Here is a 112,642-nt window from a genome sequence, read left to right as displayed (position 1 = left end):
TTATTGTATAATTCTTTCCTTGGCTATAAAATCCTGTATGTATAGCAAGTTTAAAAAAAGCCCGCTAGAAAAGGTCATACACCGATTTTCTAGTGGGCTTCTTTAGTCAACATCTGTCTATTCACTTAGTATTGATCCTGAAAAAGCGTTCCAATCCTGCATAACGCTCTGCTTATTTTTAATGTTCTTCAGCCAGAGCGTTTGCTTTTGTCACATGAACCGTACCAAATGGGTGGTTTGGCGGAGCGTATATGGAGTAAAGCTTTAGCGGAGTGGTACCCGTATTGGTGACATCATGCCACGTTCCGGCAGGGATAAATATCGCATCATCATCGTAGACTTTTCGTTTAAAGGTTAGATTGTTTTTACTTTTGCCCATTTGAACAACGCCTTGCCCTTGTTCAATGCGCAGGAATTGATCAACGTTAGGGTGGATTTCTAAGCCGATATCTTCACCGGGCTTGAGACTCATTAACGTCACTTGTAAATGTGTTCCCGTCCATAAAGCAGTGCGGTACGTATTGTTTTGCTTTGACGCTTCATTAATGTTAATAACAAACGGCCTTGGTCCGTAGTCCTTTAATTTACCGTTTCTTTGCTGAAACTGTTCGCTGGTGTGATAGTGATTCGGCACATAATAACTATATGGCTGCCAGCTGTAATACACTGGAGTCTGCCACTGATGATAATAAGGTGTATAGTGCATACTCATTCTCCTTTTCTCGTTTAATTTTTCTTTTCATCCTATGCTTTTGTCAAAACGGTTGATACCATTTGCCTTTTTGTCCCCGGTCTTTATCCACTTATTTTTTGCTGAAATCATGTGATTCATGATTTATCTGAGCTCTTTGTCTGTTTTTTCGGTCGTTAAAAAATACTTTCATCACTTTAATACGATAATTCAGTAAAAAATATATCGTATGAAAACGTTTTATTTGATATAATTTTAGAAGATGAAAATTATTTTAAAGGGTGACGTTCATTGAAAGAAAAAAAACTTCAAGAATTAACTGAACATCTTAATAATTTATTCAACAATTTAATTCATGGATCTATCACAGAAGGTGAATTTAATGAGCTGTCCGAAGAGCTTTACAGAAAGCAAACTAGGCTGCGCTATGAGATAGAGTGTGAGAAAGGTTCGTATTATAGAGAATATTTTAGAGGCTAAGGCTTTGTATGAGACTATTTTATAAGAAATAAGAAAAGGCCTCCATTTAGGAGGCCTTTTTCTTAATTTCGAGCAGAGAGTGGAGTGATACTTTCTATTTCAATAAGTATATTAGTATATTTACTTTATAAAAAATACAACTGTTGAAGCTATAAAACTCGCTATTCACCCCCAAAAACCTGTATGATAGGTTTAAGATTACCGCATATGAGATATATGTATAGTAAAAAGGGGTGATGAGCTGTGAAGTGGTATAAAGGAGTTGTCATGCAAGTCTTAATGACAGAAATCGAAACAGCAAGAGAGAACATGGTTATGTTAGGACTTACAGAAGGTCTTACAAGTCGTAATACAGTTCGAATCAGTCAAACCCTTGATTATTTATTAAATGAACTAAGTAAAGTGATGGCCGCAGATTAATCGTATTTTATATAAAAATGAAAAGAGCTGCTGACTTCACGGCAGCTCTTTATAAGTTGCCTTAACGTTTACTTTAATGTTTATAATACTATTTATACAGTTACCTCATAGTAAAGAAAATAGCGGAATCTACTATATATATCGTATAGTAGAAACCTAGAAGATGAGTTGAAAGCACCCGTAAAAAGGGAAGCTTGGATACATAAAGCAAACGCCGTACTAAGAATGGCGATGGAGGGTATAGTGGAATGGAATATCATATTAAAGAGGCCGCTGCAAAGGTAGGGCTGCCTACGCATACGCTTCGATACTACGAACAGCAAGGGCTTTTACCTTTTATAAAAAGAGATGAGAACGGAAATCGTATTTTTAGCGAGTCCGATATCGAGTGGTTAGAATTTATTATTTGCTTACGAAAAACGGATATTGCCCTTTTAGAATTACGTAAAATTGTTGAATTAACACAAGAAGGCGATGATACAATCGGTTTGCGCAAGCAGATATTTGAAAAGCATAGAGAGAAAATGATGGAAAAACAAAGAGAGCTGGAGGCAGCTTTTAGAAAAGTGGAAACAAAAATTGATTACTATGATAAATTAGAACAAAAGTATCAGGAACAACTTTCATCTAAAGCCTAATTTACCGGTTGTTTTTCTTATTTTATAAAGAAATAAAAAGGGGGCAGCTCATCCAATGAGCTGCCCGCTTTTCTCTAAATTTACAGTGTGGAAATGTCAATAACAAATCGATAGCGAACGTCGCTGCGAAGAACGCGCTCGTACGCTTCGTCTACTTGCTTCGCATCGATAACTTCAATCATAGGAGCAACTCCGTGTTCAGCCGCAAAATCAAGCATTTCTTGTGTTTCACGAATGCCGCCTACAAGTGAACCAGCAATGCTGCGGCGTCCCGTGATAAGTGAGAATACGCTGTATTGATCTGGGTTAGCCGGTGCCCCAACGTTAACAAGCGTTCCATCTACGCGAAGTAAAGATAAGTATTGATCCACGTTCAGGTTAGCCGATACCGTGTTTAAGATAAGGTCAAAGCGACCCGCTAATTCAGTAAATGTCGTCTCATCACTTGTTGCAAAATAATGATCTGCGCCAAAGCTTAGAGCTTCTTCTTTTTTATTGTTAGAACGGCTCAATACCGTCACTTCAGCACCCATTGCATGCGCAAATTGAATCGCTACATGTCCAAGGCCGCCCATTCCCACAATCGCCACTTTTTTGCCAGGACCGGCATTCCAGTGCTTTAACGGAGAAAATGTTGTAATCCCTGCACATAGAAGCGGACTTGCTGCATCCATACTTAACTTATCAGGGATACGAACAACGAATCCTTCTTTTACGACGATTTTTTGGCTGTAGCCGCCGTATGTAGGATTTCCGTCATAATCCAACGAATTATACGTTTGAACAACGCCTTTTGTACAGTATTGCTCGTCACCGTTCACACAGTACTCGCACTCTCCGCAAGAGTCAACGAAACATCCCACGCCAACGCGATCGCCAACCTTGTATTTTGTTACGCTTTCTCCAACCGCTTCAACTACTCCCGCGATTTCGTGACCAGGAACCATCGGGAATATTCCGCCGCCCCACTCATCGAATGCACTATGAATATCAGAGTGACAGATACCGCTAAACTTAATATCAATTAAAACGTCGTCTGCTCGCAGTTCTCTGCGTTCAATTGTCGTGTTCTCGAATTTTGCCTTTGCATGCGGCGCACTTAGAACACGTGATGTTGTTGTATGTTGATTACACATAAGTAAAAACACAATCCTTTCGTCATTTGATGTATTTAAAAGTACAGCTCTAGCTTAAACGTTAAAGTCGACTTTAAAGCAAGAGTTTTTTTGAAAAAAATTTTACTTTCTATGATTTTATGAAAAAGAGAGTAAGAGATAGCATAGCAGCTTTTTATCTCTATTTAGTTAAAAGAAATTTTTCAAGGGTGCGAGCGGCGGCGTGTTCATCCACTCCATTTGTCAGCAGTGTTATGTCATCTCCTTTTTTAACAGCTAAAGCCATGACCTTCATGATGCTTTTTCCATTTACACATTTTCCATTTTTCGAAAGAAAAATATCACTTTGAAACGAACAGGTTTCACGTACAAATAAAGCTGTATGTCTAGCTTGAAGTCCTCCAGAAAGCTGCACCGTCATTCTTTTAATCAGCATTGTATTTCCCCTTTTTTGTAGTTTAAAAACTATAAAACTAGCTTAAACGTTAAAGTTAACTTTAAGGCAAGAGGTAATTTGGATAAAAAATGGAAAGAGAAGAAAAGGTAAGGCTAATGTTAATGCACATAGTGATCCTGCTGTTAGTACGAGGGAATGTAAACGAAGTGTAAAGCCGATTATAAAAGAAAGTTCTTATAAATTCTTTTAGTGGATGACCAAAACACGTAAGAAGAGACCCTAAAAAAGAAAGAAAAATGATGAAATACTAAGCAAATAAGAAGATTTGCCTCTTTTAACAGATATGTGTACGTTTTCATGCGGAATGTTTCCGTTTCCACTGACTTTGTCAAACAGCAGACAATTGTTGATAATAGAGCTATATAAGAGGCAAAGGGGACGATGAAATGAAAAAATCTATTTCAAAAGTAGAGAAGTTCATAACTGAATTTAAAACGTCAATGACAAGCTACGGAGAAGCTATTATAAAAGTAAAAGGAAACTGATTATAAAAAGGCGCAGGTCATTTTTTTATAAATCTATTCCATAAATTCATACTAAATAATCATACTATTAAAATAAGAAATATAACTTTACTCATAAAAGCTTTATCTATTGTTGAGATAACAGTAGATAAAGCTTTTTTATGTGGTTATATAAGTGGATACGATATCTTTTATAACTAGCATTTTTAGAAGGCATGAGCTTTTAGGTAATTGCAGTGTATAAAAAATTCTGAAATTTTATTATTGACTGAAAGCGTTTTTAATATTAATATTAATTCAAACTTAACCAATATTTAACCAACACATAACAAACGAGTTTTTTTATCTACAAATGAAATCGATTTCATTTGCAGGGTTATAGGATTGGTAAGTTTTATCACTATCTATTTCTAGTGAGGCAGCATTACACAATAAGGGGAAAAGAGGAATCAAAATGGGAGAAGAAAATATTCTGTGGGGAATTGCTCCAATCGGCTGGAGAAATGACGATATTCCTGAAATTGGTGCAGAAAACACATTGCAGCATCTGTTAAGCGATATCGTCGTAGCGGGCTTTCAAGGAACGGAAGTGGGAGGTTTTTTTCCTGAACCAAGCATATTAAACAAAGAGCTTGAGCTTCGAAATTTAAAAATTGCAGGTCAATGGTTTAGCAGTTTTATCATTCGTGATGGGATAGAGGAGACGTCAAATTTATTTCATAAACATTGTCAGTATCTGCAGGAAGTGCATGCTGATGTGGCGGTCGTATCTGAGCAAACTTATAGTGTTCAAGGGGTTGAAAGAAATGTTTTTGCTGAAAAACCTTATTTCAGTGATCAAGAATGGGAAGCTTTATGTGCAGGATTAAATGAGCTGGGAAAAATCGCAGCAGAATACGGTTTACGTCTTGTCTATCATCACCATATGGGAACAGGTGTACAAACATTAGCTGAAATTGATCGATTAATGGAAGGAACCGACGCAAATCATGTTCATCTTTTATATGATACGGGACATATTTACGTTTCTGACGGAGACTATATGGAGCTATTACATAAACATATAGATCGTATTAAACACGTTCATTTTAAGGATGCAAGAAGAAACGTGCTGGAGCAGTGCAAAAAAGAAGGAAAGTCATTTTTGCAGTCGTTTCTAGCCGGTATGTTTACCGTTCCTGGTGATGGATGTGTAGATTTTACAAACGTGTATAAAGCGTTAGTTGATTACAATTACAAAGGATGGATTGTAGTGGAGGCGGAACAGGACCCTTCTATTGCACATCCATTGGAATATGCTTTAATGGCCCGAAAGTACATTAACGAAAAGTTAGTTATTCATTCTTAAAATAAGACGGGGGAATTAGCATGGGTAAACAGGGAAATCAACATTCATTTTTACGTACGATCATTTTAGTTTCTACGTTTGGCGGACTGCTTTTTGGATATGACACGGGAGTTATTAATGGGGCACTGCCTTATATGTCTGAATCTGATCAATTGAATCTCAACTCTTTTACTCAAGGTCTTGTGACGAGTGCTCTGTTATTTGGTGCTGCGTTTGGTGCGGTAGTAGGCGGCAGGCTAGCAGATTATAACGGGCGGCGTAAAACGATTCTGTATCTTGCCATTCTATTTTTTGTTTCCACAATTGGATGTACAATTTCGCCAAACGCAGCCGTTATGATTCTTTGCCGTTTCCTATTAGGGCTTGCTGTAGGGGGCGCATCTGTTACCGTACCGACATATTTAGCAGAAATGTCACCAGCTGAAAGCCGGGGGAAAATGGTAACTCAAAATGAACTTATGATTGTTACTGGTCAACTTCTTGCCTTTACGTTTAACGCGATTATCGGAAATATGCTAGGAGAAAACCCTCACGTTTGGCGATATATGCTGCCAATCGCTGCCATTCCAGCTGTCTTTTTATTCTTTGGCATGCTTAGAGTACCAGAAAGTCCGCGCTGGCTTGTGTCAAAAGGGAAAAATAACGAAGCGCTAACGGTTCTTCAAAAGATACGAGAAAGTAAAAGAGCCAAATCAGAGCTGCAGGAGATTGAGAGCGCTTACGAGCAAGAAGCGAAAATGGAAAAAGCAACGTTTAAAGACTTAACAACTCCGTGGGTTCGAAGAGTCGTTTTCCTTGGTATTGGAATTGCTGTCGTACAGCAAATTACCGGCGTAAACTCCATCATGTATTACGGCACTGAAATTTTAAAAGACGCAGGTTTTCAAACAGAAGCTGCCCTTATTGGAAATATCGGAAATGGGGTCATCTCCGTTTTAGCAACGTTTGTAGGGATTTGGCTGCTAGGTAAAGTTGGACGCAGACCAATGCTTATAACAGGGTTGGTAGGAACGACTACTGCCCTGCTGCTGATTGGTATATTTTCTCTTGTATTTGAAGGGTCCGCGGCACTTCCATATATCGTATTAGCACTAACGATTACGTTCCTCGCATTTCAGCAAGGAGCTATATCTCCGGTAACGTGGCTAATGCTTTCAGAAATTTTCCCATTACGATTAAGAGGCTTAGGGATGGGTGTTACCGTATTTTGTCTGTGGGGAATTAACTTCCTTGTAGGTTTAACGTTTCCTGTTTTACTGGCCAGCATTGGCTTATCCACTACGTTTTTTGTCTTTGTTGTATTCGGAATCGGAGCGATTTTATTTGTTAAAAAGTTTTTACCGGAAACAAAAGGGCTTACGCTTGAAGAACTGGAGCAAAGGTTCCGCAGCTATGATAATGAAGACGCTGACGTCATGAATGACAATAAAATTATTTAAGTAAAGAATGGAGAGAATCATTATGAAACTATGTTTTAATGAAGCAACAACATTAGAAAATTCAAATCTTGTAAAGGACCTTGAATATTGCAGCAAGCACGGATATGATTATATCGAAATTCGCACGATGGATAAACTCCCTGAGTATTTAGAAAGTCACTCAATGGATGATTTAGCGCAGTTTTTTAATACAAATCATATTAAACCGCTAGCACTGAACGCTTTAGTTTTCTTTAATAACCGCAGTGGAAAAGAGTACCAGGAAGTGATAGAAGAGTTTAAGAGTATGCTAGAAACCGCTCAAAAGATAGGTGCTCCCTATATCGTAGCCGTTCCTTTAGTAACGGAACAAAAAATCGTAAAAGCAGAAATTAAAAATAGCTGCGTACAAGTGCTGAATGAATTATCGGAATTGGCTGAACCTTACGGAGTTAAAATCGCCGTTGAGTTTGTAGGACACCCTCAGTGTACGGTTAATACGTTTGATCAAGCGTATGACATTGTGCAAACGGTGAACCGAGATAACGTAGGATTAGTACTTGACTGCTTCCACTTCCATGCGATGGGATCAAAGTTGGAAGACTTAAAACAAGCGGATATTTCTAAAATATTTATCGTTCATATTGATGACACGGAAGATTTTCCTATTGGCTTCTTAACAGATGAAGACCGAGTATGGCCAGGTCTAGGAGCGATTGATTTAGATGCTATTTTCTCAACATTAAAAGAAAAAGGCTATAATGACGCGGTATCTGTAGAGCTATTCCGACCTGAATATTATCAATTAAACGCGGAAGAAGCAATTAAGACGGCTAAAGAGACAACCGTTAAGGCTATCTCGGAATACTACAGCTTTCAAACAACAAAATCATATTCATGATAAGGAGTGTCAGTCAGTGACGTTAGTATCTTCAAAACTAGTATCAATGAAAGATATGCTTCATGCCGCTAAAAAAGGAAACTATGCGGTTGGTCAGTATAATATTAACAGCCTGCAGTGGGCACAGGCTATTCTACAAGCTGCCAAAGAGGAAAAAGCGCCTGTCATTGCAGCCGTTTCAGACAGGCTTGTGGACTATTTAGGCGGATTTAAAACCATTGTAGGCATGATCGAAGGTTTGTTAGAAGAAATGAATATTACTGTTCCTGTCGCGCTTCACTTAGATCACGGTATGAGTGTAGAAAGATGTAAAAAAGCTATCGACGCTGGATTTAGCTCGGTCATGTTTGACGGTTCTCATTACCCAATTGATGAAAATATTGCCATGACTAAGCAAGTAGTAGACTATGCTGGTGCTCAATATGTCTCAGTTGAAGCTGAAGTGGGAACAGTCGGAGGAATGGAAGACGGGCTTGTTGGCAACATTGTGTACGCTGATCCCGCTGAATGTCTGCGTCTTGTAAAAGAAACGGGAGTCGATGCGTTGGCAGCTGCTTTAGGGTCAGTTCACGGACAGTACCAAGGCGAACCGCAGCTGGGCTTTGACGAAATGAGAGAAATAGCTGACTTAACAGATGTGCCGCTGGTGTTACACGGAGGTTCTGGTATACCAAACTACCAAATTCAAAAAGCAATAGCTCTTGGGCATGCAAAAATTAATGTGAACACTGAGTGCCTTCAGGCTTGGGCGCGCGCTGTCCGTCACATGTTGGAAAGCGACAGTGACGTGTATGATCCGCGAATCATTCTTACACCGGGAAAAGAAGCGGTTATGGCGACTGTAAAAGAGAAAATGAGAGAGTTTCATACAAGTCATAAAGCTTAATAAAAAAGAGGCTGAGACAAACGAATTACAGTTGAAGCAAGATCCGAACGATGAATGGAAATTCTTGATGGAAAATCCAGCTCGTTCGGATTTTTTCTTTGGTAGGAATTTAATCGATTGAGTTGCTTCTAGCTTATGTTATGTATCTAACTTGTTTGTCTTTAGCTGGAAATAATGGAGTTATGTCTCAATCTCTCTTTGTTTTAGCAGTTACTCTTCTAGAAAATGCCTTTTGCAAAGGTTATAATAGTAAGTAATAAAAAAGCGAAAAGAAAGGTAAACGAGGGAGGTAGAAATGTTAAAAACGAAGCGGATTCAACAAATTCAAGAGTATGTTTTTGAACATGAATCTGTCTCATTAGATGATTTGGTTTCAGTGTTTGAAGTCTCCAAAAACACGATTCGACGGGACGTTCAAAAGTTAGTGGATGAAGGGCATATTAAAAAAGTATATGGCGGAGTAGCCGTTAATCACGTGAAGCTTGAATCATTTAATGAAAGACAAACAAGAAATCAGTTTCAAAAGCGTTTAATTGCCAAAACGGCAGCTCAGTATGTAGAAGACGGAGACGTCATCTTTATTGATTCAGGAACTACCACGTTAGAAATGATCGAATTTCTAAAAGACAAATCGATAACGATTGTTACAAATAGTTTAGATGTTATAGTTAAAGCCTTGCCTTTTGATGCGCTAAAAGTAATTTCTACGGGCGGCTATCTTGAGCGTGAAACTCAATCATTTTCAAGCTTTAACCATACCAATCCTGTAAAGAATTACAACTTTGATAAAGTATTTATGGCTTCTACGGGTATTTCCATATCAAATGGCGTTACCAATTCATCGCCCGTTGAAAGTGAAATCAAAGAAACGGTCATAAAAAGAAGTACAAAAGTGTTTTTATTAGCAGATCATACAAAATTTGATAAGTATGCAATGATTACGTATTGTCAGCTGCATGAAGTGGATTATTTAATTACAGATAAAGTGGACGTCAGCTATCAGCACTATGCAAAAGAAAATGAGATTACGCTTATCCTTGCGGAAGAATAAGTGTTTTTGAGTGATTATACATATGCTTAGCCTTAGAGCCAGTAGGCATACAAAAGAAGTATGCCTTTTCTTTTTTCTTCACATCGGGCTTATCTAGAGAGCGATTACAGTTGATAAAAAGATAAACTAACAAAATTTTTAAAAAAGTGTTTACAAAGTAAACTGAATATTATAAACTAGGTTCATAGATAAGAAAGCGCTTCTAAAACCAGATGAAATCGATTTCATCAAACGGAGCTACATGTATAATAAAATTGGTTTTACAAGTAAGACAAAGCATAAAAAAATGATGGAAAAGTTAAGGATGAAGTTTGAAAAATATTTTTTTAACACCAAATGAAATCGATTTCATTTGAAAGTGGAATTTATGATGAATTTTCGAGCTTTTCTCCATCTTCAAGCGTTAAAAAGTACAGAGGATGAAAGTGTTTGTCTCATCGCTAAATAGTAGCTGAAACAAAGGAAAGAGCTAGGAAGTAAAAGGATAAAACCTCATTTATCACACCAAATGAAATCGATTTCATTTAAAATGTGAAAAAAGGGTAGAAAAATCAATCTGATGGTGATCAATTTCAGAAGATAAGGTAGGAAGGTATATGAAAACGATAAGATTAACAACGAGTCAAGCTTTAGTGAAATTTCTAAATCAGCAATATGTAGAGTTTGATGGAAAAAAAGAGCGTTTTATCAAAGGAGTATTCACCATTTTTGGACATGGAAATGTAGTGGGGATTGGGCAAGCGCTGCAGGAAAACCCAGGCGACCTTGAAGTATATCAAGGCAGAAACGAGCAGGGAATGGCTCATGCTGCAGTAGCCTTTGCCAAACAAAAACATCGAAAGCAAATCATGGCCTGCTCTTCTTCCGTTGGTCCAGGCTCAGCGAATATGGTTACATCGGCTGCGACAGCTACTGCAAACAATATTCCGGTGCTGCTTTTGCCAAGCGATGTGTTTGCCACTCGCCAGCCGGACCCGGTTCTTCAACAAATTGAACAGACGCATGATTTATCTCTTTCTACAAATGATGCTTTCCGGTCCGTCAGCAAGTACTGGGATCGAGTCAGCCGTCCGGAACAGCTGATGTCGGCTATGATCAATGCGATGCGTGTATTAACAGATCCGGCAGATACAGGAGCCGTTACAATCGCGCTGCCGCAGGATGTACAAGGTGAAGCGTGGGATTTTCCAGAAAGTTTCTTCCGTGAGCGTACCCATCTTATTGAACGCCGCGAACCTTCGCAAGAAAGTATCAGAAATGCAGTGGAGCTAATTAAATCAAAGAAAAAGCCTCTTCTTATTTTAGGCGGCGGCGTTCGTTATTCAGAGGCTGCGAATGCATTTGCTGCATTTGCTGAAAAGTTTCATATTCCATTTAGCGAAACGCAAGCTGGAAAAAGCGGTCTTGAAAGCAATCATCCTTTAAATCTAGGAGGAGTTGGCGTAACGGGTAATAGCGCTGCTAATAAAATAGCGCAATCAGCGGATTTAATTATTGGCGTGGGTACACGTTTTACAGATTTTACGACTTCTTCAAAGCTGTTTTACGCTGAGACGGATGTATTAACCATTAACATTTCTGAATTTCACGCATCAAAATTGGAGGCTACTAAAATTGTCGCGGATGCCAAAGTGGGTCTTGAAGCTCTTTCGTCTGCATTAGAAGGCTATAAATCAGACTATGAAACTGAAATTGAAGAAGCCAAATCAGAGTGGAATCAAGAGCTGGCTCGACTAAAAAATATTGCATACACAGGCGAAGAATTTATTCCGGAAATTAAAGGGCATTTTGATCAAAGCCTGTCGGAGTATAAAGATAGCCTAAGCACCGAACTTGTCCAAACGACTGTGCTTGGTAAAGTAAACGAACTAATTGCACCTGATTCTATTATTACATGTGCAGCGGGAAGCCTCCCGGGTGACCTTCAGCGCATGTGGATCTCAAATGAACGTAATACGTATCACCTTGAATATGGATATTCATGCATGGGCTATGAAATTGCTTCTGCCTTGGGCGCTAAGATGGCTGAGCCGGATAAAGAAGTGTATGCAATGGTAGGAGACGGAAGCTACTTAATGCTTCATAGTGAGCTGGTAACGAGCATTCAAGAAGGAATTAAAATAAATATTGTTCTTTTTGATAATTCCGGCTTTGGCTGCATCAACAACTTGCAGATGGATAATGGAATTGAAAGCTTCGGCACAGAGTTCCGCGTTCGTAACCCGCGGACGGGGCAGCTTGATGGAGATATTATGCGCATCAACTTTGCTCAATCTGGAGCTGCGTATGGAGCCAAAACATACGAAGTGTATACGATGGAAGAACTTGAATATGCCATTGAAGATTCAAAAAAACAAAGTGTCAGTACACTGATTGACATTAAAGTTCTTCCAAAAACAATGACGGACGGCTACGATTCTTGGTGGCATGTAGGAGTAGCAGCCGTATCTGAAAGTTCAAACGTTCAAACGGCGTTTGAAGGCAAAGAAAGCCAGTTACAAAAAGCAAGAAAATATTAATCTTTTAAAAAGCTAGAATATCCAATTTGCTTGATTAAAGAGTGTCCCTAGCATAAACACGCTAAAAAATAAGAAATAGAAAGGTGTGGAAAGGAATGGCTGATTTAATCGTACCAACAAAAACAGCTGACAGTGATGGAAACGTACTAAGCATCACCCCACAATCTGCAGGATGGGAGTACATTGGCTTTGACGTTTACTCATTAAAAAAAGGTCAAACACTTAAAAAAAACACGAAAAATCAAGAGATTTGTATTGTGATTTTAACCGGTAAGTCCAACGTTTCGACAAAAGAAGAGAAATGGGAAAACATCGGACAGCGAATGAATATCTTTGAAAAAACCCCTCCGTACTCCATATATGTATCGAATGATGATCACTATGAAGTAGAAGCTGTAACCGACTTGGAAATTGCGGTATGCGCAGCGCCTGGAAAAGGTACATACCCTGCTCGTTTAATTACACCGCAGGATGTGGGCGTAGAGCATCGCGGAGCAGGAAATATCGCGAGACAAGTCCATAACATTCTTCCGGAACAAAAGGCGGCCGATAGTCTGCTGGTAGTGGAAGTATTTACGCCGGAAGGAAACTGGTCAAGCTATCCTCCTCATAAGCACGATCAAGACAACTTGCCGCATGAATCGTATTTAGAGGAAACGTATTACCATAAAGTCAACCCAGGCCATGGATTTGCGATTCAACGAGTATATACGGACGACCAATCTCTAGATGAAACAATGGTCATTAAAGATGGAGATGCAGTCTTAGTTCCTAAAGGGTACCACCCGGTATCTGCGCCTCCAGGTTATGAAGTTTATTATTTAAACGTCATGGCTGGTCCTGTGCGAACATGGAAATTTAATAATAGTAAAGATCATGAATGGATTATGGAAGAAAAATTAGCATTAAAGTAAGGAGACGACGCGAGTATGAGTTATTTAACATTTGATTCACAAAAGCGATTTGACCTTCTTGCAGTAGGAAGGCTTTGCATCGATTTAAATGCAAATGAATTTAATCGCCCGATGGAAGAAACGATGACGTTTACAAAATACGTAGGAGGATCTCCTGCTAATATCGCCATTGGTCTTTCAAGGCTTGGAATGAAGACAGGCTTTATTGGAAAAGTGTCAGATGATCAAATGGGGCGGTTCAGCACTAGATATTTAAATCAAAATAACATTAACACTGAAGGCATTGTAGTTGATCAAACAGGAGCCGTAACGGGACTTGCCTTTACTGAAATTAAAAGTCCTGAAGAGTGCAGCATCCTGATGTACCGTGATAACGTGGCAGACTTAAAGCTCCATCCAACAGAAGTTTCTGAAGAGTATATTAAGCAATCAAAAGCGCTGCTTATCTCTGGAACAGCTCTTGCTAAAAGTCCTTCAAGAGAAGCCGTGTTTCTTGCTCTTGAATACGCCAGAAAACATAGCGTAGTCGTATTCTTTGATGTCGACTACCGGCCGTATACGTGGGAATCAGAAGCTGAGACTGCCGTCTACTATAATTTAGCGGCAGAAAAATCAGACGTAATTATCGGTACGCGAGAAGAATTCGATATGATGGAAAAGCTTTTAAATTATGAAGAATCAAATGATCAAGTTACAGCTGAACGATGGTTTTCCCATCATGCTAAGATTGTCGTAATCAAGCACGGAGGGGAAGGGTCGATTGCTTATACAAAAGACGGCCAGTCTCATCGAGGCGGCATCTTTAAAACGAAAGTGCTTAAAACATTTGGAGCTGGCGACTCCTACGCATCTGCTTTTATCTACGGGTTAATGCAAGGGTTTACAATTCCTGAAGCGATGAGATTTGGCGGTGCTTCTGCTTCCATCGTTATTTCAAAACACAGTTCTTCAGATGCAATGCCAACTGTAGAAGAAATTAAGCAGTTTATGGAGACAGCCGAAGAAGTTCTGCAACAAGCGTAATCAAAAATTGAGAGGAGAATGAACATGACACAAACAACAGTAAAAACAGTAAAAAACTATATTGGCGGCGAATGGGTGGATTCATCGACAAGTCTGACAGAACCAGTTTATAATCCTGCAACGGGTGAAGTCATTGCAGAGGTACCTCTTTCCACAAAAGCAGATGTAGATCAAGCGGTACAGGCTGCCAATGAAGCCTTCAAAGGATGGGCAAAAACTGCGGTGCCAAAACGTGCACGTATTCTATTTAAATATCAGCAGCTATTAGTAGATAACTGGGACGAGTTAGCGAAGCTTGTGACGCTTGAAAACGGAAAGAGCTTTAATGAAGCACGCGGAGAAGTACAGCGCGGAATTGAATGTGTAGAATTCGCAGCAGGTGCTCCTACGTTAATGATGGGAAAACAGCTTCCTGATATTGCAACGGGCATTGAGTCTGGCATGTATCGCTATCCAATCGGTGTTATTGGCGGGATCACGCCGTTCAACTTCCCGATGATGGTTCCTTGCTGGATGTTCCCTCTTGCAATTGCTTGCGGTAATACATTTGTATTAAAGCCGTCTGAGCGCACGCCGCTTTTAGCAGCAAGATTAGTAGAATTATTTGAAGAAGCTGGATTGCCAAAAGGCGTATTAAACATTGTCAACGGCGCGCATGATGTGGTAAACGGCCTTCTTGAACATAAATTAGTGAAAGCAATTTCGTTTGTAGGTTCACAGCCAGTAGCTGAATATGTGTATAAAAAAGGTACAGAAAACTTAAAGCGTGTTCAAGCATTAGCGGGTGCTAAAAACCACTCAATCGTATTAAACGATGCAGATTTAAACGTAGCAACAAAACAAATTATCGGAGCTGCTTTCGGTTCAGCAGGTGAACGCTGCATGGCAGCATCTGTCGTGACGGTGCAAGAAGGAGTGGCAGATGAATTAATTTCACGACTTGTTCAAGAGTCAAACAACATCGTCATTGGAAACGGATTAGAAAAAGATGTTTTCTTAGGGCCAGTGATTCGTGAAAACCATAAAGAACGTACGCTTAGCTATATTGAATCTGGCGTAGAAGAAGGAGCTCGCTTAGTTCGTGATGGCCGAGAAGATCACGCGGTAAAAGAGAACGGCTATTTTGTGGGACCCACTATTTTTGATAACGTTACACAAGAAATGAAAATCTGGCAAGACGAAATCTTTGCACCGGTGCTTTCTATCGTGCGTGTAAAAACGTTAGAAGAAGCAATTGATGTTGCCAATAACTCCCGATTCGCAAACGGAGCTTGCATCTATACAGACAGCGGCGCAAGCGTACGTGAATTCCGTGAAAATATTGAGTCAGGCATGCTAGGAGTGAACGTAGGGGTGCCCGCACCTATGGCGTTCTTCCCATTCTCAGGCTGGAAAGACTCTTTCTACGGCGATCTTCATGCCAACGGCACGGACGGCGTAGAGTTTTACACAAGAAAGAAAATGGTTACGGCACGCTACTAAGAATTTACTTATCGTACGATGGGATACTAGCGACATTTGCTAGTACCCCGTAGTACAATCGTATAAAAAAATAAAAGTCGTTTTTTTCGCAGTAACAAAATGGAAGTGATTAGTTGAGTGCTATAAGTACCGTCAAAGATAAGTATCTTTTTGCAGCCGTTTCATTTATCTTTTGGTTCTCGCAGTTTATTTACGTACCTATTTTGTCTCCTTATATGGAAGGGCTGGGAGGCAAGTATGCCTTTATTGGTTTAGTGTTAAGCAGCTATGGACTCATGCAGCTATTATGTCGCCTTCCGCTCGGGATCTTTTCAGACTTTGTGAAAGTGAGAAAACCGTTTGTTATCTTCGGCATGATAGCCAGCATGTCAAGCTGCCTGCTATTTTCGTTGACCGATAGCTTAATAGGGGTGTTTATATCACGCTGCTTGGCTGGATTGGCAGCGGCAACGTGGGTTGCCTTTACGATTTTATATTCAAGCTATTTTGAACGTGAAAAAACGACTCGTGCTATGAATATCATTTCGTTTATAGTAGTTTTGGCTCAGCTTTTGGGTATGAGTTTAAGCGGTTACATTGTAAGTGAGTGGGGATGGCATACTCCGTTTTGGATAGGAACAATCTTGAGTGTAATAGGCACTATTCTTTCTCTTTTCATTTACGAGCCCAAAGAGAACGTAAAGAGAGCGCCTATGAAGCTTAGAGAATTAATGAGCGTAATAAAAGAGCCGTCGCTATTAAAAATTTCGCTGCTGTCTATTCTAGCACACAGTATTATTTTCACGACCATGTTTGGTTTTACTCCTGCGTACGCATTAAGCGCAGGATTTAAAGAGAGCGAGCTGAGTTTGATTGTCTTTTCCTTTATGATCCCTCATGCGGCTGCTCCTCTTATTATGGAAAAGCTATTTGTTTGGCGCTTTGGAAAATGGAGCATCTTGAAGGCCGCCTTTTTTCTGGCTGCATTCTTTACCTGTATGATTCCTATGACGGAAAATAAACTTTTGCTTTGTATCATTCAAAGCGTGAACGGGTTTTCATTAGGATTAGTGTTTCCTCTTATGCTAGGAATGTCTATTGAAAGAATAGCTGCAGAAAAGAGAGCTACGGCGATGGGAGGCTACCAAGCGCTGTATGCGTTAGGAATATTCGGAGGTCCTTTTGCTGCAGGAATATTAAATTCTTGGACGGGACTTAAAGCAGGCTTCTTTTTTGCAGCAGCCTTAGGGTTAACCGCTACTGGTTTTGCAGCGGCATGGGATAAGAAAGAAGCGTCATATAAAGTTTTTAAAGCAAAATAAAACGTGGAACCAAGCATTTATTTCTATTTTTAAAGCTCACATATTAAAGGAGGCCATAGATTATGGTGTTGAAAATTGGTGTTATTGGAACAGGAGCAATCGGACAAGATCATATTAGAAGAATTACAAATACGTTATCAGGCGGAAAAATCGTTGCGGTTACGGATGTAAACCAAGAACAAGCAAAAGCTGTGGTAAAAAATCAAAGCTTGGATGCCGTTATTTACGATGATGGACATGAGTTAATTAAATCAGAAGATGTAGATGCAGTTGTTGTTACTTCTTGGGGACCGACGCACGAAGAGTTTGTGCTGGCGGCCATTCAAGCCGGAAAACCTGTATTTTGCGAAAAGCCGCTTGCTACAACGGCAGAAGGCTGCAAAAGAATCGTTGACGCTGAAATTACACACGGCAAGCCGTTGGTGCAAGTTGGTTACATGCGCCGCTACGATACAGGGTATCGCGCTTTAAAGAAAGTGATTGAAAGCGGGCAAATTGGTGAAGCATTAATGGTTCACTGCGCACACAGAAATCCTACGGTACCTGATACATACACGGGCGATATGTCAATTGTTGATACGTTCATCCATGAAATTGACGTTTTGCGCTGGTTATTAAATGACGATTATGTATCTGTTCAAATCGTGGCACCGCGAAAAACGAGCAAGGCACTTAAACATCTGCAAGATCCAATTATGGTGCTGCTTGAAACAAAGCAAGGCGTTCGAATTGATGCTGAGGTTTTTGTAAACTGCCAGTACGGCTATGATATTCAATGTCAAGTAGTAGGAGAAACAGGAATCGCTAATTTACCTGAGCCTTCAAGTGTCGTGTTGCGCAGTGAAGCAAAAAAATCTACTGAAATTTTAGTAGATTGGAAAGATCGATTCATTGACTCTTATGATACAGAGCTGCAAGACTGGATTAACTCAACGCTTAAAGGCGAAGTGAATGGACCTACTGCTTGGGACGGTTACGTTGCGGCCGTTACTTCAGATGCTTGCTTAGAAGCAAAAAAATCAGGAAACATTGTTCCTATTTCGTTAGGTGAACGTCCTGATTTCTACCATAAAACGTTAACTGCAGCAGGCAAACTGTAATTGTAAAAACGGTTTGCTTACAAAACAGCTTAATTAAAACTTAGGGGATGGACACGTCTGGTGTGCATAAAAGAAAGGGGAGCCTTACATTGCGTTTAGCATATGATCCGTCACATTACCGTGACAATACAAGTTTAAAAGATACGATTGATACAGTTGCAAGATTAGGCTATGAATACGTAGAGTTATCTCCGCGCAAAGATTTTATTTGGTTTTATGAATATCCAAAAGTTGATAGACAGCGTATAAAAGACTTAAAAAGATACTGTGCCGATGCGGGGGTAAAGATTTCGTCTGTGCTTCCGGTACAGCAGTGGTCTTCACCAAATGAGCAGGAACGTGAAGCGGCAGTAAGGAACTGGAAGCGTACAATCGAAATTACTTCTGAGCTGGAAGTAGATTTAATGAACAGTGAGTTCAGCGGCGACAAGAGCCGCCCTGTTGAAAGCGAAGCGGCTTTTGTTAAATCGATGGAAGAGCTGATGCCGATTTTTGAAAAAGAAGGAATTAAGCTTAACCTTCAATCGCATCCAAATGATTTTATTGAGTTAAACACAGAAGCAATTGCAATGATTCGTGCGCTGGACAAAGACTGGATTAAATTAGTTTATTCTGTCCCTCATGCTTTCTTTTATGACGATGGCATTGGCGATGTAGCAAAGCATATTGATGAAGCAGGTGATTTGCTTGCACACGTTCTGATTGCCGATACTCTTAACCATAAAGCAGCGTTTGGACTGCGCTATATTGTAAATCCACCTGATGCGAAAGTAACGATTCACCAGCATTTAAATCCTGGTGAAGGAGAAATTGATTTTGACGCACTGTATCGCAAATTAAGAGAAATTAAATTTGACGGCATCGTAACAAACTCTGTATTTGCTTACCCTGATCGACCGGAATGGTCAAACGAAGTAACGTTAAAGTCAATTAGAGAAGGATTAAATATTAAAGAAGGCCTAAACATTTAACGTGATTGACTGAAGTGATGCGAAGCATAACGAGATATGTTTTGCATCACTTTTCATGGTTTATGCTTGAAAGAAGATCAGAACTTGTGGGCATAGCTAGTTTAAAATAGCCTTAATTGTTCTATCCGGACTCCATCATGATGATAAAGAGAGGCTTTATTATGCTAGTAATGTATAATAAAGATAGATGCAAAACGGATAGAACTTTTTATTATAAAATGTTAATTACTACAGATAAAGGTGAGTGAACGTATGTCAGTTAAAATGAGTGATGTGGCCAAACTAGCTAATGTAGCTCCAGCTACTGTCTCGCGAGTTCTTAGTCAGCCCCACCTAGTAAGCAAAGAAACGCAGGAAAAAGTTTTAAAAGCCATTGAAGAATTAAATTATCAGCCCCATATCATCGCAAGACAGTTTAGAAAAAAAGAAACAAAAACCATTTTAGTAGTTGTTCCTGATATTACCCATCCGTTTTTTTCTGAAGTTCTTAAAGGAATTCAGCATACGGCGATTAACAGCGGTTACCGAGTAATTTTAGGAGATACAGAAAATGACATTGAGCGAGAAGGAGAGTTTGTTGATTTATTATTCCAAAAGCAAGCGGACGGCATGATCCTTCTAACAGCCCGCATGGATAAAGACAGAATTGAACAAGTCTCCAGACAGTTCCCTACGGTTCTTGCGTGTGAGTACATTGATGGCTTAGATATTTCTACCGTATCTATTGATAATATTAGCGGGGCGCGAAAAATAACGGAGCATTTAATAAGCCTTGGGCATACCAAAATTGCGCATATCACTGGTCCTATGAATGTTATCTTAAGCCGTGATCGATTAAAAGGATACCGCCAAGCGATGATTAGCCACGATTTACCCGTGGATTCCGCTTTTATTCAAGAAGGAGATTTTAGCCTAGAGTCCGGTTATCATCAAATGATTCGCTTATTATCGTTAGAACAACGGCCAACTTCCGTATTTGTTTTTAACGATGAAATGGCGATCGGAGCGATAAAAGCCGCAAAAGACAGCGGGTTAAAAGTGCCTGAAGATATAGCTGTAGTCGGATTTGATAACTCAAAAATGTCGGATATCATTGAACCGCATATTACAACAATTGAGCAGCCTAAATATGAAATTGGAAAAAAAGCGATGGAATTACTGCTTGGATTAATGAGCGGAAAAGCCTTAGAACAAAAAAAGTTTGTATTAAAAGATGAACTAATCGTACGCGAGTCTTGCGGAAGTAAAGCTACAGTGAAAAATTTTATCCAGCTTGAAGGCTCAGCTAAGAAAATTAACTAGTGCTGTTTACATGCTATGATGTTTTTTGCTGAGAAGTAAACAAGAGAGACCATCACCTTTGTCTTCTCTTGTTTACAGCAAAGCGGAAGGAATACTCTGATAAAAAAGAGAAGGTGACTTTAGTGAGGATTAAGGGAACAGTATTCAAAAAAAGAACATATCCAAAGCATCACTATAAAAGAATGGATCATCTTTCTTTTTTAGAGGTGAAAGATAACATCTCCTTTGATGGCGATGCACTGAAAATTCTTCCTGTTCTTAGCCAAAAATCAATGGAATGCTGGAGTATGGGAGATGAAATTGATGTGGAAGGTGAAATGAAGTATATTCGCATCATTACTTCATTAGGAAAACTCAGCTTGCTGCCTGTTCCGGTGTTTATCGTCAAAACAATTAAAGAAATAAAACCATCTTCTGTAACTAGTTAAGCTATCAGACATAAAACGGCTAATCATCGTCATCAATCATGTTCACATTTTAACGGAATTTAAATTCTGAAATTTCTTATAAATTACAGATTCCTTCAGATAAGAAGGGGGTGAAGCATATGACAGCTAATCTTATCGCGGGGAAAATTTCTTTAAATGAACGTGTTCATCGTACACAAGGAAACGGAGCGTCTTTTCACGTTCATTATTGGGGAGTTATGCCCAAGCACTATGATAATGTCTCTCATAAACATTCTTTCTTTGAGGTGTGTTACGTGCTTGAAGGGAAAGGAATTTATATAGACGACGGGCATCCCTATCCGGTAAAAGAAAATACACTATTTCTTTCAAAGCCCGGCGTATTACACCACATAAAAAGCGATAGGGGGCTTTTTCTCTTGTATGTAGGCTTTGAACTGGTTGAATCAGAATCAACTGAAAAGTGCATCAAGCTAATAGAAGAAGCTAAACGATGTTCTAAAGTAGTAATAGATGTAAAAGAAGATGGAACGGCTCCGTTCATTTGGAAGTTTCTTTTGAACCATGCCGCAAAAGGAGAAGATGTCTTTTTTGAAGAAATACTGACAAATTTAGCTCATTCTCTTATTCTTTCGCTCATAAATACTTTTGTTTTGCCTTTAAATTACCATTATCAGAAAGCTGTTCAAAAGACATCTTCTTTAACCCTTAATCTAGCAAAATTATACATTAAAGATAATCTAGCCAATTCTATTAAACTTACGGATACAGCGACTCATTTACACCTATCTAGCCGGCATCTGTCTCGTCTCTTTAAAACTGAATTAGGTGTCAGCTACTCGGAATATGTACAAAATGAAAGAATTAAAAGAGCTGTGATACTGCTCAAAACAACTGATTTATCGATTAGAGATATTGCTCAAGAAACAGGATTTCCAGATGTTCACTACTTTACGCGGGTTTTTACAGCTTCAATGCGCAGTTCACCAGGACGTTTTCGTAATCTATATACAAAATTAAAAACAACTGCATATAAAGATTAGCCAACTCTTCTTTGCTTACATGTGTCCCAAGCAGAGGAGAGTTATTTTTATGGAATAAAACTAATAAGGTTCAAAAATGTCCTGAAAAGATAAAAAGTAGTCTTCTTAAAGCAAAGACGATTAAGATTCGGAATTATATAATAATAGCTATACTTTATTGAAATTAAATAAAAACGTTTACAATCAGTGTTTTTAGCTTATTGAGATTAAAAGCTGCAGACGAAATTTTTAGGAGGAGAAGACAATGAAATTATCTTATGTAACAGACAGTTTGGGACATTTACCTTTTGAAGAAATGTTAGATGTAATCACAGAGATGGGAATCAATACAATCGAAATGACCACAGGGGGTTGGTCTCCGGCACCCCATTTAAAACTAAATGAATTAGTAGAAAGTGATGATAAGAGAAGTGAATTTTTACATGCATTAGAAAAGCGTAACATCAAGCTTTGTGCGTTAAACTGTTCTGGAAATCCTTTAGATCCAGGTGAACTGGGAAGAGAACATCGGGAAGTAACGGATAAAACGTTTGAACTGGCAAAGTTATTAGGTGTAAAGAAAGTGATCATGATGAGCGGATTACCAGCCGGAAGTCCTGAAGACAAGATTCCAAACTGGATTACGTATACAGTAAGCTGGCCTCCAGTGTTAAAAGAGATTTTAGATTACCAGTGGAATGAAGTAGCCATCCCCTACTGGAAAGAGCTCGTTAAGAAAGCTGAAGCCTGCGATATTGAAAAAATCGCTCTTGAAAACTTCAGCTCTCAACTAGTCTATAACCCTGAAACGTTATTTAAACTTCGTAATGCGGTAGGACCTATCGTAGGATTAAATTTAGATCCAAGCCACTTAATCTGGATGGGCGCAGATCCTATTTTGTCAGCTAGAGAATTAGGAGCAGCCATTCACCATGTTCATGGAAAAGACGTGCGCCTTGAGAGACATCTATCAGGAGTGAACGGAGTGATGGAAACAAAAGAAGTGACGGATGTAGCAAATAGATCCTGGAATTACGTGGCCGTAGGCTGTGGTCAAGATTTACAGTGGTGGAAAGAGTTTTTCTCTGTTGTTAAGATGATGGGCTATGATGAAGAAGTTTCTTTAGAAATGGAAGATTTAACAATGTCAGTTGAAGCAGGGGTTCGAACTTCTATTCAGGCATTAAAACAAACGCTTAGCTTTTAATTTAAAGGAATTTCCACGTTCTAACCAGAAAAACCATATATATTGTTTTCTGGAGGAATATGATGAAAGAGCTAAAAAGGTTAGAACCGCTGCAGGCAGCTACACAATTCATTCTTAAACATTACCCTAACTGTCAAGGTGCATTACTCGCCGGGAGCGTGGTGAGAGGAGAAGCTACACATACGTCCGACCTTGATCTTGTTATTTTTGACGATAATTTTATTTCTTCTTTTAGGGAGTCCCTCATTGAATTTGGATGGGCAATTGAAGTTTTTGCTCATAATCTGGCTTCATACCAAGCCTTTTTTAAAAGCGACTGTAAGAGGGCTAGACCGTCACTGCCGAGAATGATTTCCGAGGGAATTATTTTAGTGGATAATGGAATTGTTCAGTCTATAAAAAAAGAAGCAAAACACTTACTTGAAAAAGGCCCCGAAAAATGGCCGGAAGAGACGATTAGATTAAAAAGATATTTTATAAGTGATGCCTTAGATGATTTAATTGGTTCTTCAAATAAAGGGGAATCACTTTTTATTGCTAACACGCTCGCTTACATAACGCATGAATTTGTTTTAAGAACGAATGGTCATTGGATCGGAGATTCTAAATGGATTGTCCGGTCTTTGAATCTCTATAATGAACGCTTTAGTAAAGAGTTTGTAGAGGCATTTGATACCTTTTATAAAACAGGGGATAAAGATAAAGTAATTCAACTGGTGGATAAAGTGTTAGAACCACATGGGGGCCGGCTGTTTGAAGGATTTTCACTGGGAAAAGAGAGGTTGAATCAGTAGCCTTGTTAGAACCCCGCTACTATTTCTTGCTAGTAGTGGGGTTTGTTTTTAGGAATATTCACGTATGCTTAAAGAGTTTGCCCGTTATCAATCGTAAACACTTGGCCCGTTATGGACTCTTGCTTTAACTGAAACAAAATAGCATCTGCGATATCTTCAGGAGAAGAAATACGCTGAAGAGGTAGGTTTCCTGCCAGCTGATACATTTTATCTTCGTTGCCAGACCACCATTTTGTGTCGACTGCACCAGGAGAGATACAGTTTACTCGAATATGTGGTGCTAAGGCAATGGCTAACGACTTAGTCATCGTATGAATTGCTGCTTTTGTTGCTGCATAGGGAATAGAAGAGCCGATTCCAGTTGTACCGGCAACGCTTCCTACATTAACAATCGCCCCTGACTTTTGTTTTTTCATATGTGGAACGGCTGCTTTTACACAGTGAAACATGCCTTTTACGTTTACATCATATAAAGAGTCCCATACGTCATCCGTTACAGACTCTAAGTCATTCATCGGGATTTGAGCTGTAATACTAGCGTTATTCACTAAACCATATAATCGTCCGAATTGTGTAATGGTTTGATGAATCATTTCATTCACTTCGTGCTCGTTGGCTACGTTCGCTTTAAAAGCAAACGCGATGCCTCCTTTTTCAGTAATCTCCTCCACAACTTTTTTTGCTTCTTTTTCTGAGCTGCTGTAGTTTACCACAAGTTTTGCGCCCATGTCAGCTAGCTTTAAAGCCGTAGCTTTGCCTACACCAGTGCCGCCGCCCGTAATAATAAATACTTTATTTTTAAAATCGATCATTTCTATAAACCTTCCTTTCTCTTAACATCTTTTATTATATCTTCGATGAAAAAAAGGATATAATAGGTAATACTAAGAGAGGTATCATTTAAAATGATATCAGCGGAGGAATTAAAATTGGAAAGCCAAGACTTACGAATTTTTAAATGTGTGGCAGAAGCAAAGTCACTATCAAAAGCTGCGGAGGTATTAGGATATGTGCAGCCGCATATCAGCCAGCGGATTAAAAATCTAGAGGAAGAATTAGACACCAAATTATTGATACGTACGAATCGAGGAGTTACGTTAACAAACGAAGGGGAAGCTTTGTTTGACTACGCACAGCGTATTTTACGTTTAATGGAGGAAGCTAAAGCAGAAGTTAATCCGAATAAGTTTAAAAGATCCTTGATTATTGGTGCCTCGCAGACGATTTCCGCTATTAAAATTCCTTCTTTATTCTCATCTTTTCTGAAAGAACACCAAAGTATTGAAGTTAAAATAAAAACAGATAGAAAACAAGTCTTACAAGAAATGCTTTCGTACGGAGAAATCGACGGACTGTTTCTTAGTGGTACCTATAATGAGGCTCAGTTTGAAACGGTTTATCACTATGCAGAAAAAATGGTGCTTATCTCACCTCGATATGAAGCTAGAGAAGAAAAAGACCAACCAACGCTACTCATCAACAGTGATGGAAACTGCATCTATAGAAACAGACTATTAGAGTTTTCAAAGAAACATCATATACATAAAGCCAATATTATGGAATTTGATTCATTAGAAGCTATTTTACAAGGCGTCCGTGATGGAATAGGCATGAGTGTAGTCCCTGCTAGCGTAGTAAATTCTCGTGGTGATATGAAAAACATTGAATATCAAGAGCTTTCAGAAGACGTTCATATTGATTTTGTAGTAAAGAAAGGGAAGCAGCGCTCTCAAAGTCTTAAAAAGTTTATTCATTTTTTAGGGAGTCTATAGATCTTCTCTTCCCATATCACTAAAAAGAACCCTTAATGCCTGAAATGCGCTTCAAGGGTTCTAGCTTTTTTATGTTCTAAAGATTATGCAGCTAATTTTCTACACTCATCCGCGCATTTCAAGCAAGCTTCCGCACATTTTTGACAGTGGTCATGATCGTGTTTCTTACACTCATTTCCGCATTTTTCGCAAATTTCGGCGCAAACTCCAGCCAGTTCAGCAACGAAAGGCGTTCCTCTTTCTAGAGCTTGTTCCAAATATCCGCAAATATCTGCACATTCTCGATCAAAACGGATACAGTCCACCATCATACCCACATTTTCTTCTTTTAGACAAGCATCAAAACAATGGTTGCAGGCACTCATACAGTCATGCAGCGTTTGAATAACAGTTTGATAATTTTCGTTAGACATTGTAAAATTCCTCCTTATTTTTTCTTCTCTTTATTACATTAGACTATCGTTTGGTTTAGTAAACATAATAAAACAATGCTGTAAAACTTATTAAGTAATAAGCAGGTAATTTTTTTACGTTTGAATATAGGGGTGGAGGGTATGTGGTTGGTAGATAAATCTTAAAGGAGTGTAGCACATGAGCTGGCTAGAAATACTTTCGTATATAGCTATTGCAATTGGACTTATTCAATTTTTAGTTATTGCAATTGACGTGATCAGGCATCGGCAGATGATGTTTGTGATGAATATTGTGTGGCCTATCACAGGGCTCTATTTTCCTGTCGCCGGGATATGGTTTTACTTTAAATTAGGGCGTAAAGATCGAAAAAAACAGAATCACGCTCATCATTCCTCTGAGCATATGCATGATAACCATGAAGGTCATCATGAGCATCATCATAGTGAAAAGCCTTTTTGGCAAAGTGTTTTTGTATCGACTACGCACTGCAGCAGCGGGTGCTCGGTCGGAGATTTAATTGGTGCACCGATTGTATTTTTAACAGGGTGGACGATTGCCGGAAGCGTACTTTTTGCGGATTACGTAGCGGAATTTATTCTCGCCTATATAGCGGGAATTGCTTTTCAATACTACGGTATGAGTATGAAAGATAATAGCTCAAAAGATGAGTTGAAAAATGCGGTAAAAGCCGATACATGGTCGCTTATTGCGTTTGAAATCGGGATGTTTGGCTGGATGGCTTTATCACATTATGTCTTTTTTGCACAGGCACCCAAACCAGACAGCGCGGTCTTTTGGTTTATGATGCAAATCGCCATGATTATTGGCTTTTGTACAAGCTATCCAGCGAACTGGGTACTTGTTAAAAAAGGTGTAAAACATGCGATGTAATTTTACTTGGGGCTGCTGCCGTTGATATCAGGTTTAAAGCTACAGGATGGAGCAGAATAGTATCGACTCCGAGTTTCGTCTAAAAAAGGAAATCATTTTAATTTAACAGGAGGAGATTGGATGTTTGATTACACGGTAAAAACATCGAAAAGCTTAGAAGAAGCGATTAGTTCTCTAGAAGAAAACTTAAAAAGCGAAGGGTTCGGTGTGTTGTGGAATTTTGATTTAACTGCAAAGCTACAGGAAAAAGGGCAGGACTTTCATACACCGTTTACAGTATTAGAAGTGTGCAATCCGAAAGAAGCTCAGCGTGTTCTTTCGCAAAATCTTTTAGTAGGATACTTTCTGCCTTGTAAAATGGTTATATATCAAGATGAAAGTGAAACAAAGATTGGCATGCCTAGACCTACGGCTATGATTAATATGCTTCATAATGAAGAGCTTCAACGACTGGCAGAAGATATTGAAACAAGGTTAATCCGCTGTATTGATCAATCGGTGTAAATGTCACTCAGAGAAAAAATATCAAAACAAAAAGATACCTCAACGGTATCTTTTTGTTTTTTAATCTTATTAAGATATGAGAAGTGGAAACGAAATTTTTAATACATGAATAATTTGCTTTCAGTTGCCTACTCTAAAAGCAAACTGTAGTAAAAAGGATGATATTATGAATTTTATCTGGCAATCTGCAATCTTAATTTTATCGGGAATATTATTACTAAGAATAGCGGGGAGAAAATCGATTGCTCAAATGACGCTCGCTCAAACGGTCGTTATGCTTTCTCTAGGTACCATCATCGTGCAGCCCATTGTTGAAAAAAGTATGTTAAAAGCGATTGGCGGGGCAGCTATCTTTGTTCTAGCTATTTTAGTTTTAGAGTATTTACAATTAAAATTTAATGGGTTTGAAAAATTTCTGACAGGTAAGTCTAAAATCGTTATAAATAATGGTCAATTAGATACTAAGCAGCTTAAAAAATTACGCTTAACCGCCGATCAATTAGAAATGAGATTACGAAATGCAGGCATATCAACTATAAAAGATGTTAAAACCGCAACAATTGAACCAAATGGACAGCTAGGGTACGAACTTCAAGAAGATGCAAAGTCTTTGACTGTAGGTGATTTTAAAGAGTTAATGGAATTATATATGCCATCCTTTTCTCAAACCAGCGTCCCTGCCCAAAATTTACATAACAAAGTGTCGTCTAATCCTTCTTCAGATATATTTGAAGAAATTAATCACGATGCTAAACCAAACCCTAAATACCTTCAGTGATACAGTCACTAAAAAAGACGGCTCTTTTCCCGGATAAAAGGCCGTCTTTTTTGCATGTGTTTTTACTGCTTCAGTTATCTAAGTAACGGTATAAAGTCGTCTTGCTTATACCTGTAGCTTCCGTTATTTGAGCAATCGTATAGTTTTTACTCCAGTACATGTCAAGCGCTCGATGGACGTTATAGTCAGGCTTTTTTGGACGGCCGCCGCTTTTTCCTTTTGATTTTGCTTCTTGAAGACCGGCTTTTGTGCGCTCGCTGATGACGTCATGCTGAAATTCTCCAATACGTTTAATAGTACTGAAAAAGGTTTTTCCTTGTGGCGTGGACGTATCAACGTCATCCAAAATGGATGCAAAGTGAACGCCATTGTCAAAAAGATATTCAATTAATTCAATGAGGTGCCGAGTAGAGTCTGCAATGCAGTAAAATTTATACACAACGACTGTATCGCCCGGCTGAAGCGAGGCTACCATCTCATCAAATTCTACTCTTTTCTTTATGGAATTTGTTTTTTCTTGATAAATTTTATCGCAATTAAAAGGCTGCAATGCCTGTAACTGTTTGTCCACATGTTCATCTTCGCTATATGGACGGGTATAACCAATAATCACTACACCATCTCCTGCACGGATTGTTTATTTATATTTACCTATTGTACCAAATTCCTTCCACTCATAACATTTCTTTTCAGTATAGAAAGGAGTTCAGTTCCAAAAAAGATCGTTTTTGGAACAAAAAATGATAGACATTTTGATTTAGGTCTGCTAGAGTTTTAGTTGTTAACAACGTCTCGGCTTCTATGAGAGTTGGAAGCCACTTATAAAAGAAAAGCGAGGTGTAATATGGATAAAGAGACCATTAAACTGATTCGAAAAAGCTACAATTTAAATCAGCGAAATTTTGCTAAAATGGTAAACTGCAGCTTTTCCCTCATTGCGCTAGTGGAAGTTGGGAAGAGAAGAATTACAGAGGACTTAGAGAATAAAGTGAAAGAAGCGTTTGGATTAAATGAGGAAAAAATAAAGGAGCTGACTTCTTCATTTTAATAAGAGCGTTTCATATACGTGAATATAATACTTGAGGAAGATGGGACATGTTTGCCTGTTTTTACTCGGTTTTTTATCCATTAAAAGTACCGTAAACGTACTATTTAGGTTCCAATTGTTTTCTGTTTTACTACTTTTATTATTCAAAATCTAGACAAGCGTACCGTAGACGCTTATGACTACAGAGAGAAAGGTGTTTTTGGTTATCATGTTCAATAAATTAAAAATGGAGTGGTTTGGCAACGTAAAAGGAGATATCCTTTCAGGTATTGTCGTAGCGCTTGCGCTCATTCCAGAAGCCATTGCTTTTTCCATTATTGCAGGAGTAGATCCGATGGTAGGTTTACACGCATCTTTTTGTATCGCAGTTGTGATGGCCTTTGTAGGAGGGCGTCCTGCTATGATTTCAGCAGCTACCGGCGCGATGGCCCTGCTGATGGTGACACTAGTAAAAGAACATGGAATGGAGTATTTATGGGCAACGACTATTTTAACGGGTGTGATTCAACTCCTGTTTGGCATTTTTAAAATTGCTCGCTTTATGAAATTTATTCCTCGGTCCGTGATGGTTGGGTTTGTGAATGCGCTGGCTATTTTAATTTTTATGGCACAAGTTCCGCACTTCGTAGGAATTTCAACAATGACGTATGTGTTTGTTGCGTTGACTCTTGTCATTATTTACATGTTACCTCGCTTTACAAAAGCGGTTCCTTCTCCATTAGTAGCCATTGTCGTTATGACAATGGCAGCTATTTTCGGAGGATTCAATTTGCGTACAGTAGGAGACTTGGGAGAGATTACAAAGTCACTGCCGATCTTTTCTATTCCTAACGTTCCTTGGAATATGGAAACACTGTCCATTATCTTTCCAACAGCGCTAGGGCTGTCTATTGTTGGATTAACAGAATCGCTGCTAACGGCATCGATTGTGGATGATATGACAGATACGTCTAGTAACAAGAATCAAGAAAGCAGAGGGCAAGGAATTGCGAATATCGTGGTTGGTTTCTTTGGCGGTATGGCTGGCTGTGCGATGATCGGTCAAACCGTTATTAATGTAAAATCAGGCGGACGCGGCCGTTTATCAACGTTTGTAGCAGGTCTGTTTCTAATGTTTCTCATCTTGGTGCTCGGCGACTGGGTTGTTAAAATTCCAATGGCTGCACTAGCCGGGGTCATGATTATGGTCTCCATTGGAACATTTGACTGGTCTTCACTTCGGACGCTCACGAAAGTTCCTTTAACAGATACCGTCGTAATGCTTGTGACCGTGATTACGGTTGTAGCAACCCATGATTTATCAAAAGGAGTTATTGCCGGTGTTATTTTAAGCGCAGTTTTCTTTGCGGCTAAAATTTCAAAGCTAGACGTGTCAGCAAAAGAATCGGAGCACCGAACGGTTTACAAAGTAAAAGGTCAGCTGTTCTTTGCCTCTGTAGAAGACTTTGTTAACTCATTTTCGTTTACAGAAAAACAAGATCAAATTTTAATTGATTTTTCAGAAGCGCATATTTGGGATGACTCAGCCGTAGCGGCTATCGATAAAATCGTACTGAAGCTAAAAGAACAAACGTCTGCTGAAGTGAAGCTGACAGGTTTAAATGATGTAAGTGAAGAGCTGCTTCAAAGGTTAGCGACTTACAATAAGGCAAACGTGAGGGCGTCAGCTCATTAATAGAGTGATAATTTCTAGGTTCAAATCATATATGATTTGAACCTTTTCTTTAGTTTTCTTTACCAGTCTATATAATTTTGGAAGACTAAAAAGCCAAGCAGTATAAAGAAGGCTAAAACAAATAGGGCTTCGGCAGAATGTTGTCTTTCCGCTTTTTTTACGTTTATTTTTTCTCTATATTTTGATTGAATGCTTCTTCTTTTCGAATCCAGTTTCATATATAGACTCCTTAAACGATTTTATATAAATGATTTTACCATATTATTGAATAGATGGTTTTTTAATCTGAGAAATCATGATTATTGAAACAATGAATGAATGATTGATGTACCAAGGGTTTTTATTTTCAAAGACCGAAATAGTTTATAAAAAAACAAAAGGAGTAGATTCTATGAAGGTTTCTTTTTCAAATTCCATAGAAAATGTTGAGTGGTCGAGAATGAAAGAAATTTATCACTCGGTAGGATGGACGAACCATAATGAAGAAAAAATTAAAAAAGTATTTCAATCAAGCAACGTAGTAACGATTGCTTATGATGAAGATAACATAGCAGGATTTGGCAGAGCTCTTTCAGACGGTGTGTTTAATGCTGCCATTTATGATGTTGTGGTTGATGAGCATTATCAGAACATAGGAATCGGACAGCAAATTATAGAAAACCTGCTTGCTCAGCTTAAGGATATTTCCTGCGTTCATCTTGTTTCCACATCAGGAAATGAAGATTTTTATAAAAAAGCAGGGTTTCAGAAAATGAAAACTGGAATGGCTCGTTATTTAAATCGAACCCTAGCGGAAGAATATTTGGAATGAGTTATGTTTAAGACAACCAGGTGGCATTTTAGAGTATGTGCCAGATGAATAAAGAGGGTATAGAAAAAATCCAAGTAGTTCAGTTTTTATAGAGAAACAATAGAAATATCATATTAATTCTAAAACCAAACCGCATACTGCTGCACAGTGTTTAAGTATTGCGGATAGGGTATTTGATTTGAAGAATATCATTTATCTCAGGTAAATAGTTGATCGTGATTATTACAAAGCAGTGTACAGTGAAAGGGGTTTTTTGTTTTTTAGTCGAATATCTTACAGTAACCGAATAGAAATGTTTGGAGGTCATTGTTTTGTTACTTTACTATTGATATATCATCTGCCTAATTACAAAAAAATAAATTAGGAGTTGATATATAATGATATATAAAAATTGTCTTAATGAAATTTCATCTGATATGTTGAAAGGTTTTTTTGTGGATTGGCCCAACCCTCCAAATCCACAAACTCACTTAAAACTGTTGAAAAACAGCAGTAAAGTGGTCATTGCGTTAGATGAAAATACTAATCAAGCGGTTGGGTTTATAACAGCAATCAGCGATGGAGTTCTATCTGCCTATATTCCGTTCCTTGAAGTTTTACCAGAGTATAAAAGTAAAGGCATAGGCAAAGAGTTGGTAAAGCTAATGTTAAAAGAGCTTGATGATATTTATATGGTTGATTTGTGTTGTGACGATGACTTAGTTCCTTATTATGAAAAATTTGGAATGCTAAAATCAAACAGTATGCTCGTAAGAAATTACGAAATGCAGTCGGGTATGTCAGATAAATAAATAGACGAAAAAACGCTTGGATATTCTCCAAGCGTTTTTGTGTGCTAAATTAGTTGCTAAAACTCACTAAAGTTTAACTGTAATATGGTATTATTTTCTTTAGTTAGGAGGTATTTGGAATGAGTATGTCAAAAGAAAATAAACCGATTGTATTGACCGTTATTTTACTGGCGGCTGCGTTTGTTGTATTTTTTGCAAATCGGCTGCTTCCCCAAAATTCAATTTTCCCAAGTGAAACCGGTGACTTGACCATTCTACTGTGGCTGTTTTTTGCGATAGATATTGGCTTTATTGTGGCATTAGTTTTAGGAGTTCGAACCAAAAAACCGAGCGTTGTGTGGTTTAGCATTATCGCAAACAGCATCTTTTTTGTTTTGCTTTCTGTTTTGATTTTTTTATTAGCAATTGCGAATGGCATTTCTGAGCCGTAAGCTTATTATTTTTATTATAGATGAATGATAAGGTTTTAGAGAGGTTGATAGATTATGATGATAGGCGGTCCTTTATTGATTGCGCTGCTGCCAGGTGTACTTGTAATCCTTGTAACTTGGCTGTTCAGAAAGATAAAGTGGAACAAAGTCATTAGAATGCTTCCTTCCATGCTAACCGTTATGGCTGCCGCCGTTCTTTTTTACATTGGCTATGTAGAAATAAGAGGCTTTGAAGGTGCGGGCTATTTGTTTTTATCTGTGTTTTTGCTTTTATTCGCGCTTGTATCCTATATTGTAGCTAAAAAGCCTGTACAATAATTTTTATAAACTTTATAAATTCTTTATAAATCCCTCCTATACTACGTGTAGGGGGGATTTAATATGAAAAATATCATTTTAGATGTAAAAAGCGTTTCGAAAAAAGTAAGACGTCGTCACTTAGTAAAAGAAGTATCGTTTCAAATTAACGAAGGGGAAATATGTGGACTGCTAGGGCCAAACGGTGCTGGTAAAACGACCTTAATTCGTTTGTTGACGGGGTTGATTAAACCAACCGGGGGAGAAGTTTTTATTAATAACAAACATATTTTTTCACAAAGAAAAGAAGCGCTGCAAAGCGTTGGCGCAATTGTGGAGTCACCCATCTTTTTTCCTTATATGACAGGAAAGGAAAACCTGACAAATTTAGCTCGACTGCATTCATTTTCAACAAAGAAAGAAAGGCAGCAAAAAGTAAAAGAAGTACTTGATATTGTGGGGCTAACCGGCAGAGAAAATGATAAAGTTCGAACGTATTCTCTTGGGATGAAGCAAAGGCTCGGAATTGCTCAAGCGCTTTTAGGCGACCCGGACTTATTAATACTGGATGAGCCAGCCAACGGCTTAGATCCAATGGGCGTACGTGAACTGCGCGAGCTTCTTTTCACCTTAAAACGCCACTATAACAAAACGATTTTGATTTCTAGTCATTTGCTGGATGAATTACAGCGAGTATGTGATCAAATTGTCGTGATGCGAGAAGGAGAGCTAATATGGGACGGCGCTTTAGACCAGTTAGCATCCGGTAAAAATCTTGAAGATGCCTTTGTAGAGCTGGTGTCGCAATGAAGGATCTCTTAGTAGCGGAGTGGGAAAGACTTTGGAAACGAAAATTGGCGTGGCTGACCTTTTTGTTAGTGCCGGTAGTGCTATTAGCTGCTTCATCCTATCTCCAAAAAGAAAACGGAGCACTCACAGTCGATTTACCACAGTATACGTTTGCAGGAAACTTTCCTGTACTGAGCTTAGCTGAAATGTTATTTACCGTTTTTAATGCCATGTTCTTAGTTTTTATTACGCTCGTTGTTACCGGCGAATACCGGTCAGGACAGCTGCGAATGGTCATGATACGATCATATTCGTTTAAAGAAATCATCCTAGCAAAAGCCGCAGTGATTTTGCTGTTTAATTTACTGTTTTTTATTACGTATTTTTGTATGAGCTATGTAATAGGCTTTCTGATGTTTGAACACCCGCAAAGCTACTTTGTGTTCTATCATAGTCATCCTTTTAGCATAAAAGAAGCGCTAGTATATAATCTTTCATTCTATGGATATGCCTATTTAACGACGATTGCGATATGCTGTGTGCTGTTTTTTATTTCTGTTATCAGCAAAACGACTACTACGGCTGTTGGAATTGGCGTTGCTTTTATACTAATCTCATTTTCGTATCCTACTTTATTAAGAGGATTTAGGCAGTGGATGAGTGAAGAGCTCTTTGGACAGCTGTTTTTTACTTCCGTACCGATGATTCAATGGCAGGGAATTACGGTCATGATGGCAGAAAAACCGCAGTTTGTAGGGTGGAATTTCGGCGTTTTAGGGTTTTATGTTCTATTCTTTAGTGGTTTAACGTATGTAGCTATTCGAAAAAAAGAATCATTTCTATAAAAGGAGAGAAGACATGATGACAGGACTTTTTATCAGTGAATTAGAACGAACGTTTAAACGGAAAAAGACAGCGGTGGTACTAGGTGTGTACATAGGATTACTTGCTTTTATTTGGTTCATTTTCTTTCAAAGGGGAGGCATTTCGTTTTTTGATGCAGACCATGACGTGAAAATTGATTCTTTAAATGCAGCACCGTTGCTTCTTCGAGACCTATCGTTTGTGATTACGTTTATTGTTATTCCTATGTTTGTGGCAGATAGTTTTAACGGCGAGTACACGTCCGGAGCGCTACGTATGGTATTAATTCGACCGCATCATCGTTTGAAGCTGTTTTTTGTAAAGTGGACCGTTCAATGTTTGCTAGTTTTTCTTATTTTGTGTATTACTTGGGTATGGGGGACGTGCCTTGGAAAAATAGCTATGCCTCATGTGAATGAAACGACGTTTTTAGGCGGACATACGTTAGGGACTCTAGGGGCGTTGATGTATTCGCTAAAATTTTACGGAATTTGTTTTTGTATCTTTATAGCGGTTATTAGCATCGGGAGTATTATGAGTGTTCTTATGCCTAATTCCATTTTATCTTACGTCGCAACTATTGGTGCTTTGATTGGAAGCGTGTATGTGTCAGATAAATTAAGCTTCTTTTTCTCCGTAACGGATTCTGTTTTTCATGAATTAAGCAAGCCAAACTCTGAATTTTTAGTAAACCTATTATTTCCAATTTTGCTTATTAGCCTTATAATAAACCTATTCGTATGGAAAAAGAAAGAATGGGTAGGGTGAGCCGGAGATGAAGCAAACAATTTTGTTAGTAGATGATGAAAAAGACATTATTTCATTTATGAAAGATGCGCTGAGTGATGAAGGATATGAGGTGTTGTTCGCTTACGAAGGGCAAGAAGCGTTAAAAAAGCTAAAAATAAATCCAGACTTAATTGTGCTGGATGTGATGATGCCAGGTATGGACGGCTTTGCTCTTTGTGAAATGATCCGAAAAAGCATATCATGTCCCATCATCTTTTTAAGCGCCAAGCAAACGGAGCAGGACAGAGTAAAAGGACTATTAGTCGGTGGAGATGATTATTTAGTTAAGCCTTTTAGCATGAAAGAACTAAAAGCCCGGATTTACGCCCATCTGCGCCGGGAGCAAAGAATTAATAGTAACTCCTATAACAGGCTTCATTTTGGAGAGTTAACCATTGATTTAAACGGCTATCAAATTTTACATAACAATGAAGTGATTCCGTTTACTTCAAGAGAATTTGAGATTATTCATTTCCTCGCTCTTCATCCAGGTCAGGTTTTTACACGTGAGCAGCTGTATGAAAAAGTTTGGGGCTACGACGCGGAAGGCGATTCGTCTACGATTACCGAACACGTGAAAAAAATTAGAGCAAAACTATTAAAATATGACGAAACGCCTTACATTTCAACGGTTTGGGGAATTGGCTACAAATGGGTAAAATAAAAAAATGGATGAACCGGGCAACGTTAAAAGCGCAGTTTGTTTTATCTTTTCATTTGATTTTGCTGTATAGCCTGCTTGCGACACTTTTAACGTGGGGAATTGTCATCTCAGTGAACTGGTTTTTTATGCCCGGAGCACTGAATCCAGCAAATTATTATGAAAGACAAATTCCTGATATTTTGCAGTTTGTGAATAAAAAAGATGATGAGCTTCTTTCGAAAGATGTTCAAAGCCAAGTAGAAGCAGTTATTCCGCTAGAAGGAATGGATTATCAAATTATAAATAAAGAAGGAAAAATCGTGTATGGATCCATGTCCACTTCATACATAAAAAATAAACGGGATCTTTATTCTCAGGTCAATACAAATATTCATTCAGGTAAATATATTATAAAAGTCTATCCGCTTTTTAATTCAAAAGACGAAGTAAACGGGGCCATTGCTCTAAGATATCAATTAAATATGGCTTCTACTAATCCAAATATTAAATGGATTGTTGCGCTTGTCACATTTGTATCGCTAGCCAGCCCGTTTCTTTACTTTTATTTGTTTGCTTATTTGTTTGGAAGACGATTTAGCAAAAAAATTGAACGGCCTTTTAATGAGCTGATGACCGCAGCTAAAAATATTCAGCATAATAATTTAGATTTTTCGCTGTCCGTCACTCAAGACGCAAAAGAATTAAGCCAGCTGCTGCATGCCTTTGAAGAAATGCGAAAAGAATTAAAGCAATCGCTAGCTAAACAGTGGCAGCTAGAAGAAGACCGCAAAGATATGACGGCTGCGATTGCACATGATTTACGAACGCCTCTTACAATTATTCACGGTCACACCGAAATTTTAGTAGAAGGAAGCCAAAAGGACCCGGAGAGGCTTAATCGATATTTACATACGATCTACGCAAATACACAGCGTTCGATTCAACTATTAAATCAGCTGCAAGAAGTATCTGTCATAGAAAATCCGGGCTTTACTGTAAAACGGGAACCTATTGATATCTATACGTTTGTTCATGAGAAAGCGGACGAGTTTAAGCTTTTATGTCAAAAAAAAGAGATTGCATTTGTATCTTCAATTAGTATAGAGGATGCATCCAATCAATTTTACGGAGATCCTCAGCGCGTTTCTCAAGTATTAGATAATATCATCACAAACTGTATTCGCTACACGCCTGAACGAGGGGAGATAGTTTGGAACACCGTCATTCATCATAACGAAATAATCTTTGAAATATATGATACGGGTCCTGGATTTACACTATCGAACAAAGAACAGCTGTTTAAAAAGTTTTACCGAGAAGATGCGTCGAGAACAAGCGGCTACGGAAACTTAGGGCTAGGTCTTTATATTGCTCATTCTATTGTGAAAAACCACGGAGGAAGCATCACGGCCGATAATAAGGATACGGGAGGAGCGTTGTTTAAGATTGTTCTTCCGATGGGAAAGAAGTAAACGCGTAAAAAAAGAACCCTCAAAAAAGAGAGTTCAAAAAAGGGTAAGTAAGAAAGAAATGTACATGTTCCTTTGGGGGACTGCATCTGTACAGTAAAATTTATACCCGGTATGCACTTGTTGAAACGTTGAAAAATAGTCCAATAATAGAAATGAATAGTTGATAATATGCTTTATAATTTATAAAAAAGACTGCAAAGCGGCTGTATCCTGTGCTTTGCAGTCTTTTTCGATTTTATTTGCGTAAGAAGTCTCTCATAAATTCATTCACCTTTTGGGGCTGCTCATGCTGAGGCGCATGTCCCACACCGTCTAAGCGGTGAATCGTTACGTTTGGAACGTACTCTTCAATACCATCTAAATTACTGTTTTCAAACGCTTCGTCCGCATTTCCCCATACAATTAAAGTCGGAGACTGAAATACTTTATGCGGCAGTGCTACAGGTTTATGAACGCGTTCTTCAAATGGATAAAGAGAAGACGCCCGGTAGTAGTTAAGCATGGATTTCATTGCATTTGGCTGGTTCCAGGCCTCTACATATTTCGCTTCTTCTTCTTTAGTTAAATAGCCTTTTTTAATGCCTGGCTCCGTCAGCATGTTTCTTAGCTTTTCACTATTATTGGCGAGCAGCTCATCTTGAGAATTTGGCTGTTGGAAAAAGCTCATATAGCTGCTTGCTTCTCGTTGGGCAGGATTTTCAGCAAGCTCTCTTATAAATGTGTAAGGGTGCGGTGCATCAAACATCACTAACTTTTTGACATACTGCGGATATGTATAAGCAAATGCCCATGCAACAGCGCCGCCCCAATCATGTGCCACTAACACACATTCTTTTTCACCAAACTCTTCAATCAACTGCTTTACATCTTCCATTAAAAGGGGCATGCTGTAAGAAGAAATTTCTTCTGGCTTATCTGATAAGTTATAGCCTCGCATATCTACAGCTACCACGCGATAATCTTTCGAAAACTCTTCTAACTGATGGTGCCACGTATACCAAAAGTAAGGGAAGCCGTGTAAAAACAGCATAAGCTCGCCTTCACCTTTTGTCACGTAATGGAGGTTTACATTATTCACTTTTACATAACCGTCTTTAAACATGTTACTCATCCTTTCGCCTTTAATCTTTATTATAGAAAAACTTTACTCTTTATTAGTTGATGTATCAAATAATAAGGTTTCTTTACGCGATAAATGAGCTATAAAGCTCTTTTAAAATCCTTATTTTGGTTATTTTTATGAAAAATAACACCGATATCCCCAGGTTATATGTGATACTTCGCTTGACTTAGAAAAAGCGAATATGTACAAAACGTAAGGAGTAAAAACTTGAGCTTGTAATGAATACAGAAAAAAAGCTCTCTAAAAGTACTTTTAGAGAGCTTTTTTAAAAATCACCAGCCTTGGCGATTCCTAAATTAGATTCAAAGTCGGTAATGTACACACAGGCATTGGTATACTTTTCAGATGCTTTATAGCTGAATTCTCTACTTACACTATAATCTTCACCTATAGGTTTATAAGATTGAATAGATTTAATTTGGTTGTCTAAAGACAAATCAAAATTATGAGTGGCTTTTTTTAATTGTTCGAGCTGCAGCTTGGTGAAACTATCGCGATGTTTTTGGATTTCATCTTGCATGAGCTCTATTTTATATTTAGATAGGGTGTTAATATGATCAATCGCAGGCCCCATATCTTTTTTTATTTGTGCTTCAGAAGAATGGAAGTGTTTATCATCAAATGAATCTGACACGTTATTGCTTTTTTCTGAAATTTTTGTTGCATCTATAACGTCATGAACATTGTTCATGAGCGTAACTTCATAGATAGTCTTGCTTGAATTAAATCTTTTATAGGATTTTACATATTCTTTTTCTGTTAATGCATCTACATCTCTTTTTAATTGCGCTATGCTTTCTTTTAGCTCACTATCACTTTGTGTTTCTACTTTTGACGTACTATTGATAGACGCAGACAGAAGATTAAAATCGTTTTTATAGCTTTGAAACGTTTTATCTTCTATCTTTCCGTCTTTATTGATTAAGCGTTCACACTCGTTTTGCAGGAATTTCAGCTCTATGGCCAGCTCTTTTTTTGCTTCGTTTTCATCTATGCTTTCATTGTTTGAACGTGCGTGACTGCACCCTATTAACCCCAGCGCTAAAGCGATTGTAATGGTTCCTGTTGTTATCTTGCTTATGTGCCTCATGTTGAAACTCCATTTCTATTTATTTATTACTTGCATATAAAAACTATATCATATAAATGGAATATTTATCTTTATATACTATTAAATGTTACATTCCGTGTAGTTAAACTAAAAAAAGTATTATAATGGAATTTGTGAAAATAGTGCTAAAAGAAGATAAAGGTAATAGAAAAATTAATTATGCACTTATACTTTTTTACTATTAACATGACGTCTAAAGGAGGAAATCAATATGTCTGGAATTGCTAAAACCCCCGAACCGCCTTATTATGCCGTTATTTTTGCTTCTGAAAGAACGGAAGGTGAGAGGGGTTATGGAATCATGGCAGACAAAATGGTAGAGCTTGCATCTAATCAAAAAGGCTTTTTAGGAATAGAAAGTGCTAGGGACAAAGATTTAGGCATTACCATTTCATACTGGGATTCTTTAGAATCAATCAAAATGTGGAAAGAAAACTCAGCTCATCGTGCAGCACAGTACAAAGGGAAAACAGAATGGTATCAAAAGTTTTCGCTTAGGATTTGTAAAGTGGAAAGACATAGCTTTTTTGAGATGTAAGGCGTATATGCTTAATTGTTTTAAAAAGGGGAGAAGCTGTTATGTTTTTAGCTATTATAGGATTTATAGCCGTTTTTATCACTTTGTGTTCATTAGAAGCAAAGCTAAGAACGATTGTTAAACAAAATGATCGAGTGATTGAATTACTTGAAAAACAGAATAGAAAGTAAGAAAACGCTAATGAACTCACCGTTTATGATATCATCTCCTGATTTTAGTTATGGGAGATGTTTTATTTTAAGTTTAATATCAAATCACATGTTTAGAAGTGCATAAAAAAAACCTCAGTAGGAGGTCTAGTTATTCCTTTTTAATAAAAGTACTTATAACAAGCTCATTTACTGTCGTATGTCATTCAGTGGGTGTGTCAAAAGCTGATTATAAAGGGAAATTATATTTATCGTTTCACCGGGAAAAATTAGCTTAACTTTGCAATTTTATAATAAAATAGTTCAGTTAATCACCGTATTTTTTTCTGTACATAAGAAATGTTATAAAATATACAACTGAAATTGTCGTTAAAAACATTAACGGCGAAATGCCATTGCCATCATAAGAACTTTTCCCTTGAAAAGTCCGATAAATGGACTCTACAACATCTAAAATTAGTACACCAATAACGATCATAAATGAATATGATTGAGCCTTCGTGTTGATAAACTTCTTTCTTTCGTCACCTTTTCGCGAAGATGATGAAACAAAAATCAAAATTCCGCAAACTAACAGTATGAATGAATACACAATTTTAACCCAATCCATTTTACTCCTCCTTATAATAAATGTAAAAAGTATTTTACATTTATTATTGTAGCATCAGTTCCAAAAATGTCAAACTCTTTTTACATTGTAAATTATTTGTATGGAAGAATCGCTATAAAAAAGTAGATATCTTTAAAATGGTTTTATAAAACAAAGTCACGTTACAAAGTGACTTAAATCAACTTCACTGCTAAAATGGAAGTAACAGGGATTTTCGCGTTTCACCAACTAAAAGTGAGGTGGGTTGTTTGGTTCTTCATAAAAAAACAGTTTCTTTTGTCGCTCTGTTCTTACTGCTGTTAGTAATAAGCTCCAATTACGTTTTGTACCATTCTTCTTTTGGACTTCAGTCGTTGCCTGGTGATTTCAACGGAGTAGTAGTAGGTTCTATTTTAGACTTAAGCCTTGTGGCTCCGATCTTATTTCTAGCTTGGCAGCGTAAGTTCAGTCTAAAGTACTTTATTGTATTAATGGCTACAGGCCTTGTGGCTGCACGTTTTATCATTCCGAGTGAATACTTCACTTCTTTTCAGTCGGTTATGTGGCTGGGAGTTGGCATAGAAGGACTACTTATTTTGTTTGAACTTTCACTGCTGTTTATGCTAGTTAAAAACGTACCGCCTATTTTAAGAAGGATCAGATCAAGCTCTTTACCGCTTTTATTTTCTTTTTCACGGGCTGTAAACGAAAAGTTCCCCAAACAAACGTTTATACACATCCTTTGTTCGGAAATGCTGATGTTTTACTATGCGTTTGGAACGTGGAAGAAGAAGCCGAGTACTGAAGGGAATACGTTTACTCTGTATAAACGCTCTAGTTTTATTACGTTTCAAATTATGATTATTCATGCGATTGTCATTGAAACATTAGGGCTTCACTGGCTGCTGCACAATACGTCTATCATTCTTTTAGTCGTTTTACTGATCCTTAATATTTATAGCATTGTTTTCTTCATAGGAGATATTCAAGCATTAAGGCTTAACCCTTTACGAGTCGATGATGAGCATCTATACATTTCATTTGGTTTAGCTAAGCGTATGGAGATACCATTTAGAGACATTGCTCAGATAGTAGAAGACGCTCATATTCTCGAGCAAAAAGTACCTAACACCACGATTGAATTTATCGCCCGCGATTTTGAAGCTGTTCATCCTGATCTTTTACTAATACTAAAGTCTCCAATTGAAGCAACGCTTTTTATGGGAATCAAAAAGAAATACCAGCAGGTCGCCATTCGGGTAGATGATCCTAATGCGTTAAAAAAAATAGTCAAAGAACGTTTGGAGAAAGCTAGGACCTTATAGATAGATAAGGTCTTTTTGCTAATGATTAGTTGGTGTAAATAAATAGTGAAGTGTTAGCTGTATTTTAGTAAGATGGAAGTAATAGGTAATGTAGCAAAGGGGGATAGGGTATGGGGATTTTTTTTAGAAGAAAAGAGAAGTATTCAAACTCTATAGAATGGCTATCTAAAAACTCAATCCAGTTAAGAGAACCAGCTGAATGTATGCCTGAAGAGTTTGAATTTCTCCGTCATATAATAAAAGATAAGAGAATTGTGTGGTTAGGGGAAAACGGTCATAACATAAGAGAACATAATATGATGAAGTCAAAAATAATAGAATTTCTACATAAAGAAATGAATTTTACCGTACTAGCATTTGAAAGTGGATTAGCGGAATGCCATAGCGCTAATGAGTTAAAGAAGGAGTTTACAGATGAAGACTTTTTAAAAAACGCGATTTATTCTTTATGGGCAACAAAAGAAAATCTGTCTTTGTTTCAGCTAATGAAAAAATCAGATTTAAGTTTAATAGGAATAGATAGTAACCCTTCTTCGAATCCTGAACTTTTCGTGAAATTTGTTCAGCAGCTGAGTTCTGTAGTGTCTGAAGGCGTGATAGAAAAGATAGAATACATTGAAGCAGGCGCGTATAAATGGTACTACCAACTAGGGCAATATAAAGCGAGAAGAAAAAAAGTCCAAGCAGAAATGCTACGTGAGTTTGCAACGTTTAAAGAAAAAGCAAGTGCAGTGATAGCAGACTTAGAAGCTATACATAAAGAATACATTTTCGATCTTGAAAATCAAGAGCTTGTACGTCAGTTTAAAATAATCCTTCGCTGCCTGCAAAATCGCTTGTATTTTATAAACCATTTTCATAACAACTACCGAACATATAGAAAAGTAAGAGAAAAACGAATGAAGGAAAATCTAGAGTGGGTTTGCCAGGAGCTGTACCCTGACGAGAAAATAATTATTTGGGCACATAACCTTCATATTTTTAAACAATACAAAACATTTACAGGATTTGAACCATTAGGAGCAATCGTTTCTAATGAAATAAAAGAACAGTCTTATTACTTAGGGTTATTTATGTATGAAGGTGAAATACATACGGACACGGGACAGCCATATAAAATAGAGAAGCCGCCTAAAAAAAGTCTAGAAGACTATATGCATCAAGTGCAGTCACCGGCTTTATTTATAGATTTTTCACAGCTTGAAAAAACCTCAGTAAACAAGTGGATATTCACTAAAACGATCTTTTTAGAAAGTGGTACCATGCCAACTTTATTTGTACCGCGTGACCAGCTAGACGGTGCTTTACTTGTTGAATCTGTTTCTCCCCCTGAGTATCTTAAACGCAACAAAAATAAATAAGAAAACGTAATGAATAAAGAGGTTATGCACATTGAAAACCTATAAATTCAGTAAAGAACATGGCGAAAAAGTAGAAAAATATCAGTCGCATTTAGCCACTTACGTAAAAATGGCACGAACAAAGGAAGCAGCTACGATCGGTTATATGCATATAGAAGGAGAAGGAACAGTAGGATATCACGAAGCGCCTATACCTCAGCTATTTATCGTAGTTGAAGGTGAAGGGTGGGTAACAGGAGAGAATCAAAAACGAATACCCATTAAACGTGGAGAAGCAGTACTGTGGGAAAAAGGAGAATGGCATACATCGGGAAGTGAAACCGGTATGGCGGTCATTGTCATTCAATCGGAGGAGCTAAATCCTGAAACATTTATGGAAAGGAAAAAGCACGCTTAGATAAGTTATCTAGGCGCGTGACTTTTCTATAGGACTTTAAATTTTTTAAGGGCAAACTCAATCCCGTCTTCACCCGATTTCTTCGTGACAAAATCAGCGGCGTTTTTTAACTTGTCAGATCCGTTGCCCATCGCAATTCCAAGGCCGGCTAACTCTATCATATCGATGTCATTTTCTTCGTCTCCGAATGCGATAGCCTCGGATTGATGGATGTTAAAATAGTCTAAGACCTTCAGGATAGCTACCGATTTTGTAATTTCTTCTTGAAGAACACTTACGATAAAAGGATGCCATCTTTTAAATAGTAAATGAGGAAATCGCTGCGTATACTGCTCGGCGGTTTTGTCATCACCATACAAACACATTAAATAAATATCTTCGTCATAAATACGCTCATTAATTTGAGGATAATCACTGAGCGATAACGTTTCCTTTAGGGCTTTTAAAATATTATCATCTTTGATCCCGTTCATGCTGAGCTCTTTTGTGTAAAATGAAAGACCGTGATTTTGCGAGGCTGCGTATTCAAATACTTCGCACGCGACGTGCTTGTCCATAGACAGCTTATGAATGACTTCTTCATTATGTACAGTAAACGATCCGTTTGCGGTAATAAGCGTATCTATGCCTAATTCTTTAATTTCTTCACAGAGAGACAAAGGTCTGCCTGTTGCGGCAACAACTTTTATTCCTTTGTGCTTTAAGCTTTTTACAATCTCTCGAGTTTTGGTAGAAATAGTCCCGTTTTCGTGATGAGTAAGAGTTCCGTCCACGTCAAAAAATACAATTTTATAGCTCATAGTAATCTCCTTGCTTAAACAGCTCGATCTTTTTTTACATTTACAAGCAGTAGCGCACAAATTAAAAGAGCAGCTACATATAAAAACGCAGAAACAACCGGTTTATGTAAAAAAGCAATATGATTGTATGAAGAGTCATACAAATAAAGAGCGGCTAAAAATAGAAAAGGCAGTAGTTTCTTCATGTTGTCACCTCCTGGTTTTATTATACATATTTTCCTTGTATTTGTACGTAATCTTAATAAGAGCGATAGAATAATAGTATTTTATAAGCAAAGAGAAAGCGAAGTGACAAATATGACTGTACATCACTATATAGGTTCTCCTTATGAATTACCGACGGGAAGCTTTGGCATAAAAGAAAAGTTGGTGCCTTTATCCGAAGTTTCTCCTTTTAATCGAAATCCAAAGAAAGAAAAGCTGATTACAATCTATGAAGAAGAAGATGCATACGGTATTAGTATCAATTACTTAACTGACGGGTACAGCGATATAAAGCATGTATTCGCCTTGCCATATATCTACGAATTATCTTGTGATGTGCACCCTAAATCCATAAGAGAGCTTTTTACATATATTGAAGAACACCTGATAGAGGGTTGTCACATCGAATTATATTCTTGCTTGGATGGTGATGAAGCGGAAGAAAAAGATTCAAGTCTAGATACGAGTATTAACTTAAAAACGCTTTATTTTGGAAAGCATTATGAATTAGACAAAAAGAAGTACATCTATGAGTTAGGGGAAATGTTTACATTTGAAGATAAACAATTTTTAGTGGTGGTGAAGTGAGTTGGTTAGCCTGTAACTTTTGGGTAAGAGTTATAGGCTAACCAGTTTAGGCAGACTAATATTTATAAAAAAAGCTTAATATACGGAAGACTCAAACCAAAATAAATAACAAATGACATAAGCAAGTAGCAGCCGATAATACTTCTTCTAACTGGTTTAGAAGCTTTTTTTAGCCAGCCCCAGTGTTTATCATCATAGTCAAAAATGAAGTAATCCAAAATGACGGATAACGTGATAATAGCAGCAATCATTAGTAGGCCCATATGTATCCTCGCTTTCAGTTTATAAAGTAATTTCCTATTTATAACAATATACCTTATTATCCAATTAATTACAAAATGGTAAAACTTCTATGAAATCTAGGGGGAGTTTTTATAGAAGGTAGTTCACGGTTTAGTATTAACTACCTTATTATGGTAGAATCCATAGCGTATAGTATAGCTTTTTTTAAAAGACAGCTATGAAAGTATTGGATTATGTTTATTTTATAGATAAGGGAGATTAGTTAAAGTGGCACGAATTATCAACTTTTGGTCATTTATCTGTGCATTACTATGCGTTGCTTTCTTTTTCATCGCATTTTATCATTCATCATTATTAAATATAAATTTATGTTTAGCAATTATTCTATTTTTCGTCAGCATCGCAGGCTTTTTTGGAATAAACAATTGGACATCGGCTCTGAGAAGTATTCTAACAGTGGTAATTAGCGGTGTATTAATCCTCGTTACGGGGTTTATTATCTTTACCGGCTACCTTTTCTCGTAGCACGTACATAAGAAGTACAACGATGAAATTATGAATCGATATGGACAAGAACTCTTGCAGTTTACTTACTCGTACGCAAATGGAGTAGCTGTTGCAGAGGATTTTTAATGATAAATTTTCTTAATAGCATATAAAAAGAACAAACAGCAGCTGCCGTTTGTTCTTTGTGATGTTTACTCTATTATTATATTTACATAAACTCAATTTAAATATATTGATCTATTAAAAAAAGAGAGCTAGTGCGCCTCTAATTAGTTATTTAACGTTTTCACTAATTGAATAGCTTCAAATTCAATCTCTTCGTTTTTCTTTTCAATTGCTCCGCCAATCATAAACACATCAATGAAGGCCCAGATTCCGAATCCACCAAGCGTTAAAGTCATTGCAATTGCCATTCCAATGTTTCCTGAATAGTAACGGTGTCCGCCCAGGCCACCTAGAAAGAACCATAAAGCATAAGCAATTCCTTTTGATTTACTTTTTTTATTCATTTCTGATTGAACCATTGCTAGTTGCTCGGCTGTTAAGTCTTTCTTTGCTAATAAGTTATTCAAATTTTACTTCCCCCGAATATTTTTATATGTTTTTTCAACGAGTAATAATATACCACATATAGGTAACTAAAGACTCACTCAATTTCCATATGGTGTATTATGCTCTTCTAATGTAACAATTTGTTCCTATACAAACGCTTTCTTACTATTAAATAGTTTCCGTGTACTTCGTTGTATAAAGGAACAAAAGTTAATGGGGGACACAGCTGAAAGTTAAGTTATATAAACTAAGTTAATTATCCAAGTCTTTTCTGATAGATGCTATAGACAAATGAATGAACTGCTTTTAGTAACACCCTTAAAAGTTGGTTGGAGAAGTAGTCTACAAGTACATATAAAGTTACTAATACATGTACGGACTTAAACGTTTCTCTTTTTATAAATACTTCTCTATTGAGCAGGCTACAGGAATAAATATTCAGACTAGTAAGCTCGCTCAAAATTACCTTTCGTCCTTCGGTGTAGCTGCTCTGTTCCCGTATCTCTTTTCAATAGTTTTATACGTAACTCCAGTTAAAACGGACAGTATTAGCACCTTTCCTATAAGGTTAAGACCATAGTTATATTTTAGATATTCTAATAGTACTGCATATACAAAGACGCAGATACCTAATATGACATGTTTCATAAATAACTCCTTTGTCATTGACTTCATACAGCTATATTTTAACGTATAAAAGAGGGCTAAATCGTTAGCCCTCTTTTAAGTAAGCTTGTTAAGTGCACAGCTGTTTTTTAACTCAGTTATTTACATTCAAAAGAATAGTCATTGGTAATTGGATTATGTATCTCTACCATGGCTTCTCCGCCGTTATCATAACATCTTGAGGTCAAAGTTTGTATCTCTGTACTATTAAAATAGCTAGAACAGTTAAGCAACACAGAGATTACTAGTAATAAAGTAAGTAAAACAATTACTATTTCTTTTATTTTGGATTCAACGATAGGTTTAATTTTTTATTCTCCTTTGCAATTTACATGAAAAGCTATAGGTCTAGTAACAATGAGTCATAGTTAATGTTTAAATTTTAAGAGCTTGATCTTCGGATAGTGGAAAATCAAGCTTTTATTCTTTTATATAGAAATTCCAATAACCTTATCTAAACCAAGATTTTCTTACAATTTTTAATTTACCTGTTTTATTCATAGTCAACAGTCGTTCCCCCAAATACAAACGTAATAATCCCCAATACAAAGAACAGCTGAGAAATTACGCCTACTATACTGCAGATCAGCCCGGCAATCGCGAGTCCTTTACCGCCTTGATTGGAAGCAGCTATTTGATTTGATGCTTTTTTGTAGAAGATAATGCCAATAATACCTGTAATAAACCCGATGATTGGAATAAAGATGGATACGATACCTAGAGTTAGAGAAACAATAGAGTTGGTGTTTACTTGAGATTTTGTATTAGTTTCCAACAGATTCACTCCCTATGAATGATATTTTTTGATTATACCATAAAAAGGAATAATATCCTTTTTACTAATAAAAGTAGAAATTTTTAGAATTATATGTGTCCCGGTATATTGTCTATACGTCATTTCATCAAACGTACAATGACAGCTACAAAAAGAAACTTATTTTTTGATTTCTATAAAGAAATCGGTTTTGTGGGCTACCTTAGATTAAACCTGCTTCACAAAACATTTAACCTAAATTAAGGAAAATGTGATATAATAATCCATAAGGATGTGAATAAATGGAATTATTTATACCGGATGCTTTTCTGTATTTATCGTTTGCGATTATGACAGCATTCTTTGTACATGCTGCTATTAAACTAGCTACATTTCAAACAATACATAAGCATGTTTGTCTGCAGCAAAAGGACATGTATCTCATACAAAATGTGAATCTTTTACGGGCTCAGGATCTCATAAGCTGCTTGTATTACAAATTTAAGTTTATATATTCTGTTCACAGACAAGAAGCAATAGGTGAACAAGATGATGAAGGTCCGCATTCGCCAGTATTTTTTTAACCGATTAAAAAAATACTGGAGGAATTTAGATGTTAAAACATAAAAAGAAGATTTTCTTTATTGTCGTTTCCATTTTTCTACTTGCCGGCTGTGATTCATCAAACGTGATTCAAAGTTCGCACACTCACTTTTTTGATCACTATTTTATTTATCCTTTTTCGCTACTCATTTTGTTTATAGGAAATACGTGGCTTCATCAAAGTATTGGTTTTTCAATTATGCTTGTGACGGTTGGCGTACGTATGCTGCTGGCGCCTTTAAACATTCTTCAATATAAAAATCAGCTGAGCAACAAACGTATCCAGCCTCAGCTTCAAGAGCTAAAAGAGAAGTACAAAGATAAAGATCCTGAGAGTCAGCAGCAATATCAGCGTGAAATGATGGAACTTCTTAAAGAAAATGGAGCCAACCCTCTTATGGGATGCCTTCCTTTACTTGTTCAGCTTCCCGTCTTTTCAATCGTGTACTATGCGATTAGACGAATAGATGAAATTAGCGCATCATCTTTTTTATGGCTTGACTTAGGACATGCAGATCCGTATTTTATTCTTCCAATCGCGGCGGCAGTTGCTACGTACTTACAGTCAAAAGTTATGCAAAGTGATGTAGAAGGAGTGAATCAATCGCAAGCAGTGTTATCTCGAATTCTTTCGCCTCTCATGGTGCTTTCATTTGGAATCTTTTCACCATCTGGTCTTGTTTTATACTGGATGACGGGCAGTTTGTTTATGATTTTTCAGTCTGTTGTATTAAAGAAGGTTGTTCAAGAAAAAGTAGCGCTTGAGGCAAAATAAAGAGATTAAAAGGTTGCTCTGTTAGGAGCAGCCTTTTAGTGAAAGGAGGGAGCATTATGAAGAAATATATTCTTTCATTCGGCGTAACAATTGGCACCATAGCACTTTTATTTTTTATCGGCAATACATTTCATATTTCGTTACTGTCAGTTCAGTGGATTTATGTAAATGAACCGGAAAATTTTCAAATGGAAGCAAAAGGCGGTTTAATACCGGTAGCCGTCGGACTTATTCTTGGTTTTATAACGGACTACATATTAAGTGAAAAAGAAAAAAAGCAGGGTCATCAATTATAGTGAAGAAAAAGGATCTTTTATAGCAGATCCTTTTTTTATTTGTGATTTCGCTAAATAGGTCAGGCAAGAATAGTACAGGCAGATGTTGTCATACATATTACGGTCATCAAAAACAAATGAAGAGGCAGCAAACCTTTATGTTATCATCGACTTTTTATAGTTTACTAGCTATAATTGGTATTAAATAGTCATTTTTGTAAATAAAAGGTGATTCTGTGTGCTGTCAAAATGACTAAATTAGTTACTTTCTATGACTACACCTAACTCTACTAATAGAGAAAGTGAAGTGAGCAAATGACAAATCTTTTAGAAGTTAGAAACATGGCAAAATCGTTTGGCCAAAATGAGGTTTTAAAAGATGTTTCCTTTCATGTTCCTCCTGGATCGATTGTGGGATTTATTGGTGATAACGGAGCGGGTAAATCTACGACGTTTAAAGCAGTACTAGGATTAATTTCGAGAGATAGCGGTACTGTCGAAATATTTGGTGAAGACAATTTGAATACAGATGCGACGATTAAAGAAGATATTGGAGTCGTGTTTGATGCGATTAATCTGCCGGTTTCTTTGACCATAAAACAGTTAAACAACGTTTTTAAGAAACTATTTAATTCTTGGGAAGAAGCTGGTTTTCACCGGTTGATTCGTTCGTTTTCGTTGCCAGAAGATAAAAAAATACATATGTTTTCGCGCGGCATGTCGATGAAATTATCTCTAGCTGTAGCGCTGTCTCACCGTGCTAAATTATTGCTGTTAGATGAAGCGACAGGAGGACTGGATCCTTCGTCTAGAGAGCAAATACTAGATGAATTAAAAGCATTTGTCAGCGATGGCAGCAGCGGAATTTTGCTTTCGTCTCACATTATGAGCGACGTCGAAAAAATAGCGAGCCACCTTGTTGTGATTAAAAACGGTGAGGTTTTATTAAATGAAGAAAAAGAGAAAGTTTTTCAAGAGTATGCAATTGCCGTTATGAATGAAGAACAGCTGAACTTACTTCCTGAAGATGTAGTAGTGGCAAAAAGAACGTATGATACGTCTGTCCGTGTACTCGTATCAGATAAGCATCAGCTGCCAGATGAAACTATAACTGAACCGATGTCGATGGAAGAACTAAGCGTGCTTTTAACAAGGAGTGAAACGTAAATGAGAGGTCTATTGTTAACGAACTACTACCTCATTCACCGAAGCTTTTTGACTTACACAGCGCTCGCCATAGTTATTTCTGCGGTCATCTTTTATTTTGCGGATCCTTCATTTTACCGTATTATAGCGATGTTAATTATTTTATTAATGGCAATGCCAGCGCTTGAAGTGATCAAATTAGAAAGTAAGACCGGCTATGACAAATACGTGCTTACTCTTCCGATTAGTCGAAAAAATGTGGTGCAAAGCCACTATGTTTTCTATTTTTTAATTGTCGTCAGCGGAACCATCCTATCCTATGGTGTTTTTTCAATGTATTCGCTTATTTCCCAGAGTGCAGTAGAGGATATAATAAATATCGTTTCGTTTGGTACATTCATCGTACTTTTCGCCGGTGCACTTGCTTATCCGCTTCTTTACGTATTCGGAGCAGAGAAATCTGACGGAATAGTACTTGGAGGAGGCATGGGAGGCCTTTTCGTTGCGATTGCTTTACAGGGAGCTGTTGGCTATTTCGTCGAGATATTAGCGGCATCAAGCTTACCGATTGCTTCTTCTTTGCATGTTCCTATCTTATATACTCTTTTTGGGATGGTAATGTATATTGCTTCTTACTTTATTGCGCTGTCTATCTACCAGAAGAGAGAATTTTAGTATGACTTGGTTTTGAAGTAAAGACTACAAAGCGTTCTTTAAGGCTATTTATCAACAAATAATTCAAACAAAAAAACAGCCACAACATTTGATAAACTAAGCAAACAAAATCTCAAAAATATAGCCGATATGATTGGTGATCAAGCTTGAGGGATAAGCACTTTTACAAAAGTTAATTGTGTCCTCTATACACATGTATTATAGTAAAAGATGCAGTTTTAAAATGAGAAAGGAGATTATATGGGGAATTCGTTTAAACAGGCTTCAAACGTATCAAAAAACGCTTTTATTGCTACACTGATTTTGTATATCATTATTGTAGCATCTTTTATTCCATCAATTGTATTTGCGGGGAATGTCTTTGCTATAGTAATTAAAATAGCAGCAGCACTTTTAATCTTAGTAACAATCCTAGGAATGATTTATTCGCTCTTCATTAAAGGCGGTCAAAAATTTCTTTTTTTACTGTTACATGCCGCTTCTTTATTTATTGTGTTGTTTAGTATCTCTGCTTTTATGCTCGCTAAAAGCGCTGAGTTGACATAGTGAAGAGGAATTACATATGCAAAAAAGCAGGAGAAATCCTGCTTTTTTTTATTTTTATATGATTTCAAGTGGATTCATATGTTCTCGAGAGGCGCTGCTGACTATTTGGCTAAACTTGTTTAACAAGAAGAAAAGAAGGAAAAGGAAGGAAAAGGAGATGTGATAATTTGGAAATGATCATAACCTTGGAAGCTGGGGGTTTTTCTAACTTTATCCTGTTATAAAAGAGGAGAGATTAATACAATGAAATGGTACAAGCATGCGCTCATTCCTTTTGCCATAGGATTTTTAAGCTTCGTATGTTTTATGATTTATAGTAAAGCAGCAGAAAATACGAGTTTTCAGCTGAACCAGGCGCTGTTTATTTCAATTGGTATAGGCATTGGTGCAGTCCCAGTCTCATTTTTTGTAGAATATCAAAAGAACAAAGAAAATAAAAAGTTTCATAGCTAAGTTATTTACGGAATGGCCCCTAGTTCTTTATTTTGTTGGAAAAGGTGGCGTATTTTATATTTGTCTAGTCCTCATGAACTAACCTATTGATATGTTAGTATTAGATGAAACAACTTTTTTAGGTGTTAAAGTCTGTAATCTATGAAATTCATGTAACTAAGCATCCCATGGATTCGAATGTAATTAAATTAACGGGGGTAGTCCTGGAGTTCACTCGTTAATTCTTCTACACTGTCAAATTATGTTGATGGAACTCTGCACACATCTCGGCTGAATCCTATTAAAGAGCTGAAAAGCCACTAATTACTATCAGTGGCCTAGAGAAATCCTTATTATCGCTGTTCTGATTCAACCAAAATTTTAACTTGGTTTTTTTCCTTAATCAGGCTTTCGAATCCTTCTTCAATTACATCGTCTAGAGCTATCTTTTTCGTTACTAACTTTTCGGCTGAGAAGTATCCTTTTTGCATAAGAGATAATACCGCTGGGAACACGTTACGATAGCCAATGATTCCTTTAACAGTTCGTTCTTTAATTACAATATCATTTGGTAGAATTTCTGCTCCTTTTTCCCATATGCTAACGATGATAGTTTCTCCACCAATTCCTGTAGATTGGATTGCTTGACGTAATACAATAGGTACGCCTGTTACTTCAAAAGATACATCTACGCCACCGTCAGTTAATCTACCAATTTCAGCTACCGTATCTTCAACTTCAGCAGGATTGATGATGATTGCTCCTAATTCTTCTGCTTTCGCTTGTCTTTCTGGAGATAATTCAACTGCATAAATATCGGTTGCACCTGCTGCTTTCAACGCTTCAATGACAAGAAGTCCAATGGGGCCACATCCAAATACAGCAACTTTGTCTCCTGCTTTCACTTTACTTGAACGTACTGCATAAAGAGCTACTGCCGCTGGTTCTACTAGAGCACCTTGTTCATAAGATAAATCATCTGGAAGTTTGAATAAAAGTTCTTCGTCTACAGCAACATATTCACTAAGACCTCCACCGCCTCCGGCTAAACCTAAGAATCCCATTTGTTCATCTAGGTTATAAGCACCTTGGTGTCCATGTGTAGCAAAGATTGGCTCAACTACCACACGATCACCCACTTTATAACGAGTTACACCTTCTCCAATCTCTACTACTTCACCTGAGAATTCATGTCCAAGCGTCACTGGAGCAACCTCATTAGTGAGAGGGTGCGGTCTATCAACTGGAATAAAGATGGGACCGCCTAAGTATTCATGCAAATCACTACCGCAAATTCCACACCATTTAACTTTCATTTTTACCTGACCAGCCTGTACAACCGGTTCATTTATTTCTTCAAGACGAATATCTTTTTGATTATGCCATCTTAGCGCCTTCATATACTACATCTCCTTGTGTCATTTCTTTTACTATACCTATAAGTATACAATCAGATATGCTTATGGTAAATTTAGTTAATATTAACGATTGTTAAGTAATACTTAACTAAAAGAAAAAGAGGGCATTATGAATATTGAACAGTTAAAACATATGGTGGAAATAGATAAAACGGGTTCACTAAAAGAAGCAGCTAATAATCTGCATATTACGTTACCTGCACTAAGCCAATCTATAAAAAATTTAGAGAAAGAACTAAATATAATGATTTTTCATCGTTCTAGAAGAGGATCTATTCCAACTGAAGAAGGTCATAGGTTAATTGAAAAGGCCAATTCTGCTTTATTGAAAATTCAAGAATTTATGGATGAAGCAGAAGCGTATACAAATACAATGAATGGTGAAATAAAGATTGCAACCTACCCAGGACCAATGGAGATTCTCGTTCACTTAATAACAGAAATTAAAAGAGAATATCCGAACATAAAGGCTTCTGTCTATGAAAATAGCACCGAGTATATTATAGATAAAGTTCTAGAGGGGGAGGTAGATGTAGGTTTTATTACTTATACAGAAAAAGAAGAAACAAAGTATCGGAACTTGGTATTTAAAAAGTTATTAGATGGCCATATGGTAGCTGCAGTAAATAAGAATTCGCCATTAGCCAAACAAACACTCATTACTGAAGAGATGTTGCTCAACCAGCCCATTGTTTTATATAATGATAAATATATTCAGGAATTTATGAAAGGTTTTAGTTCATTACCATTTGATATCTTGTTTACTACCAATAATGTAGATACAATTCGTAATACATTGGAAAATAATACGGCAATAAATATAGGATTTGACTACGCATTTAAAACAGATGCCGGCTTATCTAGAAGTGATCAATATGTAGTCGTTAACTTTGCTCCTCCGCATTACAAAACTTATTCTTTTGGCTACTTTTATAACGCTAATAATGGTCTTTCTAGAATAATAAGAGAATTCTTAAAGCGGATTCATAGAACTATAGTAAATAACGAATTATAAAGAATGAAGGTTAAAAAAGAATTATTTCAGAGAGAGGGAAATGTGTGAAACGTCATTTAACCTTAATTTTATCTTTATGTAGTAGTTTACTTGTTTTTTTATTGTCACTGTTTCAATGGGATTTAGATGATCGGATAGGGAAATACGTAAGTCCGTATATATGGTTATTCTTTGTCATTCCTTTCTTTTTACTGCTAACGCTGTGGACAGGAATTTATCTGTTTATCAGTAGAAAGTGGCTGCCTTTAGTCATTCAAGTGATAACCGTTGTGCTGTGGTTCTTCATTCCGTTTGAGCAGCTTAATTTAGACATAAACTTTAAACTCCATCAGCAGAAGAGAGAAGAAGTGGCAGCTAAAATACAAAAAGGTGTTCTGAAACCCGATGAAGCCAACTATCCATCGTTCCATTTTTTACCCAATGAACCCGACCTCTCATCACTAATTGATCTGCCGAAAGAGTATGTGAGCGTATCTAGAGGTCGAGATGATGTCGCAGTAGAAACCAAAGGAAAGGCAACCTCCGTACTTTTCTTTACAAACCTTGGGATCTTAGGTCATTTCTCAGGCTTTGTGTATGACCCAAACAACCGTAAACCTTCATCGGGCGATTTTGGTCTGAAGTTTGAAGAAATAAAAAAGTTACAAAGGAATTGGTATTATATATCTTATTAGTAAAAAAACGAGCCTGGGACAAACGTATGTTAGCTCAAGTGAAAAACGGACCCTTGATCAACATGTTTGATGGGTGGTTCGTTTTTTTTGTTAGGATGAACGTAGATTTCACCTGTTTAGATTTCTTGCTTTATTCATTACTAAGAAGCGCAGTTTAGTTGAAAAATAACTAAAAGAATAAAAAGTGAGAATTTTTAAGAAAATTTTAATAACTGTCTAAGAAACTTCTAATTTCTCCTTTATTTTTTTGTAAGTTGTCTCCTTTAAAATAAAAGTAATCGAGTAGCCCACCTTATTTTGAATGGTTGAAAGCTCAATAAGGTTGTATGACGAAAATACGAATGGGTAACCTCACTACTTAAAATGGAGGCTGATGTACACTTATGAATCTAGAGGTTTTTCGAAATTACTCCTTGCAGCATTTGAAGAAAGATATACTATCGGGTATTGTTGTTGGCATTATAGCTATACCTTTAGGGTTAGGATTTGCGATAGCTTCTGGAATATCACCTGTTACAGGACTTTATACAACGATTGTAGCGGGCTTGCTAATTGCTATTTTAGGTGGATGTAGGTTTCAAATCGCGGGACCTACCGGTGCATTTGTTCCTGTTTTATTAGGGATTGTGTTGCAATATGGCTATGAAAACTTATTAATTGCCGGCTTTATGTCTGGAATTCTCCTCATTATCTTTGCGCTATGTAAAGTAGGAGCTTTAATCAAGTATTTTCCGTCCTCTATTATTATAGGATTTCAGTCGGGAATCGCGCTGATTATCTTTAGCGGGCAGATACCAAACTTCCTTGGGCTGCACGCGATTGACAAATTTCAGTTTTTTCATTTGAATATAAAAGAGATCTTTGGTAATTTACACTTCATCAACATCTATAGTATCGCTACAGCAGGATTGTGCTTAGCTACGATTTTAATTGTTCTTTACTTTTCGCCTAAGTCGCTGGGAATGTCTTATTTACTCGGAATTATTGTATCAACGGGCTTGGCATCTTTTTTCTTTTCCAATCAGTTTGAAACCATTGGTTCCATTTACGGAGAGATACCTCGTCATTTTCCGGCGCCAGCGTTTCCAGATATAACAGTGGAGAGGGTGGTCACTCTTTTACCTTCTGCATTTGTCATTGCTATACTTGTAGGGTTACAGTCTTTACTGACAGCTCGTGTTGCAGATGAAATGACAAAATCAAAGCACAGCAGCAAAAAAGAACTGATTGGACAGGGAATCGTAAACATGGTAACGCCAATGTTTTCAGGTATTCCCGCAGCAGGAGAAATTGCAAGAACGGTTACCAATATTAAAAACGGCGCTTCCTCTCCAATCGCAGGAATCACGCACGCTATCTTTGTGTTGATTGTGCTCTTGGTGCTTGCGCCGTACGCTTCATACGTTGCGCTTGCCAGTCTCGCTCCAGTTTTGATGGTCGTAGCGTGGAATATAAGTAAAAAAGAACAGTTTGCAAAAGTGATAAAAGAAAGATCATTTCATTCGCTGGTTTTACTCACGACTTTTTTGTTAACGGTATTTACAAATTTGACAGTAGGAATAGCCGTTGGATTATGCCTGTGTGGTGTACACTTTATGGTGAAAAAGAGTCAAGAAAAACAAAAGCTATTAAGAAAAACTGGTTAATGTAAGCATATAAAATAATACGCGTAAAAACCCCCGCTGTAGGCTTAGACAGTGGGGGTTTTAGTAGTAATGAAAAAGACTATCTCAATTACTTTCCTTCAAACCAACAGCGGGCGTTATCAAAAAGCATGTGCTGAATCTGCTGTTCGGTTACGCCTTTTCTTTTTAATTCCGGCACGACTTCTTCTAACACAAAGCTCATTGACCATTTTGGAAAACGTTCTTCAATTACGCCTTCTGGAAACCAGTCCATTGTACAGCAGTAGTCTTGTGATAGAAACATGCGGTTTGAGTATCCTTGTTTGGCTAACTCAATGACCGTGTTATTTCTATTTTCAGTTGAACATTCTCTTGTTAAACCGTAGCGGTCCATTCCAATAAAAGCCCCTTGATTTAAAATGTTTGAAATATATTCAAGGTTATCCGTATCTCCCGTATGTCCAATCAGAATTTGATTTGGATTAGCACCTTCTTCAAGTAAGATATCAAGCTGCTTTAAGCCTGTGCCGCTTGCCGGATGTGAATGGGTCATAATCGGCACGCCCGTTTTTTTATGAGCTCTTGCGACGGCACGCATTACTTTTTCTACATCGGCCGTTACGCCAGGTGCATCTGTAGCGCATTTTAGAAAGCCTGCTTTAATCGACGTGTTTTGAATGCCGACTTCGATATCTCGAACAAACAGATCTGCCATATAGTCAATGCTACGAGTTTGAAAATGGGTAGGGATGTAGTTATACGTATAAATTCCTGTAGCTGCGATGATTTGAGTGTCCGTTTCACGGGCAATTTTTTCAATAAAACGAATATCGCGCCCTTGTTCCATCACCGTAGGATCACAGATTGTTTTGACTCCGAGCTTCTTTGCGCGATTTACTTGTTCTACTGCTTTTGCGATTTCTTGTTTTTCATCATATAAATGAGGAAACTGTGCGTGAACAGATTCAGAACGAACGCGCATATGCTCATGGATTAACGTTAGCCCTAGTTCTGACGCGTTGACTGGGCCTGTTACAGAATTGATAAATGTCATAGTATGATTCCTTTCATAATCTACCTGTAAATCAAACAGTGGATGACCAGGTACATTTTTAATTTAATCTGTTTTATTTTTATATATAGACTACCGTTATAAAAAACACATATTGCATTATACAACATATGTATTGTCTTATACAACAGGCGGTACTTTTACTCCCTATGACAAAAAATCCTTCTTTCCAAGCAGAAAGAAGGACCATTCATATTGATCATTACCCAGCGTTTACGCTGTAATGATCACCGTTTAATTTACGAAATTTTAGATAGCTGCCAACTCTCCAAATAACAATATATATAAAGGCTAGCGTCATCGTTAAGACCGCGAAGTCTATCGAATCTAACCCTTTAAAGTACTGGCTCAAAGCCATTCTTATGAAGATAATAGCAATAATCACATATTTAAAATTTTTATTTGGCTTTGAGTAAATGAAGCCGTCTTCTCTTACTTCATAGTCCGTTTGCCTAAGCATAATGAGCCCGAATATAACACCTAATACACCAGCAATCAGCATTTCCCAGTAGGGTGGTAAGTGAAAGGGCTGGCCCGGTATGTGCATCAGCTGACTTAGACTAAGTGAAAATGCAATCAATATGAAAAAAATAGGTGCTAATATACCAAGTCCATTCTTTTTAATGGGCTTATTTTTCTTTTTCATCTTTCTCCAAATAATGAGTCCAATAAGAGCGATAACAAATATATAAATAAGCAGCATTTCCATCGTTATTTTGCCTCCTTTTTTATTTCTACGTTCGTACAATCCACTATTTAGTATAAACAATAAAAGGATGAAGATAAAAGTGCATTCTTTCATTTTTTACACATGAGAATTCTCACTATTTTTTATCACTGCCCTTGTAGGTTTTGGTATACGCCACATTAACTGTTTCTTTCTTTTTTACCACAATATGTTAGAATTGTAGAAAACGAGAAAACATAGTGCAAGCAGGTTCCGTTTACACGCTGCCATAGTTATAGAGGTGAATGAGTTGAGGTTAGGAAATCAGCTAGAAAAATTAAGAGAAGAACAAAAAATGTCTCAAGAAGAGGTTGCTAAGCAAGTGGGTGTATCTGTACAAAACATACATAAGTGGGAAAATAATCAGAGCTATCCTGAATTTGAGCATCTTTTAAAGTTAGGGGACATCTATGGAACAACCATTGATGAATTTATTAAAAGTGATGCTGCGTTACAAAACAAAATAAACATTAGCGAAGAAGAAAAAGAAGACGACGATGAACTGCTTCACCCAGGTTTTTATATCGGAATTGGTATTATGTTTCTTGGTACTTTTCTTAGCTTGATTATCGGCAATCTTACAATCACGATGGTGACCAACATCGCTGGAATGTTAATTATTTGTTTTTATAAAGAGATTTTAAAACTTTTGAAAGATATCAAAAAGGATTTTTACGAACAAGGATAAAAGAGCAAGCTGCGTAAGCCATCCGATGAAATAAAGGAACTACCTTCTTATTTTAAAAGGAAAAAGCGCTGTCTCACATAGTCTTTGAGCTCAAATGATAAAAGAGTGAAAACATATAAAATCCTTAAAACGAATAGTATAGGTTATCAATGAAACCTAAAGCAGAAAGGTGGCGTAGTGATGATCAAGTCAAAGCTTTTGTGGAAAGTTATTGGCCTAGAAATCTTAGTTATCTTTTGGTTTGTGGTAAACGGTGCATACGTGAGCATGACGCATCCTACTGCACATTATCTTCAGTTTTTAGGAATCGTCCCTTTGGCGATTGGAATAGCATTTTATCTAACAAAAACAAAAAAGTGGCCGCATTTTTTCTCCTTTCAACAAAACATGTCGTTTAGAACGAGAATCCTGTTTCTTTCTCCGCTTCTTTTGTATTTGCTTATTATACTCATTGGCAACAAAGGTGTACACGGAAGTTCCATTGTTGATCTTACTCTTGTTTTGCTTACCCAAACTCTAGTCATAGCATTTGTAGAAGAGATGGTATTTAGAGGATTTATCCTTAATCTGTTGTTATATCAAAAAGCTATAAAATGGCCGTTCTTCTATCATCGTTCCTATTTGCTTTTACGCACAGTTTGAATATGCTAAGCGGTCAATCGGTAGCAAATACAATTTTTCAAATTTTATTTGCATTTGTTATTGGGATGGTACTGGCTTTGCTGATTGTTCACGGTCAATCAATTGGCGTTACGATTGTATTTCACGGTTTAAATAATTTTCTCCAGTTTACAAGCCCTGTCGACGCTAACGATTCTTTCCTTGTTAATTACGCGCTGCTTCTATTTTTAAGCGGATATGCCTTTTATTTATGGAATCGAAAATCTACTTTACTTGTTTCTCAACATCAGATTAGTAGCTAATCAAAAGAGACTGCAACAACAGTATTTTAGTTAAAGAAAAATCTGAACGATGAATGGAGATTCTTGATGGAGAATCAAACTCGTTCGGATTTTTTGTTGTTGTGATGAACGTAGGTTTCGTTTATGTGGGTGGGTGCTTCTAGCGGTTGATTGGAGGGCAGGGCGAAGACTCCTGCGGGAAAAGTGGAATAGGTGAGACCCCGCAGGAACGTAAGTGACGAGGAGGCTCACCGGCCGCCCGCGGAAATCAACAGCGGTGTAGCAAGTGACCTATACTAGCTCTTTTCTCCAATTTGCTCGCCTGTAGATTGAATTGCTTTAGTTATGTCTCACTCTCTTTTTAGAGTTCCGAAGCAGGTATTAATCTCTCCAAAGCTGAATAACTCTTATGACTAATAATGCCGCTAAATTTAATTGGTTGAGATCTTATTAAACGCAAAAGGGGAGAAAGATATGTTTGAAGAAAAGGTAGGTATTATTACGGGTGGAACGTCGGGGATTGGTTTAGCAACAGCGGAATTACTCGCAAAAGAGGGCATGCATGTTGTGATCGCTTCTAGAAATAGTGAAAAAGGAGAAGAAGCTCTTTCTAGATTAAGAAAGTGGTCTCCTCGATCTCTTTTTATCAAAACCGATGTAACGAATAGTCAAGATGTTAAAAACCTTGTTAGCCAAACATACTCTACATTTGGAAAAATTGACGTGGGCTTTAACAATGCGGCTAACACTGAGGCTTCCTCTAGTGCTACGCATGAATTCAAAGAAGAAGACTTTGACCATTTGATCAACGTTACGTTAAAAAGTGTATGGCTTTGTATGAAGTATCAGCTGCAGGTAATGACCAAACAAAACAGCGGTGTAATTGTAAATACATCATCAATGGATGCGATTTTATGTTCAGCGGGGACTGGCGTATATGCGGCTGGGAAAAGCGGTGTGATCGCTTTAACGAAATCAGTTGCTCAAGAATATGGCCATCAACATATAAGAATTAACTCTTTTTGCCCAGGTGCATTTCGTACGCCTATGTTAGAAGAAAGATTTTCAAATCTATCTTCAGAGGAAAAAGCAAAGCTTAATGAAACCTATCAAAAGCTAAACGCGCTAGGCAGAATTGGTGATCCCCTTGAAGCGGCAAAAGCAGTAAAGTGGCTTCTTTCGGATGACGCATCTTTTGTTACGGGTCAAAATATTATTGTAGATGGTGGAATTGGGTTTAGGTTTGAGTAAGATTAATGAAATAAAAAGGTATTTAAGGGGGTGTGTATGTCTTTTATTCTAACTAATTGTATGGCCATTAGTATAATGTTTGTGATACTACTTTTTGTAAGTATCGTATGTAACAAAAGAATAGCTGCTCTTTTTAGTTCCTTAGTTACTGTATTATTCGGTTTATTTTTACTTTTTTACGCTTTTGCCAACGTAAGCGGATTTGATGCTCTAGACATTCAAATAAAAGGTTTGATGATTATCGGAGAAGGTTTGATCTTACTCGTTATTACAAGTGTATTCATTTCCGCCCAAGAGGCAAAAAAGAAAACTCTCTAAAGTCAGAAATAAAATAGCTGCTAAAGGCGGTGGTGGAATGGCAATTGGAGTTGCATTACTTGTTTTAGTATTAGGTCTGATGTTTGCAAGCGGACTAAGCCAAGGAAAATCAGCAAAAAGAAAATATATAGTGTGGGGAACAACAACCATATTGATTATAGCTCCATTCTTTTCATGGGCCGTTTCAATTTTGTTTGCGGTTAGCCAGGAAGAAGGGTTTGCAGGAGTTGCATCAATGATGTTATTGTTTCCGTTTTTCTTTTTAATAGGACTTGTTACGCTGTTAATCGGAATCTTTAAAAAAGAGAGTGTGAATAAATCTGTTTAGGAATAGGGGGAGAGCTATCAAAAGTTCAACTGATGGTAATATTCCTTCAAAATAAATAAAGTGAAATCTGTAATCTATTAATAAAAATGCCATTTTGAGTTAATTGAATTAAAATAGTGATAAAGCTAACCCTACTAAGTTAGCTTTATCACTTCATGGCGTTTTTCGATTCGTTTTTCGATTTTCTCGATTTTTTTTTTATCTTTTAATAATGCTTGCTTATTTTCTTTTACCAGCTCTTCGAATGATTTTCTTTGTTTAAACAAACTAACACTTCTTTCTGACTATCGTGTTTTTGAATCATGAAGGTAAACGTACTGTTATTTATCCTCGGCATTAAAATGAAACGATTTCTCAGATTTTGCGATAACGACGGTAGCTAAAGAGTTTCCTACGACATTTAATGCTGAACGACCCATGTCTACAAAGAAATCAACTGCTAATAACAAAGCGACGCCTTCTGCAGGTAAGCCAATTTCTTTAGCAGCAGCCAACAGCACAACGATGACAGCTGAAGGGACGCCTGCTAATCCTTTCGTCATAAGCATTAATAAACCAATGATCACAACAATTTGTTCAAGACTAAGAGGTAGGTTATATACATTGGCAAGAAAAATAATTGCTACACTGATATAGATGCTAGCTCCATCTAGATTAAAAGAGTAGCCGGTTGGTAATACAAACGAAGTGACAGAACGTGACACTCCGAACTTTTCTAATCGATGAATGAGCAGCGGCATAGAAGCCTCTGAACTGCGCGTTGTAAACGTTAATAAAATTAAATCTGCCGTTCTTTTTAACAGTTCTTTATAAGGGATACGGAAAATAAGTGCGATAATCGGAAACACCACAAATGCCGTAATAGCAAAAGATAAATACGTAATACCTACAAATTGACCTAAAGAAAGCAAGCTGCCAATCCCGTATTTAGCCACGCTAAAAGAAATAAATCCAAATACGCCAACTGGAGCAAATGATACCGCGTATTCGACTACTTTGAACATCGCTTGTAACCATGCTTCAAAGAATGTAATAACCGGTTTGGCTTTCTCCTCAAGTGATGTAAGAGCTAATCCTACAAAAATGCCGAAGAAAATAATCGGCAACAGCTTTCCTTGTGCCATTGCTTCTACGATATTACTTGGAATAATACTTAAGAAAAACTCTCCAAAGTCGATGCCTTTTGCCAGGTTTCCTAACGAAGAAGTATCCACTGCACCTACATGCATATGTTCACCTACATTTGTTACTTTAGCAATGAGTATTCCTAGTATAATCAATACTGTAGTCACAATCTCAAAATAGAGAAGAGTTTTAAATGCTACTCGTCCCAGCTTTTTTGTATCATGCATCCCCGTTATTCCTAATACAATCAGTGGGAAAACAAGAGGGACAATGACCATTTGAATAAGCTGGATAAACGCTTTTCCTAGTATCTCTAACTTCAAACCAACTTCTTTACTGAAGTAACCAACGATCAATCCAAGAATTAATCCAATAATCACTTGTAATCCTAAATTAAGTTTAAATTTCTTTTTTGCAGCCATCTGTCTAATTCTCCTTGTAGTATAGTATTGTTTATGTTTTAGTAACTTTTAAGAATTAGACAAGTACAAATACTTTTATTGCGTTTACTCACTACCGAAAGTGCATTCACCTTAACTACCTCCTTCAAATATCTTTTTACATACTAAAACAATTATTCCTATAAGTAAAGTGTGAATTACGTTTATTTTTTACGTTTTTATCTAAAATTACTGGGATTAATTCTAAAAAAAGTAATATAAATAAAGACGAAAAAAGCACAAAAACCCCAATTTAATAGGGTTTATGTGTTTTTATTAATGACTAATAACATGATGGAGATATCATAACTTATAATTCTGATAAAAATACTATAAATTATATTTTATATATGGTATTATGTTTACAGAATTTAAAGGAGTGTGTATGATGCCGTTTAGTTATGTTTCTCACTTATATTGTCCTAAATGTAAAAAAGAATATAGTCCAAAAGAAAAACATCAATTATGTGAATGTGGCTCACCTTTATTAGTAGCGTATGATTTAGAGAGACTGAAAGACAAGCTAAGTCCAGAAGACGTCCAAAGCAGAGAACCAAATCTATGGAGATATCATGAATTGCTTCCAGTAGAAGATCCTAAAAATGTCGTTTCCTTAGGTGAAGGGATGACTCCGCTTATAAAAATGCCTAAGCTAGGTAAAGAAATGGACATTCCAAACTTATATATGAAAGATGAAGGCATTATTCCAACGGGATCATTTAAAGCTAGAGGTGCCGCTGTAGGGGTGTCAAAAGCAAAAGAACTGGGCGTTGAACAGTTAGCGATGCCTACGAATGGGAACGCCGGAGCCGCTTGGTCGCTTTATTCGTCACGCGCTGACATAAAAGCAACCGTTGTAATGCCAAAAGATGCGCCTGTTATTACACGAAATGAGTGTGCTGTCGCTGGAGCTGACCTTTACTTAGTAGATGGACTTATTAGCGATGCGGGTAAAATTGTCGGTGAGGCTATTAAAGCCTGGGGTCTTTATGATGCTTCTACGCTTAAAGAGCCGTACCGAATCGAAGGTAAAAAAACAATGGGACTGGAAATTGCTGAACAGTTTTCTTGGAATCTCCCTGATGTGATTTTATATCCAACAGGAGGAGGGGTTGGTTTAATCGGCATCTATAAAGCGTTAAATGAATTAAAAGAGCTTGGCTGGATTAAAGGTGATCTTCCTCGTTTAGTTGCGGTACAAGCTGAAAACTGTGCGCCTATTGTAAAAGCATGGAATGAAAGAAAACAAGAATCTGAATTTTGGCCGGATTCTTCAACCATTGCCTTTGGGATTAACGTACCAAAAGCAATCGGAGACTTTCTTGTTTTAGAAGCTGTATACAATACAAATGGATGCGCGATTGCGGTCGACGAAGATAAAATTGTGGAAGAACAAAAAAAGGTTGCACAGCTTGAAGGTTCGTTCATTTGTCCGGAAGGCGCTGCTACATTTCTAGCTGCACGCCGTTTACGAGAAGAAGGATGGATCAAAGAAAACGAAACGGTTGTGGCTTTAAATACAGGGCTTGGAGTTAAATATCCAAACACAGTAGATATTGAAGTCCCTGTTTTAGAGCGAAATGGCAGCCTTACTAAAAAATAAAGCAAGTAAAAAAATAGATCTTCTTCTAAGCGAAGGTCTATTTTTTTATGTTAACGCAGATAAAACGCTTATTTAATGTAAATAAATGTAATAAGTCTAAATCTTTATATTCAAAACTATACGGGTGTATTTAGGTTTAAAGTTCGTCTTATGGGGTATCTAAGAGAAGAAAGAGAGTATCTTTCTATCCGGAAAAACAGCGTGGTGAGGGAGTGGAGCTGGCATATTACGCAAATTGAAGAATATGCCAAAAGTAGCACTATAAACCAGCTTGCTTTTACAGTAGAAAACTTACTTGAAGCCACGAATGATTATACGGAGAAAGGAGTTGAATTTTTATCCCTCGAATCCCAGCCAACTCTTAAAGTTTTATTCTATGGACCAAATCATCCATTGCTGCATTTGTTAGAACGAGCTTTATATTTATTTTAAGGCTACATAATTTTTGTAATAGAAACAGGGTATCTATTACAAAAATAAAGCTTATATCTAATGGGTTGTAACAATAATTGTCAGATAACCTGAGTGGAAATTGCTACCAATAACATTGTGAATGCGCTATCTTTAACGACAAGTTACTATTTCAGCGACTGTAATTCCATCGAAAACGATCCTTATTTTAGGTGAAAATCGTTTTTTAAATAGCAATAAATTGTACGTTGAAATAAAAAAAGTTTATTTTGGTTTCAATTCATTTATTTGTTAGCGTTCCTTCCTCAGTATTTTTTGGCTTCAATCCCTTTAGCCATAACCTTTTTTAATATTTAACATCACATGAATAGTTTTTGTTTTTTACTTAAAAATAAAGAGAGTTACAACACATTTAAGTGTGAAATACAGTAAGTCAAATTTGACTTTACTACTCAGTCTTGTATAATCGTATACCGCGGAGGTGACGTAATGAAATGAAGTTTAATAAGAAAAAAATTAACGTCGTAGATATTGACAAAGCTAAAAAAAGCGTCTTTGCTACAGGAGTAGGAAACGCGATGGAATGGTTTGACTTTGGCTTGTACTCATATTTAGCCGTAATTATTAGTCAAAACTTTTTTAGCGCAGTTGAAAATGATCAGCTCAAATTAGTGTTCACATTTGCTACATTTGCGATTGCCTTTTTAATGCGTCCATTAGGCGGTGTTATATTCGGTAGAATTGGGGACAAGTTAGGAAGGAAAGTCGTTTTAACCACCACCATTATTTTAATGGCCTTTTCCACGTTACTCATTGGGTTATTACCTACATATGATCAAATCGGTATATGGGCACCCATCCTTTTATTAATTGCACGAATCATTCAAGGTTTTTCAACTGGTGGTGAATATGCTGGTGCGATGGTGTATATTGCAGAATCGTCTCCAGATAATAAGCGAAATGTGCTTGGAAGTGGACTAGAAATCGGTACACTTGTTGGTTATATTCTTGCTTCACTGCTAGCTAGCTTACTATTTTTTATTCTGTCGGATAAACAAATGGCCTCATGGGGCTGGAGAATTCCCTTCTTATTAGGATTGCCTTTAGGACTTATTGGTTTTTATTTACGAAGAAGTTTAGGGGAAACACCTATTTTTGAAAATGAACTTTCCAATGAAGACGAAGTGGAAGAAGAAAGCTTCCTCTCTATTTTAAAAAATCACAAAAAAGATGTGTTTGTTTGTTTCGTAGCCGTGGCTTTCTTTAACATCACAAACTATATGCTATTATCGTACATGCCTTCTTATTTGAATGAAATTATTGGTTTATCAAACACAGTTGGTACGGTATTAATTACGGCAGTTATGATTTTAATGGTGCCGCTTGCTCTTATGTTTGGAAAACTGAGCGACAAAATCGGAAACAAGAAAGTTTTCTTAATCGGTTTAGGCGGATTGAGCTTACTGTCAGCCTTTTCGTTCTATTTAATCAACTTAAATGGTTTAGTATTTGTTTCAATCGGTATTCTTATTCTAGGTGTTTTACTTGCTACGTATGAAGGAACAATGCCAGGAACGCTGCCAACAATGTTCTACACAGATATTCGCTACCGTACATTAGCGATCACGTTTAATGTTTCAGTTTCTATCTTTGGTGGAACGACGCCATTGGTTGCGACATGGTTAGTTCACGCAACGGGCAATCACTTGGCTCCAGCGTTCTATTTAACGATTGTGAGCATCATTGGATTCTTCGTAATCTTGTTCCTGTTTGCGAACACGGCAGGAAAATCACTCAAAGGTTCATACCCAACGGTTGCTTCTAAATCTGAATACAATGAAGCCGTTGAAAATCCAAAAGATTCATTATGGTGGCACACAGAGCAAACAGAAAAATAAAGTAAATAAACAGCAGCTGCATTAACTGCTGCGCAAAATATGAACACTTAAAAAGAGCCTTCTCCTTGTATCGCATAGAGAAGGCTCTTTTTATCATTCAATCATTTATCCCATTCCCTGTATTTGCTATCTTTGATTCTGTATGTTACGATTAAGTTAATTATTTTTGTTCGGTATAAGATTGAGAGAAGAGAAATGTCTTCCATAGAATTTTTTATCTTAAGATAGTATGGTTGGACAAGGGTAGTAATACAAGCGTGGAGTATTCCACACCAGGAGGCAACAATTATGGAACAAGGTACAGTGAAATGGTTTAATGCAGACAAAGGCTTCGGCTTTATCGAAATTGAAGGAGGAGACGATGTATTCGTACATTTCAGCTCTATTCAAGGTGAAGGCTTTAAATCATTAGAAGAAGGTCAAAAAGTAACGTTTGACATCGAACAAGGTCAACGCGGAGCACAAGCTGCTAACGTTCATAAAGTAGCATAATTAAAACTAAAAAAGACTCCACATAGGGGTCTTTTTGCTTTGGATTTTAATAATTTAAAAAGATTACGTAAAAAATAAGTAGAGACATTGGAGACAGAATGCTATCAAAGCAGAGCTACCTATATGTAAAATCCCGTGTCCCAAAAAATAGAAAAAACCCCCTTATGGTTATAAAACTGTATACTTTAGGAGTACATATACGCCTGAAGGTCTCAAAAATAACTATCCTTCGCTGGATTAACACATTATATTTCCCGATAAATAAAGTTAAAAATTTGATTATTTTTGATACGAGAGAGGATGAGGAATATGAGTATAAGCTTATTTTCCAATGGAGAAATTGTAAATATAAAAGCATCTAATGAAAAAGTGATCATCTTAAAAAGCCATTACGTAAAAAATATGAAAAGATACTCTTATACAGTGGATAAATATCCAAGTACGTTTTTCTTTGAAGAAGAATTAATGAAACATGAATAAATATTGATTTATAGTTTGGATTTTGCCTATACTGTGCTATACTGAATTTACCATTTGTATTACCGATTACTATTTTTGTATTAATAAGCCCTATTCCTCGGTGGATAGGGTTTTATTATGACATTTTCAAGGAAATGAAAAAGACAGACTCCATGGAGTCTGTCTTTTTATATTTATGATGGATTACGCTTTTTGAACGTTAGAAGCTTGAGGGCCGCGTTGACCTTGTTCTACGTCAAATGTAACTGCTTGACCTTCGTCTAAAGATTTGAAGCCTTCGCTTTGGATTGCTGAGAAATGTACAAATACATCGTCTCCGTTTTCGCGTTCGATGAATCCAAAACCTTTTTCTGCGTTAAACCATTTTACTTTACCTTGTTCCATAATTGTTGCCTCCTAGTGTGACACGCACACATTGTATTACTATCCTTGCTCAAATCTATAGACGAAAGTTATGTAACTTATCAATCTTTGCCGAACAAAAATAATTCTTCTTAAACTTAACAGAAATAGGGACTTATTGCAAGGGTAGAGTCTGTACAGCTACAATTTCTCTTTTATCTATGTTTGCACTATGTGAGCTAAAAAACGATACGTAAGCCTCCTTAGTTCAAATAAAGAGAATGTTTGTGGTACACTTAAATAGTAAAAAACATTTAAAAGTGAGGAATTATATGAACACAACTAAAAAACATCACAGGCCTAAGCGGCTAAAAATTGCTTTCCGAGCATTAATGGTCATTATCGGAGGAATTATTGCAGCTTACGGCTTAGAAACTGTCTTAATTCCAAACCATGTTTCAGATGGAGGGGTAACAGGCATTAGCATCGTTGCTTCAAACCTATTTGGTTTGCCACTTGGGCTTCTCATCGCCGTTATCAACATTCCTTTTGTATGGTTAGGATATCAACAAATCGGTAAAAGTTTTGCCATCTTTTCAATCCTCGGAATCGTTTCATTAGCTGTCGGTACAAGCCTCATGCATCACACTCCAGCGATTATTGAAGGAGATACACTACTCGTAACCGTTGTCGGCGGTATTATCCTTGGGTTTGGAATGGGAATTGCACTTCGTAACGGCGGGGCCTTAGATGGCATCGATATGCTGGCCGTGCTGCTTTCTCGAAAACTGCCGTTTGGAACAAGTGATCTTATTTTGTTCTTAAATGCATTTGTATTTATTTTCGTTTCATTAGTATTTGGTCTGCAAGGCGCGATTCTTTCTGCAATTGCATACTTTATTGCATCCAAAGTTATTCACATCGTAGAGGTAGGGCTAAGCGGATCGAAAACCTTCCAGATTATCACTTCTCAGCCTGCGTTAATGGTAGAGACAATACGTGATCGTTTAGGTCGAAGCGCTACATACAAAGAAGCTTACGGCGGTTATTCTCATGAAAAATTTAAGGAAATCACATGCGTAATCAACCGTTTGGAAGAAAGTAAAATGAAAGAAATTATCAATGAAATTGACCCAACGGCTTTTGTTACGGTATATGACGTAGCGGAAGTTAAAGGCGGTAATTTCAGAAAGAATAATATTCATTAAGTTCACCAATCACTACATTTGTACGAACACTCTGCAATAATCCACTTTTAGGTTGGGGTGTATAGATAAGAAAAGCAGCGTGATGTTTTACATCCGCTGCTTTTTTATATCGCAAAATCCGCTTGCGTAGCGGAGGGCTTTAAAACCGGATATGCTAAAAAAGTGAAACGGTCAGAATTAAGGTGGATAAGGTATCAGCAGACATTAATGTGATAATTTTTCTCTTCATCCAACAAATCCAACAGAAAAAATCTCTGAACATAAAAGAACAGAGATTCAACAGAATGATGATTCTTATATAATACAAAGGATGACTTTTCCTGTCTCAGAAAGATCATTTTTATTGTAACACCAGCAAGGTCTTAACGCTGTGAGATATCTCACAGCTAGGAAGGAAAAAATCTGTTATTGTGTAGAAGTCGGAGTAAACTTTCTTGATTATGTGCGCTTCTTTCATATGTATCGAACCTGCTGACTGAGATCAGCAGGTTTTTTTTATAGTATCACTTTCTCTATGAGGTAAGGGAAAAAACCGGGAAATCTTTATAGACAAATAGACTTTATACCATTTTACCTATACGTAAAATAGGTTAAAATAAAGAGGTGAGGCATGGAGAGAAAAGAGTTAAATAAGAGGTGCGTAACATTATAATCACAATTTATCTTAAAGGGTTATAACGGTGATTATACTAAATGGTGAACGTTGAAAGGGGATACATAGTTTTGAACACAAAATATCTAGATTTACTTGCACAAAAGTATGATACGGAAGAAAAAGTGGTAACCGAAATTATTAACCTTGAAGCTATTCTTCATCTGCCAAAGGGGACCGAGCATTTTGTCAGTGATTTACACGGCGAATATCAAGCCTTTCAGCACGTGCTGCGAAATGGTTCAGGAAATGTAAAAGAGAAAATCAAAGACCTTTTTAAAGATGTATTATCTGACAAAGAAATCAATGAATTTGCGACATTAGTGTATTACCCTGAAGAAAAATTACCGTTGATTAAAGCACAGTTTCGAAACAAAAAGGAACTCTATCAATGGTATACAGAAATCATTGATCGTATGCTTAATCTCATTTCGTACGCTTCTTCTAAATACACGCGTTCTAAACTGCGTAAAGCATTGCCGGATCAATTTGTGTACATTATTGAAGAACTGCTATATAAAACGGATGAATTTACAAATAAAGAACAGTACTATACAAAGATTGTTCAGCAGATTATTTCTCTAGGACAAGCCGATAAGCTTATTATAGGCCTTGCTTATACGACGCAAAGGTTGGTTGTGGACCATCTGCACGTAGTAGGGGACATTTATGACCGTGGACCTGAGCCGGATAAAATTATGGATACGCTCATTAATTATCATTCTGTTGATATTCAGTGGGGAAATCACGATGTGCTGTGGCTAGGCGCTTTTGCGGGTTCAAAAGTGTGCTTAGCTAATATTATTCGTATCTGCGCGAGATACGACAATCTAGATATTATTGAAGACGTATATGGCATTAACCTGAGACCGCTGCTTAACTTGGCGGAGAAATATTATGATGATAATCCTGCTTTTAGACCAAAAGTAAGCTCGAGTGACAAACTATCCGATCACGAGCGACTGCAAATTACGAAAATTCATCAGGCCATTGCGATGATTCAGTTCAAGCTTGAAAGTCCGATTATAAAAAGACGTCCTTTCTTTAATATGTCAGAAAGGCTGTTGCTTGAAAAAATTGATTATGATAAAAATGAAATTACGATATACGGAAACACGTATCCGCTAGAAAACAGTTGCTTTGCAACGGTTAATCCGGCGCAGCCTGATCAGCTATTAGAAGAAGAAGAGCAGGTAATGGAAAGACTGCTGCTTTCTGTACAGCATTCGGAAAAACTGGCGAGACATATGAAGTTTCTGATGAAAAAAGGCAGCCTTTATTTAAAATACAACGGAAACTTATTAATACACGGCTGCATTCCTTTAGATGAAGAAGGAAACATGGAGAAAATGACGATTGAAGATAAAACGTATGCAGGCCGCAACTTGCTTGATGTGTTTGAACATTATTTGCAAGAGGCTTTTGCCCATCCTGAAGAAACAGATGATTTGGCAACAGATATGGTCTGGTACCTATGGACGGGAGAATATTCATCACTTTTCGGGAAACGTGCAATGACGACGTTTGAAAGATATTTTATAAGTGATAAAACAACGCATAAAGAGAAGAAGAATCCATACTACTATTTACGGGAAAATGAGGAAGTCTGCCAAAACATCCTCGCAGAATTTAAATTAAATCCTGATCATGGTCATATTATCAATGGGCATACGCCAGTCAAAGAAATTGAAGGGGAAAACCCGGTCAAAGCAAATGGAAAGATGATTGTTATTGACGGCGGTTTTTCAAAAGCGTATCAGTCTACAACAGGGATTGCTGGATATACATTATTATATAATTCTTACGGCATGCAGCTAGTCGCTCATAAACACTTTAATTCAAAAGAAGAGATTTTGTTAGAAGGAACGGACGTCTTATCCGTAAAGCGATTGGTTGACAAAGAACTAGAAAGAAAAATGGTTTTAGAAACAAACGTCGGAGAAGAATTGTTAAAAGAAATTTCTATTTTAAAAGATTTAAGAAAATATCGCTATAGTTAAAGACAAAAAAAGAGCAGTATGCCTCTGGGCGTCTGCTCTTTTTTATTTAGCGGTGCTACACCGTCATTTCCCAGCTCGACATTTCCAGCCAGTGCTCTTGTTCACGATAATCGGGCATGATTTTCCCGACAAGGCGCCAAAAAGACCGGTCATGGTTCATGTGAACCATATGGCACATTTCATGAACGACTACGTAATCAATGACGTGCTGAGGTGCCATTGCCAGCCGCCAGTTAAAAGTTAGCTGATGCTTGGAATCACACGTGCCCCACGCTTTTTTGCTATCGGAAATCGAAATGGAGCGCGGCTTTGGTTTAAAATGTTTTTGATAGGAGGAGATACTCTTGGTTACTAGCGCTTTACATTGTTGATAGTAAAAGCGTTTGAGCGCTTGTTTTATCGCTTCATCGTCGTGCTGATTGACATAAATCTGAAGCGTGTTCGCTTCAAACACTACAGAATCCTTTGTAATAGTCGAATCGTGATGAATCTGTATCGGATAGTTTTTTCCTACATACAAAAAGCGTTCTCCGTGTTCATAGACTTTTTTCTTTGGTCCATGCGTTCTATCTTTCATTTCGTTTATCTTTTGCTGAATCAATGCCCAGTTGTTCTCTAATAACATACGTACTTGTTCAGTAGACGTTCCTTTAGGAGCAAGGACTTCGACCGTTCCGTATCCGTCTACTTTAATCGCAAAAGAACTTCGGTTTTTATATCGTATTTCATAATGGATACTCTGATTTGAAAAAGTGTGTATCATTTTATCCTCTATATTGTACGGTTAAGCCTCTTAGAAATTTTCGTGCGAAATTCTCTTTGCACGGTTTGTAATTTTTGTGGCCTTTTTTTCGTAATAAAGCACCTAATTCTGCTTTGGATACACGTATGCCACCGTCATCAAATACTTCTAACATCTCTTCACTAGTTAGGGACAAAGCAATTTTCACTTTCTTTAATAAGACGTTGTACATATTTTGATTGCTCTGAACCGGCGCTGGCGGTGCTTGCCCTGGTTTAGGGTCTTGCTTTCCTCTTTTAAAGGTAATAAAACCGTTTAAAAAAGAATCTAACATACTGTTACTGCACGTGATGTGTTCGTCCTCATGAACTGCATCCTCGTCTTCTTCGTCCGGCGTTCTCGTAAGGATCTTTAATACGTCTTCTTTTGTTACGTCTACTCCGCCAAGATTAAAGATCTCTACCATTTCTGTATTTTTTAAATCCAAGGCATATCGTAATCTAATTAAAATATCGTTATTATCCATTCTTGCTCCTCCTATAACTTGCTTGCTGTATGTAAAAATCATGACTGCCACAATCTGAACGAACTTGGTCAATATCAGTACAATTATAGTAACAGGTTCCGCTGGAATTCTAGGTTATTCCATTCATTTCTACAAACATATAACTTCTCATATTTATCAGCCTTCGTCAACTCTTGAAAAAGAACGATTTGCTCATATTATGCCCGAACAGACTCTTTACCATAACAAAAATTAGGCTCCGCAGTCTGCTAAAGGAAGCTGAGGAAGCTGTATTTTTTTAAGAACGGATAGGACAATTTTGAAGTTGGCCGATTCCTTTGTGCTGCTAGAATGATATATCTTACTAAATAAATAGTTTTACGTATTTATTAAGTATGTAATTAGGAGTATGATAGTAGTAAAAAAAGAAAGAGGCCAACAAATGAATTCAACATACTCACCAAGAGAATCAACCAAAATCAAAGCTTTATCCATGCATGCACTTTTTATCGCACTGACGTTTGTAGCGACAATGTTTATCAACATCAAGCTTCCAATCATGGGTAACGGAGGCCTCATCCATTTAGGCAACGTTCCTCTTTTTATAGCAGCCTTTCTTTACGGCAAAAAAACAGGAGCCATCGCCGGGGCTTTTGGAATGGGTTTATTCGATCTCATCTCCGGCTGGACAGCATGGGCGCCGTTTACGTTTATTATCGTAGGGGCAATGGGCTTTTTAGCAGGTCTTATCTCAGAAAAAGTACCTGGTAAAAGAGCACTTGTGAACACACTGGCAGTTGCTGCTGCGCTGATTGTAAAAATCGTAGGCTACTATTTTGCCGAAGTGATTCTTTATCATAACTGGATCCTTCCGCTTGGCTCTATACCGGGAAATGTGATGCAAGTTGTTATTGCCGGTATCATCGTCGTTCCGCTTGTAGGACGTTTAAAGAACAGAGCGGTACAGATTTAATTGGTCAATCGTAAGTCGTTTTACCATTATCCTATCCTTAAGTGATATACTTGATAGATATTCATCAAGTGAAAGGAGCGGAAAACACCATGAAATATTTAAAATCACAGATGAAACAGCTCATTAAAGACAATCAGGAACTGCAAGGTAAGCTGAATGGACTGATGAAAGAGCACAGCCTTGAAAAAAACTTTGCTCTTAAAGCTCTGTACCATGCAGAAGTAGCTGAAGGCGGGAAATACCAGCTTGCCTATCAAGCGTTAGACGCACCGAAAAAGTAATGGCCTTGTTGCTCATTCGTATATTTCTTCACTATAAAAAGGCAGCCAAATCGCGTATTTGGCTGTCTTTTTTAGCAAGTAGAATGACATAGCATTATGTTGGCTTTTGCACAACTTCTTTCTAACTGCTTAAATCTTGATAAATAGGGTATTAAAAAATAAATGCTACCGATCGTTCTAATTATATAAGAAAAGAGGAAAATAGCGATGACCGTATCTGTTTTAGAACAAGCAAAAGTAGAATTACCGAATGGAGAAACAGTAAATTACCGAATGAAAAAAGGCGGAAAAGAGGTACTTTTGTTAATTCACGGAAACATGAACTCTTCCCTTAACTGGGATGTGTTAATGAATGAACTTCCAGAACATATCACAGCTTATGCGATCGATTTAAGAGGATTTGGAGATTCCACTTATCATACACCTATCCACACAATCAAAGACTTATCAGATGATGTCAAACTGTTTGGGGATGCTTTAAAGTTGTCTGCTTTTACAATAAGCGGGTGGTCATTAGGAGGAGCAGTTGCTATGCAATATGTGATTGATCATCCGAATGATGCCAAAAAATTAATTTTATTAAGCTCCGTCAACATTAAAGGCTACCCCATTCCGAGAAGAACGTTCCTAGAACTGCCTATTCCTAACAACTTTATACAAACCAAAGAAGAAGTAAAAGAAGCATTTAGAATGGTAGAAAACGCAAAAGAAACAAAAAACACATGGTTTTTAAAAATGATGCTGCGTCAATTTTTATATACAAAAAATAAGCCGTCTGCTGATCAATTTGAAACATATTTAGAAGGAACGATCAAGCAGCGAAATTTAATTGATATCAATTACGCACTCATGAGATTTAATATTTCAAACGATTTTAATGGTGTTGTGGAAGGGACAGGAGAGGTGGAAAAAATTACGATTCCTACTATGGTTATTCAAGGCGATGAAGATAAGATGGTTTCCACAAGAGATGCATCCGACATCGCGAAAGGCATAGGGGAAAATGCGACGTTAAAAATTATGAAAGGCGTAGGCCACTGCCCGTTGTTGGATGATTTAAGCAGTTTAATGGACTTATACAACGCTAATTTAAGCAGGGCTTAGTTTGCTGCTAACAGAAGTTTTATTATTGCTAGATGCAGCATGTTCTAAATTAACAATGAGAAAAGCCTTCTATTTTTTGAGGAAGCAGACAACTAGTAAGGAAAACAATCAAAAAAACGTAAGGTCTTTTGAAGATGCTTACGTTTTTTATGGATGACACTTATTGAATTTAATGCTGTTTTTCAAAATAAAGAAACAGATTGGTAATCCATTTTGATAGCAGTATCACACCGAGATAAAATACAAATAAATAACCGTAAGTAGCCCATTCATGCAGCTGGAAAAAGCCAATCCCTGTTAATAGAGGTTTGAAAATAAAAGCAAAAAACAAACAAAGAACAGTTGCATATACATAGTAATTTTTATGATGGTTAATTGTCCATTGATAAAGAAGCATAAAAGAGACAGGAATAAGCGAAGCATCTAGGCTAAAGCTTACGGGTATGATTGTGTTGATTTGGTAAGGATACGTCCACAGCCCGTTATAAACTCCAGCGGTGTCACTATAGTGAAACCAAACGTGCACGTTAAATCCATAAAACCCTAAGTGAAAGGCTTTTTTTCGGTCAATTAAAAAATAGAGAATGACTAAAGGTAAAATGAAAGCGCCCAAGGTAACCCAAAACTGCCAAGAGCCTGGAGTGGAGTAGTGCTGCCAATATTCAGCCCACGTTTTGGCTAGATTTTCTTGTATGCTATGTATCTTTTTTAGATATTCCTGTTGGTTTGGTGTCAATGTAATCCATCCTTTTAAGTAAGAAAAATTTCGTTACTTTTAAAATGCCCTTTTCTTAAGTTTTGGATACCTTTCCCTGTTGAGTTGTTTGTATTTTTCTGCACGTAAAACGATGTACGTATTTGGAGTGTCTGCATGCTTACGTGGTTCTTGCTGCTCGGAGAGGCCATTTATCAGCTCATCATTTAAAAAGCAGTTACAGCGACTGCTTTTTTCCATTTTTATGAAACTTTTAGCGCGGTTTTTACGTATAAAAGGTATAAATAAAATAGTAGAAAAAGGAGAGGTTTTTTTGTCTGAAGAAAAGAAAAAGACAGATTATCTAGGACTGGGACTAGGTCTGGGCGTTGCGATGGGGGCTTCTTTTGGGATACTGATGGATAATATCGGCTTTGGTATTGCGATCGGAACGTCCTTAGGTGTTGCTTTTGGAACGGCAATGAATCAAAAACATAAAAAGGAATAAAATTCTGAAAGAAGGAGTGCAGAATGAAATATTTTGATGAAGCAAAAGAACTATGGTTAAACTATGTCCCGAGAAATGGGCAGTCGGATATCGTAGAAGGAGAAGTCATCCGGGCCATTGAAAAGCTTCGCTGTGAAGCTCAAGGCAACGGGAATGCCAATTGGGACGGCGGATTTGAGATGCTCGTGTTATATATACTAGACGTATTAAATGAACCTGCGGTATTTAGCTCAGCTGTTTTAGCTGAAATAAAAGCCGATGTTCACACCTTGCTCACTTCGGCAGAAGATCCGTATTTAGAAGACGACGTATACGATCGTTTGACGGACCGCGTCATTGAGTGGCATATAGCTAAAGGCGGCCCTATCAAACGAGAAAAAAATCCTCAATTGTATAGATAAACGTGAGAAAGGAGCTGTTTTAAACAAGCTCTTCTTTTTTTGAGTTCCTGAAGCTTTGTTTAACTAACAGGTATCTAATTGCATCATGTGCTAAATAAATACATATAGAAAATCAGCGGTTTACGTCACAGCAGTATAGCATAAGCTTCTTAAAAAATCGATTCATAAATGGTTAAATGCTTGCTGACCTCCATAAAAAGTTCATAACTGACGCTGTTGCAAACACGTATAGTATTATATCTTTTACTAAATAAGAGATAAAGGAGAAGCGCCGATGTATATTCCAAAGTATTTCAAAGTGAATGATGAACAAATAATGTATGATTTTATTGAAGACAATGGGTTCGCCACTTTGTTTTCGTATCATAATGAAAAGCCTTATGCTACTCATTTGCCCCTGATGTTAAACCGGAAAGAAAAAGCTTTATACGGACATTTTGCTCGTCCGAATCAGCAGTGGAAAGATGCTGAAAATCAAGAAATTTTGGTTGTGTTTCAAGGGCCTCACTGTTATATTTCACCGTCTTGGTATGAAACGAATCAAGCTGTACCAACATGGAATTATGAAGCTGTTCACGTGTATGGCACCATGAAAATGATTGAAGAACCAACAGAACTGCTTGGGCTGCTGAGGAAGATGGTGGAGAAATATGAAAGCCCGAGCAGTACATATACACTAAATGACGTTGATCCTGCTTATATGAATAGTTTAAGCAAAGGAATCATTGGGTTTAAAATCGACATCAGCAAAATGGAAGGCAAGCAAAAGCTAAGTCAAAATCATTCAGTAGAAAGACAGCAGCTAGTCATCGAAAAGTTAGAGCAGACGTCTCGTGAAAATGAAACGAAAATTGCGGAGCTGATGAAGCAAAATGTGGAGCGCGTGCTTAAGAAGTAACCGCTGTTGGAAAAGATCAGCAGTTTGTTAAAGGGAAGATAAAGAGAAACTAACTATGTGTTTAGTTTCTTTTTATGTTCACAACATTTTCTTGTTATTGACAAAGGGGCTGTATATCCTTTAAAATTATCTTTAATTAAAGATAATTAAATTAAAGATAATTTTAGTGGAAGTTAAAAAATTTATATATTATGAAAAGAGGCGGAGCAGATGGAATTGTTAGGGTTGCATCATGTATCTATTTTGACGGGGAAAGCTGAGAAAAACTATCAGTTTTTCACCAAAGTGTTAGGCATGCGATTAGTAAAAAAAACGGTGAATCAAGATAACACTCAGTCTTACCACTTGTTTTATGCAGATGGAGAAGGGACGCCAGGAACGGAAGTAACGTTTTTTGATATCCCAGGGCTTGCAAGAACACATGAAGGTGCATCTGACATTTCAACCGTGTCGCTTCGTGTTAAAAGTACGGATTCTTTATACTTTTGGAAAGAGCGCTTTGAGCAGTACGGAGTAGAGTATGAAGAAATAGCTAAAAGAGCTAATCGTGACACGTTAGCATTTAAAGATTATGAAGGCACACGCTTGCTTCTTGTTGCGGACAACGGTGAAAAAGGGGTAAGAGCAGGCGTGCCGTGGAAGCGCGAAGACATTCCGTTAGAACATGCGATTATAGGCTTAGGACCGGTCACGCTAACGGTGGGTACGCTAGAACCAACGGTTGACGTACTGACAAATATTATGGGATTTCGCTACGTGAGTTCTTATCCATCTCTTGCAGGAGATCATAGAGATATTTTGGTTTATGCAACTGGTGAAGGCGGAAGCGGAGCCGAAGTTCATATTGAAACGAGACCTGATTTGCCGAAAGTTCGCTTAGGGCGCGGTGGTGTTCATCACGTTGCCTTCCGTGTTCCAAATGAAGAAGAATACAATAAGTGGGCAGCTCGATTAAATGAAAACAGTCTGCCGAATTCCGGTAAAGTAGAACGATACTATTTCAAAGCACTCTATTTCAGAGAACCAAACGGCATTTTATTTGAATTATCAACGGACACACCTGGATTTGCGACCGATGAACCGCTTGAAACGATGGGCCAAACATTAGCCCTGCCGCCATTTTTAGAGCCGAAGCGCAAAGAAATCGAAGAGAAGCTGAGACCGCTAGATTTGGATGAAACGCTATAGAATTCTGAAGGTGCTTGCCGCCTATTAAGACATGAAAAAACTCCAGTATTTATACTGGAGTTTTTTAGGTTAACACTCATCGTGCCAGAAACCGCAACCACATGCACCAATAATAATGAGTAAAATAAACAGTACGATAATAATGGCGAAACCATTACATCCATGGTGAGGAACGCCATATCCACATTCAGGAACCATATATCCATAGTCCGGCATTGAATATCCGCAGTGTGGAATCATGTGCTCATAAGCAGGAGCTGTATAGGCGTGGTGAGCCATAGCAGGTGAGAACGGCATATTTTCATTAGAACTAAAAGGTGCGTTTACGTTATTATGCATTTTAATATCTTCCCTTCATTTATAAAACTTTTATAAAGCTTTGATAACTTATTCATATGTTCCAAGGTCCTTATATGAAGCTTATTCACAGCCCAATTATGGTTAATTAACTATATTTTATGGTGAGTGGAAATGAAACAGTGAGTTTTACGGTGCTTGGGGCTTTATAATTTATATCAGAAGGGAAGGGGTTTATCTGTTTTTGATTGCATACCGCTGTTTCTAGAACGGGTTATGATGAACGTTTTGATTTTCTTAATTCTATATCGTATACGTACCCAAGCTTTCGATGGTTCATCACGTCTTCAGGAGTTGTATTCCAAGGATACATCGGATCTCTAAAGTTTTGACCAAATGGCCCGTTTTTCATTGGCTGATAGTTTTGATTGCGATGAACAATTTGCCATACAGCCCAAATACGATCCACATTTGCGTGGTGTAAAAAGAAGACAGGATCATTCGGAGCAGTAGGGACAACGCCCATCTGTCCGCCAACCCAACGGTGTACGCGATTGTGAAGCTGCGGCCCGTTAATAAATCCTTCAAGCTGATTACGGAAGCTGTTTTGGCTGGTCATATCCCAAGGCGGCGTATCATACTGAGTTATTTTTAAAGCATTGAGAACATCATCTCGAGTAGGGAGTGTAGGTGCCTCTTTCGTTGCGCCAAAATTACGTTTTAGCCCGCCGGAAGGATTTCCTTGTTCATCAATCGTCGTCCAGCGCCCAGCTGCAAACGGACCGGTGTCGACGATAAAATCTTTTTTAGGATTTCCGTTTCCTCCCATGAAATCTGCACTCCAAATTTGTGATTGTGAGGGATCCTGCATCTGTGCGTCCGTTTCCCATTCCCAATAAGGAAGGGTTACTTCTGGATTGATTGACTGAAGGTCACGCTCAAATCGTAAAAGGTATTCACGATGCCATGGCAAAAAAGCAGAACTCATATGTGCTGCATTTCGATCGCTGCCCGGAGGCGTATGAAATTTACCTGCCGCACCATGCCACGCTATATAGCGGTCGTATATTCCTTTTTCCTTTAGTATTAGCACGGTACGAACAAAATCTCTTTTTTCCGTGTCTGTAAGAGATAATACGTTTTTTCTAACTTTGTACTTGTTACTCATTTTTTAACCTCTTTCTTAAAAAAGAAGCAAGGGGCTGTTTCTTTTTTATATTTAGAATATGTCCAAGAGGTAAAAGTGCTACTGTCATATCTCCAAAATTTCATAGTCTAAAGTTGGATTTTTTACATATTAAATAGACTTTAAATCAATTATTAACTTTCTAGAGCTGTAGATAATGAAATGAAAAAAAAAGCAGGCTTGAGCCTGCTTTTTTCATTTCATATATTTATATTAGGGTTAATGACCGATTGGATACATGGTGGTTACGCTGTAGTCGTAGTCTTTGCCTCTGTAGTCGGTATACACAACTCTAACTTCTTGGTTCAAAGAACTAATATACTTTTCTTTCACGTAGTTGCCAGATTTATTGTTGGTGCCGTCTTCGCCTTCGTTGATGACTTCTTCAGCAACAGACATCGCTTGTTTTTCATTTAAATACTTACTGAATTGGCTTTTACCTTGATAGTTGTCAACGCCTGGTTTTTGCATATGCGCGATAATGTGGCAATATCCGTATTTATCATTTCCTTCTTGTAAGACAAGTTCTTTGCCGGTAAATAACCTGTCGCTTTGAGTCTCTGCAGAGCATTGGTTGCTTGGTGTAGTGTCCGATGTGCTACTCGATGTACTGCTTGAATTTTCATGCTGCTGAATGAGAGAAATGGGCGAATTGTTGGTAAATACAGCGATGAGGGCAATAACAAGTGCCACAATAGTGTATAGTATTTTGCTGTTTTTAAAAAAATCCATTCCTTTATGCGTCTCCTTTTTGAATCAACGTTAAAATCAAATCGACTTTCTTTTCTAGCTGATCAATTAAGTTTTGTTTTACTTGTTCTGATTGTAATAAAGCGCTTCTTAGTTCGTCCATATCTTTTTGCATATACGCACGGTTTTCTTTTTCTTGCTGCAGCTCTTTTTGAAGAGCTTGTATCGTGGACAGCAATTCTTTATCTTGGTTCATTTCTGCGTTCACCGCCTCTGTGTTGATAAAAAGCAACTTATGCCCACTATATAAAATACCACTATCTCCGCTGTAAATCGACTATTTGGATAGGAAATGAGTCCTCCCGGGTAAGGTTTTAGCAGGATATTGCTAGTTGAGAGGAGAATAGTATGGTTTACCGTAGATAGATAAGCTGCGCAGAAAAGAGGGAAGAAAATGTTTCCGGAATTAGAGACAAAACGGCTGATATTAAGAAAAATTGTAGAAGATGATGCCGGTGAGATTTTAGAATGCTTTTCTGATGAAGAGGTGCTGCGCTATTACGGGCAAAAACCTTTAGAATCGATCAACCAAGTGAAGGAGATCATTAAAAATTTTTCCAAAGGCTACGAAGAAAAACAATTAATTAAATGGGGGATTCAGCTAAAAGGAAAAGAGAAGCTGATTGGAACAATAGGGTTTCAAGAGTGGTCTCCTGGGCATAAGAAAGCAAACGTAAGCTATGCTCTTTTTCCGGAGTATTGGAACAAAGGATACGCAACAGAAGCCGTTCATGAAGCGATTTCTTATGGCTTCAACGAACTTCAATACAATCGTATAGGAGCGATTGTATTTACGCAAAATAGTGGATCTATCGCCTTGTTGAGCAAATTAGGATTTAAAAAAGAAGGGACCCTAAGAGAGTACCTGCTCCAAAACGGCATCCCGTTTGATACATATGTTTATTCGCTGCTGCGCGAGGAAGCAAAGATATAATTGCAAGCATAAAAAAAGGAACACGGGGAGATGTTCCTTTTTTTATGCTTATATTTGTTATTAGAACGTACGTGCAGCTTCTTTAGCGCGAGCAATGCCGTCTTCTTTAATTTCTTGTGCTTTATCTGGCATTGCAGCCTGTCCTTCTACAAATAGGCTTCCGATAGAAGGAACGCCGAAGAAGTTCATCATAATGCGCATATAGCGGTGACCCATTTCTAATTCACCAGCAGGGCCGCGAGAGTAGATACCGCCGTTTGCTTGAATATGGAACGCTTTTTTATCTGTTAATAGACCAACAGAACCTTCTGCTGTATATTTAAATGATTTTCCAGCTACTGCTACAGAATCTAAGTATGCCTTCATTACCGGTGGGAATGAGAAGTTCCACATTGGTGTAACAAATACGTATTTATCCGCTTGAGCAAATTGATCACTTAATTCGTTTAAACGAGCAACTTTGCGCTGTTCTTCCGGAGTAAGCGCGTCAAATTCTGCGCCGCTTCCAAGTTTACCCCATCCGCTGAATACATCGCCGTCGATGTGAGGGATATGTTCTTGATATAAATTAACGTGAACAATCTCATCCGTTGGGTTTACTTCTTTATACTCGCTAATGAATGCGTCTCCCGCAGCCATACTGAATGATTGCGTAGCATCGTTAGGGTTTGCTGTAATATATAATACTTTTGCCATAATTATTTTCACCTTTCCGTCTTCAATATATAAATGTTGTTTCATGAATTAAAGATAATATGTTCGAAAACATCTACTACGTTATTAATAGTAACTTACGTAACGAATTTAGTCAAAGATTTTTTATTGGGTTTTATCATGTTCAAAAACGTGTTTAAGAGTATTACGCTTTTGGGTTTAGTAGCTAAACCCTTTAAAATAAAAGGTTTATTTCTGTTTAAAGCGTGGTTTTAAACCTTATTCATTTAAAGGAACTATTTTTTTTGAACGTAGATAATTAAAAAACGAAAAAGAAAAAACGTGTATTTTTGTTTCGTGCGTTATTAATAGTAACAAAAAATAACAACGTTTCATCTTTCCTTTAAATCTATTTTCAGCGTAAAACGAGCAGGAAGGTGATCATTATTTCAAGGGAAATATAAGGGAGGGAAGAGTAAAGAAAAAGACCTCGATCTGCTTCGAGGTCTTTTTAATTTTTATTGAACTTAAAACGTCTTGGCCATTGAATGGGCTTTTTGGAGTGCTTTTTCTTTGATTTGCGGAATTTGATCCGGGAATTTTACTTGCCCTTCAATAATAATGCTTTCAAACGCTTCAATTCCAAAGAAGTCCATCATGATTTCTAAATAGCGGTGTCCCATTTCTCTTGCCATTTCAGGGCCTTCTGAATACACGTCTCCGCGGGATTGAATGTGAATTGCTTTTTTTCCTTTAAGCAATCCCTGAGCGCCTTCTTTTGTATATGTAAAGGTTTTACCTGACACGGTAATCGCATCAATGTACGTTTTCATAATCGCAGGAACAGAGAAATTCCACATTGGCGTGACAAAAATATATTTGTCAGCGAGTACGAACTGTCCGCCTAGTTCAGCTAATCGTCCCACTTTTAATCGTTCATCCGTTGATAAATCCTGGATGGAAGAGTGAGAACGAAGCTTTTTCCAGCCGTTAAATACGTCTGCATCTAAGTATGGAATATCTGCTTGATATAAATCTAAATGAACCACATCATCTTCTGGATGTGTTTGTTTATACACGTCAATAAATTCTTTCCCAACAGCCATGCTAAGTGATTCGTCTTCAGCTAAAGGGTGTGCAGTAATATAGAGAACATTTGCCATGATGCTCATCCTTTCTATGGAGTAGTTTTATTAATCTTGGACCCAGCTTTCTGCCCACTGGCTAATCGGCCCTAATATTTTGCCTAGCTCTGTTCCTTTTTGAGTCAGCGAATATTCAGAACGAATAGGGCGGTCCGGAATGACATTTCGGACAACAATTCCGTGGTCTTCAAGCTCTTTAATTCGTTCTGTCAAAAGCCTTCTGCTTAAGGCTGGTATACTTTCATTTAATTCACTAAAGCGTTTAGGACCGCTCATAAGTACATAAATGATTAATCCTGTCCATTTCTTGCCAATCAGTTCAAAACTTTTTTCTACTTTAGGTTGAATATCTTTTTGTTCGTCCATATTACGTATCCTCCTTCAAACAATATGGATGAAAAATAACTTATGCATTTATTGTAACAGAAAAAGCATAAAAACATGTGGAAACTTTGGGTGAAGCAGGGTGAAATGAATAATTTCACTAGTATTTGTACCTTGCTTTTCACTTCTTGAAAACTTTTCACACATAGGCTTGTCACAGCATACGATGTACGAATTCATTTTAAGAAAAGGTGGTATGGTCATGGCAGGAGTTATTAACATCTGTAACACGAGAATTAATGGTATGGCGAGAAACGGATCGATGAATTTTGGAGAAGTTCTTCACAACGGACACACAGCGGATGTTAAATCTGTTGGAATCAACTCAACGTATGGAGACATTTCAGCTGCTTGTGCTCGAATGAAAAACACAAATATGGATGCAGATATATTTGATCAAACTGCTGTTGCGAATATTGATGGGGTATATGGAAATCAGCTATAAAAGGGAGCTGCTTATAACGTATGAAGTTGTAAGCAGCTTTTTTATGCTGAGAAGTAGAACACTTATTTATGATAAGAGAATGTGTTTCTACTTCAATAGAACGATCTATCAGAGTTCGCGAATCTATTATATACGCCTTTTCTAAAAAAATTTATATATTGTACAAGCACCCGGTCATTTATTGAATAGTATATAGAGGAAAAACAAAGAAAGGATGATTAAAATAGACTCGTATGAATACTACTACAACCCTGAAGATGGAAAGTATTATATTAGAAAGAGAAAAAATAGTACACATCCCTTAAAAAAGCTCAAAGACAAACTTGATAAGTCAAAGGATAAAAAGGATAGAAAAGATAAAACAAGTAAAGGGAATAGGTTCGACGATGCAGATAACAAAGTGAATAAATCACGCGATAAAGTTAACACAGGGAACAAAAAAAATAAATCACGTGACAAAGTTAATACAGCGAACGAAACCAATAAATCATACGACAAAGCTGACGCAGTGAATGAAACCAATAAACCATACGACAAAGCGGATGCAATGAATGAAACCAATAAACCATATGAAAAAGCTGACGCAGTGAATGAAACCAATAAATTATATGACAAAGCTGATGCAGTGAATGAAACAAATAAAGTTGATATAACAGACCATTCATTATATAAAATGAGCGTAAAAAATAATCATAAGCATCCTATTAAAGTTAGCATTGTTATGCCTACGTACAATAAGTATCATCAAACCTCTCTTTCGCTTTACGGTTTATCAAAACAAACGTTTCCCCATGCTGAGTATGAAGTCATTCTAGTAGATGATGCGTCTTCTGATAACACGTCCAACATTTTAAAAGAAGTGGATGTCCCGTTCAAATTTAAATATATTCAAATGAAACAAAATAAAGGGCGTTCCTCGGTACGTAATATAGGAATTAATCATGCTGAAGGAGATCTTTTAATCTTTTTAGACGGAGAAATGCTGGCTCCTCCTGCTTTTATTGAAAATCACTATAAACATCATGTGCATGAATCTAATCTTGTGGTTACCGGAGCTATGCATTATGAAGGAGTCTACACGTTTATTATGCCAGACTATAATGAAGATCAAGTGGCTCACTTGAAAGAACTAGTCGGCAGGGATCCTGAGTATAGAAGATTGTATGAAAACTATGAACAGACGAAGCAGCATTCAAATGTTCCTTGTCCTCTTGTAACAAAAGAAGACATTGATACAAACCGTTTTCAACGTTTATCCTTTCCTAATCGTTATTTTCTTAACAGCGGGCTAAAACATTTCGGAGAGCGGCTTGAAGGATTTACGCTACCTTATATTGCATTTTTAAGTGGAAATGTATCAGTAAGAAAAGCGAACTTAAAAAAATCCGGTCTTTTTGATGAAACGTTTGTTGGCTACGGGGCAGAAGACTGGGAGCTTGGATATCGATTGTATAAAAATGGGGTGCAGTTTGTTTTAGATCCCTCTACGGTTGCCTATCATCAGGAACATGGGATATCGAAGCGGAAAGTGAAAGAGCAGTGGGGGAATCACTACCGTTTTGTGAAGAAGCATCCAAATATAGACGTTCTTATTCTATCTCTTGAATGGAAAGAGCTCCCGTTTATGCATCTGCATCAAACATTAGTTGAATATAACCAATTGGAGGAACGTTTTCCTAACGAATACAATGAACTGAAACATGCTTTTTGTACCATGCTTTTTAGAATTATTGAATATTTAAATAGTGGACAGCCTGTGACGAAACTTTACGATCTCCCTGAAGGGTCAGAGGAAAGAATAAAAATTCATCAGCAGTTCGAAACGCTGCGGCCTCGCGGATTTGACTATTTGGCGAGTTCTTTTGAACAAATCTATTACCTTTAGTAATTAACACTTTCAAATAAAATATAGTATCGTCTCGCCGCAAAAACCCCTCAACTTACGCAAAAAAATTGAGGGGTTTATCTCTATATCTATTTTATATAAGGAGAGAGAGAATACATGAATCAAAATTCACCAAAGTACGTTGCTTTGACGTTTGATGATGGACCCTCAGCCTACACGGCTGCTATTTTAAAAATTCTAAAAAGATATAATGTACGTGCGACCTTTTTTGTCGTAGGTGCAGAAGCGGAAAAATTTCCGAAGCTGATCCGACGTATTCATAGAGCAAAGCACGTAATTGGCAATCATACGTGGAGTCATCCTGATATTACAACTCTTTCTAAACGTGAATTATGGAAAGAAATCACTTCTACAAATGCTCAAATAGAGAAAATAATAGGTTATTCGCCCAAGCTGTTTCGTGCACCTTACAGTTCGATAAATGATACAGCTCTTGCTACTATTAAGGAATTGGGAATGACGTCTGTTCTATGGAATGTAGATAGTCAGGATTGGCGTGAAGAAGATCCATTGGCCATATGCAAATATACGATTAAAAATCTACAAGAAAAGAATCTTATTGTCATGCACGACGGGGATCGATACGGCAGCGGAGCGCGGGATCAAATTGTTGCTTCATTGCCGAAACTTATTAAATATTTAATAAAAAACGACTATCAATTTGTAACGGTTCCTGAATTTCACCGAGTCGCATACAAGATTGAAGGATGGTCTTAAGCAGAAAAAGGAATAGCCAAGAGGTATTCCTTTTTTCTATTGTGAAACAAGATAAAATCGAGAAGGTTATATGTGCGAATGGATAGAAAGACTAGGTAGAGAAAAGCATTTCACTTTATTTATAGAAGGGTTGATTGTTAGGAGATGTCTTACTTATACGTTCAATATAAAAAATTGGTAAAAAATGAATCTTTTTAGAGCGTGATTCGTACTAGTAAGTAGATACATAATTTTGATGAAGAAAAGAGGTAGTACATTGAAAAACAAAGGCTTGATCGCTACGCTCATTGGGATAGCGATTGTTGTGATTTTAGGGTTAGGAATTGTTGTGATTTACGGAGTGAGCTCTTACAACAGCCTCGTTAGCGCAGAGGAAGACGTAGATAATAAATTTTCCCAAATAGATAATCAATTAAAAAGAAGAGCTGATCTAATTCCGAACTTAGTGGAAACGGTCAAAGGCTATGCTAAGCATGAACAGGAAGCAATTGATTCAGTCACTCAGGCAAGAGCGCAGCTAGCGGGAGCGAAAACTCCTGAAGACAAAGCTGATGCTAATCAACAGTTAAGCGGCGCATTAAACCGCCTGCTCGTAGTGGTTGAAAAATATCCGGATTTAAAAGCGAATGAAAACTTCAGAAGCTTAATGGACAGTTTAGAAGGAACGGAAAATCGACTCGCTGTAGCGCGTAAAGACTATAACGATGAAGTTGCAAAATACAATAAATCGGTTAAGAGATTTCCTAAAAGCATGTTAGCGGGTACGTTCGGCTTTGAAAAAAAGCCATATTTTGAAGTAACAAATGAAGAAAAAGAAGCGCCGAAAGTTGATTTTGGGAGCGATAAGTGATGAAATTTCTTGCTTCGTTTGCTTTATTATTGTCTCTTTTATGTAATATGGTAAGCGTTGCTTTTGCTGCACCTGATATTCCAAATCCGGTAGGTGATATTTACGTTCAAGATTTTGCTCATCTATTAAACGATCAGGAAAAAGCTGAAATAAACCAAATGGGCAGAAAATTGGATGATGAAACGAAAGCTCAAGTAGCGATTCTTACCGTGAATTCATTAGGTGATGCGGATGTAGAAGAGTACGCGAATGAAGCGTTTCGGAAGTACAAACTCGGTGATAAAAAGCTGAACAATGGCGTTCTTATTTTGCTCGCTAAAAAAGAACGAAAAATTCGAATCGAAGTAGGATATGGGTTAGAAGGAGCTATCACCGATATCAAATCGGGAGAAATTTTAGATTCTTATGCTATTCCTAACTTAAAAAATGGAAAATACGATACGGCGCTAGAAAGCACATACAAAGCTGTTTATAACCAAGTCGTGAAAGAGTATGATTTAGGAACAGATTTTGAACAAAAAGTGCCAAAAGCATCTCCGCCCTCTGATAGCGGTGCTCATTTCACAACGCTTCAAACGCTGCTGATTGCAGCTGTTATTGTGGGCTTGCTTATTCTCGACTTCGTCTTTTTTAAAGGAGCGATTACACAATTTCTGCTAAACTTCCTTGTCATGTTTGGAGGAAGAGGCGGAGGCGGTGGCAGCGGCGGAAGCGGTCCTCGTGGAGGGGGAGGCGGAAGCTCTGGAGGCGGCGGAGCGAGCCGAGGCTGGTAGAAAGATAAGAGTCAAAAGAGGCTGGAATAAAATTAAGTTAGTTGAAGGAAGATCCGACCGAGATGGATTCTTAATTGAGAATCCAACGCGTTCGGGTTTTTTATTTGCGTGGTGAACATAGCTTTCATATATTCATTCAGCTCATGTATCCTATTTGTACGTCTTTAGATTGAATTAATGAGGTATGTGTCAATCTCATTTTTGCTTTGTGTGCCTATATCTTAAAAAATAGATTTTTTTCCATTGTATAAGCATAATCAAAAAAAATTAGGGAACTAAGAAAAAAGTTAGAGATTTACAAATAAAAAGGAGAGTTTTGTATGAATACATTTAGGTGGATAGCGGCAAGGAAACAGCTCTCTCCTCGTGCTTTTAAAGATGAGCTAAATAGCCAAATATGGTTTAGTCCCTTAATTTATGCTCTTTTTTCTGTTCTTTTAGCTGCATTGACGCTGTTTCTTGATTATTACTGTAAAGTAGGAGAGAAAGTTCCTTCGTTTTTTTCAATCAACATGGATTTAACCAATACGTTAGTGAGTACGATTATGCCCGGAATTTTATCGATTACGACGTTTACCTTTAACTTAATGCTTGTTGTGTTTACATCATTTGCAGCTCAGTTTTCTCCTCGCGTGTTAAAAAACTTTGCTTCTTCGAAATCGACTCAGCGAATTCTCGGGATTTTTATGGGGAGTTTTTTATATACACTTTTCGTCTTTCTTTTTTTAAATAGTTCACAAGTAGATGGCTACTTTGCTATCCCATTTGTGACCACGGCGCTATCGGTTTTTAGTGCAGGCACGTTTGTCTACTTTATTAATCATTCCGTTAAATGGCTGCAAGTTAATCATATGACTCAATCGATGAAAACGGAATCTATAAAAGCTATTGAAACGACGATACGTGAAGAGCTAGAGGTTCATCGAACGCAATCTGCTCATAACGAACCATTTTCCTTTCCTGAAGGAGAGAAAAACCCAGTATATATTCAAACATCCGGCTATATTCAGACCGTGAATTACAGCCGATTAATTGACTATGCCAAAGAGCATAACTTAGTGATCAAAATGGAGAGGGAAGTAGGGGACTACGTACTTGACGGAACGATATTGTTTTATTATTGGAATCGAGATTCTGCAGAGCAGGATGAAATTGATCAGGCTATTTTCCATCGATATGTTCATATAGGAAAATCTCAAACCGATATTCAAGACACAACTCATATTATTACCAAGTTTGTCGAGATGGCGATTAAATCATTAGGAAGTGATGACTTCAAAACGGCGATTAACTCCATTCACCAAATTAGCGATATTCTTCGGAAAATTTGTGATGTTAGTCAGTTTTCTTCGTATTTAGTTGATGACAGCGGCGTTGTACGAATGGTTATTCCTGATAAAAAATTTGAAGACTTTTTATATGATGGATTTGCTAATATCAGGCACTATGCTAGACGTAATATTATCATTACAATGGAGCTGCTTAAAACGCTTGGAAATCTCGCTGAGGCCATTGGGCCAGCTTATTACGACGATATTTGGGAGTTTGCCATTTACACGTCTCAAGGCTTTGAAGAAGAGTATTTATTTGTTCAAGATAAAAAATATTTTTTACATATTCTTTATGATTTAGCTATTTCTACAGAAAAGGAAGAGCAATATGAACAGATCACTGAACAAATGAAGAAGTAAAAAAGCCGAAGTCAACGCGTGACTTCGGCTTTTCTTTTTTATTATTTATTTGAACGTTTTAAGATGCTTTTAGCATGTGAAAATGTATCAAAGCTTGCTTTTCCGTGATACGCACCCATTCCGCTGTCACCAACGCCGCCAAATGGAAGGTAGTGAGATGTCATATGGTTAATCGTATCATTGATGGAACCGCCGCCGAATGACACGCTGTTTAAGATGTGATCTTGGATTGCTTCATCTTCAGAGAAAAGATAAAGTGCCAATGGTTTTGGACGTTTTACGATTGCTTCAATTACTTCTGAGATTTCATCGTATACGATGACTGGAAGAATTGGTCCAAAGATTTCATCTTGCATCACATTGTCTTCCCATGAGATGTTGTCAAGAACAGTTGGTTCAATAAACAGACGAGAACGATCCGTTTTGCCTCCAAAAACGATATCTCCGTTTGTTAAGAAGCTGTTAAGACGATCAAAATGCTTTTCGCTCACTACGTGAGGGAAGTCTAGATTTTGTGAAACATCTTCGCCGTACGTGTTTGTTACGACTTGTTTTAGGTTAGCTAGCAGCTCGTCTTTTACATTTCGTTGAACAAGAATGTAGTCTGGCGCTACGCAAGTTTGGCCAGCATTTGCAAATTTACCGCGCGCAATACGTTTAGCTGCTTCTTCAATATTAGCATCTTCGTGTACAATTGTAGGGCTTTTTCCGCCTAGTTCTAGCGTAACAGGCGTTAAATGTTTAGCTGCAGCTTCTGCCACGATTTTGCCGACCATTGTACTTCCTGTAAAGAAGATGTAATCAAAGTTTTCTTTTAGTAAAGCCGTGCTTGTTTCCACTTCACCTTCGACTACCGTTAAGTATTCTTCAGGGAAGTTTTCATTAAACATCTTAGCAAGAAGGCTTGACGTATGAGGTGTTAATTCAGAAGGCTTTAACACCACGCAGTTACCTGCAGCAATCGCGCCTACTACTGGTGATACAGCAAGTTGGAACGGATAGTTCCAAGGTGCAATCACTAGAGCTAAACCGTATGGATCTTGATAAATGTAGCTTTTTGCTCCAGCGTGAGTAGATGGTGTTTCTACTTCTTTTGGCGCTGCCCATTCTGCAAGATTTTCAACTGCAAAGTCGATTTCACTTAGCACAAGACCAACTTCTGCACGTTTTGCTTCCATTTCTGGTTTGTTAAGGTCAGCTTTTACTGCTTTTAAAATGTCGTCTTCATGACGCACAACAAGGTCTCTTAATTTCTTTAACGTTTCGATACGGAACGCAACGTCTTTTGTTTTACCGCTATTAAAGAATGAAAGCTGTTTTTTTGTAAGTTCTTGATAGTTATTCATCAGAAAATCTCCTTTTACTTCACATTTTTAACTCTTTGTTCAATGAACAGAACTAGCTGCTGCTTATTTCCAAGTTGTAACCGTATTGACCGGTAAACGGTAAGAAGCATGGCCTTCGCTTGCTGCTTTCCCGATTGAGATAAGCATAATTGGAAGGTAACGTTCTTTATCTAAACCGAATTCTTCTGCGATTAAGTGTTTTTCGTATCCGCCGATTGGATTTGTATCATATCCGTGAGCGCGAGCAACAAGCATAAGCTGCATAGATACAAGACCTGAATCAATTAGCACGATGTCTTTCATATCTGCTTTTGGCATGTTTTCGTAAATCGGCTTAAAGAAATTTAGCTGCTGTTCTTTAATATCCTGAGGCATATAGCCAAGCTCTACTGCTTTCCCGAAAATTTCGTCTGCATATTCGACGTTGTTCATGTCACCAAACACGGCAATAACAGCTGAAGATGTATGAACTTGTTCACTGTTAAATTTCGCAAGTTTAGCTAGCTTTTCTTTTCCTTCTGGTGTTTCAATAACAACAAAGCGCCACGGTTGCATATTAACAGAAGAAGGAGCGCGCATAGCTTCTGTAAGGATTTCCTCCATTTCCTCACGGCTGATTTTTACTGAAGGATCATATTTTTTAATTGAACGACGTTTTAAAGCAATTTCGTTAAAATCTTTTATAGTCATAGTCATTATTCCTTTCTTTTTAGGCGTTAAACATATTTATTGTCATTTCCATATTTTTGATTGTGGACAATTGTTTGACATATCAATAATTGATACATCAACAATATAATACATTGATTTAAGAATTGCAAGGGAAAAAGTTTAAACTTTTGAAGTGGTGTTAATTAAAAGTGTGAAACCACATCCTGCGGGGAACAGAGATGAAGAAAGTAAGTGATGAAAATAAATAATAAGAATGATAAAACAAAAAGTTTGACTACTTTATTTCTCTTAGTTACGATAAGTAACGAAAAGAGACAAAAGTGAATTTGTTACTTTTTAAATGAATGACAGTTTGAGAAAGAAGAGATAGAGAAATGTTTATTCTCTTTTTAAAACCTAAACTGTATTTGTAATTAGTACAGTATAACAAGACATATCACGCAGGAAAAGTAGGAGGACTTCAAGATGTATACAGATTTAAAAGATAAAGTAGTAGTTGTAACAGGCGGATCAAAAGGAATAGGCCGAGCAATGGCCGTTCGTTTTGGTCAAGAGCAGTCAAAAGTGGTTGTAAACTACCGCAGCAATGAGGATGAAGCGCTAGAAGTAAAAAAAGAAATTGAACAAGCTGGCGGTCAAGCAATTGTTGTTCGAGGCGACGTAACAAAAGAAGAAGACGTTGTGAACCTTGTAGAGACAGCTGTTAAAGAATTTGGCACATTAGACGTTATGGTTAATAATGCTGGTGTTGAAAACCCGGTTCCTTCACATGAATTATCATTAGAAAACTGGAATCAAGTAATCGATACAAACTTAACAGGCGCGTTTTTAGGAAGCCGCGAAGCGATTAAATATTTTGTTGAAAATGACATTAAAGGAAATGTTATTAACATGTCCAGCGTTCACGAAATGATTCCTTGGCCACTATTTGTTCACTATGCAGCAAGTAAAGGCGGTATGAAGCTAATGACGGAAACATTGGCTCTTGAATATGCGCCAAAAGGTATCCGCGTAAATAACATTGGACCAGGCGCGATCGATACGCCAATCAACGCTGAAAAATTCGCAGATCCGGAACAGCGTGCAGACGTAGAAAGCATGATTCCAATGGGCTACATCGGCAATCCGGAAGAAATTGCATCAGTTGCAGCATTCTTAGCATCGTCACAAGCAAGCTACGTAACAGGTATTACACTATTTGCTGATGGCGGTATGACAAAATATCCTTCTTTCCAAGCGGGAAGAGGTTAATAAATAAAGCTGAAAGAAAAAAGACCTTGGGATATCCCGAGGTCTTTTTCGTATTGTCATAAATGCACGGCTTATTTACCGAATATTGAAACTTTTATTAAAGTGTTACGTATATAAGCTAACGACAAATAAAGGACGTGTTGATATGCTACCGGAAACGATTCAACAAAAAGTAGATCAGTATAGAGGTTTTTATATCAGCTTAAAAAATGAGCTCAAATGGAAAGTGACAGATCCGAAGCAGCTTATGGCTATCGCTTCTATGTATGCAGTGAAAGGCAAATCGCTTCAGCTTCAGCCTTATATTGAGTTAAGTGACTATATTAAAAATCAAGTAGGAATGTTTTCTACATTAAAATCATCGCAGAGGTTTACGATCGCAGCCATGCTAGATACCCGCTATGAGAATCCAAAAGAAACGTTTCATGAATTTCTGGATGTATATGATCAATTGGTACAAGGCGGATTTACCAGAGGCGCATTTACGTATATCGCAGCTTCCGCTATGCTGTCGAATGAGTCAAGTCGAAGTCATAAAGAAATGGTTCGAAGGTCAGTAGAAATTTATCAAGGCATGAAAAAAAAGCATCTCTTCCTCACAACAAGCGGTGATGTACCTCTTGCCGTTTTATTAGCTGAAACGAGCGAGTCTGTTGATGATTTGATGCATGAAATTGAACACTTTTATACCACATTGGGGCAGCATGGATTTAAAAGAGGGAATGACCTTCAATTTTTAAGTCATATTCTCGCAATCGATAAAAACTTACATGGGGATACCCTTATTGAAAGGTGCCTAGCAGTAAAAGAAACCTGTGAATCGGCAGGTATGAAAGTAAAAGCAATGCATTACCCGGTTCTTGGCTTATTAGCACTGTTTGAAAATCCGGAAGCTGAAATTGAAATTATCCATGAAGCGGTAAAGCAGCTGAATGCAGATAAACTTTTTAAGTGGCATAAAGACATCAATGTTATGCTGGCGGTTAATCTGGTTATCAGTGAAAAGCTAAAGGATTCTAGACTGGTCGAAACAGGTATCTATACAACGATTGAAACGATTATTCAAGCCCAGCAGGCAGCTATGCTAGCTGTTATTGCGAGCACTTCAGCAGTTGCTACTACGACTACTACTTGATAAATGAAACGGTTATAAAAAGAGGCTGGGACATAACTACATGAATCTAATCTAAAGATGAACCAATGGAATAAATGAGCTGAACCGCTTATAATACCGCGGTTGATTTCCGTGCAAGGCTTCGCTTTCCGCCGGCGGCCGCTGAGCCTCCTTGTCACTTACGCTCCTGCGGGGTCTCACCTGTTCCGCTTTTCCCGCAGGAGTCTTCGCCTTGTCCTCCAATCAACCGCTAGAAGTACCCGTATACATGAAACCTACGTTCACCATACCGATGAAAAAATCCGAACGGAGTTGATTCTCCATCAAGAATCTTGATTCCTCGTTCGGATTTACATTCAACTAGAATACTTTTATCTCAGCTTTTCTCTTAAAAAGTATAAAACTCGCCATCATCTGGAACAAAGACGTGAGATGTCATGTCTTTTTCTTTGATAAAGCCTTTTAATTCTTCTCTTGATAGCGTCCAGTGATTTACAGCTTCCATATGGACAGAAATAATCGTAGCACGAGGGGCCGCTTTAAAAACTTGGTAAATATCTTCTTTCCCCATCACAAGAGAACCGCCTTCTAAAAACTGATTATCGCCGCCGTTTACGACAATAACGTCGGGTTTATGTGTATTGATTTCTTCTTCAACAGCGGAATACCATACTGTATCTCCAGCTACATAGAGGGTTTTTTCACTCTTATCTTTAAAAACAACGCCGCACACTAAACCAGTACGCTTTAAAATTTCTCCTCTTCCGTGTTCACCTTTTGTTTTGATTAATTCAACGCCTTCAAAAACCGTGTTTTGCGTAAGTACTTCTACATTTTTAAAACCAGCTTCTTTTACTACTGCGGCATCTTCTTCATTTTGAACGAACATTTTGATGTCTTTTGGCAAAGCCTGCTTAGCCGCATCGTCAAAATGGTCTAAATGGAGGTGAGTGACAATAACCGCATCTACACCATCAATAATCTCTTCAACGGATATCGGTAAGTTCACTAAAGGATTGTTTTGATCTTGTCTGATCGAATTTGGGAAAGGAGGGTACGTGCCTTTTTCCGCTAACATAGGATCAATTAAAAATGTTTTTCCTCCGTATTCAACAATTAGAGTAGCGTTACGAATATGTGTAATCTTCATCTGTATCTCTCCTTTTTTTGATCTACATATAGTTTATAGGATGCTCTAGTTGCAAATACATAGATAAAATCAAGTCTTTTAACACTTTCACTTGATAAATGAAAGAATAGTAGTCAAAAGCAAAAAGAACCGAAACAGTGCTGTTTAGGTTCTTTTTAGGATTTCTTTTATCTCTTTATATATACGTACTTGGTTGCGTCCATGTTGTTTGGCATCGTACAGGGCGATATCTGCTTTATTCAACAGCTCATCTAACGTTTCATTTTCTTGTTTTTCCGCTTGTGCTACTCCAAGACTTAACGTAACAGAAATGGTTTCTTCGTTAATCAGTAAGGGCTGAGTCTCGACGTGACGGCGAATTTGGTCGGCAAGCGTTTCGCCTTCGGATAAAGTATAGCCCTTTAGCGCGAGTACAAATTCTTCACCGCCGTACCGAGCAAAAAGCGCTCCTTGCGGTAATACGGACTGACAGGCTTTTACGACATGTACAAGCACCTGATCGCCGGCATAATGACCATACGTGTCGTTCACTTTTTTAAAATAATCAATATCAAGTAAAAGAAGCGTAAAAGAAGCTGCGGACTGTTTTGCTTCTTTGAACGCTTGCTTACTGTGCTGAAAAAATGCCCGACGATTATAAATTTGCGTCAGCTCATCGTAATAAGCTTGGTTTTCAAGCTTTAGCTGAAGTCTTTTTAGCTCCGTAATATCCGTAAAAATAAGCAGCAAGCCGTGACTATTGTTAGCATACTGCAAAGGAGAGGTGCGAACTTGATACGTATACTGAGATTGATCCGTAGAAAAAAGCTGCAGCTCTTGACTGCTGTTTTTATTTTCGAATGTAAAAGGAAATGAACTGTCCGATAGAGTGAACCAAATATCAGCAAACCGTTTTCCAAACATCGCTTTTTTCAGCTGGGGAAACATGTTCTTCGACGCTAAGTTAAATTCAATTAATCTGTAAGTTTCATCAAGCACGATAACACCGTCATTGATGCTGTTAAATATCGCATCTTTTGCAACGGGCATGACTGTAAACATACGCGATGAGTTAATGGACCATAAATATAAAAAAGAAGAAACCCATAAAACCATCGGAACTGGATCAATTCCCTGCGGCGTAAAGCCCATTAAATAGACAAAAGCTGTGACGATAGGGACTAATTGCCCTACCATTAATGCAATTAACTGCAGGCGGTAAGCTTTGGCTGTTTCTTTCCAGCGGTAAACGGCGAGCAAAAAAGCAACGAACATAGACGAAAAGATGAACATGCCGTGAAACGTGTACCATGGTCCAATTTCTTGATGAATGTAAGGAGCACCTAAAACTGGGTCAATTTCAAATACGCGATAATGAAGGTGATGCCAGTCGTTTGTTGCGACCATAATCAAACTAATAAACGGAATGATAAAAAGCGCAAAAATATGTTTTTTCCTTACCTTTATGCCGACATACTGCATAACAAACAGCAGTCCTGCAGGAGGTGAAAAAGGCATGCCCACGTATTGAATAACGGTCCAAAATTTCATTTCCTCAAGATTAACGGATAGCAAGCTGAATGCCGCACCCATACAATAAACGGCGGTGAAACCCGTATGAAGAATAAATAAATGCGCAATATTGCTGTAGTGGTGACGTTTAATAAATACGTAAAAACACAAGTATAAATTAAGAACACCAGACGTACAGATAAGCGTTATATAAGCGGTTAAATCTAAATTCACAATCGTGTCCCTCATTAAGAAAGCATTTTTAGTTAAATGTAGCACAGTTCAAATAAAATGTGGATATTTTATTAGGAATTTAGTAACAGTGAAGGAAGTAGCTGGCTAGTCTATAAGAATTATCTCTCTTTCACTAGCAGATTATTAAAAATTCAGTATTTTATGTGTTGACATCGCTTTCATAGTAGAATATAATTTCGGTAATAACTTAAAACTGGATTGTTACTGATTCGATCAGGCATTACCTGTGTTAAAAATACGTGGTGTGTTCACGTGTTTTTAAGATGGGATTTTCATGTTTGTTCTGATGTGGGGGAAGCATCTATGAAATTTGTTAAAGTATTTAATAATAACGTAGCTTTGGTGAAAGACTCTTCTAATGTAGAATGGGTCATCATGGGAACAGGCGTCGGTTTCCAAAAGAAAAAAGGTGATCCCGTTGATAAAGCTGTCATTCGACGAAAGTTTGTGGCCGAGTCGTCCAACATTCGTCGACCGTTAGCTCAAATGTTAGAGAGCATCAAACCAGAAATTCTCGAGGTTTCTGTAGAGCTAATCAAACAAGCAGAAAAAGAAATAGGTGAGCCTTTTCGCACCAATATTCACTTGACTCTTGCGGATCACTTGAATTTTGCGATTGAGCGAAGTCATAGTGGCCTTGAATATGCGCAGGCAAGCCGCTGGGAAGTCAAGAAGCTTTATCCGAAAGAGTATAATGCTGCGGTTAACGCGATTCGACTAGTGTATGACCGGCTTGATGTGCTTCTGCCTAAAAGTGAAGAGACGTTTCTTACCTATCATTTTGTCAACGCACAGAATGTACAAGCAAAAGTGGAAGAAACGATGAAGATGACTGAAGTGATTAATCGAATTATCGATATTGTTCAATATCATTTTCAGCTAAAACTTGATGAAGAATCGATGAATTATTCCCGCTTTGTCACGCATCTGCGATTTTTTGTCTTACGTCAGCTGGATCAGAACCCACATGTTTCTCCTGAAGTTGATGCTACGCTGCTGGATGTTGTAAAAACAAAGTATGAGAAAGCGTACAAAGCTGTTGAAAAAGTGACAAATCTGCTTCATAAACAGTACGGTTGGTCTTTAACGTCAGATGAAAAGCTTTACTTAACGCTACACATTTGGCGCGTGACGAATCTCGTAGAAACTGAATAATTGTTCTTCATTGGAGGATTGTTACTGACTCGATCAGGCATTACCCAAGCAGACATTGACATGTTCCAAACATGTAGTGATCTGTTTGGGTTTTTTTATTGAAAAAAGGAGGGATATAAATGACTTCATATAAAGAAACAGCTAAACAAGTAGTAGATAAAATCGGTGGAGTACAGAACGTTAACCAGGCTTGGCACTGCGTGACGAGACTTCGCTTTAATCTTCACGATAAGAATAAAGTCCAGGTTGAGGAAATTAAGCAAATAAAAGGAGTGATGGGCGCTCAATTTTCCGGTGATCAGTTTCAAGTCATTATTGGAAACAGAGTGGCTGAAGTGTTTGAAGAAGTTGAACCTTTAGTAGGAAGCGGAAGCGCTGCTGAGGAGAAAAGCGGTACAAAACAAGGCGTTGTTTCACTTGTAATGGACAGTATTTCGGGAATTTTTACTCCTATCTTACCAGCGCTTATTGGTGCGGGTATGCTAAAGGCTTTTGTCGCTTTATTTGCTACTCTCGGATGGCTGAGCATAGAAAGCGATACGTACGCCGTGCTAAACGCAATTGGAGACGGAGTCTTTTACTTTTTACCCTTTTTCTTAGCAGTTTCAGCAGCTCGTAAGTTTAAAACAAACGAATACTTAGCGCTTGCTTTAGCAGCTGCCATGCTGTATCCGACCTTTGTAGATGCAGCACGAGGTATTACGAAAATAAAAGAATTCACGTTATTTGGAATCAATTTTATATCCATTCCAGTTGTGAACTATACGTCTAGCGTTATACCGATTATTTTAGGTGTGCTTTTATTAAAGTATGTATATAAATTTGTTCGCTCATGGATGCCGGCTACTCTTACGGTCATGTTTTCACCACTGCTTACCCTTTTAATTGCTGCACCTATCACGTTATGGGTAATCGGTCCGCTTGGAACGTATATGGGAGACGGAGTAGCCATTATGTTCTCTTGGATGTTTGAAACAGCAGGTCCGCTGGCAGGGCTTTTACTAGCAGGTCTTATGCCTCTTATTATCATGACCGGCATGCACTATGCAATAGGTCCGATTGCGATTCAAAATCTAAAAGTATACGGATTTGACAATGTTTTGATGCCAATGATGTATATCAGCAACCTTGCTCAAGGTGGAGCAGCTTTTGGAGTAGCCTTGAAGACAAAAAATAAAGATTTAAAGCAAGTGGCATTTTCATCGGCCATTTCAGCTGTTATCGGAATTACAGAGCCCGCTATGTACGGAGTAAACATGAAGTTAAAAAAACCTTTTTATTACGCTATGGCATCTAGTGCACTGCTCGGTGGCTTTGCTGGTTGGTATGGTTTTAAAGCTTTTACACTAGGAGGATTAGTCGGAATCTTTGCTATCCCTACGTTTGCAGATCCAAGCGGAGCAGCAGGCAATTTAATTGTCGCTGTGGCGCTGCTGGCAGCGGCAGTTATTTTACCAGCTGTTTTGGTACTCACTCTTGGATTTAAAGATATTGCTTCAGAAGAAACAGAAAAAAATACAATCAAACTTGAAGAACATCCTGTCACAGAAAAAGCGCCATTACAAAATGTTTCTCTAGCAGTAGAGGCGAAAAAAAGCGGTAAAACAGCAAGCGTCTTCTCTCCGTTGCACGGTGAGCTTGTACCGCTGCATCAAGTGTCAGATGCAACATTTGCTCAAGAAATTATGGGGAAAGGAATTGCAATTAAACCGAACGAAAACCGCGTAGTTTCGCCTATTGCTGGCACGGTTATGGTGCTGCCTGATTCTCAACATGCAATCGGCATTAAAGGAGAAGAGGGCGAAGAAATTTTAATTCATATTGGAATTGATACCGTTTCTTTAAAAGGAGAGCATTTTAAAGCACTGGTAAAAGAAAAAGATTATGTAAATGCAGGGCAGCCGCTCATTGAATTTGACCGGCATGCGATTGCAGAAGCTGGATTCGAAACCGTTACGATGGTTATTATCACAAACACCGCAGAGTATTTAGATGTGCTGCCGGTCAATGAAATAGGTCCAATTTTTGAAGGGGAACAGCTACTTTCTGTAGTGAAATAAATGCTATTTTTAATAAAAATATGAAAAAAGGACGTGGGGGCTATGTTAACAAATAATACTGTATTTAAAAAAGGATTTTTATGGGGAGGAGCGACGGCTGCTAACCAAATTGAAGGAGCTTACGACGTTGATGGAAAAGGGCTGTCTACTGCAGACATGATCCGATTTGTCCCAAAAGACGAACGAACTGGTTATTCAATGGATGTAAAAGCAGATTATATTGAAGATGTGCTTAACAACAAAGTAAACGATCGTTTTCCAAAGCGTACGGCTATTGACTTTTATCATCGCTATAAAGAAGATATCGCACTGTTCGCGGAAATGGGATTTAAAACGCTTCGCATTTCGATCAACTGGGCGAGAATTTTTCCAAATGGAGATGATGTGAAGCCAAACGAAGCGGGTTTACAATTTTACGATAATTTGTTTGATGAAATGTTAAAGTACGGCATTGAACCATTGGTGACGCTTTCGCATTATGAAACGCCGCTTGAGCTTACCCGTAAATACAACGGCTGGTACAGCCGCAAGCTAATTGGCTTTTATACACGCTACGCGGAAACGGTATTTACACGCTATAAAAACAAAGTAAAATACTGGCTGACGTTTAATGAAATTAATGTGATTACACATAGTCCTTATACAGGCGGCGGTATTTTAGTTGAAAACGTTCCAAATCAGTCAGCGGAGCAAATTGCGTATCAAGGGGCGCATCATCAGTTTGTTGCGAGTGCACTTGCCACTAAGTTAGCTCACGAGATTATTCCTGATGTAAAAGTAGGATGTATGCTTGCGCGTATGACAACGTATCCTGTGACGAATCATCCGGATGATATTTTACTAGCTCAGCATAAAAATGACTTGAACTTATTTTTTACAGATGTTCAAGTTCGCGGAGAATATCCAAAGGTAATGGAGCGTTACTTTAAAGAAAACAACATTCAAATCGTAAAAGAAGTAGGGGACGATGAGATTATCAAACAATACCCTGTGGACTTTATTTCGTTTAGCTACTATATGTCTCTTTCTGTCACAACTCAAAGCGAAGAAGACAATGTCCTAGGAAATATGATTGCAGGAAGTGTAAAAAATCCTCATCTTCAAACGTCCGACTGGGGATGGCAAATCGATCCGAAAGGACTGCGCTATACGTTACAAGATTTTCATAACCGTTACGGCAAACCGCTGTTTATCGTTGAAAATGGTTTAGGAGCTCATGACAAAGTAGAAGAAGACGGCTCTATTCATGATCCGTACCGCGTAGATTACTTAAAGCAGCATATTGAACAAATGAAAGAAGCTGTTAAAGATGGTGTGGACTTAATGGGCTATACGGCGTGGGGACCTATTGATTTAATCAGTGTGTCAACAAACGAAATGTCAAAACGATACGGCTTTATTTACGTAGATCAAGACGATGAAGGAAATGGTACGCTTGAACGATCTAAAAAAGATTCTTTTTACTGGTATAAACAAGTGATTCAGACAAATGGAGAAGATTTATCTTCATCTACAAAAGTCAAAGTTTCTCAGTAAAAAACACATGCCTGAAAACACGAGATGTCCTTCATCTCCTTGTCTTCAGGCATATTTTTATTGTGAGTCTATTTACGTTTTATAAAGGTGTCACCTGCATTTTTTTCTGTCTAAAAAAGACCCAATCTGTAAAGCCGATTTCTTTAAGACGCTTTTTTACAAGTTCAAAATCGTCGCCAATGCGTTCCGGATCATGAGCATCGGAACCAAATGTAATGTGTACCCCATAGTGCAGGGCTCTTTCTAAAATATCATCTGCAGGATACCAGCCTCCGCAGTCTTTGGTTTTGCCTGATGTATTCACTTCTATAGCAATGTCATGCGCTGAAATCACTTTTAGCGTCTGATCAATAACAGCTGTCTCGATAGAAGAAAAAGAGGGATAGAATCCTTTCATGGCATCAATATGGCCAAGAATCTGAAACATTCTGCTCCGGGCGGATTCTTCGATTAATTGATAATACGTTTCTTTCGTGCGCTGCTTTTCTTGCTGAGAAAGACCTTCCCAGCGCGTTTTATGAAAGATGCTGACTTCATCAACTTGATGGACAGAGCCAATTATGTAGTCAAACGGATATTTTTCATAGTAGCTTTGGTATACTTTTGCATGCTCGGGAAAGAAATCAGACTCCACGCCTAACAGTACTTCAATTTTCTCTTTATATTCTTCTTTTAGTTTCAAAATCTCAGCTACATATCCGGAAAATGCGCTTTTTCCCATCGCAATATGAGGATAAGGCTGGTCTTCTTCGCTCGCAAAATAAGGAGAATGATCCGAAATTCCAATGATATCAAGCCCTTTATTAATGGATGCCTCTATATAATCTCGAATCGTTCCGCGAGCATGTCCGCATCGGTCGTGATGGGTATGAAAATCAAATTTTAACTCAGCGTTCACTTTTCATCACCTCTGTTATCTTTTTGTGTGGTGTATAGAATATTCTACAAAGAAACAAAGTATCCCCCGTAGAAATGGATGAAGAGAATATTTCTTGGCTTGCTGGTGAGTCATCTACTAAAAAAATTGTACAGAAAGAGGTTATTTTATTTAATTTGCCGCAAAAATTGAAATGGAATCCATACCAAAAGTTACATTTGATTCGGCAAGCTAAAACGCATATACTACTCATACACGATCTGAAATAACGTTCAGGTAATCGCTGCATCATTTGATGTTGAGGAAAGTCCATGCTCGCACGGTGCTGAGATGCCCGTAGTGTTCGTGCCTAGTGAAAAAATAAGCTAGGGCAGCTTGGCTTATAGCTTAGCTGACGGCGGGAAAAACCACCTAAGTCTTTGGATATGGTCGAGTATCCCTGAAAGTGCCACAGTGACGAAGCTTTGCTGGAAACAGCAAAGGTGGAACGCGGTAAACCCCACGAGCGAGAAACCCAAACAATGGTAGGGGAACTGTCTCTAAGGAATCAAACGGAGAGACGGACGGTTACATGTGTAATCGTAGATAGATGATTACCGCCTGAGTACGAGAGTAAAATCGTTTGCAGTACAAAGGTACAAAACATGGCTTATCGAACGTTGTTGAACAGAGACTGACTGTAAAATACGTAACCAAAACAAACCAATGAGGTTTGTTTTTTTGTTTGTTATTTTTAAATCATAGCCGACTCATTGATAGAGTGCTTGAATTTTCCTAACTATAGTATGAGAATTCAAGGTATATGGAAATACATATTGTCTAAATTGCGGTATAGTTTACTTGTACTTACTAAATACGGGGAAAGGGAGAATATTCATGATTAAAAAAATGGAGCATACAGCAATTATTGTTGGAAATATGGATGAGACGATTCACTACTACGGAGATATGTTTGGCTTTAAAGTTCGCCTTCAAGGATCTAACGAGAAAAGAGAGATGGCTTTTTTGTATCTTGAAGAACAGCCGGGTATGGAAATTGAGCTCATTCGAGATATTGATCCGATTGGCGAGTATAACAAAAGCGGGATTGTTAACCACCTTGCCTTTACGGTAGAGGATATAAATAAGGCGATTCAACATTATAAGAGCAAAGGAATTGAATTTTTATCATCTGAGCCTCAGCCAACGCTTGAAGGCGGCCGTATGATTTTATTTCACGGACCTAATGATGAGTTGCTGCAGTTAGTAGAACGAGTTAAACTCTAAAAAAGTTTACTTTAAGGGGTACATACAAGAAAAAATGCGTTTTACATTCTCAAAAAAGACCTTTCTTTGATTGTGAGAGAAAGGTCTTTTTGATGTGTAGTTACTATGATATCTTAGTTAGCTTTTTAATAACTTTCCTTACGTTTCATACCAAATCCTTCTTTCTGCTAGAAAATGATGAGTATAAACTTTTAATAAGTGCCGTATACAGCAATCGTCAAGGTGAACTAAAAACATCCTCGAGTATGTTTCCATTTTTTATAGTAACACCCTCTATTTATAATGTATAATTCATTATAATCATATTTTTCATACATCTATGTAATGAATAGAACGGTTAATAAGGAGATGGTACAAAGTGGAGTGGCAGCAGTTTAAATATTTTCAAACGCTTGCACGTACACAGCATATGACGCGCGCCGCAGAAGAACTGTTAATTACGCAGCCTGCGCTCAGTCGTTCAATTGCTCGTTTTGAAGAAGAAGTAGGAGCGCCTCTATTTGACCGGCAAGGACGTTCCATTCGATTGAATCAATACGGTAAAGTTTTTTTGAAGCGTGTAGATAATATGATGAAAGAATTTGATAAAGGACAAGAGGAAATTCAAGCGCTGCTAGATCCGGAAAAAGGGCAGGTGTCACTTGGATTTTTACATACGCTCAGCACAGATTTGATTCCAGATTTAATCGCGTCGTTTCGCAGCTCATATCCTAAAGTGAATTTTCAGCTGAGGCAAAGTCCTTCTCACGTTCTTCTTGAGCAGCTGCAGCTCGGTGAACTGGATCTTTGTTTGATTGCCCCTATGGAAGAGAAATCGATCATTAAGTGGCAGCATCTTTGGAGTGAAGAGCTGTTTGTGATCGTACCGAAAAATCACCGGTATGCTGATCGTGAAAGTATTGCACTAGAAGAAATTGCTGAGGAATCCTTTATTCACTTAAAAGAAGGTTTTTCTCTTCGTCTTACGTTTGAGCAGTTATTTGAAGAGACAGGGGAAAAGCCTCACATCATGTTTGAAGGAGAGGAAGCTGACACCGTAGCAGGACTTGTAGGAGCCGGCTTAGGAATTTCTATCCTTCCAGATTTACACGGAATCGATCAAAGTAAAATAGTGAAAATCCCATTAGCTAAAGCCAACTGCCACCGAGTAATTGGACTAGCATGGATTGAAGGAAGATATCTATCACCGGCTGTTAAACAGTTTAGAAACTTTGTTTTACATAAATTTAATGACCAGAAATAACGGTATTTCGTAGCCTAAACTTGTTTGCAAACTCAGTCCTTTTTTCGTTGGAATAATCGTTTTAAAATCGATCTTTTTTTACCTACTACGCTGCTTTCTTTTGAAGCTTCTACTAATTCTGAAATGGCCTGCTGTTCACGCAGGCTTTTGCGCAAAGATTGAATAAGCTGCTTATCTTTTTCCTGAAGAATTTGTTTTGTATCAGGCTCTTGTTGGGGTGAAGACTGTACCGGCTGTTCGGGAGGTGTCGGCTGCTGGTCGTCGGCCTCGGGCTGGTCAGCTGCTTCTGCGGTGTTCTCTGTGTCCTCTTTGTCTTCGGCTTCTTCTAGAGACACGGCAGCTTGATCCTCGCTTGTAGTCAAAGAGAATTCTTTTTGCAGCGCTTCATTGATTTCTTCTGCTTGACAGCCCTCATCATAAAGCTGCTTAATTTTTAGTAAAACGGTCGCAGCCGCAGCTTCATATTGTTTTGGTCGATGATCTTCTTTTTGTATAAAGAAATATTGGAATTTATCTATATATCTTCTAATCGTTGAAGTAGGAATACTCGTTTCTTCAGATAACTCTTTTACACTAAGCCATTTTGTCATTTTCTCACCACTTTTTAAATGATTACTTATTCGTCAGCATCAATTTGAAATTGTACTAGTATCTCTACTGTTTATCTTATCATGTAACGCTTCTACGTACCTTGCTGTGTTGGTTTCTGTAACGTTTTTATAATCACAGTGTCATAAATGAGGTATAAGCTGCCACTCGCACAAAGATTTGTTAGTTGAAGAATGGGAAATAATCAGTAAGCATTTGTTTGGAGTATGTTGAACAATGATGAGCGTGCTTCTTATTATTATCTTATAATGTTGCTGAAGAAAAATCGAGTGATTACTTCACTGTTTATTTAATATGGTAATGTTGTACTAAAGAAGAAACGAAAGGAGGAGCGACTTGAGTTTTACAGAACGAGCAGTAGCACTTATTAAACAAATACCATCCGGGAAAGTAATGACATACGGACAAATCGCCCGTCTGGCTGGGAGTCCGCGAGGTGCAAGGCAAGTTGTACGAGTCCTGCATTCGATGAGTAAGAAACATAATCTCCCCTGGCACAGAGTCATTAATTCTAAAGGAGAAATTGGGTTTAAAGACGAAGAAATGTACGTTGTTCAAAAACTTTCACTCGAAGCGGAAGGAATACTCGTTTCTTCGGATGGAAAGCTTGATCTTAAAGTCTATCTCTATGAACCTGACGTGTATAAATAACAAAAGAAATTGAGACATAACGAAATCAATTCCATCTAAAGATGAACAAACGAGATAAAGGAGCTGAACCGCTTGTGACACCGCCATTAACTTCCGTGCAAGACTTCGCTTTGCGCGAGCGGCCGCTGAGCCTCCTCGTCGCTTGTGCTCCTGCGGGGTCTCACCATTTCCGCTTTTCCCGCAGGAGTCTTCGTCTTGCCCTCCAATCAATAGCTAGAAGCACCTGATTAGACCTACGTTCACCATCATAATAAAAAAATCCGAACGAGTTTGATTCTCCATCAAGAATCAAACTCGTTCGGAACTTCCTTCAACTAACATATTTTCTTATTTATGTTTTTCAAAAGCAAGCTTTAATCCAAACCCGATTAAAACGACTCCCGTTGCTTTATCCATAAAGCGCTGAACGCTAGGTGTTGTGAGCCATTTTCGTAAATAGTTAATAAAAAAGACGAATACGAAAAACCACGTGATAGCAAGGATCGTATATGTTATTCCCATCAGAAGTAATTGAAGTGTTACGTTTTGATCACGTTGAACAAATTGAGGTAAAAAAGTTAAGAAAAACACCGCCACTTTTGGATTAAGGACGTTTGAGACAAGACCTTGACGAAAAGCGGACGTTTCTTTTGACTGCTCCTCTTTTTCAGAAGAAGGTATATTGCTTTTTTTAGAAAGGAAAGCAGAGATTCCTAAGTACATTAAGTAAAGGGCTCCTGCGTATTTTACGATTTCAAATGCCAGAGCTGACTGAAGGAGAAGAGCCGATAAACCAAACGTGGCGGCGAGTGTATGAACTAAAGAGCCGCTCGCTAAGCCTAATGCCATTTTATAGCCGCCCGTTTGTCCATCTGCCATCGTTCGTTTGGTAATGAGAGCGGTATCAATACCAGGACTCATAATAACAAATAATGTGAGAATCAAAAAGGTGAAGATGTCGTTCATTTTTTTCTTCCTCCTTACTGTGATAGTATTAAATTATAATTTATTTATTAAATATAATTTAACATAAGTAACGCCGTTTATTAAGTTTAATTTAATAAAATTAATTATAATTAAACATCTTTTACGGAGGAATCATCATGGAAAACATAGATATTGGAAAAAAAGTAGAGAAATTTCGAAAAGAAAAGGGGCTAAGCAGTCGAGAATTAGCCAAATTAGCGGAGATTACGCCGTCTATGTTAAGTCAAATTGAGCGAGGATTAGCTAATCCGTCCATTTCAACGCTTAAAATTTTAGCTAAATGCCTCGATGTTCCTACTTTCAGTTTTTTACTTGAAGAAATAAACACCTCCCATTTAGTCGTAAGGTCGAATGAGCGTAAAACAATGAAGGTAAAAGAGCTAACGTATTCGCTGCTATCACCCGATTTCACAGGGAATCTAGCTACGGCAATTATGGAAGTACCGCCGATGATGGCTTCATCAGAAACTCCTTTAGCGCATAAAGGGGAGGAAGTGGCATACGTCTTAGAAGGGAAAATTAAAGTGTATTTGGAAGAGGAAGTATACGTGCTAGAAAAAGGAGATAGTGTCAAAATCCCTTCGCATCTGAATCATAAATGGGAGAATATATTTGAAGAGAAAGCCATTATTTTATTTTCCGTTACGCCGCCTGTTTTTTAAAGTACTTACGGTTTTTATACTGCTCACCTTCAGTGTGAGGCACTTTTATTATATAAATGTGATAAAACTATCATGTTTGTGAGAGTGAACAATTGATAAAATAGCATTGTTGGTAATCTCTACCTAAGAGAATACATACTAAATACTTTTTTGAAAGGTGATGAAGTGTAATGAAGACATGGAAAGAGATATTTCGTACTTCAAAGCTTAAAAAAATGATGCCTGTACTCGCTCTGTCGTGCGCGGCGGCTGTAAGCTTTTCAAGCAGCGAGGTACATGCTGAAACGGTAAAATGTCAAAGACAAGAAACTAAGAGTGATCGAGAGTTTGCTAAGCTTGAAGACAAATATGATGCGAATCTTGGCATTTATGCATTAGATACCGGTACAAATAAAACGGTAACGTATCACCCGGACGAGCGTTTTGCCTATACGTCTACTCATAAGGCTCTTGCTGTCGGCGCACTTTTACAGCAGAAGTCAATCGAAGATCTCAACGAGCGTATCTTTTATACGCGCGATGACCTTGTAAACTATAATCCAATTACAGAGAAGCACGTGGATACAGGCATGACTCTTCGAGAACTCGCGGATGCATCACTTCGCTACAGCGACAATACGGCAGGGAACTTAATTCTGCAGCAGCTGGGCGGACCGGATGGATTTAAAGAAGCTTTAGAAAACATAGGAGACGATGTGACGCTGCCTGAGCGCTTTGAACCGGATTTAAATGAAGTGAATCCAGGAGAAACCCACGATACAAGTACACCAAGAGCACTCGCTTCAAGTCTTCAAACGTATGTACTTGGACAGGCACTTCCTGAAGACAAGCGTGCACTTTTAACAGATTGGATGAAGCGAAATACAACAGGGGATGCGTTAATACGAGCGGGCGTGCCGAAAAGTTGGGAAGTAGCTGATAAGACAGGCGCAGGCTCATACGCGACGCGAAATGATATTGCTATCCTTTGGCCGCCGAAAGGAGATCCAATTGTTCTTGCGATCCTTTCCAATCGTACGGAAAAAGATGCGGAGTATAATGATAAACTGATTGCAGAAGCGGCTAAACAAGCGGTCAAGGCTCTTAAAGTTACTCGTAAATAAAAATAAATTTGGATAATAGTAGTTTAAATGTAAAAAAAAGATTGAAAAGATTGATAGAACATTCTATTATTAATTAGAAAAAATATAGGAAGGAAGTATCTCTTATGAAAAAGATTTTTCCAATTGTTCTATCTTTCGGTTTATTAACAAGTGTATCTTTTAGCACGGTTTCAAACGTAGATGCGGCAGCTAAATCTTACAAAAACTGCACGGAATTAAACAAAGACTACAAAGGCGGCGTAGCTCGTGCGGCTAATGTGAAAAATAAAGGCGGCAAAACAAAGTACAAACCGTATGTGTC

Annotated in this window: 126 protein-coding genes and 1 other RNA gene (1 of these 127 cut by a window edge); 90 read left to right on the top strand and 37 right to left on the bottom strand. The window is 37.7% G+C overall.

The features are described 5' to 3' along the window. Window positions 1-178: 178 nt before the first annotated feature. Entirely contained in the window at window positions 179-706 is a 528-nt protein-coding gene (locus ACFX4E_RS14310; protein WP_098288156.1) for a cupin domain-containing protein, read from the bottom strand. Between the two features lie 276 nt (window positions 707-982). Here ACFX4E_RS14310 and ACFX4E_RS14305 point away from each other — a divergent pair, with 276 nt between their 5' ends. From ACFX4E_RS14305 to ACFX4E_RS14295, 3 genes are all read left to right on the top strand, one after another. Continuing rightward, on the top strand, window positions 983-1,171 hold the full coding sequence (locus ACFX4E_RS14305; protein WP_013058178.1) for a hypothetical protein: 189 nt from the start codon (window positions 983-985) through the stop codon (window positions 1,169-1,171). A gap of 243 nt (window positions 1,172-1,414) precedes the next feature. Next, window positions 1,415-1,591, top strand: a complete 177-nt coding sequence (locus ACFX4E_RS14300; RefSeq protein WP_230683488.1) for an aspartyl-phosphate phosphatase Spo0E family protein — start codon at window positions 1,415-1,417, stop codon at window positions 1,589-1,591. A gap of 248 nt (window positions 1,592-1,839) precedes the next feature. Further along, window positions 1,840-2,229 (top strand): MerR family transcriptional regulator, encoded by a 390-nt coding sequence (locus tag ACFX4E_RS14295; protein WP_377259070.1) that lies wholly within the window; start codon window positions 1,840-1,842, stop codon window positions 2,227-2,229. Between the two features lie 80 nt (window positions 2,230-2,309). Here the strand turns inward: ACFX4E_RS14295 and ACFX4E_RS14290 are convergent, their stop codons facing one another. Further along, entirely contained in the window at window positions 2,310-3,365 is a 1,056-nt protein-coding gene (locus tag ACFX4E_RS14290; RefSeq protein ID WP_098432395.1) for an NAD(P)-dependent alcohol dehydrogenase, read from the bottom strand. A 160-nt stretch (window positions 3,366-3,525) separates the two neighbouring features. After that, complete coding sequence (locus ACFX4E_RS14285) at window positions 3,526-3,780, bottom strand: HPr family phosphocarrier protein (RefSeq protein WP_377259067.1); 255 nt, start codon at window positions 3,778-3,780, stop codon at window positions 3,526-3,528. A 939-nt stretch (window positions 3,781-4,719) separates the two neighbouring features. Here ACFX4E_RS14285 and iolE point away from each other — a divergent pair. From iolE to ACFX4E_RS14200, 17 genes are all read left to right on the top strand, one after another. Then, entirely contained in the window at window positions 4,720-5,613 is an 894-nt protein-coding gene (gene iolE, locus ACFX4E_RS14280; RefSeq protein WP_377238547.1) for a myo-inosose-2 dehydratase, read from the top strand. Between the two features lie 20 nt (window positions 5,614-5,633). Next, window positions 5,634-7,052, top strand: a complete 1,419-nt coding sequence (locus tag ACFX4E_RS14275; RefSeq protein ID WP_098247920.1) for a sugar porter family MFS transporter — start codon at window positions 5,634-5,636, stop codon at window positions 7,050-7,052. Between the two features lie 22 nt (window positions 7,053-7,074). After that, window positions 7,075-7,932, top strand: a complete 858-nt coding sequence (gene iolI / locus ACFX4E_RS14270) for a 2-keto-myo-inositol isomerase (RefSeq protein ID WP_098247921.1) — start codon at window positions 7,075-7,077, stop codon at window positions 7,930-7,932. A gap of 46 nt (window positions 7,933-7,978) precedes the next feature. Next, window positions 7,979-8,818, top strand: coding sequence for a class II fructose-1,6-bisphosphate aldolase (fba, locus tag ACFX4E_RS14265; protein WP_377259115.1), 840 nt, complete (start codon window positions 7,979-7,981; stop codon window positions 8,816-8,818). 295 nt (window positions 8,819-9,113) lie between these two features. After that, on the top strand, window positions 9,114-9,869 hold the full coding sequence (locus tag ACFX4E_RS14260) for a DeoR/GlpR family DNA-binding transcription regulator (protein WP_098334258.1): 756 nt from the start codon (window positions 9,114-9,116) through the stop codon (window positions 9,867-9,869). Between the two features lie 596 nt (window positions 9,870-10,465). Continuing rightward, a complete protein-coding gene (iolD, locus tag ACFX4E_RS14255) occupies window positions 10,466-12,388 on the top strand; it encodes a 3D-(3,5/4)-trihydroxycyclohexane-1,2-dione acylhydrolase (decyclizing) (protein ID WP_098334259.1) in 1,923 nt (640 codons plus the stop codon). 95 nt (window positions 12,389-12,483) lie between these two features. Continuing rightward, window positions 12,484-13,302, top strand: a complete 819-nt coding sequence (gene iolB / locus ACFX4E_RS14250; RefSeq protein WP_377238546.1) for a 5-deoxy-glucuronate isomerase — start codon at window positions 12,484-12,486, stop codon at window positions 13,300-13,302. A gap of 15 nt (window positions 13,303-13,317) precedes the next feature. Then, the gene (gene iolC / locus ACFX4E_RS14245; RefSeq protein WP_098334261.1) at window positions 13,318-14,325 is read left to right on the top strand and encodes a 5-dehydro-2-deoxygluconokinase; all 1,008 of its coding nucleotides are present in this window, start codon (window positions 13,318-13,320) and stop codon (window positions 14,323-14,325) included. Between the two features lie 24 nt (window positions 14,326-14,349). Further along, window positions 14,350-15,807 (top strand): CoA-acylating methylmalonate-semialdehyde dehydrogenase, encoded by a 1,458-nt coding sequence (locus ACFX4E_RS14240; RefSeq protein ID WP_088567568.1) that lies wholly within the window; start codon window positions 14,350-14,352, stop codon window positions 15,805-15,807. A gap of 113 nt (window positions 15,808-15,920) precedes the next feature. Continuing rightward, window positions 15,921-17,108 carry an MFS transporter gene (locus tag ACFX4E_RS14235; RefSeq protein ID WP_377238545.1) on the top strand — a complete coding sequence of 396 codons (1,188 nt, stop codon included), beginning with the start codon at window positions 15,921-15,923 and terminating at the stop codon, window positions 17,106-17,108. Window positions 17,109-17,170: 62 nt separating this feature from the next. After that, the gene (iolG, locus tag ACFX4E_RS14230) at window positions 17,171-18,208 is read left to right on the top strand and encodes a bifunctional inositol 2-dehydrogenase/D-chiro-inositol 1-dehydrogenase (RefSeq protein ID WP_377238543.1); all 1,038 of its coding nucleotides are present in this window, start codon (window positions 17,171-17,173) and stop codon (window positions 18,206-18,208) included. A gap of 89 nt (window positions 18,209-18,297) precedes the next feature. Further along, window positions 18,298-19,179: a sugar phosphate isomerase/epimerase family protein gene (locus ACFX4E_RS14225; protein ID WP_043981194.1), complete on the top strand. Its 882-nt coding sequence runs from the start codon at window positions 18,298-18,300 to the stop codon at window positions 19,177-19,179. A 252-nt stretch (window positions 19,180-19,431) separates the two neighbouring features. Then, complete coding sequence (locus tag ACFX4E_RS14220; protein WP_048019454.1) at window positions 19,432-20,481, top strand: LacI family DNA-binding transcriptional regulator; 1,050 nt, start codon at window positions 19,432-19,434, stop codon at window positions 20,479-20,481. Between the two features lie 122 nt (window positions 20,482-20,603). After that, window positions 20,604-20,909, top strand: coding sequence for a hypothetical protein (locus tag ACFX4E_RS14215; RefSeq protein ID WP_377238542.1), 306 nt, complete (start codon window positions 20,604-20,606; stop codon window positions 20,907-20,909). A gap of 119 nt (window positions 20,910-21,028) precedes the next feature. Further along, the gene (locus ACFX4E_RS14210) at window positions 21,029-21,931 is read left to right on the top strand and encodes an AraC family transcriptional regulator (RefSeq protein WP_098580015.1); all 903 of its coding nucleotides are present in this window, start codon (window positions 21,029-21,031) and stop codon (window positions 21,929-21,931) included. A 244-nt stretch (window positions 21,932-22,175) separates the two neighbouring features. After that, window positions 22,176-23,117, top strand: coding sequence for a sugar phosphate isomerase/epimerase family protein (locus ACFX4E_RS14205; protein ID WP_098334267.1), 942 nt, complete (start codon window positions 22,176-22,178; stop codon window positions 23,115-23,117). A gap of 62 nt (window positions 23,118-23,179) precedes the next feature. Continuing rightward, window positions 23,180-23,911: a nucleotidyltransferase domain-containing protein gene (locus ACFX4E_RS14200; protein WP_377238541.1), complete on the top strand. Its 732-nt coding sequence runs from the start codon at window positions 23,180-23,182 to the stop codon at window positions 23,909-23,911. A gap of 68 nt (window positions 23,912-23,979) precedes the next feature. Here the strand turns inward: ACFX4E_RS14200 and ACFX4E_RS14195 are convergent, their stop codons facing one another. Continuing rightward, complete coding sequence (locus ACFX4E_RS14195) at window positions 23,980-24,723, bottom strand: SDR family NAD(P)-dependent oxidoreductase (protein WP_377238539.1); 744 nt, start codon at window positions 24,721-24,723, stop codon at window positions 23,980-23,982. A gap of 117 nt (window positions 24,724-24,840) precedes the next feature. On the opposite strand from ACFX4E_RS14195, the gene ACFX4E_RS14190 reads away from it, so the two are divergent. Continuing rightward, entirely contained in the window at window positions 24,841-25,683 is an 843-nt protein-coding gene (locus ACFX4E_RS14190) for a LysR family transcriptional regulator (RefSeq protein WP_377238537.1), read from the top strand. An 83-nt stretch (window positions 25,684-25,766) separates the two neighbouring features. Here the strand turns inward: ACFX4E_RS14190 and ACFX4E_RS14185 are convergent, their stop codons facing one another. Next, window positions 25,767-26,096, bottom strand: a complete 330-nt coding sequence (locus ACFX4E_RS14185; protein ID WP_028409479.1) for a four-helix bundle copper-binding protein — start codon at window positions 26,094-26,096, stop codon at window positions 25,767-25,769. 178 nt (window positions 26,097-26,274) lie between these two features. Between ACFX4E_RS14185 and ACFX4E_RS14180 the strand changes: the two genes are divergently transcribed. The 3 genes from ACFX4E_RS14180 (at window position 26,275) to ACFX4E_RS14170 (ending at window position 28,270) form a co-directional block, all read left to right on the top strand. Further along, on the top strand, window positions 26,275-26,988 hold the full coding sequence (locus tag ACFX4E_RS14180) for a DUF4396 domain-containing protein (RefSeq protein WP_377238536.1): 714 nt from the start codon (window positions 26,275-26,277) through the stop codon (window positions 26,986-26,988). A 120-nt stretch (window positions 26,989-27,108) separates the two neighbouring features. Further along, the gene (locus tag ACFX4E_RS14175) at window positions 27,109-27,492 is read left to right on the top strand and encodes a DUF302 domain-containing protein (RefSeq protein WP_377238535.1); all 384 of its coding nucleotides are present in this window, start codon (window positions 27,109-27,111) and stop codon (window positions 27,490-27,492) included. A 166-nt stretch (window positions 27,493-27,658) separates the two neighbouring features. Next, window positions 27,659-28,270 carry a DUF421 domain-containing protein gene (locus tag ACFX4E_RS14170; RefSeq protein WP_377238534.1) on the top strand — a complete coding sequence of 204 codons (612 nt, stop codon included), beginning with the start codon at window positions 27,659-27,661 and terminating at the stop codon, window positions 28,268-28,270. 70 nt (window positions 28,271-28,340) lie between these two features. On the opposite strand, the gene ACFX4E_RS14165 is transcribed toward ACFX4E_RS14170, so the two are convergent. Continuing rightward, window positions 28,341-28,883 (bottom strand): recombinase family protein, encoded by a 543-nt coding sequence (locus tag ACFX4E_RS14165; RefSeq protein WP_377238532.1) that lies wholly within the window; start codon window positions 28,881-28,883, stop codon window positions 28,341-28,343. 231 nt (window positions 28,884-29,114) lie between these two features. Here ACFX4E_RS14165 and ACFX4E_RS14160 point away from each other — a divergent pair, with 231 nt between their 5' ends. From ACFX4E_RS14160 to ACFX4E_RS14110, 11 genes are all read left to right on the top strand, one after another. Then, the gene (locus tag ACFX4E_RS14160; protein ID WP_136789803.1) at window positions 29,115-29,318 is read left to right on the top strand and encodes a helix-turn-helix domain-containing protein; all 204 of its coding nucleotides are present in this window, start codon (window positions 29,115-29,117) and stop codon (window positions 29,316-29,318) included. Window positions 29,319-29,526: 208 nt separating this feature from the next. After that, on the top strand, window positions 29,527-30,993 hold the full coding sequence (locus tag ACFX4E_RS14155; RefSeq protein WP_377238530.1) for a SulP family inorganic anion transporter: 1,467 nt from the start codon (window positions 29,527-29,529) through the stop codon (window positions 30,991-30,993). Window positions 30,994-31,384: 391 nt separating this feature from the next. Further along, window positions 31,385-31,804 carry a GNAT family N-acetyltransferase gene (locus ACFX4E_RS14150; protein ID WP_377238528.1) on the top strand — a complete coding sequence of 140 codons (420 nt, stop codon included), beginning with the start codon at window positions 31,385-31,387 and terminating at the stop codon, window positions 31,802-31,804. A 377-nt stretch (window positions 31,805-32,181) separates the two neighbouring features. Next, window positions 32,182-32,595, top strand: a complete 414-nt coding sequence (locus tag ACFX4E_RS14145; RefSeq protein WP_136789807.1) for a GNAT family N-acetyltransferase — start codon at window positions 32,182-32,184, stop codon at window positions 32,593-32,595. A gap of 119 nt (window positions 32,596-32,714) precedes the next feature. Beyond that, window positions 32,715-33,026 (top strand): hypothetical protein, encoded by a 312-nt coding sequence (locus ACFX4E_RS14140; protein WP_377238526.1) that lies wholly within the window; start codon window positions 32,715-32,717, stop codon window positions 33,024-33,026. A gap of 54 nt (window positions 33,027-33,080) precedes the next feature. After that, window positions 33,081-33,344 (top strand): YesK family protein, encoded by a 264-nt coding sequence (locus tag ACFX4E_RS14135; RefSeq protein ID WP_377238524.1) that lies wholly within the window; start codon window positions 33,081-33,083, stop codon window positions 33,342-33,344. Window positions 33,345-33,407: 63 nt separating this feature from the next. Continuing rightward, window positions 33,408-34,133, top strand: a complete 726-nt coding sequence (locus ACFX4E_RS14130; protein ID WP_377238523.1) for an ABC transporter ATP-binding protein — start codon at window positions 33,408-33,410, stop codon at window positions 34,131-34,133. After that, window positions 34,130-34,957, top strand: a complete 828-nt coding sequence (locus tag ACFX4E_RS14125; RefSeq protein ID WP_377238521.1) for an ABC transporter permease — start codon at window positions 34,130-34,132, stop codon at window positions 34,955-34,957. The genes ACFX4E_RS14130 and ACFX4E_RS14125 overlap by 4 nt, the downstream gene beginning before the upstream one ends. Before the next feature lie 13 nt (window positions 34,958-34,970). Beyond that, complete coding sequence (locus tag ACFX4E_RS14120) at window positions 34,971-35,744, top strand: ABC transporter permease (protein WP_377238520.1); 774 nt, start codon at window positions 34,971-34,973, stop codon at window positions 35,742-35,744. A 7-nt stretch (window positions 35,745-35,751) separates the two neighbouring features. After that, window positions 35,752-36,429: a response regulator transcription factor gene (locus ACFX4E_RS14115; RefSeq protein ID WP_221785412.1), complete on the top strand. Its 678-nt coding sequence runs from the start codon at window positions 35,752-35,754 to the stop codon at window positions 36,427-36,429. Beyond that, complete coding sequence (locus tag ACFX4E_RS14110) at window positions 36,417-37,880, top strand: sensor histidine kinase (protein WP_377238519.1); 1,464 nt, start codon at window positions 36,417-36,419, stop codon at window positions 37,878-37,880. The genes ACFX4E_RS14115 and ACFX4E_RS14110 overlap by 13 nt, the downstream gene beginning before the upstream one ends. A 235-nt stretch (window positions 37,881-38,115) precedes the next feature. On the opposite strand, the gene ACFX4E_RS14105 is transcribed toward ACFX4E_RS14110, so the two are convergent. Both ACFX4E_RS14105 and ACFX4E_RS14100 read right to left on the bottom strand, forming a co-directional pair. Continuing rightward, the gene (locus ACFX4E_RS14105) at window positions 38,116-38,982 is read right to left on the bottom strand and encodes an alpha/beta fold hydrolase (protein ID WP_377238517.1); all 867 of its coding nucleotides are present in this window, start codon (window positions 38,980-38,982) and stop codon (window positions 38,116-38,118) included. 286 nt (window positions 38,983-39,268) lie between these two features. Beyond that, on the bottom strand, window positions 39,269-40,093 hold the full coding sequence (locus ACFX4E_RS14100; protein WP_377238516.1) for a hypothetical protein: 825 nt from the start codon (window positions 40,091-40,093) through the stop codon (window positions 39,269-39,271). Between the two features lie 232 nt (window positions 40,094-40,325). Between ACFX4E_RS14100 and ACFX4E_RS14095 the strand changes: the two genes are divergently transcribed. Together ACFX4E_RS14095 and ACFX4E_RS14090 are read left to right on the top strand one after the other, a co-directional pair. Then, window positions 40,326-40,652, top strand: coding sequence for an antibiotic biosynthesis monooxygenase family protein (locus ACFX4E_RS14095; protein ID WP_377238515.1), 327 nt, complete (start codon window positions 40,326-40,328; stop codon window positions 40,650-40,652). 41 nt (window positions 40,653-40,693) lie between these two features. After that, window positions 40,694-40,822 (top strand): hypothetical protein, encoded by a 129-nt coding sequence (locus tag ACFX4E_RS14090; RefSeq protein ID WP_377238514.1) that lies wholly within the window; start codon window positions 40,694-40,696, stop codon window positions 40,820-40,822. Window positions 40,823-41,108: 286 nt separating this feature from the next. On the opposite strand, the gene ACFX4E_RS14085 is transcribed toward ACFX4E_RS14090, so the two are convergent. Then, complete coding sequence (locus tag ACFX4E_RS14085) at window positions 41,109-41,411, bottom strand: hypothetical protein (RefSeq protein ID WP_063672201.1); 303 nt, start codon at window positions 41,409-41,411, stop codon at window positions 41,109-41,111. Between the two features lie 239 nt (window positions 41,412-41,650). Here ACFX4E_RS14085 and ACFX4E_RS14080 point away from each other — a divergent pair, with 239 nt between their 5' ends. From ACFX4E_RS14080 to ACFX4E_RS14070, 3 genes are all read left to right on the top strand, one after another. Next, window positions 41,651-42,715: a beta-carotene 15,15'-monooxygenase gene (locus tag ACFX4E_RS14080; protein WP_377259064.1), complete on the top strand. Its 1,065-nt coding sequence runs from the start codon at window positions 41,651-41,653 to the stop codon at window positions 42,713-42,715. A 110-nt stretch (window positions 42,716-42,825) separates the two neighbouring features. After that, window positions 42,826-44,076, top strand: a complete 1,251-nt coding sequence (locus ACFX4E_RS14075) for an erythromycin esterase family protein (RefSeq protein WP_377238512.1) — start codon at window positions 42,826-42,828, stop codon at window positions 44,074-44,076. Between the two features lie 31 nt (window positions 44,077-44,107). Next, a complete protein-coding gene (locus ACFX4E_RS14070) occupies window positions 44,108-44,473 on the top strand; it encodes a cupin domain-containing protein (RefSeq protein WP_377238511.1) in 366 nt (121 codons plus the stop codon). A 26-nt stretch (window positions 44,474-44,499) separates the two neighbouring features. Here ACFX4E_RS14070 and ACFX4E_RS14065 read toward each other — a convergent pair whose 3' ends face one another. Continuing rightward, a complete protein-coding gene (locus ACFX4E_RS14065; protein WP_377238510.1) occupies window positions 44,500-45,273 on the bottom strand; it encodes a Cof-type HAD-IIB family hydrolase in 774 nt (257 codons plus the stop codon). Window positions 45,274-45,287: 14 nt separating this feature from the next. Then, window positions 45,288-45,458 (bottom strand): hypothetical protein, encoded by a 171-nt coding sequence (locus ACFX4E_RS14060; protein ID WP_253351550.1) that lies wholly within the window; start codon window positions 45,456-45,458, stop codon window positions 45,288-45,290. A 112-nt stretch (window positions 45,459-45,570) separates the two neighbouring features. Between ACFX4E_RS14060 and ACFX4E_RS14055 the strand changes: the two genes are divergently transcribed. Beyond that, window positions 45,571-46,065: a hypothetical protein gene (locus ACFX4E_RS14055; protein WP_377238616.1), complete on the top strand. Its 495-nt coding sequence runs from the start codon at window positions 45,571-45,573 to the stop codon at window positions 46,063-46,065. 62 nt (window positions 46,066-46,127) lie between these two features. Here ACFX4E_RS14055 and ACFX4E_RS14050 read toward each other — a convergent pair whose 3' ends face one another. From ACFX4E_RS14050 to ACFX4E_RS14040, 3 genes are all read right to left on the bottom strand, one after another. Continuing rightward, window positions 46,128-46,328 (bottom strand): hypothetical protein, encoded by a 201-nt coding sequence (locus ACFX4E_RS14050; protein ID WP_377238509.1) that lies wholly within the window; start codon window positions 46,326-46,328, stop codon window positions 46,128-46,130. A gap of 756 nt (window positions 46,329-47,084) precedes the next feature. After that, complete coding sequence (locus ACFX4E_RS14045; RefSeq protein ID WP_176526488.1) at window positions 47,085-47,387, bottom strand: TM2 domain-containing protein; 303 nt, start codon at window positions 47,385-47,387, stop codon at window positions 47,085-47,087. A 1,139-nt stretch (window positions 47,388-48,526) separates the two neighbouring features. Continuing rightward, window positions 48,527-48,808 carry a DUF4190 domain-containing protein gene (locus tag ACFX4E_RS14040; RefSeq protein ID WP_098332718.1) on the bottom strand — a complete coding sequence of 94 codons (282 nt, stop codon included), beginning with the start codon at window positions 48,806-48,808 and terminating at the stop codon, window positions 48,527-48,529. Window positions 48,809-49,089: 281 nt separating this feature from the next. Between ACFX4E_RS14040 and ACFX4E_RS14035 the strand changes: the two genes are divergently transcribed. From ACFX4E_RS14035 to ACFX4E_RS14005, 7 genes are all read left to right on the top strand, one after another. Beyond that, on the top strand, window positions 49,090-49,371 hold the full coding sequence (locus tag ACFX4E_RS14035; protein ID WP_098332719.1) for a hypothetical protein: 282 nt from the start codon (window positions 49,090-49,092) through the stop codon (window positions 49,369-49,371). A 29-nt stretch (window positions 49,372-49,400) separates the two neighbouring features. Continuing rightward, window positions 49,401-50,165, top strand: coding sequence for a membrane protein insertase YidC (gene yidC, locus ACFX4E_RS14030; RefSeq protein WP_377259061.1), 765 nt, complete (start codon window positions 49,401-49,403; stop codon window positions 50,163-50,165). A gap of 56 nt (window positions 50,166-50,221) precedes the next feature. Then, window positions 50,222-50,461: a hypothetical protein gene (locus ACFX4E_RS14025; RefSeq protein WP_336064084.1), complete on the top strand. Its 240-nt coding sequence runs from the start codon at window positions 50,222-50,224 to the stop codon at window positions 50,459-50,461. Window positions 50,462-50,755: 294 nt separating this feature from the next. Next, a complete protein-coding gene (locus ACFX4E_RS14020) occupies window positions 50,756-51,607 on the top strand; it encodes an ABC transporter ATP-binding protein (protein ID WP_098432316.1) in 852 nt (283 codons plus the stop codon). Then, a complete protein-coding gene (locus ACFX4E_RS14015; RefSeq protein ID WP_279620384.1) occupies window positions 51,608-52,261 on the top strand; it encodes an ABC-2 transporter permease in 654 nt (217 codons plus the stop codon). Between the two features lie 240 nt (window positions 52,262-52,501). Continuing rightward, window positions 52,502-52,807, top strand: a complete 306-nt coding sequence (locus ACFX4E_RS14010) for a hypothetical protein (RefSeq protein WP_098432313.1) — start codon at window positions 52,502-52,504, stop codon at window positions 52,805-52,807. 243 nt (window positions 52,808-53,050) lie between these two features. Next, entirely contained in the window at window positions 53,051-53,260 is a 210-nt protein-coding gene (locus ACFX4E_RS14005; protein WP_377238436.1) for a hypothetical protein, read from the top strand. A gap of 332 nt (window positions 53,261-53,592) precedes the next feature. On the opposite strand, the gene ACFX4E_RS14000 is transcribed toward ACFX4E_RS14005, so the two are convergent. After that, window positions 53,593-54,639, bottom strand: coding sequence for a 2,3-butanediol dehydrogenase (locus ACFX4E_RS14000; protein ID WP_028409435.1), 1,047 nt, complete (start codon window positions 54,637-54,639; stop codon window positions 53,593-53,595). 127 nt (window positions 54,640-54,766) lie between these two features. Here ACFX4E_RS14000 and ACFX4E_RS13995 point away from each other — a divergent pair, with 127 nt between their 5' ends. The 3 genes from ACFX4E_RS13995 to ACFX4E_RS13985 all read left to right on the top strand — a co-directional run bounded on the left by ACFX4E_RS13995 (window position 54,767) and on the right by ACFX4E_RS13985 (window position 57,992). After that, window positions 54,767-55,672: a LysR family transcriptional regulator gene (locus ACFX4E_RS13995; protein ID WP_377238435.1), complete on the top strand. Its 906-nt coding sequence runs from the start codon at window positions 54,767-54,769 to the stop codon at window positions 55,670-55,672. 44 nt (window positions 55,673-55,716) lie between these two features. Further along, window positions 55,717-56,346 (top strand): hypothetical protein, encoded by a 630-nt coding sequence (locus ACFX4E_RS13990; RefSeq protein WP_377238434.1) that lies wholly within the window; start codon window positions 55,717-55,719, stop codon window positions 56,344-56,346. A 383-nt stretch (window positions 56,347-56,729) separates the two neighbouring features. Further along, entirely contained in the window at window positions 56,730-57,992 is a 1,263-nt protein-coding gene (locus tag ACFX4E_RS13985) for a SulP family inorganic anion transporter (protein WP_098580045.1), read from the top strand. Between the two features lie 88 nt (window positions 57,993-58,080). Here the strand turns inward: ACFX4E_RS13985 and ACFX4E_RS13980 are convergent, their stop codons facing one another. Further along, the gene (locus ACFX4E_RS13980) at window positions 58,081-59,025 is read right to left on the bottom strand and encodes a phosphotriesterase family protein (RefSeq protein WP_098432305.1); all 945 of its coding nucleotides are present in this window, start codon (window positions 59,023-59,025) and stop codon (window positions 58,081-58,083) included. Window positions 59,026-59,245: 220 nt separating this feature from the next. Further along, window positions 59,246-59,752: a CcdC protein domain-containing protein gene (locus tag ACFX4E_RS13975; protein WP_377238433.1), complete on the bottom strand. Its 507-nt coding sequence runs from the start codon at window positions 59,750-59,752 to the stop codon at window positions 59,246-59,248. 268 nt (window positions 59,753-60,020) lie between these two features. Here ACFX4E_RS13975 and ACFX4E_RS13970 point away from each other — a divergent pair, with 268 nt between their 5' ends. The 6 genes from ACFX4E_RS13970 (at window position 60,021) to ACFX4E_RS13945 (ending at window position 63,257) form a co-directional block, all read left to right on the top strand. Continuing rightward, window positions 60,021-60,458: a helix-turn-helix domain-containing protein gene (locus tag ACFX4E_RS13970; RefSeq protein ID WP_377238432.1), complete on the top strand. Its 438-nt coding sequence runs from the start codon at window positions 60,021-60,023 to the stop codon at window positions 60,456-60,458. Between the two features lie 180 nt (window positions 60,459-60,638). Further along, window positions 60,639-61,100 (top strand): hypothetical protein, encoded by a 462-nt coding sequence (locus ACFX4E_RS13965; RefSeq protein WP_377238431.1) that lies wholly within the window; start codon window positions 60,639-60,641, stop codon window positions 61,098-61,100. Then, the gene (locus ACFX4E_RS13960; protein WP_377238430.1) at window positions 61,052-61,381 is read left to right on the top strand and encodes a CPBP family glutamic-type intramembrane protease; all 330 of its coding nucleotides are present in this window, start codon (window positions 61,052-61,054) and stop codon (window positions 61,379-61,381) included. The genes ACFX4E_RS13965 and ACFX4E_RS13960 overlap by 49 nt, the downstream gene beginning before the upstream one ends. 453 nt (window positions 61,382-61,834) lie before the next feature. Further along, window positions 61,835-62,611, top strand: a complete 777-nt coding sequence (locus ACFX4E_RS13955) for an SDR family NAD(P)-dependent oxidoreductase (protein WP_377259058.1) — start codon at window positions 61,835-61,837, stop codon at window positions 62,609-62,611. Between the two features lie 36 nt (window positions 62,612-62,647). Further along, complete coding sequence (locus ACFX4E_RS13950) at window positions 62,648-62,929, top strand: hypothetical protein (RefSeq protein WP_225049459.1); 282 nt, start codon at window positions 62,648-62,650, stop codon at window positions 62,927-62,929. Between the two features lie 37 nt (window positions 62,930-62,966). Continuing rightward, window positions 62,967-63,257: a hypothetical protein gene (locus ACFX4E_RS13945; RefSeq protein ID WP_098247974.1), complete on the top strand. Its 291-nt coding sequence runs from the start codon at window positions 62,967-62,969 to the stop codon at window positions 63,255-63,257. A 134-nt stretch (window positions 63,258-63,391) separates the two neighbouring features. Here the strand turns inward: ACFX4E_RS13945 and ACFX4E_RS13940 are convergent, their stop codons facing one another. Further along, window positions 63,392-63,523: an FbpB family small basic protein gene (locus ACFX4E_RS13940; RefSeq protein ID WP_377238429.1), complete on the bottom strand. Its 132-nt coding sequence runs from the start codon at window positions 63,521-63,523 to the stop codon at window positions 63,392-63,394. Window positions 63,524-63,577: 54 nt separating this feature from the next. Beyond that, a complete protein-coding gene (locus tag ACFX4E_RS13935) occupies window positions 63,578-64,804 on the bottom strand; it encodes a dicarboxylate/amino acid:cation symporter (RefSeq protein ID WP_377259055.1) in 1,227 nt (408 codons plus the stop codon). A gap of 406 nt (window positions 64,805-65,210) precedes the next feature. Here ACFX4E_RS13935 and ACFX4E_RS13930 point away from each other — a divergent pair, with 406 nt between their 5' ends. The 5 genes from ACFX4E_RS13930 (at window position 65,211) to ACFX4E_RS13910 (ending at window position 69,706) form a co-directional block, all read left to right on the top strand. After that, on the top strand, window positions 65,211-66,425 hold the full coding sequence (locus ACFX4E_RS13930; protein ID WP_098334304.1) for a threonine synthase: 1,215 nt from the start codon (window positions 65,211-65,213) through the stop codon (window positions 66,423-66,425). A gap of 150 nt (window positions 66,426-66,575) precedes the next feature. Then, entirely contained in the window at window positions 66,576-66,857 is a 282-nt protein-coding gene (locus tag ACFX4E_RS13925) for a hypothetical protein (protein ID WP_263033962.1), read from the top strand. A gap of 473 nt (window positions 66,858-67,330) precedes the next feature. Then, window positions 67,331-68,734: an MFS transporter gene (locus ACFX4E_RS13920; protein WP_013084113.1), complete on the top strand. Its 1,404-nt coding sequence runs from the start codon at window positions 67,331-67,333 to the stop codon at window positions 68,732-68,734. Between the two features lie 288 nt (window positions 68,735-69,022). Further along, entirely contained in the window at window positions 69,023-69,226 is a 204-nt protein-coding gene (locus tag ACFX4E_RS13915; protein ID WP_013056405.1) for a cold-shock protein, read from the top strand. 309 nt (window positions 69,227-69,535) lie between these two features. Beyond that, a complete protein-coding gene (locus ACFX4E_RS13910; protein WP_169305199.1) occupies window positions 69,536-69,706 on the top strand; it encodes a hypothetical protein in 171 nt (56 codons plus the stop codon). Window positions 69,707-69,889: 183 nt separating this feature from the next. On the opposite strand, the gene ACFX4E_RS13905 is transcribed toward ACFX4E_RS13910, so the two are convergent. After that, on the bottom strand, window positions 69,890-70,090 hold the full coding sequence (locus ACFX4E_RS13905) for a cold-shock protein (protein ID WP_013058096.1): 201 nt from the start codon (window positions 70,088-70,090) through the stop codon (window positions 69,890-69,892). A gap of 290 nt (window positions 70,091-70,380) precedes the next feature. Here ACFX4E_RS13905 and ACFX4E_RS13900 point away from each other — a divergent pair, with 290 nt between their 5' ends. Continuing rightward, window positions 70,381-71,256 carry a YitT family protein gene (locus ACFX4E_RS13900; RefSeq protein WP_377238426.1) on the top strand — a complete coding sequence of 292 codons (876 nt, stop codon included), beginning with the start codon at window positions 70,381-70,383 and terminating at the stop codon, window positions 71,254-71,256. A 723-nt stretch (window positions 71,257-71,979) separates the two neighbouring features. Then, the gene (gene fbp, locus ACFX4E_RS13895) at window positions 71,980-73,908 is read left to right on the top strand and encodes a fructose-1,6-bisphosphatase (protein ID WP_098334306.1); all 1,929 of its coding nucleotides are present in this window, start codon (window positions 71,980-71,982) and stop codon (window positions 73,906-73,908) included. 55 nt (window positions 73,909-73,963) lie between these two features. Here the strand turns inward: fbp and ACFX4E_RS13890 are convergent, their stop codons facing one another. Further along, complete coding sequence (locus tag ACFX4E_RS13890; protein ID WP_377259052.1) at window positions 73,964-74,671, bottom strand: M48 family metallopeptidase; 708 nt, start codon at window positions 74,669-74,671, stop codon at window positions 73,964-73,966. A 1-nt stretch (window position 74,672) separates the two neighbouring features. Continuing rightward, the gene (locus ACFX4E_RS13885) at window positions 74,673-75,176 is read right to left on the bottom strand and encodes a YehS family protein (RefSeq protein ID WP_028409417.1); all 504 of its coding nucleotides are present in this window, start codon (window positions 75,174-75,176) and stop codon (window positions 74,673-74,675) included. 421 nt (window positions 75,177-75,597) lie between these two features. Between ACFX4E_RS13885 and ACFX4E_RS13880 the strand changes: the two genes are divergently transcribed. The 3 genes from ACFX4E_RS13880 (at window position 75,598) to phaZ (ending at window position 77,513) form a co-directional block, all read left to right on the top strand. Further along, entirely contained in the window at window positions 75,598-76,128 is a 531-nt protein-coding gene (locus ACFX4E_RS13880) for an ECF transporter S component (protein ID WP_377238424.1), read from the top strand. Window positions 76,129-76,217: 89 nt separating this feature from the next. After that, window positions 76,218-76,409, top strand: a complete 192-nt coding sequence (locus tag ACFX4E_RS13875) for a hypothetical protein (RefSeq protein ID WP_013058089.1) — start codon at window positions 76,218-76,220, stop codon at window positions 76,407-76,409. A gap of 207 nt (window positions 76,410-76,616) precedes the next feature. Further along, the gene (phaZ, locus tag ACFX4E_RS13870) at window positions 76,617-77,513 is read left to right on the top strand and encodes an intracellular short-chain-length polyhydroxyalkanoate depolymerase (protein ID WP_377259049.1); all 897 of its coding nucleotides are present in this window, start codon (window positions 76,617-76,619) and stop codon (window positions 77,511-77,513) included. Window positions 77,514-77,682: 169 nt separating this feature from the next. Here the strand turns inward: phaZ and ACFX4E_RS13865 are convergent, their stop codons facing one another. Then, window positions 77,683-78,249: a CBO0543 family protein gene (locus ACFX4E_RS13865; RefSeq protein ID WP_028409414.1), complete on the bottom strand. Its 567-nt coding sequence runs from the start codon at window positions 78,247-78,249 to the stop codon at window positions 77,683-77,685. A 292-nt stretch (window positions 78,250-78,541) separates the two neighbouring features. Between ACFX4E_RS13865 and ACFX4E_RS13860 the strand changes: the two genes are divergently transcribed. The 4 genes from ACFX4E_RS13860 to ACFX4E_RS13845 all read left to right on the top strand — a co-directional run bounded on the left by ACFX4E_RS13860 (window position 78,542) and on the right by ACFX4E_RS13845 (window position 81,202). Continuing rightward, window positions 78,542-78,715 (top strand): glycine zipper domain-containing protein, encoded by a 174-nt coding sequence (locus tag ACFX4E_RS13860; protein ID WP_251626556.1) that lies wholly within the window; start codon window positions 78,542-78,544, stop codon window positions 78,713-78,715. A 23-nt stretch (window positions 78,716-78,738) separates the two neighbouring features. Next, window positions 78,739-79,116 (top strand): hypothetical protein, encoded by a 378-nt coding sequence (locus ACFX4E_RS13855; RefSeq protein WP_251626559.1) that lies wholly within the window; start codon window positions 78,739-78,741, stop codon window positions 79,114-79,116. A 274-nt stretch (window positions 79,117-79,390) separates the two neighbouring features. Next, the gene (locus ACFX4E_RS13850) at window positions 79,391-80,014 is read left to right on the top strand and encodes an FMN-binding negative transcriptional regulator (RefSeq protein ID WP_060745229.1); all 624 of its coding nucleotides are present in this window, start codon (window positions 79,391-79,393) and stop codon (window positions 80,012-80,014) included. Window positions 80,015-80,224: 210 nt separating this feature from the next. After that, a complete protein-coding gene (locus ACFX4E_RS13845; RefSeq protein WP_377238422.1) occupies window positions 80,225-81,202 on the top strand; it encodes a ring-cleaving dioxygenase in 978 nt (325 codons plus the stop codon). A 69-nt stretch (window positions 81,203-81,271) separates the two neighbouring features. On the opposite strand, the gene ACFX4E_RS13840 is transcribed toward ACFX4E_RS13845, so the two are convergent. The 4 genes from ACFX4E_RS13840 to ACFX4E_RS13825 all read right to left on the bottom strand — a co-directional run bounded on the left by ACFX4E_RS13840 (window position 81,272) and on the right by ACFX4E_RS13825 (window position 83,631). Beyond that, window positions 81,272-81,541 (bottom strand): YjcZ family sporulation protein, encoded by a 270-nt coding sequence (locus ACFX4E_RS13840; protein WP_034276228.1) that lies wholly within the window; start codon window positions 81,539-81,541, stop codon window positions 81,272-81,274. 232 nt (window positions 81,542-81,773) lie between these two features. Further along, window positions 81,774-82,667 (bottom strand): tyrosinase family protein, encoded by an 894-nt coding sequence (locus ACFX4E_RS13835; RefSeq protein WP_028409409.1) that lies wholly within the window; start codon window positions 82,665-82,667, stop codon window positions 81,774-81,776. 237 nt (window positions 82,668-82,904) lie between these two features. Further along, a complete protein-coding gene (locus ACFX4E_RS13830; RefSeq protein ID WP_098247982.1) occupies window positions 82,905-83,417 on the bottom strand; it encodes a hypothetical protein in 513 nt (170 codons plus the stop codon). Window positions 83,418-83,421: 4 nt separating this feature from the next. Continuing rightward, window positions 83,422-83,631 carry a hypothetical protein gene (locus ACFX4E_RS13825; protein ID WP_028409407.1) on the bottom strand — a complete coding sequence of 70 codons (210 nt, stop codon included), beginning with the start codon at window positions 83,629-83,631 and terminating at the stop codon, window positions 83,422-83,424. 198 nt (window positions 83,632-83,829) lie between these two features. On the opposite strand from ACFX4E_RS13825, the gene ACFX4E_RS13820 reads away from it, so the two are divergent. After that, complete coding sequence (locus ACFX4E_RS13820; protein WP_098332740.1) at window positions 83,830-84,369, top strand: GNAT family N-acetyltransferase; 540 nt, start codon at window positions 83,830-83,832, stop codon at window positions 84,367-84,369. A gap of 60 nt (window positions 84,370-84,429) precedes the next feature. Here the strand turns inward: ACFX4E_RS13820 and ACFX4E_RS13815 are convergent, their stop codons facing one another. The 3 genes from ACFX4E_RS13815 to ACFX4E_RS13805 all read right to left on the bottom strand — a co-directional run bounded on the left by ACFX4E_RS13815 (window position 84,430) and on the right by ACFX4E_RS13805 (window position 86,534). Next, complete coding sequence (locus tag ACFX4E_RS13815) at window positions 84,430-85,065, bottom strand: FMN-dependent NADH-azoreductase (protein ID WP_028409405.1); 636 nt, start codon at window positions 85,063-85,065, stop codon at window positions 84,430-84,432. A gap of 485 nt (window positions 85,066-85,550) precedes the next feature. Next, window positions 85,551-86,186, bottom strand: a complete 636-nt coding sequence (locus ACFX4E_RS13810) for an FMN-dependent NADH-azoreductase (RefSeq protein WP_028414603.1) — start codon at window positions 86,184-86,186, stop codon at window positions 85,551-85,553. Between the two features lie 30 nt (window positions 86,187-86,216). Beyond that, a complete protein-coding gene (locus tag ACFX4E_RS13805; RefSeq protein WP_102813558.1) occupies window positions 86,217-86,534 on the bottom strand; it encodes a winged helix-turn-helix transcriptional regulator in 318 nt (105 codons plus the stop codon). A 220-nt stretch (window positions 86,535-86,754) separates the two neighbouring features. On the opposite strand from ACFX4E_RS13805, the gene ACFX4E_RS13800 reads away from it, so the two are divergent. From ACFX4E_RS13800 to ACFX4E_RS13775, 6 genes are all read left to right on the top strand, one after another. Continuing rightward, entirely contained in the window at window positions 86,755-86,997 is a 243-nt protein-coding gene (locus tag ACFX4E_RS13800) for a spore germination protein (protein ID WP_013084095.1), read from the top strand. 214 nt (window positions 86,998-87,211) lie between these two features. Next, on the top strand, window positions 87,212-88,882 hold the full coding sequence (locus ACFX4E_RS13795; protein WP_377238421.1) for a glycosyltransferase family 2 protein: 1,671 nt from the start codon (window positions 87,212-87,214) through the stop codon (window positions 88,880-88,882). Between the two features lie 117 nt (window positions 88,883-88,999). Next, a complete protein-coding gene (locus tag ACFX4E_RS13790) occupies window positions 89,000-89,620 on the top strand; it encodes a polysaccharide deacetylase family protein (RefSeq protein ID WP_377238420.1) in 621 nt (206 codons plus the stop codon). A 256-nt stretch (window positions 89,621-89,876) separates the two neighbouring features. Continuing rightward, a complete protein-coding gene (locus ACFX4E_RS13785) occupies window positions 89,877-90,470 on the top strand; it encodes a LemA family protein (RefSeq protein ID WP_028409401.1) in 594 nt (197 codons plus the stop codon). Further along, a complete protein-coding gene (locus ACFX4E_RS13780) occupies window positions 90,470-91,243 on the top strand; it encodes a TPM domain-containing protein (protein WP_330534000.1) in 774 nt (257 codons plus the stop codon). The genes ACFX4E_RS13785 and ACFX4E_RS13780 overlap by 1 nt, the downstream gene beginning before the upstream one ends. Window positions 91,244-91,563: 320 nt before the next feature. Then, window positions 91,564-92,934, top strand: a complete 1,371-nt coding sequence (locus ACFX4E_RS13775) for a DUF2254 domain-containing protein (RefSeq protein ID WP_028409399.1) — start codon at window positions 91,564-91,566, stop codon at window positions 92,932-92,934. Between the two features lie 41 nt (window positions 92,935-92,975). Here the strand turns inward: ACFX4E_RS13775 and ACFX4E_RS13770 are convergent, their stop codons facing one another. Together ACFX4E_RS13770 and ACFX4E_RS13765 are read right to left on the bottom strand one after the other, a co-directional pair. Beyond that, on the bottom strand, window positions 92,976-94,280 hold the full coding sequence (locus ACFX4E_RS13770; RefSeq protein WP_098334315.1) for an aldehyde dehydrogenase: 1,305 nt from the start codon (window positions 94,278-94,280) through the stop codon (window positions 92,976-92,978). A 63-nt stretch (window positions 94,281-94,343) separates the two neighbouring features. Next, window positions 94,344-94,970 carry a nitroreductase family protein gene (locus ACFX4E_RS13765; protein ID WP_080781659.1) on the bottom strand — a complete coding sequence of 209 codons (627 nt, stop codon included), beginning with the start codon at window positions 94,968-94,970 and terminating at the stop codon, window positions 94,344-94,346. A 447-nt stretch (window positions 94,971-95,417) separates the two neighbouring features. Here ACFX4E_RS13765 and gdh point away from each other — a divergent pair, with 447 nt between their 5' ends. Together gdh and ACFX4E_RS13755 are read left to right on the top strand one after the other, a co-directional pair. Beyond that, on the top strand, window positions 95,418-96,203 hold the full coding sequence (gdh, locus tag ACFX4E_RS13760) for a glucose 1-dehydrogenase (RefSeq protein WP_098334316.1): 786 nt from the start codon (window positions 95,418-95,420) through the stop codon (window positions 96,201-96,203). 145 nt (window positions 96,204-96,348) lie between these two features. Beyond that, window positions 96,349-97,338 (top strand): DUF4003 family protein, encoded by a 990-nt coding sequence (locus ACFX4E_RS13755; protein ID WP_028409395.1) that lies wholly within the window; start codon window positions 96,349-96,351, stop codon window positions 97,336-97,338. Between the two features lie 367 nt (window positions 97,339-97,705). On the opposite strand, the gene ACFX4E_RS13750 is transcribed toward ACFX4E_RS13755, so the two are convergent. Both ACFX4E_RS13750 and ACFX4E_RS13745 read right to left on the bottom strand, forming a co-directional pair. Next, window positions 97,706-98,467: an MBL fold metallo-hydrolase gene (locus ACFX4E_RS13750; RefSeq protein ID WP_098334317.1), complete on the bottom strand. Its 762-nt coding sequence runs from the start codon at window positions 98,465-98,467 to the stop codon at window positions 97,706-97,708. Between the two features lie 144 nt (window positions 98,468-98,611). Next, window positions 98,612-100,192 carry a histidine kinase N-terminal 7TM domain-containing diguanylate cyclase gene (locus ACFX4E_RS13745; protein WP_377238419.1) on the bottom strand — a complete coding sequence of 527 codons (1,581 nt, stop codon included), beginning with the start codon at window positions 100,190-100,192 and terminating at the stop codon, window positions 98,612-98,614. Between the two features lie 324 nt (window positions 100,193-100,516). Between ACFX4E_RS13745 and ACFX4E_RS13740 the strand changes: the two genes are divergently transcribed. The 3 genes from ACFX4E_RS13740 to ACFX4E_RS13730 all read left to right on the top strand — a co-directional run bounded on the left by ACFX4E_RS13740 (window position 100,517) and on the right by ACFX4E_RS13730 (window position 104,964). Next, window positions 100,517-101,368: a PRD domain-containing protein gene (locus ACFX4E_RS13740; RefSeq protein ID WP_098432278.1), complete on the top strand. Its 852-nt coding sequence runs from the start codon at window positions 100,517-100,519 to the stop codon at window positions 101,366-101,368. Between the two features lie 119 nt (window positions 101,369-101,487). Next, complete coding sequence (locus ACFX4E_RS13735) at window positions 101,488-103,428, top strand: beta-glucoside-specific PTS transporter subunit IIABC (RefSeq protein ID WP_377259046.1); 1,941 nt, start codon at window positions 101,488-101,490, stop codon at window positions 103,426-103,428. A gap of 42 nt (window positions 103,429-103,470) precedes the next feature. Beyond that, a complete protein-coding gene (locus ACFX4E_RS13730) occupies window positions 103,471-104,964 on the top strand; it encodes a glycoside hydrolase family 1 protein (protein WP_252123539.1) in 1,494 nt (497 codons plus the stop codon). Between the two features lie 79 nt (window positions 104,965-105,043). On the opposite strand, the gene ACFX4E_RS13725 is transcribed toward ACFX4E_RS13730, so the two are convergent. Continuing rightward, window positions 105,044-105,862 (bottom strand): histidinol-phosphatase, encoded by an 819-nt coding sequence (locus tag ACFX4E_RS13725; protein ID WP_098334321.1) that lies wholly within the window; start codon window positions 105,860-105,862, stop codon window positions 105,044-105,046. Between the two features lie 247 nt (window positions 105,863-106,109). Here ACFX4E_RS13725 and rnpB point away from each other — a divergent pair. From rnpB to ACFX4E_RS13710, 3 genes are all read left to right on the top strand, one after another. Beyond that, an RNA gene (gene rnpB, locus ACFX4E_RS13720) (RNase P RNA component class B) lies at window positions 106,110-106,498 on the top strand. Between the two features lie 219 nt (window positions 106,499-106,717). Further along, window positions 106,718-107,107 (top strand): VOC family protein, encoded by a 390-nt coding sequence (locus ACFX4E_RS13715; protein ID WP_043981309.1) that lies wholly within the window; start codon window positions 106,718-106,720, stop codon window positions 107,105-107,107. A gap of 358 nt (window positions 107,108-107,465) precedes the next feature. Next, window positions 107,466-108,350, top strand: a complete 885-nt coding sequence (locus tag ACFX4E_RS13710; RefSeq protein ID WP_028409386.1) for a LysR family transcriptional regulator — start codon at window positions 107,466-107,468, stop codon at window positions 108,348-108,350. Window positions 108,351-108,382: 32 nt separating this feature from the next. Here ACFX4E_RS13710 and ACFX4E_RS13705 read toward each other — a convergent pair whose 3' ends face one another. Beyond that, entirely contained in the window at window positions 108,383-108,940 is a 558-nt protein-coding gene (locus ACFX4E_RS13705; protein WP_102813574.1) for a MerR family transcriptional regulator, read from the bottom strand. Window positions 108,941-109,295: 355 nt separating this feature from the next. Here ACFX4E_RS13705 and ACFX4E_RS13700 point away from each other — a divergent pair, with 355 nt between their 5' ends. Next, entirely contained in the window at window positions 109,296-109,610 is a 315-nt protein-coding gene (locus tag ACFX4E_RS13700) for an MGMT family protein (RefSeq protein WP_098334325.1), read from the top strand. A gap of 327 nt (window positions 109,611-109,937) precedes the next feature. Here ACFX4E_RS13700 and ACFX4E_RS13695 read toward each other — a convergent pair whose 3' ends face one another. After that, window positions 109,938-110,555 (bottom strand): LysE family translocator, encoded by a 618-nt coding sequence (locus tag ACFX4E_RS13695; protein ID WP_286127560.1) that lies wholly within the window; start codon window positions 110,553-110,555, stop codon window positions 109,938-109,940. A 137-nt stretch (window positions 110,556-110,692) separates the two neighbouring features. On the opposite strand from ACFX4E_RS13695, the gene ACFX4E_RS13690 reads away from it, so the two are divergent. The 3 genes from ACFX4E_RS13690 to ACFX4E_RS13680 form a co-directional block, all read left to right on the top strand. Next, window positions 110,693-111,238, top strand: a complete 546-nt coding sequence (locus ACFX4E_RS13690) for a helix-turn-helix domain-containing protein (protein ID WP_060745256.1) — start codon at window positions 110,693-110,695, stop codon at window positions 111,236-111,238. A 170-nt stretch (window positions 111,239-111,408) separates the two neighbouring features. Beyond that, the gene (gene bla, locus ACFX4E_RS13685) at window positions 111,409-112,341 is read left to right on the top strand and encodes a class A beta-lactamase (protein ID WP_098247996.1); all 933 of its coding nucleotides are present in this window, start codon (window positions 111,409-111,411) and stop codon (window positions 112,339-112,341) included. Between the two features lie 104 nt (window positions 112,342-112,445). Continuing rightward, window positions 112,446-112,642, top strand: the 5' portion of a protein-coding gene (locus ACFX4E_RS13680; protein WP_028409380.1) for an excalibur calcium-binding domain-containing protein. Its footprint extends 67 nt past the window's final position; 197 of the gene's 264 nt are visible here — the first part of the coding sequence; it begins with the start codon at window positions 112,446-112,448; its stop codon lies off the right edge, out of view.

It is taken from the genome of Priestia sp. YIM B13491 (assembly GCF_042787605.1).
GTDB classification, from domain to species: Bacteria; Bacillota; Bacilli; order Bacillales; family Bacillaceae_H; genus Priestia; species Priestia megaterium_E.
The sequence above is the reverse complement of the archived record's forward strand: the minus strand, read 5'-3'. Positions and strand labels throughout refer to the sequence as shown.

What these genes read in the sequence shown, in the direction of transcription:
- ACFX4E_RS14310 (WP_098288156.1), bottom strand. Translation starts at nt 706, where the DNA reads ATGCACTATACACCTTATTATCATCAGTGGCAGACTCCAGTGTATTAC.
- ACFX4E_RS14295 (WP_377259070.1), top strand. Translation starts at nt 1,840, where the DNA reads ATGGAATATCATATTAAAGAGGCCGCTGCAAAGGTAGGGCTGCCTACG.
- ACFX4E_RS14290 (WP_098432395.1), bottom strand. Translation starts at nt 3,365, where the DNA reads ATGTGTAATCAACATACAACAACATCACGTGTTCTAAGTGCGCCGCAT.
- ACFX4E_RS14285 (WP_377259067.1), bottom strand. Translation starts at nt 3,780, where the DNA reads ATGCTGATTAAAAGAATGACGGTGCAGCTTTCTGGAGGACTTCAAGCT.
- iolE (WP_377238547.1), top strand. Translation starts at nt 4,720, where the DNA reads ATGGGAGAAGAAAATATTCTGTGGGGAATTGCTCCAATCGGCTGGAGA.
- ACFX4E_RS14275 (WP_098247920.1), top strand. Translation starts at nt 5,634, where the DNA reads ATGGGTAAACAGGGAAATCAACATTCATTTTTACGTACGATCATTTTA.
- iolI (WP_098247921.1), top strand. Translation starts at nt 7,075, where the DNA reads ATGAAACTATGTTTTAATGAAGCAACAACATTAGAAAATTCAAATCTT.
- fba (WP_377259115.1), top strand. Translation starts at nt 7,979, where the DNA reads ATGAAAGATATGCTTCATGCCGCTAAAAAAGGAAACTATGCGGTTGGT.
- ACFX4E_RS14260 (WP_098334258.1), top strand. Translation starts at nt 9,114, where the DNA reads ATGTTAAAAACGAAGCGGATTCAACAAATTCAAGAGTATGTTTTTGAA.
- iolD (WP_098334259.1), top strand. Translation starts at nt 10,466, where the DNA reads ATGAAAACGATAAGATTAACAACGAGTCAAGCTTTAGTGAAATTTCTA.
- iolB (WP_377238546.1), top strand. Translation starts at nt 12,484, where the DNA reads ATGGCTGATTTAATCGTACCAACAAAAACAGCTGACAGTGATGGAAAC.
- iolC (WP_098334261.1), top strand. Translation starts at nt 13,318, where the DNA reads ATGAGTTATTTAACATTTGATTCACAAAAGCGATTTGACCTTCTTGCA.
- ACFX4E_RS14240 (WP_088567568.1), top strand. Translation starts at nt 14,350, where the DNA reads ATGACACAAACAACAGTAAAAACAGTAAAAAACTATATTGGCGGCGAA.
- iolG (WP_377238543.1), top strand. Translation starts at nt 17,171, where the DNA reads ATGGTGTTGAAAATTGGTGTTATTGGAACAGGAGCAATCGGACAAGAT.
- ACFX4E_RS14220 (WP_048019454.1), top strand. Translation starts at nt 19,432, where the DNA reads ATGTCAGTTAAAATGAGTGATGTGGCCAAACTAGCTAATGTAGCTCCA.
- ACFX4E_RS14210 (WP_098580015.1), top strand. Translation starts at nt 21,029, where the DNA reads ATGACAGCTAATCTTATCGCGGGGAAAATTTCTTTAAATGAACGTGTT.
- ACFX4E_RS14205 (WP_098334267.1), top strand. Translation starts at nt 22,176, where the DNA reads ATGAAATTATCTTATGTAACAGACAGTTTGGGACATTTACCTTTTGAA.
- ACFX4E_RS14200 (WP_377238541.1), top strand. Translation starts at nt 23,180, where the DNA reads ATGAAAGAGCTAAAAAGGTTAGAACCGCTGCAGGCAGCTACACAATTC.
- ACFX4E_RS14195 (WP_377238539.1), bottom strand. Translation starts at nt 24,723, where the DNA reads ATGATCGATTTTAAAAATAAAGTATTTATTATTACGGGCGGCGGCACT.
- ACFX4E_RS14185 (WP_028409479.1), bottom strand. Translation starts at nt 26,096, where the DNA reads ATGTCTAACGAAAATTATCAAACTGTTATTCAAACGCTGCATGACTGT.
- ACFX4E_RS14180 (WP_377238536.1), top strand. Translation starts at nt 26,275, where the DNA reads ATGAGCTGGCTAGAAATACTTTCGTATATAGCTATTGCAATTGGACTT.
- ACFX4E_RS14175 (WP_377238535.1), top strand. Translation starts at nt 27,109, where the DNA reads ATGTTTGATTACACGGTAAAAACATCGAAAAGCTTAGAAGAAGCGATT.
- ACFX4E_RS14170 (WP_377238534.1), top strand. Translation starts at nt 27,659, where the DNA reads ATGAATTTTATCTGGCAATCTGCAATCTTAATTTTATCGGGAATATTA.
- ACFX4E_RS14160 (WP_136789803.1), top strand. Translation starts at nt 29,115, where the DNA reads ATGGATAAAGAGACCATTAAACTGATTCGAAAAAGCTACAATTTAAAT.
- ACFX4E_RS14155 (WP_377238530.1), top strand. Translation starts at nt 29,527, where the DNA reads ATGTTCAATAAATTAAAAATGGAGTGGTTTGGCAACGTAAAAGGAGAT.
- ACFX4E_RS14150 (WP_377238528.1), top strand. Translation starts at nt 31,385, where the DNA reads ATGAAGGTTTCTTTTTCAAATTCCATAGAAAATGTTGAGTGGTCGAGA.
- ACFX4E_RS14145 (WP_136789807.1), top strand. Translation starts at nt 32,182, where the DNA reads ATGATATATAAAAATTGTCTTAATGAAATTTCATCTGATATGTTGAAA.
- ACFX4E_RS14140 (WP_377238526.1), top strand. Translation starts at nt 32,715, where the DNA reads ATGAGTATGTCAAAAGAAAATAAACCGATTGTATTGACCGTTATTTTA.
- ACFX4E_RS14135 (WP_377238524.1), top strand. Translation starts at nt 33,081, where the DNA reads ATGATGATAGGCGGTCCTTTATTGATTGCGCTGCTGCCAGGTGTACTT.
- ACFX4E_RS14130 (WP_377238523.1), top strand. Translation starts at nt 33,408, where the DNA reads ATGAAAAATATCATTTTAGATGTAAAAAGCGTTTCGAAAAAAGTAAGA.
- ACFX4E_RS14125 (WP_377238521.1), top strand. Translation starts at nt 34,130, where the DNA reads ATGAAGGATCTCTTAGTAGCGGAGTGGGAAAGACTTTGGAAACGAAAA.
- ACFX4E_RS14120 (WP_377238520.1), top strand. Translation starts at nt 34,971, where the DNA reads ATGATGACAGGACTTTTTATCAGTGAATTAGAACGAACGTTTAAACGG.
- ACFX4E_RS14115 (WP_221785412.1), top strand. Translation starts at nt 35,752, where the DNA reads ATGAAGCAAACAATTTTGTTAGTAGATGATGAAAAAGACATTATTTCA.
- ACFX4E_RS14110 (WP_377238519.1), top strand. Translation starts at nt 36,417, where the DNA reads ATGGGTAAAATAAAAAAATGGATGAACCGGGCAACGTTAAAAGCGCAG.
- ACFX4E_RS14105 (WP_377238517.1), bottom strand. Translation starts at nt 38,982, where the DNA reads ATGTTTAAAGACGGTTATGTAAAAGTGAATAATGTAAACCTCCATTAC.
- ACFX4E_RS14100 (WP_377238516.1), bottom strand. Translation starts at nt 40,093, where the DNA reads ATGAGGCACATAAGCAAGATAACAACAGGAACCATTACAATCGCTTTA.
- ACFX4E_RS14095 (WP_377238515.1), top strand. Translation starts at nt 40,326, where the DNA reads ATGTCTGGAATTGCTAAAACCCCCGAACCGCCTTATTATGCCGTTATT.
- ACFX4E_RS14090 (WP_377238514.1), top strand. Translation starts at nt 40,694, where the DNA reads ATGTTTTTAGCTATTATAGGATTTATAGCCGTTTTTATCACTTTGTGT.
- ACFX4E_RS14085 (WP_063672201.1), bottom strand. Translation starts at nt 41,411, where the DNA reads ATGGATTGGGTTAAAATTGTGTATTCATTCATACTGTTAGTTTGCGGA.
- ACFX4E_RS14075 (WP_377238512.1), top strand. Translation starts at nt 42,826, where the DNA reads ATGGGGATTTTTTTTAGAAGAAAAGAGAAGTATTCAAACTCTATAGAA.
- ACFX4E_RS14065 (WP_377238510.1), bottom strand. Translation starts at nt 45,273, where the DNA reads ATGAGCTATAAAATTGTATTTTTTGACGTGGACGGAACTCTTACTCAT.
- ACFX4E_RS14060 (WP_253351550.1), bottom strand. Translation starts at nt 45,458, where the DNA reads ATGAAGAAACTACTGCCTTTTCTATTTTTAGCCGCTCTTTATTTGTAT.
- ACFX4E_RS14055 (WP_377238616.1), top strand. Translation starts at nt 45,571, where the DNA reads ATGACTGTACATCACTATATAGGTTCTCCTTATGAATTACCGACGGGA.
- ACFX4E_RS14050 (WP_377238509.1), bottom strand. Translation starts at nt 46,328, where the DNA reads ATGGGCCTACTAATGATTGCTGCTATTATCACGTTATCCGTCATTTTG.
- ACFX4E_RS14035 (WP_098332719.1), top strand. Translation starts at nt 49,090, where the DNA reads ATGGAATTATTTATACCGGATGCTTTTCTGTATTTATCGTTTGCGATT.
- yidC (WP_377259061.1), top strand. Translation starts at nt 49,401, where the DNA reads ATGTTAAAACATAAAAAGAAGATTTTCTTTATTGTCGTTTCCATTTTT.
- ACFX4E_RS14025 (WP_336064084.1), top strand. Translation starts at nt 50,222, where the DNA reads ATGAAGAAATATATTCTTTCATTCGGCGTAACAATTGGCACCATAGCA.
- ACFX4E_RS14020 (WP_098432316.1), top strand. Translation starts at nt 50,756, where the DNA reads ATGACAAATCTTTTAGAAGTTAGAAACATGGCAAAATCGTTTGGCCAA.
- ACFX4E_RS14015 (WP_279620384.1), top strand. Translation starts at nt 51,608, where the DNA reads ATGAGAGGTCTATTGTTAACGAACTACTACCTCATTCACCGAAGCTTT.
- ACFX4E_RS14010 (WP_098432313.1), top strand. Translation starts at nt 52,502, where the DNA reads ATGGGGAATTCGTTTAAACAGGCTTCAAACGTATCAAAAAACGCTTTT.
- ACFX4E_RS14005 (WP_377238436.1), top strand. Translation starts at nt 53,051, where the DNA reads ATGAAATGGTACAAGCATGCGCTCATTCCTTTTGCCATAGGATTTTTA.
- ACFX4E_RS14000 (WP_028409435.1), bottom strand. Translation starts at nt 54,639, where the DNA reads ATGAAGGCGCTAAGATGGCATAATCAAAAAGATATTCGTCTTGAAGAA.
- ACFX4E_RS13995 (WP_377238435.1), top strand. Translation starts at nt 54,767, where the DNA reads ATGAATATTGAACAGTTAAAACATATGGTGGAAATAGATAAAACGGGT.
- ACFX4E_RS13985 (WP_098580045.1), top strand. Translation starts at nt 56,730, where the DNA reads ATGAATCTAGAGGTTTTTCGAAATTACTCCTTGCAGCATTTGAAGAAA.
- ACFX4E_RS13980 (WP_098432305.1), bottom strand. Translation starts at nt 59,025, where the DNA reads ATGACATTTATCAATTCTGTAACAGGCCCAGTCAACGCGTCAGAACTA.
- ACFX4E_RS13975 (WP_377238433.1), bottom strand. Translation starts at nt 59,752, where the DNA reads ATGGAAATGCTGCTTATTTATATATTTGTTATCGCTCTTATTGGACTC.
- ACFX4E_RS13965 (WP_377238431.1), top strand. Translation starts at nt 60,639, where the DNA reads ATGATCAAGTCAAAGCTTTTGTGGAAAGTTATTGGCCTAGAAATCTTA.
- ACFX4E_RS13960 (WP_377238430.1), top strand. Translation starts at nt 61,052, where the DNA reads ATGGCCGTTCTTCTATCATCGTTCCTATTTGCTTTTACGCACAGTTTG.
- ACFX4E_RS13955 (WP_377259058.1), top strand. Translation starts at nt 61,835, where the DNA reads ATGTTTGAAGAAAAGGTAGGTATTATTACGGGTGGAACGTCGGGGATT.
- ACFX4E_RS13950 (WP_225049459.1), top strand. Translation starts at nt 62,648, where the DNA reads ATGTCTTTTATTCTAACTAATTGTATGGCCATTAGTATAATGTTTGTG.
- ACFX4E_RS13945 (WP_098247974.1), top strand. Translation starts at nt 62,967, where the DNA reads ATGGCAATTGGAGTTGCATTACTTGTTTTAGTATTAGGTCTGATGTTT.
- ACFX4E_RS13935 (WP_377259055.1), bottom strand. Translation starts at nt 64,804, where the DNA reads ATGGCTGCAAAAAAGAAATTTAAACTTAATTTAGGATTACAAGTGATT.
- ACFX4E_RS13930 (WP_098334304.1), top strand. Translation starts at nt 65,211, where the DNA reads ATGCCGTTTAGTTATGTTTCTCACTTATATTGTCCTAAATGTAAAAAA.
- ACFX4E_RS13925 (WP_263033962.1), top strand. Translation starts at nt 66,576, where the DNA reads ATGGGGTATCTAAGAGAAGAAAGAGAGTATCTTTCTATCCGGAAAAAC.
- ACFX4E_RS13920 (WP_013084113.1), top strand. Translation starts at nt 67,331, where the DNA reads ATGAAGTTTAATAAGAAAAAAATTAACGTCGTAGATATTGACAAAGCT.
- ACFX4E_RS13915 (WP_013056405.1), top strand. Translation starts at nt 69,023, where the DNA reads ATGGAACAAGGTACAGTGAAATGGTTTAATGCAGACAAAGGCTTCGGC.
- ACFX4E_RS13910 (WP_169305199.1), top strand. Translation starts at nt 69,536, where the DNA reads ATGAGTATAAGCTTATTTTCCAATGGAGAAATTGTAAATATAAAAGCA.
- ACFX4E_RS13905 (WP_013058096.1), bottom strand. Translation starts at nt 70,090, where the DNA reads ATGGAACAAGGTAAAGTAAAATGGTTTAACGCAGAAAAAGGTTTTGGA.
- ACFX4E_RS13900 (WP_377238426.1), top strand. Translation starts at nt 70,381, where the DNA reads ATGAACACAACTAAAAAACATCACAGGCCTAAGCGGCTAAAAATTGCT.
- ACFX4E_RS13890 (WP_377259052.1), bottom strand. Translation starts at nt 74,671, where the DNA reads ATGATACACACTTTTTCAAATCAGAGTATCCATTATGAAATACGATAT.
- ACFX4E_RS13885 (WP_028409417.1), bottom strand. Translation starts at nt 75,176, where the DNA reads ATGGATAATAACGATATTTTAATTAGATTACGATATGCCTTGGATTTA.
- ACFX4E_RS13880 (WP_377238424.1), top strand. Translation starts at nt 75,598, where the DNA reads ATGAATTCAACATACTCACCAAGAGAATCAACCAAAATCAAAGCTTTA.
- ACFX4E_RS13875 (WP_013058089.1), top strand. Translation starts at nt 76,218, where the DNA reads ATGAAATATTTAAAATCACAGATGAAACAGCTCATTAAAGACAATCAG.
- phaZ (WP_377259049.1), top strand. Translation starts at nt 76,617, where the DNA reads ATGACCGTATCTGTTTTAGAACAAGCAAAAGTAGAATTACCGAATGGA.
- ACFX4E_RS13855 (WP_251626559.1), top strand. Translation starts at nt 78,739, where the DNA reads ATGAAATATTTTGATGAAGCAAAAGAACTATGGTTAAACTATGTCCCG.
- ACFX4E_RS13850 (WP_060745229.1), top strand. Translation starts at nt 79,391, where the DNA reads ATGTATATTCCAAAGTATTTCAAAGTGAATGATGAACAAATAATGTAT.
- ACFX4E_RS13845 (WP_377238422.1), top strand. Translation starts at nt 80,225, where the DNA reads ATGGAATTGTTAGGGTTGCATCATGTATCTATTTTGACGGGGAAAGCT.
- ACFX4E_RS13840 (WP_034276228.1), bottom strand. Translation starts at nt 81,541, where the DNA reads ATGCATAATAACGTAAACGCACCTTTTAGTTCTAATGAAAATATGCCG.
- ACFX4E_RS13835 (WP_028409409.1), bottom strand. Translation starts at nt 82,667, where the DNA reads ATGAGTAACAAGTACAAAGTTAGAAAAAACGTATTATCTCTTACAGAC.
- ACFX4E_RS13830 (WP_098247982.1), bottom strand. Translation starts at nt 83,417, where the DNA reads ATGGATTTTTTTAAAAACAGCAAAATACTATACACTATTGTGGCACTT.
- ACFX4E_RS13825 (WP_028409407.1), bottom strand. Translation starts at nt 83,631, where the DNA reads ATGAACCAAGATAAAGAATTGCTGTCCACGATACAAGCTCTTCAAAAA.
- ACFX4E_RS13820 (WP_098332740.1), top strand. Translation starts at nt 83,830, where the DNA reads ATGTTTCCGGAATTAGAGACAAAACGGCTGATATTAAGAAAAATTGTA.
- ACFX4E_RS13815 (WP_028409405.1), bottom strand. Translation starts at nt 85,065, where the DNA reads ATGGCAAAAGTATTATATATTACAGCAAACCCTAACGATGCTACGCAA.
- ACFX4E_RS13810 (WP_028414603.1), bottom strand. Translation starts at nt 86,186, where the DNA reads ATGGCAAATGTTCTCTATATTACTGCACACCCTTTAGCTGAAGACGAA.
- ACFX4E_RS13805 (WP_102813558.1), bottom strand. Translation starts at nt 86,534, where the DNA reads ATGGACGAACAAAAAGATATTCAACCTAAAGTAGAAAAAAGTTTTGAA.
- ACFX4E_RS13800 (WP_013084095.1), top strand. Translation starts at nt 86,755, where the DNA reads ATGGCAGGAGTTATTAACATCTGTAACACGAGAATTAATGGTATGGCG.
- ACFX4E_RS13795 (WP_377238421.1), top strand. Translation starts at nt 87,212, where the DNA reads ATGATTAAAATAGACTCGTATGAATACTACTACAACCCTGAAGATGGA.
- ACFX4E_RS13790 (WP_377238420.1), top strand. Translation starts at nt 89,000, where the DNA reads ATGAATCAAAATTCACCAAAGTACGTTGCTTTGACGTTTGATGATGGA.
- ACFX4E_RS13780 (WP_330534000.1), top strand. Translation starts at nt 90,470, where the DNA reads ATGAAATTTCTTGCTTCGTTTGCTTTATTATTGTCTCTTTTATGTAAT.
- ACFX4E_RS13775 (WP_028409399.1), top strand. Translation starts at nt 91,564, where the DNA reads ATGAATACATTTAGGTGGATAGCGGCAAGGAAACAGCTCTCTCCTCGT.
- ACFX4E_RS13770 (WP_098334315.1), bottom strand. Translation starts at nt 94,280, where the DNA reads ATGAATAACTATCAAGAACTTACAAAAAAACAGCTTTCATTCTTTAAT.
- ACFX4E_RS13765 (WP_080781659.1), bottom strand. Translation starts at nt 94,970, where the DNA reads ATGACTATAAAAGATTTTAACGAAATTGCTTTAAAACGTCGTTCAATT.
- gdh (WP_098334316.1), top strand. Translation starts at nt 95,418, where the DNA reads ATGTATACAGATTTAAAAGATAAAGTAGTAGTTGTAACAGGCGGATCA.
- ACFX4E_RS13755 (WP_028409395.1), top strand. Translation starts at nt 96,349, where the DNA reads ATGCTACCGGAAACGATTCAACAAAAAGTAGATCAGTATAGAGGTTTT.
- ACFX4E_RS13750 (WP_098334317.1), bottom strand. Translation starts at nt 98,467, where the DNA reads ATGAAGATTACACATATTCGTAACGCTACTCTAATTGTTGAATACGGA.
- ACFX4E_RS13740 (WP_098432278.1), top strand. Translation starts at nt 100,517, where the DNA reads ATGAAATTTGTTAAAGTATTTAATAATAACGTAGCTTTGGTGAAAGAC.
- ACFX4E_RS13735 (WP_377259046.1), top strand. Translation starts at nt 101,488, where the DNA reads ATGACTTCATATAAAGAAACAGCTAAACAAGTAGTAGATAAAATCGGT.
- ACFX4E_RS13730 (WP_252123539.1), top strand. Translation starts at nt 103,471, where the DNA reads ATGTTAACAAATAATACTGTATTTAAAAAAGGATTTTTATGGGGAGGA.
- ACFX4E_RS13715 (WP_043981309.1), top strand. Translation starts at nt 106,718, where the DNA reads ATGATTAAAAAAATGGAGCATACAGCAATTATTGTTGGAAATATGGAT.
- ACFX4E_RS13705 (WP_102813574.1), bottom strand. Translation starts at nt 108,940, where the DNA reads ATGACAAAATGGCTTAGTGTAAAAGAGTTATCTGAAGAAACGAGTATT.
- ACFX4E_RS13695 (WP_286127560.1), bottom strand. Translation starts at nt 110,555, where the DNA reads ATGAACGACATCTTCACCTTTTTGATTCTCACATTATTTGTTATTATG.
- ACFX4E_RS13690 (WP_060745256.1), top strand. Translation starts at nt 110,693, where the DNA reads ATGGAAAACATAGATATTGGAAAAAAAGTAGAGAAATTTCGAAAAGAA.
- bla (WP_098247996.1), top strand. Translation starts at nt 111,409, where the DNA reads ATGAAGACATGGAAAGAGATATTTCGTACTTCAAAGCTTAAAAAAATG.